The organism is Stutzerimonas chloritidismutans (genome assembly GCF_051486945.1).
GTDB lineage: Bacteria > Pseudomonadota > Gammaproteobacteria > Pseudomonadales > Pseudomonadaceae > Stutzerimonas > Stutzerimonas chloritidismutans_B.
In genome coordinates, this window is the sequence record NZ_JAHVDX010000005.1 from 57,672 (window position 1) to 171,438 (window position 113,767).

Consider the following 113,767-nt stretch of genomic DNA (forward strand, 5'->3'; position numbering starts at 1 on the left):
CGCAGAAAACGTCAAAGAGATCGACTACAAGGATCTCAACACCCTGAAGGCCTACATTTCCGAAACCGGCAAGATCGTTCCCAGCCGTATCACCGGAACCAAGGCACGTTATCAGCGCCAGCTGGCCACCGCTATCAAGCGCGCCCGTTTCCTGGCCCTGCTGCCCTACACCGACAGCCACGGTCGTTGATCGAGCTGTTCGACAGAAGTAAAGGATAGATCGCATGCGCGCCCTGGCTGATTTCATCATGCGCGGCCGTGTGCAAGCCATCGTGGTGGTGGCAGGCTCCGCGGCATTGCCGATGTTGTTCTGGCTATCTGCGGCTGCCGGAAGCCTGGTGTTGTTGCGTCGTGGGTTTCGGGATGCGTTGGGCGTGTTGGTCTGGGCCATAGTGCCCGCCTGTGCCTGGTGGTTCTTCGGTGATCCACGCACGTTGCTGGTCTTGCTGGGTTCGTTCGGTCTTGCGTGGTTGTTGCGCGACCAGGCGTCCTGGTCCCGCGTGATGCTGTGTAGCGTAGGGCTTGGGCTGTTGTACGCCTGGGCGCTCGGAGTGGTTTTCGGTGAGCCGATTGCGGCACTCGCCACAGAGTTGCAAAAAGTGCTGCCCGAGATGTTGTCGGACGCCTACCAGCAACTCTCGGCAGATGAGCAGGCGCGATTGGGTTCGCTGCTGACACCGGTTCTGACCGGTCTGTTGGCGGCCTTGCTGCAAATTGCCACGCTACTCAGCCTGATGCTGGGGCGTTACTGGCAAGCATCGCTCTACAACCCAGGTGGGTTCGGTCTGGAGTTCAGGGCACTGCGGTTCACCCCGCTGCCGGCGATGTTGCTGTTGATGGGCATCCTGCTAGGGCCGAGCCTAGGCGTACAGATGGCGATGATGGCGCCGTTGTGCAGTGTTCCGCTGGTTTTTGCTGGCATCGCATTGCTCCACGGGCTGGTCAGGCAAGGGCGTATGGCCCGGTTCTGGCTGGTTGGGCTTTATGTCACGCTGGTGTTGTTCATGCAGTTGATTTATCCGTTACTGGCCGTTTTGGCCGTTGTCGACAGTTTGTTTGATTTTCGCGGGCGCGCATCTCGTGATGACGATGTGGGACCTGCGGACGGTGAAGGTTAAAAGTTAAGAGGTAAGGCTCAAATGGAAGTCATCCTGCTGGAAAAAGTCGCAAACCTGGGCAACCTGGGCGACAAGGTAAACGTCAAGGCCGGCTACGGCCGTAACTACCTGCTGCCACAGCGCAAGGCCACTGCTGCGACCCCGGCGAACATCGCCGAGTTCGAAGCACGCCGTGCCGAGCTGGAAAAGGCCGCTGCCGAGCGCAAGGCGTCCGCCGAAGCGCGTGCTGCGCAATTGGCTGAGCTGGAAGTCACCATCACCGCGACCGCGGGCGATGAGGGCAAGCTGTTCGGTTCCATCGGTACCCACGACATCGCCGATGCGCTGACCGCCTCCGGCGTCGAAGTGGCCAAGAGCGAAATCCGTCTGCCTAACGGTACTATCCGTCAGGTCGGCGAATACGACGTCGCGGTGCACCTGCACACTGACGTCGAAGCGACCGTCAAGCTGATCGTGGTCGCTGGCTGAAGCCAGTCGTTGTCTGGCACCACCGGTGCCTGACGCGTAACATCGGGCACGTTTCCACCCAGGTGGAACGTGCCCTTTGTCTTTCTGAACCCATTGATTCACGAGTGCCATGAACGACATCAGCATCCCACAGCAATACGATCTGGAAACCGCCGCGCTCAAGGTGCCGCCGCATTCGATCGAGGCCGAACAAGCCGTGCTGGGTGGCCTGATGCTCGACAACAATTCCTGGGAGCGCGTGCTCGATCAGGTGTCCGATGGCGATTTCTATCGCCATGACCACCGGCTGATCTTCCGCGCGATCTTCGCCCTCGCCGAACGCAACTCGCCGTTCGATGTGGTGACGCTTTCCGAGCAACTGGACAAGGAAGGCCATCTGGCTCAAGTCGGCGGGTTGGCCTATCTCGGTGAGCTGGCGAAAAACACACCCTCGGTCGCGAACATCAAGGCCTATGCGCAGATCATTCGCGAGCGCGCTACGCTGCGGCAGTTGATCGGCATCAGCAACGAGATCGCCGACAGCGCCTACGCACCGCAAGGCCGCACCGGCGAGGAAATTCTCGACGAGGCAGAGCGGCTAATCTTCCAGATTGCCGAAGCGCGGCCAAAGACCGGCGGCCCAATCGGCATCAACGACATCCTGGTCAAGGCGATCGATCGAATCGATACGCTGTTCAATGCAGGCGAAGCGATCACGGGCCTGTCCACTGGTTTTACCGATCTCGACGAAGCGACCAGCGGCCTGCAGCCAGCGGATCTCATCATCGTGGCGGGCCGCCCCTCCATGGGTAAGACCACCTTCGCCATGAACCTGGTCGAAAACGCCGTGCTTCGCTCCGACAAGGCGATCTTGGTCTACTCGCTGGAAATGCCTGCCGACTCCATCGTGATCCGTATGCTGGCCTCGCTCGGTCGCATCGACCAAACCAAGGTGCGTACCGGCAAGCTCAGCGATGACGATTGGCCGCGACTCACCTCGGCCGTCAATCTGCTCAACGACCGCAAGCTGTTCATCGACGATACCGCGGGTATCAGCCCGTCGGAAATGCGCGCGCGCACCCGGCGTTTGGCGCGCGAGCACGGCGAGATCGGCATGATCATGGTCGACTACTTGCAGCTGATGCAGATTCCCGGCTCCAGCGGCGACAACCGGACCAACGAAATTTCCGAAATCTCCCGGTCCCTCAAAGGCCTGGCGAAGGAGTTCAATTGCCCGGTGATCGCCTTGTCGCAGCTCAACCGCTCCCTGGAGCAACGCCCCAACAAGCGCCCGGTGAACTCCGACTTGCGCGAATCGGGGGCGATCGAGCAGGACGCTGACATCATCATGTTCGTCTACCGGGACGAGGTCTATCACCCGGAGACCGAGTACAAGGGCGTCGCCGAAATCATCATCGGGAAACAACGGAACGGCCCGATTGGCACGACCCGCCTGGCCTTTCTTGGCAAGTATTCACGGTTCGAGAACCTGGCGCCGGGTAGCTATCAGTTCGACGACGAGTAGCCGCTGTCGGCATGTTCCGTACTTCGGTGCGAGCCGTGCCTTTGCATAGCGGGTCGGCCTGCACGACCGAGTGTGCGCAGAGTAAGATTCCCGCCTCGCCCGCCGCTGTACAGGAATCACACCCATGCGCCCGTTGGTCGCCACGGTCGATCTGACCGCGATACGCCACAACTACCAGCTCGCCAAGCAATGCGCGCCCCAGCGCAAGGCGTTCGCCGTCGTCAAGGCCAACGCCTACGGCCACGGCGCGCCTGAAATCGTGGCGGCGTTGCACGATCTTGCCGATGGCTTCGCTGTAGCCTGCCTCGAAGAAGCCGAAACGATTCGTGCTGAGGCCCCCGAGACGCGAATCCTGCTGCTCGAAGGTTGCTTCGAACCCGCGGAATATCTGCGCGCTGCCGAGCTGGGGCTGGACGTCGCAATTCAGGACCGGCGCCAGGCTGAATGGCTGTTGCGCGCTGAGTTGGCGCGGCCGCTGAACGTGTGGCTTAAACTGGACTCGGGTATGCACCGGCTGGGCTTCAGCCTGGCTGAGCTGAGGGAATGCCATGCGCTGCTGACGGGAGCGGCTCAGGTCAGCGAACTGAACCTGATCAGCCATTTTGCCTGCGCCGACGAGCGCGGCCATCCGCTGAACGAACTGCAGCTTGAACGCTATGCGGAGCTGCTGCCGTTGGCGTTCGATCAGTGCTCGCTAGCTAATTCCGCTGCGGTGCTGACCTTGCCACAGGCACATATGGCCTGGATCCGGCCCGGCATCATGCTCTACGGCGCCACGCCATTCGCCGAACTGAGCGCCAGGGAGCTGGGGCTCAAGCCGGCAATGACGCTGACCGGGGCGCTGATCGCGGTGCGTGAGGTGCCGGCCGGTGACAGCGTCGGCTACGGTGCCAGCTGGGTGGCGCAGCGACCCTCGCGAATCGGAACGGTGAGCTGCGGTTATGCCGATGGTTATCCGCGCAGCGCGCCGGCCGGCACGTCAGTGGTCATCCACGGGCAGCGTGTGCCCTTGGCTGGTCGGGTATCGATGGACATGCTTGCGGTGGACCTTACCGACTTGCCGCAGGCTCATCCTGGTGATGCGGTAGAGCTGTGGGGCGCGCAGATGCCGATCGACGAGCTGGCCCAGGCATGCGGCACCATTGGCTATGAATTGCTGACCAAAGTGACCGGCCGGGTGCCGCGTCGTTATATCGGCTGATCGGCCGCGGCCTGTCCGTCCTGTTGCACCCAGTTCGCCCGGCCCCGCTGCTTGGCTTGATAGAGCGCTTCGTCCGCCGCTTTGTGGAGCTGTGAGAACTCACCGGCATGACGGGGAAAGAATGCCGCGCCGACGCTGACAGTCACGGCCAGCCCAACACCTCGATAAGGCACCGGCCGCGACAGTTCATCAAGCAGGCGTTCGGCAATCGGCGCGGCGTCCTGCTCAGCATCCGGCCCGGTCAGCAGTACCGCGAATTCGTCGCCGCCCAGCCGGGCAGCCATGTCGCTGCTGCGCACCAGGCTGCGCAAACGCTGGCCAAGGGTGCGCAACAGTAGGTCGCCAGCATCGTGGCCGTACCCGTCATTGATCGGCTTGAAGTGATCCAGATCGATCAACAGCAGCGCAACGGACTCGCCCCGCTGGCGAGCCTCGCCCATGGCCTGCTCGATGCGCTCGATTAGGAAGCGGCGGTTCGGCAGCTCGGTCAGCGGGTCGTGGAAGGCTGCCTGCTTGAGCTCGACTTCCTGGGCGCTGAGGTGCCGGTTGGCTTCGGCGAGTTCCGCGGTGCGTGCCTCAACGGCAAGGCTGAGCTGTTCGGCGCTGGCTTGAATGTGTCGCAGCCGCTCGCTCTTTTCGCGGTCGGCATGCTCCAGCGCCGCGGCGCGCTCCTGTTTGAGAATCTGGATGCGGTAGGCCAGGGCAAAGGAGAACAGGATGGATTCGGCAGCAACGGCCAGCGGAAAGGCGAATGCATTCCAGGCGGCGGGCTGGACGACGCCGGTCGCACGCAAGAGCAGCAGGTTGACGCTGCCGAGAATCACGCCGAAACCGAGCAGGTAGAGCACCGCTGGAAAGTAGCCTTGGCGCCAGCGGCCAAACGAGGCCCAGAGCGAGGCCGGTATCGCAGTGAACGCCAACGCCACGAAGACCCAGGCGCCGAATGCGCGCCAGCCGAAGGCATTGAGCAGCACAGCGAGCCCGTAGAGCACGCAGGCGAAGGTCAGCAGCCGATGCGCCCAGGGTACGAAGCGGCGCGTTTGCAACAAGGTTTGTGTGAAGCGACAGGCGCTGAAGCCCCACAGTGCCGGGATGCTGATGCGATCCAGCCAGAACGGGACCGGCCCGCCAGGCCAGAGGTACTGGAAACCGTGGCCGGTCATCGCCAGGATCATCAGCAGGGCGCCGCTGGTGGTCATGACGTACCAGAAATAGGCGGTGTCGTGCAGGCTGAGAAAAATGAACAGGTTGTAGAGCAGCATCGCCAGGATCACGCCGTAGACGAGGCCGAGAAACAGGTTCTCGCCAACGGCCTGCTCCTGCAGCGCGTCGAGTTGCCAAACCTTGAGCGGAAAGGAATTGCCGGCCGGGTCATAGCTGCGCAGGTAAACAGTCGCCGCCTGTTGGTCGTCCAGCGGCGGCAGCCGGAACAGCATGCGTCGATAGGGGTAGTCGCGCCCTTCGTTGAAGCCGACCCGCTCTCCGGATTGCCGCTCTTGCCAGCCCCCATTGCCGTCCGGCAGGTAGAGGCGCAGATCCTTCAGCGTGACCGAGCCGACTTCCAGCCACCAGGACGCCGGCGCGTCGTGGGTGCGCTGGAGTTTGACCCGGATCCACCAGGGGTTCGGGCTCTGCCCTACGCTGGCCTTGCCGTGGGCGGGCTGGAAGCGGGCCTGTATCTCGGGGGCTTGAAGCTGTTGGATGTCCAGCTGCGTCCCGGCCTTCCAGCAGGTCGACCTGGGTGTTGAGCCCGCGGCCACTGTCGGTCGGGTCGAGAACGAGGGTGTCGGCCCGAGCGATGCCCAGGCTTGAGAGGGTCATGAGCAACGCGATGAGAAGGGTGCGCACCGGGATATCCGGAACTCGAAGCAGGGGCTGGGTCGCGCGAGTATAACGGCGCGCAGGGGCGGCGGGTGCGCCTGTCGCCCCGCGTGAGAAAGACCCTGCGCAATGGTCGGGCTTGATCATTTTTTGTGCTATATTCCGCGCCCGTTTTCGTTGCCCCGGTGCTCCGCCATGCACGCAGCCAAGCCATTGTTCGACTATCCCAAGTACTGGGCCGAGTGTTTCGGTCCAGCGCCTTTCCTGCCGATGAGCAGAGAGGAGATGGATCAGCTCGGCTGGGATTCGTGCGACGTGATCATCGTCACCGGGGACGCCTACGTCGACCATCCGTCGTTCGGCATGGCGATCATTGGCCGCCTGCTCGAAGCGCAGGGCTTTCGCGTTGGCATCATCAGCCAGCCCAACTGGCAGAGCAAAGACGATTTCATGAAGCTCGGCCAGCCGAATCTGTTCTTCGGCATCGCGGCGGGCAACATGGATTCGATGATCAACCGCTACACCGCCGACCGGAAGGTGCGCTCGGATGACGCCTATACCGCTGGCGGGCAGGCCGGCAAGCGCCCGGATCGCGCCAGCCTGGTCTACAGCCAGCGTTGCAAGGAGGCCTACAAGGACACGCCAGTGATCCTTGGTGGCATCGAGGCATCGCTACGCCGCATCGCCCACTACGATTACTGGCAGGACAAGGTCCGCCGCTCGATCCTGATGGACGCCACGGCCGACATCCTGCTGTACGGCAACGCTGAGCGCGCTGTGGTCGAGGTGGCGCAGCGCCTGGCTCGTGGTGAACGGGTCGAAGAGATCACCGACGTACGCGGCACCGCCTTCCTGCGCAAGGATTCGCCTCAGGGCTGGTTCGAGATCGACTCCACCCGGATCGACCGTCCGGGCAAGGTCGACAAGATCATCAATCCTTACGTCAGTACCCAAGACCTGCAGTCGTGCGCCATCGAGCAGGAAAAAGGCGGGAGTGGCCTGGCGGATGACCCGAACGAGGCGAAGGTCGTCCAGTTGCTGCCGAACCCGAAGATCGAGCGCGACAGGACCGTCATCCGGTTGCCGTCTTTCGAGAAAGTGCGCAACGACCCTGCGCTTTACGCCCATGCCAACCGCGTCCTGCATCTGGAGACCAATCCGGGCAATGCGCGTGCGCTGGTGCAACGGCACGGCGACCATGACATTTGGCTGAACCCGCCGCCCATTCCGTTGAGCACCGAGGAGATGGACTATGTGTTCGCCTCGCCGTTCGCGCGGGTCCCGCATCCGGCGTATGGCGGCAGCAAGATTCCAGCCTACGAGATGATCCGCTTCTCGGTGAACATCATGCGCGGCTGCTTCGGCGGCTGCACCTTCTGTTCGATCACCGAGCATGAAGGCCGAATCATCCAGAACCGCTCGCACGAATCGATCCTGCATGAGATCGAGGAGATGAAGAAGCTGCCGGGGTTCACTGGCGTGGTGTCCGACCTCGGCGGGCCTACCGCCAACATGTATCGCATCGCCTGCAAGAGCACGGAGATCGAGAAGCACTGCCGCAAGCCGTCGTGCGTGTATCCCGGCATTTGTGAAAACCTGAACACCGACCATAGCTCGTTGATCGAGCTGTACCGCAAAGCGCGCGCGCTGCCAGGCGTGAAGAAGATCCTGATCGCCTCGGGGCTGCGTTATGACCTCGCCGTGGAATCGCCCGAATACGTCAAGGAACTGGTCACCCATCACGTCGGCGGCTATCTGAAAATCGCGCCCGAGCACACCGAGCGCGGGCCGTTGGACAAGATGATGAAACCTGGAATCGGCTCCTATGACCGGTTCAAGCGCATGTTCGACAAGTTTTCCAAGGAGGCGGGCAAGGAGCAGTACCTGATCCCGTACTTCATCGCGGCGCATCCCGGCACCACTGACGAGGACATGATGAATCTCGCGCTGTGGCTAAAGGCCAATGGCTTCCGCGCCGATCAGGTTCAGGCCTTCTACCCCTCGCCGATGGCCAGCGCCACGGCCATGTACCACAGCGGCAAGAACCCGCTGCGCAAGGTGACGTACAAAAGCGAAGAGGTCGCCATCGTCAAGAGCGAGGAGCAGCGCCGCCTGCACAAGGCTTTCCTGCGCTATCACGACCCCAAGGGCTGGCCGATGCTGCGCGAGGCGCTATTGCGCATGGGGCGCGGCGATCTGATCGGCAGCGGCAAGCACCAGCTCATCCCGGCGCATCAGCCGGCGACCGAGGGTTACCACAGCGCGCGTCGAAAGAACTCGACGCCGGCCGGCAGCAAGAAGGCGGGGCAGGGCGGACAGATCCTTACCCAGCACAATGGCTTGCCACCACGCAGCCATGACGGCAATGCCTGGGACAAGCGCGAGCAGGCCAAGGCTGCCGCCGAAGCACGCCGCAAGGCGGCGGCCGGCAACGGCAAACCGCCAAAGAGCCGCAAGCCGTCCCAGCGGCCGGCCGTACCGCGCTGATTGGCGCATCCGGGCGCTAGCGTTCCGCTTCGGTCAGCAGCGGAACGTCTGAGTCGCCCGGTTGAGGTCGCCCGCCAGGCGCAGCATCTGCTCGCTCTGCTCCCGACCTTGGCTGATGTGTTCCAGGTTAGTGTCGCCTAACTGATGGATGCGCTCGCTATGCCCGCGAATCTCGCTCACGGCGTCGCCCTGCTGGGCGGTGGCTTGCGCGATCTGCGCGGCCATGTGTTCGATGCTGCCGATGGTCTCGACGATTCGCAGCAAGGCCTGGTCGGCAGTCTCGGCGAGCTCGGCGGTGCCGCGTGCATGATCGACCTGGACGCGCATGGCTGCTAGCGACTGGTGGGCCGCCTTCTGCAACGTGCCAATCAGCTGTTGAATCTCTTCGGTCGCGCCGCTGGTGCGCTGTGCCAGTGTTCGCACCTCGTCCGCTACCACGGCAAATCCGCGGCCCTGTTCGCCGGCCCGGGCTGCCTCGATGGCCGCGTTTAACGCAAGCAGGTTCGTCTGCTCGGCAATGGCCCGGATAACGGTCAGCACGCTGCCGATCGAGCTGGTCTCGTTGGCCAGGCGTTCAATGGCGACGGCGTTGTCCTCTACCTCATCGACCAGCCCACGCAGGCCGGCCAGGCTCTGGCTGATCACCTGCTGTCCATGCGCGACGGCGCTGCTTGCCGCCTGCCCGGCTTCCGCGGTTTGTCCAGCGCCGTTGGCTACGTCCTGGATAGTCGCTTCGAGTTCGGCCAGTGAATCTCGAATCTGTGCCGTGTCTTCGGTCTGGCGACTCGCGCCCTGATGCAGGTTGCTGCTCATCAACGCCAGGTTGTGGCTGCTCTGGCTGACTTCTTCGGCGTGTTCGCGCAGCGTGCCGACCAGCCCCAGCAGGTAGCCGCGCAACTGGTTGAGCGAGGTCGCGATATCGATCAGTTCCGGTGTGTTCGAGCGAAGCGCGACGTGTTGACTGAAGTCGCCCTTTGCCCAGGATGAGAGCGCCGGGACCAATTGGCCGAGCGCCTGCGTGAGACGCCGCTGCAGTTGGTCGATGGCCAGGGCGATCAGCAGGATCAACGCGATGATGGTCCCCTGGATCAAACGCACCTCGAACTGGATCTGCCCATACTGGTCGCGGATTTCCGGCTCCAGCTTGCCCAGCGAATCCTGCAAACCGGCGATGCGCTCGGCACTGCTGGCTGCCAGTTCGCTGCGTTGGCGAATCAGGTCCCGGGTGCGCTGAAGCTCGGCGGGGTATCGCTTGAGCAAGCTCGACAGTTCCCGTTTGAAGGCGACCCCCTCGTCCTCGCTGCTGTCTGCCGCCTCGCTGTCCAAGTCGAGTATTGCGGCAAACGCGCTTGCACCGGAACGCTGTTCGGTGACCACGCCTAGCAGCGGCAGCGATCCAATTCGCTCCACTTCCTGGGTAAGCCCTGCCAGGGCTTGTTCGACTTCCGATGCCAATTCATCGCGGCCGCTGGATACCAGCTTGGCGCGGGCATGGCTTAGGCGTAGCAGGTGGCGGCTGGCTTCGAACAGCGGGAGTTGATAACTCGAAGCAGCCAGCGCTGAGCTTTTGCCGACATACCGTTGGAGCTGCTCGAGATTGCCTGCCAGCTCGCGCTCGGCCTGTAGTAGCAGGCCCTGAGGATCGCCTGCGAGCTTACCGGCGGCCAGCAGTTCGCCTGCGGTGAACTGGCGCAGCGCCTCGAGGCTTGGCCGCACTTGCTCGGCGAACGCGGGCGGTAGCCCTTCGATTTCGCTGGCCAGGGCGTCCAGTGATTGAACAGCCGCGTTATGACGCAGCGTATCGCCAGAGGCCAGGTAACCGCTGATGTTGCGCGCCACGTCGGTCTGAAATTGCTGCGACAGGTTGAGGTACTGCGCCATGAGCTGATAAGGACGGCTGAGCGCGCGTTCCGACCACCACAGGGTGAGGCCGAGCGCCAGGCAGATCGCCACGAGCAGCAGAGTATTGATGGTGGTGAGCGATTTAAGGCGCATTCCTGGCCTCCAGCTGGCGGGGAGGCTAGGACGGTATGGCTAAATGATGTCACTCATGTGACAGCGTCGAACCGTTCGACGCAATTTCGTCCACTCTTCTTGGCGCGGTACAGCGCTTCGTCCGCTTGCTGCGTCATGGCCTTGGTGTCTGCGCCGCTGCTCAGTTCGGTAATGCCGCAGCTGAATGTACACGTAAGGTCTGCCGGTTGGGCAGGGAAGCGTATCTCGGCAAAGCGCTGGCGAATGTCGTCGAGTACTTTCCAGGCGTCGCCGATCGCCGTGTCGGGCAGCACGACGGCGAACTCCTCACCACCGTAGCGACCGATGTGGTCGGTCTTGCGCAGGCGCTGCTTGAGGAACAAAGCCAGGCTCTTGATGACCCGGTCGCCCATCGGATGCCCGTAGGTGTCGTTGACCCGCTTGAAGTGATCGATGTCGATCATGGCAAAGCACAGCGATTGGCCGTCGCGCCGCGAGCGGGCACAAGCGTCCTCCAGCAGCTGCAGGCTGTGGGTGTGGTTGTAAAGACCGGTGAGGCTGTCGCGTACGATCCGGGCCTTGAGGTTGCGTGCCCGCTCGGCGCGGGTGCGTACCGTAGCGATCAAGTGGCTGGGCTTGATCGGCTTAGTAAGGAAGTCATCGCCGCCCTCGTTCATAGCGTCGAGCTGCTTGTCCAGGTCATCCTCGGCCGAGAGGTAGATGATCGGCACGCTGACATACCGCTCGTGCTGGCGGATCACCTTGGCTAGCTCGGTACCCATGCAGTCGGGCATGTACATGTCGAGAATGATCAGGTCCGGCTGGAACTCGGCGAGATGGTTGATCGCCTGGATGGGGTCATTGAGGGTTCGGGTAATGATGCCGGCGTTGTTCAGCACGCGCTCGGTGTGGGTGGCCTGGGCACGGGAGTCATCGATGATGAGGACGCGAAAGGGCTCGTAGTGCGCCGTGCGGGTGAAAATCTCGATCCGCTCGAGCAGGCTCGAGGCATCCAGGCTGCCGGTGAAGAAGTCCAGCCCGCCCGCGCGAACCGCGGCAAGGCGCATCGGTGTATCGGTGTCGCTGTGGCTGAAGAATAGGATCGGTAGCTTTTCCTCGAGGCCTTGCTGAATGCGCTCGACCATCTTCAACCCCTCACCCGTCCCGTTAAAGTCGACATCCATGACGATCGCGGCGGGGTGGCGCTCATGCATGGCGGCGAGGAACTGACGGTCGTCGACGAATGCCTGTGCCGTCATGCTGAAGAACTCCAGCTGACGAACCACATGCAGGGCGCGTTCATGGTTGTCCAACGCGATATAGACGGGCTTGCTCAGCGGCGGCACGTAGGCTGACTGCCCGCGCGGGTCGCCATGGCGCAGGCCGGTGCGGGCCAGGCGGTAGACCAATTGGCTGAGGGTCGAAATGGTGTCGCTCGACAGCCGGCCGCGGTTGTCGCGAATGTCGCCTAGGCACTCCTCGATGCTCAGGGCGAGCAGTCGATGTTCGTTCTGGTCGAAGCGTTCGGCGAAGCGTCGCAGCCGCTGATTGGCTTCGCTCAGGGCGCTGCGATAGGCCTCGTTCCATTCACCACGCTGCAGTTGTTGCCAGACTTCCAGCACTTCACGGGCTTGATGGATCACCCGTTGCGCGAAATGTTGCTTGAGATTTTCCTGGTCCGACATTCCCGGTTTTTCCTGGCCGATGCGACTGACCTGTCGAGGCGCGATGGTGGCTGCATGCTACCACCTCGTCCGCGTGACGATGATGCCGCTTTGGCGCGCTGGTTCTCATTGTGCGTTAGTGCCTGGCTCCCTGCGTTATAGTGGCTCGCCGATCGCAACGCTTCACGCAGACCGGCGGTCGAACCTCTGAAAACGAGAGAAGGACATTGCTCATGTTGGATTGGAAAAACCGTCTTGGCCGCTCCGGCTCGTCGGGAAACAGCGCGACGGCGGACAGGGCGGGGCGCAATTCGCTGTGGCTGGCCCTGGCCGCGGTGGTTGGTGTCTATCTGCTGGTTTCGCTGATTCTCGGTTGGTACTGGAGTCGCGAGCCGGATCGTTTCCCGGTTCAGCAGCACGTTCGACAGGCCGCGGACGCGGCACAGCGACAGATTGCCAATGGTTACACGACGGTCGAAACGCTCAAGCAGGTCGCCAGCACTTTGCTCGATAAACCGGGCGGCTACCTGACCAACGATATCGCCCCGCCCGGCCTCTGGCTGGACAACATGCCGGCCTGGGAATATGGCGTGCTGGTGCAGGTGCGCGATCTTAGCCGCGCGTTGCGCAAGGACTTTGCGCGCTCGCAGTCGCAGTCCACTGAGGACTCCGATCTGTCGAAGGCCGAGCCGCTGTTCAACTTCGATAACCGCAGTTGGGCGTTGCCGGCCAGCGAAGCTGAATACCGCAATGGCATCCGGTTTCTCGACCGCTATCTGGCGCGCCTCAGCGACCCAGCGCCGAAAGCCCAGTTCTATGCCCGCGCGGATAATTTGAACAATTGGCTGGGCGACGTGGGAACACGGCTGGGGTCGTTGTCGCAGCGGCTATCCGCCAGTGTTGGCCGGGTGCGCCTGGACGCGAAGCTGGCGCCCGAACTACAGGCACAAGGCGTAGCGCCGGAAGTAGAAGAGGAGCGCGTTGAAACGGCCTGGTTGCAGATCGACAACGTGTTCTACGAGGCTCGTGGCCAGGCGTGGGCGCTGTCGCATCTGCTGCGGGCGGTGGAGGTCGATTTCGCCGACGTGCTGGCGAAGAAGAATGCTACGGTCAGCGTCCGCCAAATCATTCGTGAGCTCGAAGCGGCGCAGGAGCCGCTGTGGAGTCCGATGGTCCTAAACGGCAGCGGTTACGGCGTGCTGGCGAATCATTCGTTGGTAATGGCCAACTACATTTCGCGGGCGAACGCGGCGATCATCGATCTGCGCAACCTGCTGTCCCAAGGGTAACGTTGCTGGTTGCGCAGCTGGAGGGGGCAGGGCGTCTCCGGGCGCTCAAGTCCGCCTCCAGTTTCCGTCAATCCAGCCCAAGCTTTTTCAAACGATAGCGCATCGAGCGGAACGACAGCCCGAGGCGCTGCGCTGCGGCCGTCCGGTTCCAGCGCGTCTCCTCGAGTGCTTGCATGATCAGCTTGCGCTCGACCTCTTCCAGGTGATCTTCGAGGTTATCGATCTGGGCAAGGCTCGCCTCACCACCGTCGCCCATCCCGGGCGCGTCGGCCAGGCGCAGGTCGGCGGCTTTGATCTGGTCGTCTTCGCACAGCGTATAGGCGCGTTCGAGCATGTTCTCCAGCTCGCGCACATTGCCGGGGAACCGGTAGCTCTGCAGTTTGGCCAGGGCGTCGGGATGCAGCCGCGCTGGCGTGTCGCCACATTCCTGCGCGAGCCGCTTCAGCATGGTATCGGCCAGCTGCGCAATGTCTTCGCGGCGTTCACGTAGCGGTGGCACGCGTAGTTCGATGACATTGAGGCGGTAATACAGATCCTGGCGAAAGCGGCCAGCGCTGACTTCAGCCGCCAGGTCTTTGTGAGTGGCGCACAGGATACGTACGTCCACCACCACTTCCTTTGCTCCCCCCACGGCGCGCACCGCTTTTTCCTGGATAGCGCGCAGCAGCTTGACCTGCATGGGGAGCGGCAGGTCCGCCACCTCGTCGAGAAACAGCGTGCCGCCATTGGCTGCCTGGAACAAGCCGAGCTTGTCCTCTATGGCGCCGGTGAAACTGCCTTTCTTGTGCCCGAAGAACTCGCTTTCCATGAGCTCAGATGGGATTGCGCCACAGTTGACCGGCACGAAGGGCTGCTCGTTGCGCGGGCCCTGTTCGTGGATCAGGCGTGCCACCAGCTCCTTGCCGCTGCCTGACTCGCCGCTGATGTAGACCGGCGCCTGGCTGCGTGCCAACTTGCCGATCTGCTTGCGCAGCTGGTTCATCGGCGGTGAGGAACCGAGTAAGCGGCTGTCGACGGTCAGGTCGTTGGGGTTGGGTGCGCGCAGGCGCAGGGCGGTGTTGACCAATTCGCGCAGCCGACCGAGGTCCACCGGCTTGGTGAGAAAGTCGAACGCGCCTGCCTTGAGCGCGCCTATGGCAGTGTCCAGGCTGCCATAGGCCGTGATCATGGCCACTGGTAACTGCGGGTATTTCTGCTGAATGTGTTGCACCAGCTCCAGGCCGCTGCCATCAGGCAGCCGCATGTCGGTCAGGCAGAGGTCATAGTGCTCGCGCGCCAGGCATTCGCGTGCTTCCTTGAGATTGCGTGCGCTGCGGGTATCGAGCTTCATGCGTCCGAGGGTGATTTCCAGCAGCTCCCGGATGTCTGGTTCGTCGTCGATGATCAGGGCTTTCTGCCGGGCGGTCATGGTCTCGTTCTTTCTTCTGCGACGGGTAGGGCGGCTTGCAATGGTAACGCCCTAGCTGGCGCTTTGTACCCCGCCCCTGATCGTTGTGTGACTTGCTGCCAGCTCCAGCTGGATCAGGCCAGCTTGCGCGGGTGCGCGAACACGATCCGGAAGCAGCTGCCGCCTTCCTCCCGTTCACGATAGTCCAGGCGCGCCTGATTGCTCTCGCACAGCTCCCGCGAAATGTAGAGGCCGAGACCGGTGCCCTTGCTTTCGGTGGTGAAGAAGGGTTCGAAAATGTTCTGGACCTGCTCGGCCGGGACGCCCGGGCCATCGTCGAGCACTTCCAGTACGGGCAGGTCGCTGGCCTCGTCACGGAACAGGCGCAGCCAGACCTGGGCCTCGTCGTGCCGCTGTGCGCTGTAGCGCAGGCCATTCTGGACCAGGTTAGTGAGCACCTGAACCAGCTGGTTGGGATCCATGCGGGTTTGCAGGGAGCTACCCTGGGTTTCCACATGGACGCTCTGGCGCGGTGGCAAGCTGGTGCGAAATTCGCTTGCGAACCGGTGCGTCCAGTATTTCAGATCGAGTAGTTGTGGTTCGGCCTGGCGTCGTCGCGACAGTTGCAAGACGTTTTCGATGACCAGGTTCATCCGCCTCGAGTGGTCCTGAATGATCTGGGCGAGACGCATGTCCGGCCCGTCCAGCGCATCGGATTCTTGCAGCAGCTGCGCCGCGTGGCTGATTGCGCCGAGTGGGTTGCGGATTTCGTGCGCGATGCTTGCCGTGAGCCGGCCCAACGAGGCGAGCTTGAGCTGCTGCGCCTTTTGCGCAATCTGGGAGATGTCTTCCAGGAAGACGAGGGTGTCTTGCGTGACGCCGTGTTGCAGGCTCGCGAAGCTGGGCTGCAGGGTCACGCCGTTGGGGGTGGCCTTGAAGTTACTCGGGCGCAGGGTTGGATTGTCACGCCAGCGCTGGAGTGCCTTGAGTAGTTCAGGGCAGCGCGGTGCCAGACGCTCGCCAGTCAGCTCGGTCTGGCCTAACAGCTCGAGCGCGCCCTGGTTGGCCAGCAGGACGCGGTCTTGTGGTCCCAGCACGATGATGCCGGTTCGCATGCGCTGCAGAATCTGGGCATTGAGTGCCTCGAGGTTGGCGACCTCCTCGGCGCGCTGGCGGGCCAGGCTTTCACTATCCTGCAGGCGCCGAGTCAGCCCTTGGACTAGCAGGGCGGCGGCAAAGCACAAGGTGCCAAGCGCGGCGGCCTGGACGTATTGGCTGCTGGCCTCGGGGTTGGCCAGGCTGAGATAGAACGTCAGGTAGATGAGTCCGGTCGCAGCCACTGCTGCAATGAGGAAACCTAGTCGCCCGCGCAGCAGGACGTTGGCAATCGCAACCGCCACGATCAATAGGTTGCCGATGCCGCTGGGTGTGCCGCCCGCGAAATAAAACAGGGCGGACAACAGGCTGACGTCCAGCACAGCCAGTGCCAGCACGGCCATTTCCCGCTTGGGGTTCTGTAGCAACACCGCAGCCAGGATATTCAGGATCAGGTAGATCCAGGCCCCCTGGGTAAAAGCCTGTGGATTGCTCATGCGCATCAGGTCGTTGTGCAGGTCGCTGCTGACGAGCAGAACCAGCACCAGCCCGATCGTGACGCGATAAAGATGGTAGAGACGCAGAATGCGGCGGCCTTGCGAGCTCAGGAACGTCAGGCGTTCAGTTCCCACCGGGCTTGCCGCTCTGTTGTAGGTGGGCCTGGCTGCAGAACCATTGGTCATTGTTCTGCAGGGCCTGATCCTGAGGCACGTGCACGCCACAGTTCGCGCAACGGACCATCAAACCGGCCTGCCTGGGCTGCTTGGCGGAACGCGTGCTGGCGCTTTTCTTCAGACGCCGCCATAGCCAGAACGCTGCGGCGATCAGGATGATCCAGAACAACAGGCGGAACAGACCCATATCGGTACTTCCTGGCTAGGCCGTGGGCAGGGCTGTCATCCGGACAGCCCGGGTAGCGGTTTCGGGCCGAAATTCAATCGAACAGGCCGAAGGTCAGGTAGCTCCACCAGGAGCGGCCGTCGTCGCGCTCCTCGCCGGCCTCGGCTTCCGCTTCGGCCTCGCGCAACACCGGCCGCAGTTCGTCCGGCAGATCCTTGGCGGCGGCTTCGTATTGGCGCACCACGTCGAGGTTCGACTGTGTGGTATCGGGCGAGGCATTCTCCGTCTCGATCAGGCCCAGGGTGGCACGTGACAGCCAGCTGCGGTTATCCGATTCTTGCTCGCGCGGCACGAACTGCCCCTCTTCCAGGCTGGGGTGGTCCGGGTAATTGAGCTTGAGCGTTTCGAGGCTGGTGTTGGCCAGCTCGTCGAGATCGAGATGCTGATAGGCCTCGGTCATGACAGCCAGGCCATCGCCGACGGCCGGTGTGCCCTGGAAGTTCTCCACCACGTACCGTCCGCGATTGGCGGCCGCGACGTATGCCTGGCGACGCAAGTAGTAATCGGCAACGTGTATTTCATTAGCGGCGAGCAGGTTGCGCAGGTAGACCATGCGTGCCTTGGCGTCGGGTGCGTAGCGGCTGTTCGGGTAGCGGCTGGTCAGCTGGGCGAATTCGTTGAAGGAATCGCGGGCGGCACCCGGGTCGCGCTTGGTCATGTCCAGCGGCAGGAAGCGCGCCAGCAGGCCGCGGTCCTGGTCGAACGAGGCGAGGCCCTTGAGGTAGTAGGCATAGTCGACATTGGGGTGTTGCGGATGCAGGCGGATGAAGCGTTCGGCCGATGATCGGGCCGCTTCCGGCTCGCTGTTGCGGTAGTAGGCGTAGATCAGTTCCAGCTGAGCCTGTTCGGCGAACCGGCCGAAGGGGTATCGGGATTCGAGCGCCTTCAGCTTGTTGATGGCACTGGTGAAACTGCGGTCGTCCAGGTCAGCCTGTGCCTGCTGGTACAGTTCCGCTTCGCCGAGGTTCTCGCTGATGGTTTCCTTGGAGGAGCAGGCAGCGGTAAGGGCAAATATGGCGATCAGCAGCAGGTGTTTCACTTGCATGGCGGCTTGCGTCCCTGTGACGGCTGGCTGTCTCGCGCGGAGCCGTCCTGTTATGATGGGCGCCCCGGCGGGCCAGGGCAAAGACGCCGTATTTAAACACAAGCGTGTTGCCGAAACCAAAGGCTCGCCCTCTGCCGCCTGAGGCGGATCCGAAAGCCGCCAACCTCGTTTGCCTAACCGCTGCCGCACCTTGCGAGTACCGTGTGCAGGCGATACGCGCGCCGTCCCGGCCGCTCAACTCTTCACGAAGCGCTCAAGTTATGTCGACGATTTCCAGCCAGGCCATCCATCTCCGTGCCGAAGTACCTTTCGAGCTGGGGGGGCAGCGTCTCGACCAAGTGGCTGCGCAACTCTTCTCCGAGCATTCGCGGTCAAGACTTGCAGCCTGGATCAAAGACGGGATGTTGACCGTCGACGGCGCCTCGCTGCGCCCGCGTGATCCGGTACATGCGGGTGCCGTACTCGAGCTTTCTGCCGAACAGCAGGCGCAGGGTGAATGGGTAGCGCAGGACATCCCCCTCGATATCGTCTTCGAAGACGAGCAAATCCTGGTGCTGAACAAGCCGGCAGGCCTTGTCGTTCATCCCGCTGCAGGGCATGCCGATGGCACGTTGCTCAATGCGCTGCTGCACCATGTCCCCGAATTGGTCAACGTACCGCGGGCCGGCATCGTACACCGGCTGGACAAGGACACCACCGGGCTGATGGTCGTGGCGAAGACGCTGCAAGCGCAGACTCGCCTGGTCGAGCAGTTGCAAGCGCGCAGTGTCAGCCGCATTTATGAGGCCATCGTGATCGGCGTGGTTATCAGTGGCGGCACCGTCGATGCGCCGATTGGTCGCCATGGGCAGCAGCGGCAGCGTATGGCCGTGACCGACAGCGGCAAGCCGGCGGTCAGCCATTACCGAGTCCTTGAACGCTTTCGTTCGCACACACATGTGCGCGTCAAGCTGGAAACCGGGCGGACTCACCAGATTCGCGTGCACATGTCCCACATCGGCTTTCCGCTCGTGGGCGATCCGCTCTACAGCGGGCGGTTCCGCATACCGCCGGCGGCCAACCCGACGATGGTGCAGACCCTGCGTGATTTTCCCCGGCAGGCGCTGCATGCGCGCTTCCTTGAGCTCGACCACCCTGTGACCGGGCAGCGCATGAAATGGGAGTCGCCGCTCTCCGATGATTTCGTCTGGCTGTTGAGCCTGTTGCAGCAGGACCGTGAGGCGTTCGTCGGATGACGCATTGGCCGCAAGAGTGGCTTGTCCCCAAGTGGCCTGCGCCTCGAAATGTTCGCGCCTGCGTGACCACTCGCCAGGGTGGGGTCAGTCTCGCGCCGTTCGATGCGTTCAATCTGGGCGATCACGTCGGGGATGATCCGCTGGCCGTTGCCGCCAACCGGCAGCGTCTGCATGTCACATTGGGCTGCCTGCCCGCTTGGCTCAAGCAGACCCATTCGACGATCGTGACGCTGGCGAGTGAGGCGGGTCGTCCGCAGGCTGACGCAAGCTGGACCGATGTCGCGGGGCTCGCCTGTGCAGTGCTCACTGCCGATTGCCTGCCGGTACTGTTCTGCGATCGCGATGGACATCGCGTGGCTGCGGCTCATGCTGGCTGGCGTGGGTTGGCGGGTGGCATCCTGGAACACACTGTGGCCGAGTTGGACGTCGCACCGGATCGCCTGATGGCCTGGCTCGGGCCTGCCATCGGGCCGGCTTCTTTCGAGGTGGGGGGCGAGGTGCGCGAGGCCTTCGTGACGAGCCATGCTGCAGCCTCGAAGGCTTTCGTGCCCAGCCGCAACCCTGGCCGCTACATGGCCGACCTCTATCATCTGGCACGCATCCGCCTGGCTGCCTGTGGCGTGACCGACGTCTATGGCGGCGGTTTCTGCACCTTTCAGGATCCGCGCTTCTACTCCTACCGCCGTGAATCGCATACCGGGCGCTTCGCCAGCTTGATCTGGCTCGACTGAATCGGCGGCGTCCTACGCTGCTTGCCGCAATGCTGTGCCGATGACGTGCGTCAATGCGGCGCGACTTGAATCTCCAACAATCAACCTCATCTAACTTCCCATCTCGCAGGCTTTCTTTCGAGGTGCGGTTCAGTGCGCCGGCCTGTTTTACTCGTAAAGGTGACCCCATGCGTATCGACCGTCTGACCAGCAAGTTGCAACTTGCGCTTTCCGACGCCCAGTCCATTGCCGTCGGCCTCGACCATGCCTCGATCGAGCCGCTTCATTTGATGCAGGCCCTGCTCGATCAGCAGGGTGGTTCGATCAAACCGCTGCTGATGCAAGTCGGCTTCGACATCAACGGCCTGCGCCAGGCGCTGACCAAGGAACTGGACCAGCTGCCGAAGCTGCAGAACCCCACCGGCGACATGAACATGTCCCAGGAGCTGGCGCGATTGCTCAATCAGGCTGATCGCCTTGCCCAGCAGAAGGGCGACCAGTACATCTCCAGCGAGCTCGTCCTGCTCGCTTCGCTTGACGGCAACACCCGTCTGGGCAAGCTCCTGCTCGCACAGGGCGTGAGCAAGAAGGCGCTGGAGAATGCCATCAACAACTTGCGCGGCGGGGCCGCCGTCAATGACCCCAACGCCGAAGAGTCGCGTCAGGCGCTGGATAAATACACCGTCGACATGACGCGTCGTGCCGAAGAGGGCAAGCTCGATCCGGTGATCGGGCGTGACGACGAGATTCGCCGGACTATCCAGGTCCTGCAGCGGCGGACCAAGAACAACCCCGTGCTGATCGGCGAGCCGGGCGTGGGCAAGACCGCCATCGTCGAAGGGCTGGCGCAGCGCATCGTTAATGGTGAAGTGCCAGACGGGCTCAAGGACAAGCGCTTACTGGCGCTGGACATGGGCGCGCTGATCGCCGGCGCCAAGTTCCGAGGCGAATTCGAAGAGCGACTCAAGGCCGTGCTCAACGAGCTGTCGAAGCAGGAGGGCCGTGTGATCCTGTTCATCGACGAGCTCCACACCATGGTCGGAGCCGGCAAGGCTGAGGGTGCCATGGACGCGGGCAATATGCTCAAGCCCGCGCTGGCTCGCGGCGAGCTGCACTGTGTTGGCGCCACCACGCTCGACGAGTACCGCCAGTACATCGAGAAGGACGCCGCCCTTGAGCGCCGCTTCCAGCGGGTGCAGGTCGACGAGCCCAGTGAAGAAGACACCATTGCCATCCTGCGGGGCTTGAAAGAGCGCTACGAAGTGCACCACGGAGTCAGCATCACCGACGGCGCGATCATTGCGGCCGCTAAGCTGTCGCACCGCTACATCACCGATCGCCAGCTCCCGGATAAGGCGATCGATCTGATTGATGAGGCCGCCAGCCGCATTCGTATGGAAATCGACTCCAAGCCCGAGGAGCTCGACCGCCTCGAGCGACGGCTGATCCAGCTGAAGATCGAGCGCGAGGCGCTAAAGAACGAAGATGACGAGGCGACCCGCAAGCGCTTGGCCAAGCTGGACGACGACATTGCCAAGCTCGAGCGTGACTACGCTGACCTGGAGGAAATCTGGAAGTCGGAAAAGGCCGAAGTACAGGGCTCAGCGCAGATGCAGCAGAAGATCGAGCAGGCCAAGGCCGATCTCGAGGCAGCGCGCCGCAAGGGCGACCTGGCGCGCATGGCCGAACTGCAGTACGGCATCATTCCCGACCTGGAGCGCAGCCTGCAAATGGTCGACCAGCACGGTAAGTCTGAGAATCAGCTGCTGCGCAACCGAGTGACGGATGAAGAAATCGCCGAGGTCGTCTCCAAGTGGACTGGCATCCCAGTCTCGAAAATGCTCGAAGGCGAGCGCGAGAAGTTGCTGAAAATGGAGGACCTGCTGCATCAGCGGGTGATCGGTCAGCACGAGGCGGTCGTGTCCGTCGCCAACGCGGTGCGCCGCTCTCGCGCAGGCCTGGCCGACCCGAACCGGCCAAGCGGCTCCTTCCTGTTCCTTGGCCCCACCGGCGTAGGCAAGACCGAGCTGTGCAAGGCCCTCGCCGAATTCCTCTTCGATACTGAGGAGGCGATGATTCGCATCGACATGTCCGAGTTCATGGAAAAGCATTCCGTGGCCCGCCTGATCGGTGCTCCGCCCGGCTACGTCGGTTTCGAGGAGGGTGGCTACCTGACCGAGGCCGTGCGTCGCAAGCCCTATTCAGTGGTGCTGCTCGACGAAGTGGAAAAAGCTCACCCGGACGTGTTCAACATACTGCTGCAAGTACTCGAGGACGGCCGCCTGACGGACAGCCACGGGCGCACCGTGGATTTCCGCAATACCGTCGTGGTGATGACCTCCAACCTCGGCTCCTCACAAATTCAGGAGCTGGTCGGCGACCCGGACGCCCAGCGCGCGGCTGTCATGGATGCGGTGAGTAGCCACTTCCGTCCCGAGTTCATCAACCGGATCGACGAGGTGGTGGTGTTCGATCCGCTCGCCCGCGATCAGATTGCCGGGATTGCAAAGATCCAGCTCGCCCGGTTGCGTCAGCGGCTGGCCGAGCGGGACCTAAGCTTGGAACTGTCGGATGAGGCCATGGACAAGCTGGTTGCCGTTGGCTACGACCCGGTGTACGGCGCGCGGCCGCTCAAGCGAGCTATCCAACGCTGGATTGAGAACCCATTGGCGCAACGGATCCTCTCGGGCGCCTTTGAGCCGGGTACGACAATCTCAGGCAGGGTCGAGGCGGGTGAACTGGTGTTTGGCTGAAGGCGACCGCATTCGATCTCCGATCAGCCAGTGTGCGCGGCGCTGGGCGTCTGCCCAGTGCCCAGGTCGCCGCAAGGCATTGTCACGAATCGCATTTTTTCTGTTGACAGGCGCTTCGATAACCGTAAAATGGCGCGCCTCTGAAGGGCGTTTGCAGTAGCTCGGCCCGGATGAGATGGAAGACTCAGTTCCGCGATAGCTCAGTCGGTAGAGCAAATGACTGTTAATCATTGGGTCCCTGGTTCGAGTCCAGGTCGCGGAGCCAACTTCCCTGTCGGGGTATAGCGCAGTCCGGTAGCGCGCCTGCTTTGGGAGCAGGATGTCGGGAGTTCGAATCCCCCTACCCCGACCATTTTTGGGTCGTTAGCTCAGTTGGTAGAGCAGTTGGCTTTTAACCAATTGGTCGTAGGTTCGAATCCTACACGACCCACCAAATTGCCTCAGAGAGGCTATGAAGCTGGAAGACCTATCGGTCTTCCAGCTTTTTTATTGCCCTGATTTTTGTTAAGGCCTCGTTGGTTGGCTGGCGCAGCCATCGCTTGGATGGTGCATCAGCCTCGCAACGAGTGCTCGCTAGTGAAGCTTCAGGCGTGGAACTGTGCTGGTGCTCAGCTTATCGCCGACCATCATCAGTGCCGTACGAGCCATGCCGTACAGGGCGATTTGGTGCATGCGGTACAGCGATATGTAGAACATTCGAGCCAGCCAGCCTTCCAGCATGACGTTGCCGGTAAGGTTGCCCATCAGGTTGCCCACCGCTGAGAAACTCGACAGCGAGATGAGCGAGCCGTAGTCCTTGTAGCGGTAACTAGGCAGGTTCTTGCCTTGCAGGCGTAGCGCGATGGATTTGGCCAGCAGCGATGCTTGCTGGTGCGCCGCTTGGGCCCGCGGGGGGACGTTGCGATCGCTGCCCGGCTGCGGGCAGGCCGCGCAGTCTCCAAAGGCGAAGATGTTTTCGTCGCGTGTCGTTTGCAGGGTGGGCTGCACCACCAGTTGATTTATACGGTTGGTTTCCAGTCCGTCGATGTCGCGAAGGAACGAGGGCGCGCGAATGCCGGCTGCCCACACCTTGAGGCTGGCGGGGACGAAGTTGCCGTCCTTGGTGTGGAGACCGTCGCCTGTCACTTCGCTGACGGCAGCATCGGTCAGTACAGTCACGCCCAGGTTGCGCAGCGTCTGGTGAACCGGCTGGCTGATGCGCTCCGGTAACGCCGGCAATACCCGTGGGCCCGCTTCGATCAGGGTGATGTGCACGTCTTCCGGTTTGATTCCATCCAGCCCGTACGCGGCCAGCTCGCGAGCCGCGTGATGGAGCTCTGCCGCCAGCTCCACCCCGGTCGCGCCAGCCCCGACGATCGCCATGTTGATCGTGCCGTTGCGCCCTTCGCTGGCGTGCGCGCGCATGTAGTGGCTCAGCAGGTTGCGGTGGAATCGCTCGGCCTGGTCCCGTGTGTCGAGAAAGATGCAATGCTCGGCGGCGCCTTGCGTGCCGAAGTCGTTAGTCGTACTGCCGACAGCGATCACCAGGGTGTCGTAATTCAGCGAGCGAGCCGGTACCAGCTCCACGCCATGGTCGTCATAGGAAGCTGCCAGGTGGACGCACCTCTCGGCGCGGTCCAGGCCGCACATCCGGCCCATCTGGAATTCGAAGTGATTCCACTTGGCCTGGGCGACATAATTGAGTTCGTCGGCGGACGAATTCAGGGAGCCGGCTGCGACTTCATGCAGCAGCGGTTTCCAGATATGGGTAAGGTTGGCGTCGATCAGCGTTACGCGGGCCTTGCCGCGCTTACCGAGCGTCTTGCCAAGGCGGGTGGCCAGTTCCAGGCCGCCGGCGCCGCCGCCAACGATAACGATGCGATGTGTCATGGGGTGAACTCATAAGGCTACGGAATCCGGGCGGGCGGGTGGGAGCGTAGATCGGCTCAGACCACCAGGCGGCTAAGGAGGCGGCTCAACAGGCCTAGGCCGATCACGACGAACAGGACCAGCAGAAGCAAAAGCCAAGGGCGAAATGGTTTTCGCTCGACCTGGTGTTGCGGGGCGCTGAGATAATGTTCAACGCGCTTCTGGTCTTCTGGTGACAGGCGGCTGGGCATGGGCACCTCGAAAGGAGATGCAGGCATTCTAGCGGTGCTTCGGCAAAAGCCAAGGGCCGCGATAGGTTGGAACATCTACGGTGTTGCCGGAGCGCTCGCTCCGGTAGGCTCAGCGGTTGCTGTTTTTAAGGCTGCGCAGATTGCCGATCACCGATTCGAGCGCACGATCAAAAAGGAGTGCGTCGTTGAGGAGGCGGATGGCGCCCCGGCGAAACTCGATAGCCAGGCCCATGCGTGTCTTCTCCAGCACCTTCATGCCGGTGCGGTTGACGAAGATGTATTTGCCGGTGGGCTTGATGATCGCGGCCAGCTTGCAGCGCAGCTTGTGCTCCTCATCTTCCTGGAACTCGACCCAGCTACCGACGCGCAGGTTGTCGACCTGACTCAGTGCGTCGTCATTGGCCTCCAGGTTGACCTCAGGCTCTTCCTCACGGCTCTCGCCCGGTGCCAGCAGGACAATTTCGTCAACGACCTCGACCATGGCTGGCGTGGGATCGTTAGTGGGCTCGACGAACTGCTCGTTCTTGGCGGGCTCGCTTTGCTCCGGTGCCAGGGCCTCGACGGGCTTTGGTGCAAACTGCTGGAGCGTCTGTACGTGTAGGGCTTCGAGTTGGGTAAAGAAGTCGCTTGTTGAAAAGGGGTCAAAAGCAGCGCTGACCAGGCCTTCGCGAAGGTTCTTCAGCAGGCTGGGTACAACCTCCAGCAGTCGAGCCCGGGAGGCGGGATCGTCATGCGGGGTCACGCTCCAAATCAAGTCATCCATCGTCGCCAAGGCGTCCTGCCACTGCTGCGACCCGGTCCCGTACTTCAGGCAGGTCAATAGCAGGACTTTGCTCCAGGCTTCCTGCAGCAGCCGGACAACCACTTCCGGTAGGGTCTTGCCGAGCAAGCGCTGGTTTAGGGCGTGCTCGACTTCCTGGCGAGCCATCTCGGCCTTGGCGCGGCCTTCTTCGGCATCGCGGGTGCGTTGCTCGAGCAATTCGCTGCGGCGGCGTTCATCGCCGGTAAAGGCGAGGAAGTCGGCGAGCAGCTCGGAAAAAATCGAAGGGTCATCGACGAAGTCATTGAGCAGGCGCGAGACCACCTGTTCGATCTTCTGGTAAAGGCTGTCGCGCTGGGCTTCGTCCTGATCACCCCAACCCATCGAGGCCGACGCGATTTCGTTGAGCAGGCGTCTGGCTGGGTGGCTGCCGCGGCTGAAAAACGTCTTGTCCAGCACCGCAACTTTCAGCACGGGAATCTGCAGGCGCCCAATGAGTGCCTTCAGCGAGTCAGGTAGGGTCCGATCATCAAGGATGAATTCGAACAGCATCGACACGAGGTTGATGACATCCTCGTCGACTTCTCCAACCACGCGCGACTTGCCACTCTTGGCGCTGACGCGATGGAGCAGTTGTTCGAGCTGAGCCTGCAGGTCGAAATCGTCGATCTGCTGAGGTGCGCGGGCCTGCATATGCGACAGCAGCCGCATCAGGTCATTGCTGGAAATCGGAATCGCATCGCTTGGTACGTTGCGCGCGGGTAGGGCGCTGCCGCGAAGTTCGGAGAGCAGCGCGTGTAACGTGCTGAAGGCTTCCTGGTAGCCTTCGTCGGCATGGCCTGTCGCGGTACCCGCCTGCGGTGCAGGGGCAGCGGAGCTTGCCGGGGCATGGCCGGTGCGCGTCTGAGTACGACGGGGCTGTGCCGATTGCAGTTCGGGAAGTACGCCGGCTGCGACCAGCGTCTGGTTGGACTCGGCGTATAGCTGGTCGAGGTCGGTGAGCACGTAACGCTCGAACAGCTTGAGGATGATCAGCTTGACCTTGATGTCGACGCTCAGGCAGCGGCACGCCTCGAGAAAGAACTCGCAGAGCTGTTGTGGCCCGAGCGGGTTGCTCTTGTCGTCGAGCTTGCGACTGACCAGTGCATTCATGCGCGTAGTCAGGTGGCTCAGTGGTTGCGTCGCACGATTCATCACCTTGGTGACCATGGTGTCGACGGCGACCGACTCTTCCAGTTCGTCGTTTTGCACCAGAGCCAGGCTTTCAAACGAAGCCTCCGGTTCAGTGGGCTTGCCGATTTCGTACTGGTTGAGCTTGGAAAAGGACTCGAAGATCTGCTGGAGAAAGCCGCGCTCGATACTGCGGCGCTTCATGCGCAACTCGCGCATGGCCTCGAAGAAAGCGTTCTGCTCCGCGTTGCTGGTGGCGCGGTCGGCTATTTCGAAGAGTGAATCGTCAGCGTTGTCGAACAGGGTTTGCAGCGCCAGGCGTAGCTGCTGGGCAGCCTTGTCGCGCACACTGATGAGTGCGACAGGTAATCGACCTGCCGGTGAGGTCGGCTTTTGCTCAGGGGCAGCCTTCAGGTGCACCACTTTCGCATCGGTTCGCATCGAAACTCTCCGGTCGCCTGCTGGGGCGCTTCCATCGCGTAGCATGCCGTTGATATGAAGGTAGGGCAACGGCTGCGAGCGTCTGGCGTTAATCGCCATTTTCGTGGCGTCAATTTATGACGGCATTATATGCATCCTGTTCGGTAGCCTAGCCCGGATTTCTCTTGGACATGACCCAGCTCACAGATACTCCCGGCTTTTCCTACGGGCGGTCGTCCCGCCGTTACCGAGCGGCTGCAGCACGTGCTCCGGTCTGCTTTATCGCCTGGCTACGCCGTATACTTTCGCCCAATTTGAAGGGAGCCTGTCGTGACCAATCTCACTCTTGCGGATCTCGGTGCCGAGGTCGAAAGCAATGTTCGTCGTGCCCTGGCCGAGGATGTTGGAACCGGTGATATCACTGCGCTATTGATACCGGCGGAGCGGCTTGCCCATGCTTCGGTCATTACGCGGGAAGCGGCTGTCATCAGCGGTACGGCGTGGGTCGACGCAGTCTTTCGCCAGCTCGACCCAAGAGTTGCGGTGCACTGGCAAGTCGCCGACGGGCAGCGGGTCGCCGCGAACAGCGTACTGTTCCACTTGGAGGGGCCGGCTCGCGCATTGCTGAGTGGCGAGCGTACAGCGCTGAACTTCCTGCAGACGCTATCCGGTGTGGCGACGCGCTGCCAGCATTACGCGGATTTGGTCGAGGGCACCGGCGTGCGCTTGCTCGATACCCGCAAGACCATCCCGGGGTTGCGTATGGCTTTGAAGTACGCCGTGACTTGTGGGGGCTGCCACAACCACAGAATCGGCCTATACGACGCCTTCCTGATCAAGGAGAACCACATCGCTGCCTGCGGTGGCATTGCCGCTGCGGTCGAGGCTGCGCGCCGGATCGCCCCAGGCAAGCCAGTCGAGGTGGAAGTAGAAAGCCTCGATGAGCTGGCGCAGGCGCTGCAAGCCGGCGCGGATATCGTCATGCTTGACGAGCTCAGCCTCGACGACATGCGCCGTGCCGTGCAGATGACCGGAGCACAGGCCAAGCTCGAAGCTTCGGGTGGGATCAGTGACGAGACCTTGCGAGCCGTGGCCGAAACGGGTGTCGATTACATTTCGATCGGGGCGCTGACCAAGCATGTGCAGGCCATCGACCTGTCCATGCGGTTGAAGCAGTAGACGCGTGCGGCACGCGGCGAGCGCGCGCCGGCGAGGTTTTCAGTGGCGGCTCTTGAGGCCAAAGTTCTCGTTGAGCATGCCCGGTGCGTCGGCGTCCTTCGGGGCGTAGTCCTTGGGCGGCTCGGTGAAGGCGGGTGAGTTCAGGCGCTCACGGTGCGTGTGGGTGTCTTGGCTGTGCAGGGCGGCAAGCAGGCGCTGGCGGGTCTGTTCGTCGAGCGCGAGCTTGTCAGCGCCTTCGGACAGATGGTCCTGCATATCTTGATAACTATTGGTGAGTTTTCGTAGCAGGCTGGCCGTCGTATTGAAATGGCTCACCACTTCGCTCTGGTAGGTGTCCAGCCGTTCCTGCAGTTCATCCACCTGACGCTGCGTGCTGTTCGGCGCACTGTTACGGGCTATCAGGTAACCGATAGCGATGCCGGCAATCACGCCGACGATGGGGAGCAACCAGGTCGCGAGGGTCTGTTCCACGAGTCCTTCCTCTATATAAACGGCTGTGCTGATCAGGCCATGGAAAGCGCAAACGCTGTCAGGCGAACAAGGCGACCGGCGCTGTAGAGCGCCTGGGCCCGCTGTGCCATCGTCTTTGCGGTGGTCTTTCCACGGCTTGATACGTTAACGTCTCGTACCTGCCCTGTATACCGTGACGCGTGTTTTGCGGTCCCAGGCAGCCCTAGCGAGACGAGCCTATCCCTCCCAAGGTCACGGAGCCATTCCTGTTGAAACGCGAAAACCCCATCACCCTCGAGGGCCCGGCCGGGGCGCTGGAAGCTCTTCATTTCGAGCAGCCTCAAGCACGAGGCCTTGCGCTGATTTGCCATCCCAATCCGGTCAAGGGTGGCACCATGCTCAACAAGGTCGTTAGCACGTTGCAGCGCACGGCACGCGATGCTGGCTATGACACGCTGCGCTTCAATTTCCGCGGCGTTGGTGCCAGCGCCGGCAGCCACGACATGCAGATGGGCGAGGTCGAAGATGCCGAAGCAGCGCTGGCGTGGCTTCGGGCACAGCAGCCAGGCTTGCCGGTGACTCTGCTCGGCTTTTCCTTCGGCGGATTCGTTGCCGCAGCGTTGGCGGGGCGGATGGAAGCACGGGGGGAATCGTTGGACCGGTTGTTCATGGTCGCGCCGGCCGTGTCGCGTCTCGACGGGCTGCCGCTGGCCGAGCGCTGCGCGCTGACCATCATTCAGCCGGATGACGACGAGGTCGTCGATCCGGCCTCGGTGCATGCATTTTCTGCAGCGATCGCGCGCCCCCACGAGTTGCTGAAGGTGGCAGAATGCGGCCACTTTTTTCACGGCAAGCTGGTGGACCTCAAGGAGTTGGTTGCGCCGCGCCTGGATTGATCCGGCTGGCCACCCAAGACACGAGACTTTGATATGAAAACCCGAATTCTGACCGGTATCACCACCACCGGCACCCCGCACCTGGGCAACTACGCAGGAGCTATCCGCCCGGCGATCGTCGCCAGTCGCGATGCCAATGCCGATTCGTTCTATTTCCTTGCCGATTACCATGCGCTGATCAAGTGCGACGATCCTCGGCGTATCCAGCAGTCACGGCTCGAGATTGCAGCGACCTGGCTGGCCAGTGGCCTCGATGCCGAGCGCGTGACCTTCTATCGGCAGTCCGACATCCCCGAGATTCCAGAGTTGACCTGGCTGCTGACCTGCGTCGCGGCCAAGGGGCTGCTGAACCGCGCTCACGCCTACAAGGCGTCCGTCGATCGTAACCTCGAGCTTGGCGAAGACCCCGATGCCGGCGTCACCATGGGGCTGTTCAGCTATCCGGTGCTGATGGCTGCGGACATCCTCATGTTCAACGCGCACAAGGTGCCGGTCGGACGCGACCAGATCCAGCACGTCGAGATGGCCCGGGACATCGGCCAGCGTTTCAACCACTTGTTCGGTAATGGCAAGGAGTTGTTCGCCGCGCCCGAGGCGTTGATCGAGGAAAGCGTGGCGACGCTTCCGGGGCTCGACGGACGCAAGATGTCCAAGAGCTACGACAACACCATCCCGCTGTTCGCCAGTGCCAAAGAGCTGAAGAGTACGATTGCGCGCATCGTTACCGACTCGCGGCTGCCCGGCGAGCCGAAAGACCCGGACGACGCCCACCTGTTCACCCTCTACCAGGCGTTCGCTACACCAACGCAGCTGGCCGAGTTCCGTGCCGATCTGCTGGGCGGGCTCGCCTGGGGCGAGGCCAAGCAACGCTTGTTCGAGCTGCTCGATGCCGAGTTGAGCGCGCCACGTGAGCGTTATCACGCGCTGATGAGCAGGCCGGGTGACCTGGAGGATATTCTTCAGGCCGGTGCCGCCAAGGCGCGCAAGGTGGCGACACCTTTCCTGGCTGAGCTGCGCGAGGCGGTGGGGCTGCGTAACTTCCGCAGCGCAGTACAGAGCGCCGCGCCCATCAAGAAGAAAGCCGGCAAGACTGCCCGTTTTGCCAGCTTCCGCGACGACGACGGCCGCTTCCGCTTCCGCTTCTTCGCGGCCGATGGCGAGCAGCTGCTGCTGTCACGCCCGTTCGATGACCCCAAGGCTATCGGCCAGGTCACCCAGACGCTGGTAGCGCAACGTGTCGATGCGTTGGAACTCCGTGCTGACGAAAACGATCAATTCACGTTGTGGCTCGACGGCACCTGCATCGCCGACAGCCCGGCCTACCGCGATGAAGTGGCGCTTGAGGCAGCCATGTTGCGCTTGCGCCAGGCTTTGGCGACGCTGGCCGAGTGATACCCGGAGCGCGGTCCACCCAGTCCAGCGGTGGATCGCGTGCATCGAAGGACTACCGAGGCGCTGTGATTGAACGATCTGCGTAAATTGCCAACGACCGAGGGCGCGGCTACAGTGTCGGCCCCGTTTCACTACCCAGACCCCGCCATGACCCCTCTCGAGCGCTATCAGGCTGACCTGAAACGTCCTGATTTCTTCCATGATGCTGCGCAGGAAAATGCCGTCCGCCACTTACAGCGTCTCTACGACGACTTGGTCGCCGATGAGCGCGGTAAATCAGGCCTGCTCGGCAAGCTGTTCGGCAAGAAACAGGAGCCGATCAAGGGTTTGTATTTCTGGGGTGGCGTCGGGCGCGGCAAGACCTACCTGGTCGATACCTTCTTCGATGCGTTGCCTTTCGAGCAGAAGACTCGAACGCACTTCCACCGCTTCATGAAGCGCGTCCACGAAGAAATGAAGACGCTTAAAGGCGAAAAGAACCCGCTGACCATCATTGGCAAACGGTTCGCCGACGAGTCGAGGGTGATCTGCTTCGATGAGTTCTTCGTCTCCGATATCACCGACGCGATGATCCTCGCGACGTTGCTCGAGGAGCTGTTCAAAAACGGCGTGAGCCTTGTGGCGACGTCCAACATCGTGCCGGACGGCCTGTACAAGGATGGCCTTCAGCGGGCGCGCTTCCTGCCAGCAATCGAGTTGCTGAAGAAGCACACCGAAATCGTCAACGTCGACAGCGGCATCGACTACCGCCTGCGCGCGTTGGAGCAGGCCGAGCTCTATCACTTCCCGCTCGACGCCGAGGCCGAGCAGAGCCTGGAAAAGAGCTTCCGCAGCCTGTTGCCGGAGAAGTGCAAGATTCAGGAAAACGAAGCACTGATGATCGAGAACCGCGAGATCATGGCGCGCAAGGTCGCCTGCGGCGTGGCGTGGTTCGAGTTCCGTGCCCTGTGCGACGGCCCGCGCAGCCAGAACGATTACATCGAACTGGGCAAGATCTTCGATGCCGTGCTGGTTTCGAATATCGAACAGATGAACGTGGCCAAGGACGACATGGCGCGTCGCTTCATCAACATGGTCGACGAGTTCTACGACCGTAACGTCAAGCTGATTCTCTCGGCTGAAGTAGAGCTGAAAGACCTCTATGCCGGCGGGCGGCTGGAATTCGAATTCCAACGCACGTTGAGCCGCCTTTTGGAAATGCAGTCGCACGAGTACTTGTCGCGGCCACACAAGCCCTGACTGGTGCTGGGGCTTGAGGGCCGGACGCCGCGAGTCGCACCTTCTTCAGGCCCTCCAGTCCTCACGGCTAAATGCGATGGGCAAAGGCTGGACAGCGCTCGTCCAGCCTCGATGCCTCAGCCATTCTTCAACCGGTACTGCTGCCGATATTGGTTCGGCGACAGCTCGGTGTGCTGGCGGAACAGGCGAGCGAAGAAGCTCGCATCGTCGTAGCCAACTTCATAACTGACGGTCTTGATGCTCTTGCGCGTGGTGGAGAGCAGGCTCTTCGCCGTCTCGATCCTCAGCCGTTGCAGATAATGCAGCGGCTTGTCGCCTGTCGCGCTCTGAAAGCGCCGCATGAAGTTGCGGATGCTCATGCCGTGCTCTCTCGCAACGTCCTCGAAGCGGAATTTCTCCGCGAAATGTTCCTCTAGCCATTCCTGGATCTGCAGCACGCGTGTATCCAGGTGCAGTTTCTGCCCGCCGAAGCCGATGCGGCCGGGGCTATAGCTGCGCTGCACTTCGAACAGGATGTCGCGCGCCATCCCTTGGGCAATGCTGGCCCCGCAGTAGCGCTCCACCAGATGCATGTAAAGGTCGCAGGCCGACGTCGTGCCGCCGGCCGTGTAGAGATTGTCGCTGTCGGTCAGGTGACGCTCTGGCGTGAACTGAACCTGCGGGAAGCGCGCAGTGAATTCGTTGGCGAAGCGCCAGTGCGTCGTTGCCTCGCGATCATCGAGCAGCCCGGCATGAGCCATCCAGAACACCCCGGTGGCCTCGCCGCAAATGGCACTGCCAGCCTGGTGGCGGGATTTCAGCCAGGGCGTGACCTCGGGATAGCGCTGGCTCAACGCATCGAAATCGCCCCAGAACGCCGGCAGGATGACCGCGTCGGTCGCTTCCAGCGCGCCGTCCACTTCGATCCGGGTGCCGCTGAAGGTTGCGACTGGCTGTCCGTCCGGACTGACCAATCGCGTCTCGAAGGCCGGCGCAAGGCCGAGCCCGCGTTGTTTGCCGGAGCGTAGGGCGGCCATGTGAAAGAAATCCTTCGCCTGCATGAGCGTCGAGGCGAAGACACCCTCGGTGGCTAGGATGCTGACGCGCTTCAAAGGTTGTGCGATAGGCATGGCTGAAGATCTGGCTGTTCTGTTTATTGTTATGAAGCGAAGCAGGGTGAATCTGCCGCGAACCGGCGGGAGCGTCTTATTTTTTTGCGCGGCTGTCCAGTCGCCTAAGGTCGTTAGCACGTTGAACCGCGCGCGCAGTCCCGCTTTCGAACGTAAACACTTTTCGGAGAATTGCCACGATGCCAGCCACACGCCGCTTCGTACGGCCCACCTTTGCCGACTGGGATGGCGATACTGCCGCCGCGCGACAAACACAGGTCCGGCTGGCGGCGCAGGTGACCCTTGAAGACGACTTCGAACCGCTGCGCTTGGTTGCCGGTGTCGATGTCGGCTTCGAGGAGGGAGGGCGTATCACGCGCGCCGCGGCCGTGTTGCTGGATGCCGAAACGCTGGAGGTACAGGCCCAGGCGCTGGCGCGTATTCCCACCCGCATGCCCTACATTCCCGGGTTGCTGTCGTTTCGTGAGTTGCCAGCCGTGCTGCAGGCACTAGAAGGGCTGGGCGACATTCCCGATCTGGTGTTCTCGGATGGACACGGCATCGCCCACCCGCGCGGCCTCGGGATCGCGGCGCACCTGGGCGTGATCACCGGCCTGCCCACCATCGGCGTGGCGAAAAAGATCCTCACCGGCGTGCATGATGATCTGGGTGAAACGCGAGGCGAGCGGACCGACCTGCGCGACAAGCAGGGCCGGGTGATCGGCACGGTGCTGCGCAGCAAGGACCGGGTACGCCCGCTGATCGTATCGCCGGGCCATCGCGTCAGCCTGAATACCGCGCCGGCGCTGGTGATGCGCTACGTGACCCGTTATCGCCTGCCGGAACCGACGCGTTTGGCCGACCGCCTGGCATCGCGGCGTGACGAAAAGCGCGGGGCAGCACCCGCCGGCTAGGCCCCGCGGTGCTTGCTCGCCAAGCCCGGCGGCGCTAGCCTGCTACGCCGCCCAATCGCAGGATCGCCGTCATGCAGCTGGACCAGGCCACAGGCTGGTGCCGAGGTGTACGTCATTGCCCATCGCCCAACTTCAATGGGCGGCCTGACGGTGAGATTTCCCTGCTCGTTATCCACAACATCAGCCTGCCGCCCGGCTGCTTCGGTACGGGCAAGGTGCAGGAGTTCTTTCAGAACCGGCTGCCGGTGGAAGAGCATCCGTTTTTTCAGGAAATCGCGAGCCTTCAGGTATCAGCGCATTTCCTCATCGAGCGTGATGGCGCTGTCACCCAGTTCGTGTCCTGCCTGGACCGCGCCTGGCACGCCGGCGTGTCGAACTTCTGCACGCGCGAAGGTTGTAATGACTTCTCCATTGGCATTGAGCTCGAAGGCACCGACGAAACGCCGTTCAGCGATGCGCAGTACGACTGCTTGATCAGCCTGTGTCGTCTGCTGCAGCAAGCCTATCCGGCGATCACCCCGGAGCGGGTCTGCGGGCACAGCGACATTGCCCCTGGCCGCAAGACCGACCCCGGCCCCGCATTCGACTGGCAGCGCCTGCGGGACGCGTCGATTGTCGCCTGACCGACACAAGGACACGAAAGATGGTTTTTCTAGTGGTATTGCTGGTTCTGGTCATCGAAAAGCTCACCGACTGGCGCCGTGAGGTGCAGCAGGACGGCCCCTGGCTGCGTCTGCGCGAGCGCGTCGAAGCCCGCCGGGGGCTGAACGCTCGGCCCTGGGTCGGGCTGCTGGTGTTAATCCTCGGGCCCGTGCTGCTGCTTGGCGTCCTGCTGGCCATGCTGCAGCCCCTGGCCTATGGTTGGCTCGCATTGCCGCTGCATCTGCTGGTCATGCTGTACAGCCTCGGCCGCGGCGACTTCAAACGCGAGCTCGGGCCGTTTCGTGATGCTTGGCATCGTGGCGACGAAGAGGCGGCCGCGCTGGTGGCTGAGCGTGACCTTGGTCTCGTCACCGACGATGCCCCCAGCCTGCTGCGCAAAGTCGAGGCGCAGCTGCTCTGGCGTAGCCACCAGGGGTTCTTCGCGGTGATCTTCTGGTACCTGCTCCTGGGGCCTATGGCTGCGCTGGCCTATCGCTTGCTCGTGCTCAGTGTTGAGCATGTTCGCAACGAGGCCATGCGCGAGCGAGCCGGGCAGTTGCTGCATGCCTTCGACTGGCTGCCGGTGCGCGTGTTGCTGGCGAGCTTCGGTTTGGTAGGCAACTTCGTCGCCATGCACCGGGCGTTGCTCAGCGACCTGTTGCACTGGGATATCCCCGCCCGGCAGCTGCTTGCCGAAGCCGGGCCGGCGGCCGCGGATCTAGAATCGGCAGCCACCGGCGAAGCCGGTCTGGCGCGCCTCGATAGTCTGGCGGCCATGCTGGTGCGCACGCGTATGCTCTGGTACGCCGTTATCGCCGGCTGGACGCTGCTGGCCTGATCTGCCCTATAAATCCCCACTTCCGACCGTCCGATAAGCACGCTGGATAGGCCGGAATCGACGCGCCTTCTGCCAGTTGTGGCGCCATCATGGTGCCACTACCTTAAGTTGCGGTATCCAGGACCGATAGCCCTCGGGTCACCAAGGGCTCCCCTCGAGCCCGACCGCAGCCCGAGCGGCGCGCCAGAACAAGAACATGGGGAGAGCGTCCTTGAATATCCTGTTGCATCCCGCCATCGCTTTCATGAACCGGCTCAGCTTCGGCATGAAGTTCAGCCTGATCAGCGTGCTGTTCTTCGTGCCCATGCTGCTGACCAACTTTTATTTGGTGCGTGATTCATACCGCCAGTTCGTCGGCACTCGCACCGAGCTGCAGAGCCTGTCGCTGCTCGGTACGGCCATGCAGCTTCGCCGCGCCGCGCAGGACTGGAAAGACCTGGTCGAGATTGAAGCCATCATTGGCCAGACAGGCGAGGACCAGGCGCTGAAGGCGCGGCTGGACAAGGTTCAAGCCGAGCTGAGGGGGCAGGTCGAGGCGCTCGAGCCGGTCAGCGAGCACCCGGAGCAGGTAGCCGAGTTCATTGCCCGGCGTGACGAGCTTGCCACGGCGCTGGACGCGGCTAGCAGCCAGCAATCGCTGCAGGCCAAGGCCGCCATGGCACGGGCGCTACTTGGCAAGACACAGGTCATGATCAAGCTGATCGCCAGCCAGGCCGGCTTGAGCCAGGATGCTCACCGGGACGTGCGCTTGCTGACGGAGCTGATCAGCTCCGTCACGCCCGGGATCACTGCGATGCTCGGCGAGGGGCGTGCGGTGGGTGCCTACACGTTTGGGCAGGGCTATCTGAATTCGGACGCCAGCAACAAGCTCGACGACCTGTTGCTCGAGCTGGAAAAGCAGGACGTGCAATACGGCGCGCAACTGCAGGATGTACTCGGCAGCAGCGGTGCCGCCGCGCAGCGGCTCGACGGGTTGGCGCGTGCCAGCCGTGAGTCGCTGCAGTTGAGCAACGAGCTGTTCCAGGATCAGGTGATCATGGCCGAATCGCTCGACGGCCCGTGGGAAGCCTTTTTCGAGCAGGTCAGCGTGGAAATGGCCAAGACCCACGCGCTCAACGATGCCGTTCTGGCGTTGCTCGATGATGAGCTGACGCTGCGACTGGACGAGAAACAGCTGACCATGACCCTTTTGCTGGTCGCGTTGGCCCTGGTGTTCCTCCTCGTCGTGTACCTCTACAGCGCCTTCTACATGTCTACCCGCGCGTCGCTGCGCAGCCTCGGCGCGACGATGGAGCGTGTCGCTGCCGGTGACATGACGGCCCGCTTCGAGGTGCAGAGCCGCGACGAACTGGGCGAGTTGGGCCAGGTGTTCAACCAGACCGTGCAGCGGATACGCGAGCTGATCGAGCGGGTCGGCCAGACCGTAGGCGACGTCGAGCGCCAAGCCGCCAGCGTCGAGCGCATTTCGGCGCAGAGCAACCAAACCGTGTCCGAGCAGCGTGCGCAGATCGAGCAGGTCGCGACCGCCATGAACCAGATGTCAGCGACGGCGCAGGGCGTGGCCAGCAGCGCCGAGGCCGCTGTAGGCAGCGCGCAGGGCGTTGATCAGGAGACGGCCACCGGCCGCGGGCTGGTCGAGGCACAAGTCGGCGGCATCGAACGTCTGGCCGCCGAGATTGAACGCTCGGTCGGCGTGATCAACCAGCTGGCCGACGACAGCGCGGCGATCAGCCAGGTACTGGACGTCATCAAGGGCGTAGCCGAGCAGACCAACCTGCTGGCGCTCAATGCTGCGATCGAAGCAGCACGTGCGGGCGAGCAGGGCCGTGGGTTCGCCGTGGTCGCGGACGAAGTGCGCAACCTGGCCCGGCGCACCCGGCAATCCACTGAGGAAATCGAGCAGATGATTGCGCGCCTGCAAGGCGGCGTGGGCGCGGCTGTCAAGACGATGCATGCCAGCCACGCGTTGGCCGACCAGACGGTGGGCCAGTCCGGGCAGGTGCGTCAGGCGCTGGAGAACATCCTCGAGGCCGTCGGCACCATCGTCGACCAGAACCAGCAGATCGCAGCTGCCGCGGAGGAGCAGACCGCCGTGGCCCACGACATCGATCAAAACATCGTGGCGATCAACGAGGCGGGTCAGCTCACTGCGCAGGGTGCCAGTCATACCGAGCAGGCGAGCCGCGAACTCAGCGCGCTGGTTGGGCACCTGCAACAGCTGATCGGTGCGTTCCGCGTCTGACGCTGCGTCGGCCATTCATCAGGCGCCTGGAACGGCGCCGCACGCCTCCGGGTCTGCCGAACAGGCAGCAACCCGGGAGCCGTTCATGGCCAGTACCGCGAAAAAGACCGACCCTGCCCTGTGGGACGAGGTCAAGCAATCCGTCACCGCTGGCGACAAGGGCGGCAAGGCCGGCCAGTGGTCGGCGCGCAAGGCGCAGTACGCCGTGCAGGAGTACAAGAAGCGCGGCGGTGGTTACGAAGGCCGCAAGACCCCGGACAACCATCTGCGCGAGTGGACGCGGGAGGACTGGGGCACTGCGTCGGGCAAGCCCTCCGGCGAGACGGGCGAGCGCTACCTGCCCAAGCATGCGCGTGAGTCGTTGAGCGATAAGGAGTACGCCCGCACCACGCGCAAGAAACGCGCGGACTCACGACGTGGTCACCAACATTCGCCTCAGCCTGAGGACGTCGCCCGCAAGGCCGGCCGCGAGCGCGAACCGGCGCTCAGCGGGCTGAACAAGACCGAGCTGATGCGCCGCGCCGCCCAGCATGACATTCGCGGCCGCTCGACGATGAAGAAGGATGAACTGGTCGCGGCCCTGCAACGCGAGGGGGAACGATGAGCGCATCGAACGAGCAGGCCCACCGCGAAACCCGTGAGGAATTCCAGCGGGTCGTGAACATGACGCCCTCGGCGTTGCGCCGCTGGCTCGACAGTGACCAGAGCCGCAGCGTCGGCATGACAGCCGAGGGTGAGAAAGTCTCCTCGCCCTCCGATGGCGAGGCCGTGGGGCACCACATGGGCGAGCGCATCCTTGAGCTCAAGGGCATCCGCCAGGCTGATCTGTCCGAGGATGACTACCAGGCGATGCGCAAGGTCATCGGCTATGTGCATCGGCACCTGGCGCAGCGGCCCAGGGGTGAGGTGCGCGATAGCCGCTGGCGCCAATCCCTGATGAACTGGGGCCACGACCCGCTCGAAGACTGAGCCGCCTCTACGCCCAGCCGAACAACTCGCAACTGTTGCGATAGCTCGCTTCGGCCAGCTCTTCGGGGCTGATGCCGCGCAGTTCGGCCAGCTCGCGGCAGATGTCAGGCAGAAATTCCGGGCTATTGCGCTCGCCAGCGTGGCTGTGCGGCGTAATGTCCGGGGCGTCGGTTTCCAGCACGATGCTGTCGAGCGGCAGTTGTTTCAGGACGCGGTGCATGCGGTGCGCCTGCGGCCAGGTGCCGGCGCCGCCGAGGCCGAGCTTGTAGCCCAGCCGGATGTATTCCCGCGCTTCCTCCCAGCTGCCGCTAAAGGCGTGCGCGATGCCGGTGCGCTTGAGCTTGTGCCGCTTGAGCGTGGCGATCATCGCCGCATGGGCGCGACGCACATGGAGCAGCACCGGCAGTTCGAACGCGTCGGCCAGTTCGAGTTGCGCCTCGAGTAGCGCCTGCTGACGTTCCTTGGCCGGGTCTTCGATGTAGTAGTCCAACCCGATTTCGCCGATGGCGCAGAGCTTGTCGGTGCCGCGCAGGCGTTGCAGCCAGTCACGCAATTCGTCGATGTGCTCTGGCCGGTGGTCGTGCAGAAACACCGGATGCAGGCCGAGCGCGGCGTAGACGGCGGGCTCGTTGCACGCCATCTGCCAGACACGCTCCCAATTGGCCTGATGCACACCTAGCACCAGGATGCGCTCGACGCCGACCGCCTGGCAGCGCGCGATGACGGCCTGCCGGTCATGGTCGAACGGGTCGAAATCGAGGTGTGTGTGGGTGTCGATCAGGGGCACTGCAGGGTCTCCGGAGGTTCAAGGGCCTGAGCTCAAGGGGTCTGGTCTTCCTCGATCTGAATGTCGCTCACACCCAGTTCGGCCATGCGGCTGTGCTCGCTTTCTCGCTCTGGGATTTCCCAGGGTGCGTCGACAGCAGCGCGCGGTTCGGGCACATGATGCAGCAGGATTTCCAGCTCGGCCTGCTCCATGTTGGGTGCTTCGAACGAGCTGAGCGTCAGCGAGGTCGGGTTGCCGTTGATCAGGTAATGAATGCGGTAGCGTTTGAGTTCGGTCATGTCGGCTCTCGGATCGTCGGGCTGTGTAGCATCCGACCGCCAATTCCTGCTCAGGCTCCCGGTTTGTCTTGCTCCGAATCGAGCAAGGCGGCCTTGCGTGCGACGCCCCATCGGTAACCGGTTAGCGCCTGGTTCGCGCCCACCACCCGATGGCAGGGAACGAGCAGGCCGATCGGATTGCTGGCGCAGGCGCGGGCGACTGCGCGGGGATGGGTGCCGAGGCGCTCGGCCAGCTCACCGTAGCGCCGGGTTTCGCCCGGCGGAATGTCGCGCAGCGCCTGCCAGACACGCTGCTGAAAGGCACTGCCGCGAAGGTCGAGCGGCAGCCTGGCGGCGCGTTCGGGTTCTTCGAGCTGGGCGATTACCGCCTCAAGCCAGGCACCCAGGCCCTGATCGTCGCGGACCAGTTCGGCTGCCGCGAAGCGGGACCGCAGTTCTGCGAGCAATTCGCTGTCGTGATCACCAAACAGCAATGCGCAGATGCCGCGGGTACTCGCGGCGATCGCCAGCAACCCCAATGGACATGTGCCGATGGCGTAGCGCAGCACCTCGCCCGAGGCCATCCGCCGGCGTTGCGCCGGGCTCAGCGCGGCGCTGTGCTGATAGGCGCCGCGGGTGCTGCCGAAGCCGGCCTCTAGCGCGGCGTCGAGTACCGAGTCGGCGCCGGCCAAGCCGGCCTCCAGCCGTGCCTGCCGGCGGGCCGCTGACCACGCACGCGGCGTCATCCCGGTGCGCGCCTTGAAGGCCCGGGCCAGATGGGAAGGGGATAGGCCGATGCGCGCGGCCAGTTGCGCGAGCGGCAAGGCTCCGTCCTGTTCATCGAGCAGCCGGCAGGCCGCGACGACCAGCTCGTCCATTTGCTCGGCCGGGCTCTGCCCGTGCGGCGAACAACGTTTGCAGGGCCGGTAGCCAGCGGCTTCTGCCTCACGGGTGCCGGTAAAAAAGCTCACCCCGTCGCGGCGCGGTCGGCGCGCCGGGCAACTGGGGCGGCAGTAGATACGGGTCGAATGCACGGCAAAGACGAACTGCCCGTCGAACGTTTCGTCTCGGTCGCACAAGGCTTGCCAGCAGCGGTCCGGGTCGAACATGACGATGCTCCTGTGGTGGCTGAGCGGATTGTCCGCCCTGCGTGCGCTCACGCCAATCCGAAGCGCGCTTTCAAACTGCATGGGTGGCATGGTAGCCCGCCGACGATTGCCGTAACCTGCAGGCCTGCACAGGCAACGAAGGGTCCGTGAGCCGCTGATGAAAACGCCAAAACGACTCGAGCCGTTGGTCGAGGATGGGCTGATTGACGAAGTGCTTCGCCCGCTGATGAGCGGAAAGGAAGCGGCAGTCTATGTGGTGCGGTGCGGCGATGAGCTGCGATGCGCCAAGGTCTACAAGGAAGCCAACAACCGCAGCTTCCGCCAGGCCGTCAAATACCAGGAAGGCCGCAAAGTGCGCAGCAGCCGCGACGCGCGCGCCATGGCCAAAGGCACCAAGCACGGGCGCAAGGAGCGAGAAGAGCATTGGCAGAACGCTGAAGTCGCGGCCCTTTATCGCTTGGCTCAAGCTGGCGTGCGCGTGCCCAAGCCGTACGATTTCCTCGACGGTGTGCTTCTGATGGAAATGGTCAACGACGGGCACGGCGATGCTGCGCCGCGTCTCAACGACGTCGACCTGCACCCAGACGACGCACGCGAGTTCCACGCCTTCATGATCGGTGAGGTCGTGAAGATGCTCTGCGCGGGATTGGTGCATGGCGACCTGTCCGAATTCAACGTACTGCTCGACGAGCAAGGCCCGGTGATCATCGACCTGCCTCAGGCGGTGGATGCGGCCGGCAACAACCATGCGTTCGAGATGCTCGAGCGCGACGTCGGCAACATGGCTGCCTACTTCGGCCGCTTCGCGCCGGAGCTGCGGTACACGCGCTACGCCAAGGAAATGTGGGCGCTGTATGAAGAGGGCAAATTGACCCCCGAAACAGTGCTGACCGGCGAATTCGCCGAACCGGAGGACGTAGCCGATCTGGACGCCGTGATGCGCGAGATCAAGGCCGCCCTGGCTGAACAGGCGCGCAAGGAGGCGGCTCGGGATGCGGTCGATCAACCGGGGGACGAAGCGCCTGAGCCGCCGTGGATGAAGGGCTGAGCGGGGCCGATTCGCGGCGATTAGACCAGGGCGCTGCGGCGGTCCTGCGGCTTCGGCAAGGTCTTCGCCTGGCGCAGCGGCGTTCACCAGCAAGACAGTGACGCGCGAGGCGCGGCGTAACCTGTCGGTTCGGCTGACGAAGCGCCGCGCCTGCTCCACGGGTTTGGCGTTCAGCTAGCCGTGCAGGTTGTCTGGCAGGGCGGCGCCAATAGTCATCCCGTTGGCTTTGGCGCCAGGCGCGATTCGGACGGGCAGGCCGCTACTCCGGCGCGCCGGAAGCCGCCCTCTTGACCGGTCCATCCCCCTCGACTTGCCACCCGCCGCCCAGCGCCACGAACAACGCGACCTGTGCAGTCGCCAACGCAGTGCGGCCCTGCAAGGTCTGTTGCCGGGCCTGTAGCGAGCCACGCTGAGCGTCCAGCACCTCGTTGAGGTTGGCTTCGCCCAGCCGGTAGCTCTTCTGCGCCAGTGTGTAGGCCGCTTCGCGGTGTCGCAGCGTCGTGCGCAGCGCGTCCAGCCGGCGCTGTTGCCCGTCGATACGAACCAGCGAACGCTCGACCTCCTCCAGCGCCTCGGCCAGGGCCTGCTGAAAGTTGAGGTAAGCGCCTTCGCCCTCGACATCCGCGAGATCGATGGCTGCGCCGCGCCGACGGTAGTCAAGAAACGGCAGGCCGAAGGTCGCGCCGAGGCGGGCAAAATTCGATGCGCTGGAGATGGCGTCACCCAGCGCCAGGCCCGAGCGCCCCACTGCGGCCTGCACGGCGAGGGTGGGGAACAGATCTCGGCGCGCGGCGAGCGATTGCAATTGAGCGGCCTCAAGCTGCGCGGCTTCGGCGATCAGATCCGGCCGCCGTCGGAGCAGGTCCAGCGGCTGGCCCGACGGGATGGGACGCTCGGCCAGCGGGACCTGTGCTGTCGTGGCGAGCCCGCGCGCGGTGCTGCCGGGCGGTTCGGCCAGCAGGGTGTCCAATGCCAGGCGCGCCTCGGCGAGATTGATGTCCAGATCCTGGAGGTCGGCTTGCAACGACGCCCGTTCGGCGGCGCTGGCTTCCACGTCCAGACGGGTGACCTCACCGGCGTCGAACAGCCGGCTGGCGATACGCTCAAGCTCCTGGGCGAGTTCGATGCCTTCGACCAGCAAGGCACGCTGACCCTCCAGAGCGCGCAACTGGACGTAGCCCTGCGCGGCATTGGACGCGACCGCCAGCCGTGCGGCTATCGCCTGGGCTTGTGCGGACCTGATCTGCTGACGCGCACTGTCCGTTCGTGCCCGGGTGGCGCCAAAAATGTCCAGCTCCCAACTGGCCTGCAGCGCCAACTCCCAGTTGTCGAAGGTGATCCAGTCATCCTCCGGGATGAATTGCCCGATCGGGCTGTTCGGGTCCGGCTCGTTGTCGTTCTCGATCCACTGGCGGCTGGCCGATCCCGGCAGGTCGAGGGTCGGAAACAGGCCGGCGCGTGCCTGGCGAAGCTGTGCGCGTGCGCTGTCGACGCGCAACATGGCCTGGCGGATGTCACGGTTCTGCTCGAGTGCTTGGCGTACCACGCGCGTCAGGGCCGGATCCTCGAACTGCCGCCACCAGCTGGCAAGCGCTTCGGTATCGGCCGGTTGTTCGCGCACCGCATGAAACCAGGCATCAGGCACTTCGGGATCAGGGCGGTCGGGCACGCTGGAGCAAGCTGCCAGCATCAGCGCGAACACCCCGGCGAGCGGCTTGAGAGGCAGTCGGCCCGTCATCGGGTTTCCTCCGGTTTGACGCGCATGAACAGCAGGTACAGGCACGGCACCGCCAGTAGGGTGAGCAGGGTGGCGAAGCCCAGCCCGCCCATGATGGTCACGGCCATGTTGGCGAAAAAAGGATCGAACAGCAGCGGGACCATGCCCAGCACCGTGGTGCCGGCCGCCATCATCACCGGCCGCAGGCGCGAGGCCGAGGCTTCGATGATGGCGGTCAGGCGTGGCACTTCGTCGGCGATCTGCCGATCGATTTCATCCACCAGCACCACGGCATTCTTGATCAGCATGCCGGTCAGGCTGAGCAGACCGAGCAGGGCCATGAAGCCGAACGGCTGGCCCGTGACCAACAGCCCCACGGTAACGCCGCACAGCGCCATGGGGACGACCAGCCAAATCATTAGCGGTTGCCGCACCTTCGCAAACAGCAGCACGGTGACCAGGACCATCGCGAGGTAGGGCACGGCGAGGGTTGCGGCCAGCGCCGCCTGCGCATCGGAAGACTGCTCATGGTCGCCACCCCATTCCAGCGAGTAGCCCGGAGGCAGTTCGATGCCCTCGATCAATGGGCGAATCCGCTGAAAGGCTTCGTTGGTATTTTCGCCATCACGTGGCTCGGCGCGGATGGCGATGGTGCGCTCACGGCCGTGGCGGCGGATCACCGCATCCTCGGTGGTCACCTCGACGCCGTCGGCGACCTGCGCTAGCGGCACGTAGCGATTCGTGGCCGGGCTCCAGATCCGGCGCTGCATCAGGTCGCCAGGCTCGGCGCGATCCTCCTCACTGGCGCGCAGCAGGATCGGAATCAGCTCATCGCGCTCGCGATACACGCTGACACGCTGCCCCTCGCTGGCCACTGCCAGGGCGCGCGCGACCGCCTGGCGTGTCAGTCCGGCATCGGCCAGGCGATCCAGGTCCAGCTTGGGCCGCAGCACCGGCACGGGTGCTCGCCAATCGTCACGGATGTTGAAGACGTGGCCCTGTTCGTGAAGCAGGCGTTGCCCTTCGGCCGAGAGGGCGCGCAGCTGATTGAGGTCTGGCCCGCTGATTCGCGCTTCCAGCTTGGCTTCGGCGTTGGGGCCGAACATGAATTGCGCAGCGCTGACGTCTGCCGAGGGATAGCGGGTCGGCAGCGTCTGGTTGACCTCCCGCACCAGGTCCGCGATCACGCCCGGTTCTTTGGTGCGCACCAGGAAATGCATCAGCGACGGGTTCGGCTGCTCTGGCGCGTAGGTGAGCATGAAGCGAGAGGCACCGGCACCCACGAATGTCGACACGTCCGTCACGCCTTCGAGGCCGTGCAGGTAGCTCTCGACGTCTTCGGCCGTGCGGCTGGTGTCGCGGATATGGGTGCCCTGCGGAAGGAACAGGTTGACGTAGAAGATCGGCGTGCTGGACGGTGGGAAGAAGCTCTGCGGCACCCGGCCGAAGCCCAGCACACTGAGCACCGTGAAGATCACCAGCACCGCGACGGTCAGCCAGGGGCGCGCCAGCACCCGGCCGGCGATGCGCCGGTAATGGTCATAGATCGGACCGCTGTAGGCGTCGTCGGCGCTGTCCTCTTCGCGCTGCCCGTCGTCCTTGCGTTCAAGCAGATAATGGCCGAACAGCGGCACGACCAGCAGCGCCAGCAACCAGCTCAGCAGCAGCGAGGTGGCAATGACGAAGAACAGCGAAAACAGGAATTCGCCAGTGGTGTCCTGTGACAGCCCGATACCGGCGAAGGCGAGTATGCCGATGATGGTGGCGCCCAGCAGCGACCACTGCGTCTGCTGCAGCGTCTTGCGCGAGGCGTCGAGAATGCTGCGGCCGCGCTGTTTCTCGATCAGCATGCCGTCGCAGACCACTACCGCGTTGTCCACCAGCATGCCCATGGCGATGATCAGCGCACCGAGCGAAATGCGTTCGAGCTCGATACCGGCGAGCCACATGATCAGCAAGGTGCCGAGCACTGTGAGAAAAAGCACCGCGCCAATGATGATCCCGGCGCGCAGGCCCATCGCCACGCACAGCACGCCTACCACGATGGCGACCGAGAGAAAGACGTTCAGTGCAAAGCTGTTGACCGACTCGTCGACGATGCTGTGCTGCTGGTACAGCGGGTGCAGTTCCGCCCCGAGCGGCATGCGCGGCTGCATCGAAGCCAGCTGTGCCTCGACGCTCTTGCCGACTTCGACGATGTTGCTGCCCGACACGCCGCTGATACCCAGCGTCAGCGCTGGCGCGCCATTGTGCCGGATGAGCTGGCGCGGCCGCTCGGCGTAATCCCGGCGAATGTCTGCGATAGAGCCGAGGTCGACGCTCGACTGCCCTTGGCCCACGGGCAGAGCGCGCAATGCATCGAGCGAATCGAATGCGCCGGTCGGGCGGATGGTCACGAAATATTCGCCGGCACGCACGCCGCCAGCATCGACGGCCGCGTCGGCATCGCCCAACGCCGCGATGAACTCCTCGGGTGAGAGCCGCAAGGCTGCAAGCCTAGCCTGGTCAACCTCCACCAGAATGCGTTCCTCGCGCACACCGGCGATTTCCACCTGGCCAACACCATTGGCGGTGATCAGGCCTCGACGCAAGTCCTTCGCAACGTCGTGCAGCTCCTGCATCGTCAGGCCGTCGCCGGTCAGCGCAAAGAAGATGCCGTAAACATCACCGAAGTCGTCATTGACCAGCGGAGGGTCGATACCTGGCGGCAGCTCTTGTTGAGCGTCGCTGACCTTGTTGCGCAACTTGTCCCAGATCTGGTCCAGCTCGTCGCCGGCATAACTATCCTGAATCTCGACGCGGATCTCGGCCTGGCCGATCATCGAGCGCGAGCGGATTTCCTTGACCTCGGCCAGCTCCTGGATTGCCGTTTCCAGTGGCTCGGTCACCTCCTGCTCAACCTCAAGTGCGGTCGCGCCGGGATACTGAACCGTGACGATGGCTTCCTTGATGGTGAACTCTGGATCTTCGAGCCGCCCCATTTCGAAGTAGGCGAGCACGCCTCCTACCAGGCAGATGAGCACCAGCAGCCAGATATTGACCGGTTTGCAAATAGCGTAGCGAGCTAGATCCATCGGTTCAGTTCCGCCGCTCGGCCTTGACGGGCTGATCCTCGGACAGCTTGCTGCCGCCGGCGACGATTACCTCGAGGTCATGTTCCAGCTCGCCGCTGATGATCGCCTGGTCGCTCTCGATGCGCTCAAGCCGGACGTCGCGCCGGTGCGCATGGCCATCCTTTGCTACCCAGATGAAATGGCGATCGTTAGGCGCCGTTTGCACGGCCGTGAGTGGCACATGGAAACGCGGCGGCCCGTCAGGTTCGGGCGCAACAGGGCGTTGCAGCCTGACGCGCATCGCCATACCGGGCAGCAGGTTGTAGTCGGCTGGCGGCTGGCCGCGCAGGACGAGCCGATAGGTCCGCGAGCCCTCACGGGGCTGGGTGCTGTGTTCCTTGTAGCGCAGCGGCAGTGTCACGTCGGCGATCACCAGTTCGCCTTCGGCTTCCAGCGCCTCGTTCAGTGGAATGCTCAGCGCCGCAGTTTCCGGAAGGTCGACACCTACCTCGATGTGCTGATTGTTCTGCAGTTCGATGATCGGCGTGCCGGTGCTGACCACCATGTCAGGCTCGGCCAGGCGCCGCGCGACGACGCCGTCGAAGGGGGCGGTCAGCGTCGTATGGCCGACGTCGCGCTGGGCACTGTCGCGGGCCACGCGCGCTGCCACTACGTTGGCCTGCAACGGTTCGATTGCAGCGGGTGCAAGAATGCCTTCGGCCAGCAGGGCGCGCTTGCGGGTCAGGTCCGCTTCGAGCTGGCGCAGCCGTGCAGTGGCTTCGCGCAGTTGCAGTTCGTAGTCGGTGCGATCGAGCTGTGCCAACGGCTGGCCGGCCTCGACCCGCGTGCCCTCGTCCACGAGGATGCGTTCGATACGCCCGGCAACCTGGAACGCCAGTTGCGTGGTGGTCACGCTTTCCACCACGCCGGGGAAGCGCAACGCCTCAGGTGCAGGGTCTACGGGTTTTAGCGGCTCGACGATAGCGATGCGCGGCGGAACTTCGGCAGGCTCTTCGTCTTCCGAACAGCCACTGAGCACCAAGGGCGCACAGGCCAGCGCAAGCCAGCACAGGGGATGTAGAAGGCTTCTGGGCTGTAGCGATGGCATCCGGACTCCTGCGCTGACTGAGCGGGCTCGATACCGGGCCGAGCCGGTACGACAGACTTAGTAGAGCGCCGGTCTAGCCCGGGAGTTCGCGGCGAATACGCATGACCGGCTGGTCAGTGCTGCCTGCGGCAAATCGACGGCACTTGGCGGTGGGTGGTTTGGGCGTATCATGGCCCGGCGTAACCCAGTCAGTGCCGGAGAGAGTCGCTATGCAAGGTCAGCCACAAGTCATCGAATATTTGAAAGAACTGCTGCGCGGGGAGTTGGCTGCTCGAGACCAATATTTCCTGCACTCACGCATGTACGCTGACTGGGGATTCACCAAGCTGTACGAGCGGATCAACCACGAGATGGAAGAGGAAACCGAGCACGCCGACGCCCTGCTCAAGCGCATCCTGTTCCTTGAAGGCACCCCGGACATGACGCCCGAACCGATGCATCCAGGCCATACGGTGCCCGATATGCTGCGCAGCGACCTGGCATTGGAATACAAGGTGCGCGAAGCCCTGGCCAAGGGCATCACCCTGGCGGAGCAGCACGGCGACTACCAGACGCGTGAAATTCTGGAACTTCAATTGCTGGATACCGAAGAAGACCACGCTTATTGGCTGGAACAGCAACTGGCGATGATCGACCGCATCGGCCTGCAGAATTACCTGCAATCCCAGGCAAGCTAACCAGATACAAAAAGGCCAGGCGCGATGCCTGGCCTTCATGGTTTCGGCGACAGCAATCAGATCCGGAAACGGCTCACCATTGCCTGCAGCTGAGTACCCAGGCGTGCAAGCTCAACGCTTGATGCAGCGGTTTCCTCGCTGGCTGCCGCGGCCTGCTCAGACAGATCCCGCACATTCACCACGCTTCGGCTGATTTCTTCGGCAACTGCGCTCTGCTCTTCAGCAGCCGTGGCGATCTGCTGATTCATAGCCTGGATGTTCGATACCGTGCTGGTGATGCGCGCCAACGATGTGCCGGCGCGGCGAGTCAATTCGACACTGCTTTCTGTGAGGTTGCGGCTGTTCCGCATGATTGCCGAGACCTGCTGAGTCCCGCCCTGCAAGGCACTGATCAGCCCTTCGATCTCCTCGGTGGATTTCTGCGTGCGCTGAGCCAGCCCGCGGACTTCGTCTGCGACCACGGCAAATCCGCGACCAGCTTCGCCAGCACGGGCTGCCTCGATGGCGGCGTTGAGCGCCAGCAGATTGGTCTGTTCAGCCACTGCCCGGATCACATTCATCACGCTGCCAATCTTGTCGCTGTCGCTTTGCAGAACTGTCATCGCGTCGGAAGAACGGACCACTTCGCCCGCCATGCGCTCGATCTGCGCGACCACTTCAGCGACGACGCGATCACCTTCGCGTGCTTCCTCATCTGCTTCAGTCGCGGCTTGCGCGGCCTGCTCGGCGTTGCGCGCCACTTCTTGAACAGTAGCCGACATCTCGTGCATCGCGGTGGCGACCTGGTCGGTTTCTTCTTTCTGGCTATTCACACCCGCGCTGGTCTGCGTGGTGACCGCCGAAAGCTCCTCGGCTGCACTGCTGATCTGGCTGACGCCGTCCCGGATGCCGCCAATCAATTCGCGCAGCGTAGTGCCCATCTGCTGGATGCCTTGCTGCAGAACGCCCAACTCGTCGCGTCGAGTGATCTTGGCTGCTGCGGTCAGGTCGCCGGAGGCGATGCGATCCACATCGGCCATGGTGGTGCGCAGCGGAAGTATGATCTGACGGGTGATCAGCCAGGCCGCAAGGATGCCAAGCAGCAACGCCAGGGCGGTGCTGATGACCAGACGATTGCGCGCTTCGCCACTTTCGATCTCCATGCGATCCAGCTGGAACTGGTATAGCTCGTCGCTGATACGCACGATTTCCTTTTGCTGGTCGGTCATCTCCTGGCGCGTCCTGGCAATCGCCTGGGTGGCGGTGACCAGCGCTTCGATAGCCGTGCGGTATTGACCCAGCTCCGTGCGGATCTGGTTGACGGTATCGCGGTTGCCTGCATCGAGCAGGTTGCCGTATTGGCCGAGCGTCGCCACGGCAGCATCGAGCTGGCTGTAGACGGCTTTTATGTTTTCCGGGCTGGCGGAGGCCAGGTAGATGCGCAGCAAGTACTGGGCCTGCTTTATCTCTTCACGGATACGTGTGATGGCCTGGAACTGCTCAAAGCGGCTCTCGTCGTATTCGGACAGCTGCAAGACGCGGCCATTGATAGCGCTCGTCAGCTCGCTCAGCTTTAACACGGCGGCGTCGATGGTCTGCTGCGCGTTGTTGGCGACGCCATAGGCCGCCCGCATGCCGCCAAGCGAGTGCTGATATTGCTTGTTGTAATCGGCCTGCTCCTTGAGCATGGCGACGTTGATAGGGTTCTTGAAGGTGCCGAGCAGCTTGGTCTGCTGGTCCAGATAGATGCCCAAATTCTTCTCTAGGCGCTCGGTCGACTCGGTATCGCCGTTGGCGAGCATGAACTGCAGGCGCGCAATGCGCAGCCCTGTCAGCGTGTTGTTCAGATGAGATATCTCGGTCATCCAGCCGCTGCGCTGGATAACGCTGCCAAGGCTGCCCCAGCCGTTCCAGGCGAGGATCAGGGTCAGTACCAGAACAGCGCCAAAGCCCAAGGACAGCTTGCGGCTGACGCCAATGTTGCCAAACCAGTTGTTCATTCAGATACCACTTGAAAAGGACGATCGTGAGGGCTGAGACGGTCCGTCGTCAGCTAGAAGCGCCGAGCTATCGGCGGCGACATCATCGTTTTTAATGCGCTAATAATATGGCGCCATAAACACGACGGATGATTGAAGGCTTTACGACGCGGGGCCCGAGGTTTCGAGTCACAGAAAAACCCGCCGAAACGGGTTTTTCAGACAATGGGTAGCTGAATACCTGTCAGTTGCTGATCGGAGCTAGCTGAAGTCGTTCGCTGGTTATGGCTCGAACCTGCGCGGTCAATGCCGCATCGTCATTCAGCGATTGATCGTAGGCCGGGAAAATATTCATCAGCTTCGTCTGCCATTGCGGTGACGAAACCTGTTCTTTGAAGTTGGCTTTCAGCAGCTTCAGCATGATCGGGGCGGCAGTGGACGCACCTGGTGAGGCGCCCAGCAGCGCGGCGATGGAACCGTCCGCCGAACTAACGATTTCAGTGCCGAACTGCAGCACGCCGCCTTTCTCCGGGTCGTTCTTGATGATCTGGACGCGCTGCCCCGCAGTGATCAGCTCCCAATCCGTGGCATCGGCCTCGGGAAAGTATTCCTTCAGTTCTGCGATGCGGTCTTCCTGGCTCAGCATCAACTGGCCGATCAGATACTGGCTCAGATCGAGATTATCCAGGCCGGCCTGCACCATCGGCAGCGCGTTATCGGTGCTCATGGAGCCGGGTAGATCCATCAATGAGCCGTTCTTCAGGAACTTACTCGAGAAAGTGGCGAAGGGTCCGAACAGCAACACTTTTTCACCGTCGATGACGCGGGTGTCCAGATGCGGAACCGACATCGGCGGCGAGCCGACCGAGGCCAGGCCGTACACCTTGGCCTGATGCTGCGCGACGACGTCCTGGTTGCGGGTCATCAGAAACTGACCGCCCACCGGGAAGCCGGCGTAGCCCTTCGCTTCAGGAATGTCGGCCATCTGCAGCAATTTGAGAGCGCCGCCGCCTGCACCGATAAAGACGAAACGCGCCTTGACGCTGGTCGTCGCTTCGCCGTCAGCAAGATTGGTCGAGACCACTGTCCAGGTTCCGTCCTCGTTGCGCGTGATGTCACGCACTTCATGCTCCAGCTGCAGCTTGACCTGCTTGCTCTCGCCTAGCGCTGCGAACAACTGACGGGTGATCTCACCAAAGTTGACGTCGGTCCCGATGGGCATACGGGTCGCCGCTACAGCCTGGCTCTCGCTGCGGCCGTTCATGATCAGCGGCGCCCATTCGCCGATCTGCTGGGGTTGTTCGGAATATTCCATGCCCTGGAACAGGGGGCTTTGTTGCAGCGCGGCGTGGCGCTTGCGCAGGAACTCAATGTTGTCATCGCCCCAGACGAAGCTCATGTGCGGGACTGCGTTAATGAACCGACGCGGCTCCTGGAGCACGCCGCGCTCGACTTGGTGCGCCCAGAACTGCTTGGAGATTTCGAAAGACTCGGCAATGGCCACCGCCTTGCTGATGTCGATGCTGCCGTCGGCTTTCTCTGGTGTGTAGTTCAGCTCGCAAAAGGCCGAGTGGCCGGTACCTGCGTTGTTCCAGGCATTGGAGCTTTCGTCAGCAACGTTGGGCAGGCGCTCATGGACTTCGATGGTCCAGTTCGGCTCCAGCTCGTGCAAGTAGGCCGCAAGGGTTGCGCTCATGATGCCGCCGCCGATCATCAGGACGTCGACGGTTTTTTCTGGTTCGTTTGGCTTGGAGCAGGCCATCAGTGCGAAGCACATGAAAGCCAGGGTCAGTTTTTTCATCGGTGGTTCTGTTTGCCTGGTAAGGGTTTTTACGGATACGCGTCAGTCGCCCGATGAGCCGCGTGACCACGGCAAGCGGGAGCATCGATTCATACGAGCAAAATGTGCGTAGGGGAGGCCTGAGGCCAGAGTGCAAGGCGGCTGAGCCGTTACCGAACTTAAGCGCGGCGTAAGGTCAGAGGCACAAGCGTTGCCACCGCCATTGCGAGGGGCGCGGAGTTTATTAGGGAGCTAAGCATAGGGCAATGGCAATCGCTCAGCTTCATTGATGGCAGCCGGTCTCAAAGCTGCAAGTGATCGCTATTTCGGGCCGGAGCGCAAACAGCAGCCGGATTCCAGATCCTTGAGAATCGGGCAGTCCGGGCGGTCGTCGCCGTGGCAGCTGTCGACCAGCTCCTGCAGGGTGTCGCGCAAACCGATCAACTCGGTGATTTTGCGGTTCAATTCCTCGATGTGCGTGCCGGCCAGCGCCTTTACATCGGCGCTTGCGCGGTGACGGTCCTGCCAGAGGGTGAGCAGCCTGCTGACCTCGTCCAACGAGAAGCCCATGTCGCGTGAGCGCTTGATGAAGGCGAGCCGGTGCAGGTCTTCTTCGCCGTAGTGGCGGTAGCCGTTGGCGCTGCGCCCGGCGGGTGAGATGAGGTCGATCGATTCGTAGTAGCGAATCATCTTCGCGGACAGCCCGCTTTTTTTTGCGGCTTGGCCAATGTTCATGCCGGCTCCCATCTAGCTGTTGCCTGTTTGCACGTCAGCGGCTTGCCTTGGTTTTTCCGGTTCGTCTTGTGGTTTCCAGCGCTTGAGCAGCAGCGCGTTGCTGACCACGCTAACGCTCGACAGTGCCATGGCCGCCCCGGCCACTACGGGGCTCAGAAAACCGAGGGCCGCAAGCGGAATGCCCACCAGATTGTAGATAAAAGCCCAGAACAGGTTCTGCTGGATCTTGCGATAGGTGCGGCGGCTGATTTCCAGCGCCGCCGGCACCAGGCGTGGATCGCCACGCATCAGGGTAATGCCCGCTGCATGCATCGCCACGTCGGTGCCGCCGCCCATGGCAATACCGACGTCCGCCGCAGCCAATGCGGGCGCATCATTGATACCGTCGCCGACCATGGCGACCACCGCGCCGCCTTTCTTCAGGTCGGCAACCGTGGCGGCCTTGTCTGCGGGCAGCACCTCGGCGTGCACGCTGTCGATGTGCAGCGCTTCGGCGACAACCCGCGCGCTGCCGCGGTTGTCGCCGGTGATCAGGTGGCTGCGGATCTGGCGCGCATTCAGGCGAGCCACGGCATCCGACGCGCCCTCTTTGAGCGTATCCCCGAAGGCGATCAGCCCGAGCACGCGCGGTTGCGGCGCCGTTTCGATCAGCCATGACAGGGTGCGGCCTTCAGCCTCCCATTCACGTGCGCGGTCCGCCACGTCGCCCGGCTCTAGCCCGTTGTCTTCGAGCAGGCGGCGATTACCCAGCGCTAGCGCGTGTCCATCGACCTCGCCGGCAATGCCGCGACCGGTCAACGACTGACTGCGCGTCACCTCCGGTGGCATCAGGCCATGCTCGTCGCAGCGCGCCAGCACCGCGCGGGCCAAAGGATGTTCGCTGCCGCGTTGCAACGCGCCGGCCTGTCGCAGCAGCGTTGATTCGTCGCCATCGATTGCGTGCAGGTGGACGATACGTGGCGTGCCCGAGGTGAGGGTGCCCGTCTTGTCGAAAGCTACAGCCGTGACAGCGTGAGCAACTTCCAGAGCCTCGGCGTCCTTGATCAGGATGCCGTACCGCGCCGCGACGCCGGTGCCGGCCATGATCGCCGCGGGTGTCGCCAAGCCCAGCGCGCAGGGGCAAGCGATGACCAGCACCGCGACCGCGTTGATCAGCGCGACGTCTACCGCTGCCCCGGCCAGCAGCCAGCCGATCAACGTCAGCACGGCGATGACGAGCACCGCCGGGACGAAGACCTGGCTGACCTTGTCCACCAGCTTTTGGATCGGCGCCTTGGCCGCCTGCGCGTCCTCGACCAGGCGGATGATGCGCGCCAGTACCGTCTCACCGCCGAGCGCCGTGGTGCGCACCAGCATGCGTCCCTCGCCGTTGATCGCACCGCCGGTGACCGGGTCGCCGGGCGCCTTGGGGACCGGCAGGCTTTCACCACTGATCAGCGCTTCGTCGGCCTGGCTTTCGCCTTCGACCACCTCGCCATCGACCGGAATTCGCTCGCCCGGCTTGACCAGCACCAGGTCGCCCAGGCGCAGCGAGGAGAGGGCGACCGTTTCTTCGCGGCCTTCGATCACGCGCACGGCGCGGTCCGGGCGGAGCGCCTCGAGCGCGCGGATGGCGGCGCTGGTCTGGCGCTTGGCGCGGCTCTCCAGGTACTTGCCGAGCAGGACCAGCGCGATGACCACGGCCGAGGCTTCGAAATACAGGTGCGGCATCTGCCCGGCCGGCGCCGCCCACCATTGGTAGAGGCTCAGGCCGTAGCCGGCACTGGTGCCAATCGCCACCAGCAGATCCATGTTCCCGGCGCCGGCCCGTACCGCCTTCCAGCCAGCCACGTAGAAGCGTGCGCCCAGAATGAATTGCACAGGCGTGGCGAGCAGGAACTGCACCCAGGGCGGCAGCATCCAGTGCAGGCCCAGCAAGTCGCCAAACATCGGTACGACCAGCGGTGCCGCCAGGAGCAGCGCAGCGATCACCGCCAACCGCTCGCGTCGCATGCGCTGCTCGTTGTCCGGCACCGCCGTCGGCTGCGCGTCGTCCAGTGCGTGCGCTTTGTAGCCAGCCGCTTCGACGGCCTGGAGCAGCACCGCCGGTTCCACGGTGCTCAATACCTCGACCCGGGCTCGCTCACTGGCGAGGTTCACCGCTGCGCTCCGCACGCCGGGCACCTTGAGCAGGGCGCGCTCGGCTCGGCCGACGCAGCTGGCGCAGGTCATCCCCTCGATGGCCAGTTCCAAGCTCTGCACCGGCACGCCGTAGCCGGCCTTTTCCACAGCTTGGATGAGGCTGGCCAGGTCGGCTTCGTGCGATTCGACCCTCACCTGTTCGGCGGCGAGGTTGACCACTGCGCCACCGACGCCGGGCATCTTGAGCAGCGCCCGTTCCACACGGCCGGCGCAGCTGGCGCAGGTCATGCCGGTAATGGGCAAGGTATAGGAGGTGCCGGACATGAAGGGATCTCCGAATGGCCTGTCGTCGGTGATGATCAACCTTTACCTCGTGGCAAGGTCAAGTCCAGCAGCGGATTGCCGCAGGGCGAGGGTTGACCTTGCTGCTGTGGCAAGCTTCAGCCTGTAGCGAATCATCGAGACGGAGGCTTCACCATGCGGACATTCCAAGTAACCGGTATGACTTGTGCTCATTGCGAGCGTGCCGTGACCCAGGCGATCCAGGCGCGGGAGCCTGGTGCGGTGGTACGCGTGGATCTTGAGCGAGGCCAAGTCGAGGTGCAGGGCGAGTTGAGCGATCAGGCCATTCGTGAAGCCATCGAGGCGGAGGGGTATCAGCTCGGTTGACCAGCGGCGGCCGTTGCGGCCGCCGTTGGCATCGACGTGATCAGGCCGGGGCGGGAGCGGTCTCCAGATCGTCCCAGTCCCGTACGAGACCGCGGAATACCGGGTCGACGAGGGCAGCGGCATCGGTCTGCGGATCGAACAGGGTTTGGTCGCGGGTCCAGTCGCTGAACAGGCCGACGATCAGCGCATGGATGGTTCGCGCGGCCAGGCGCGGCGTTACACCGGGGCGCAAGGTGCTGCCGGCGCATTCCAGAAGCTTTTCGCACAGTTCGATGAACTGGTTGATGAACGCGTGATGGCGCTCTTCGGCCTCGCGCAGCTCTTCGGTGAATTCGCATCGGTGCAGCAGAATGGTCATCACGCGGCGTTTTTGTTCGTCGCGGCCCAGGGAGCCGATGCCTTCAAGGCACAAGTCGCGCAGCGCCTTGAGCGGCTGCTGCTGGGTGCAACTGCAGAGGCGCTCGGCCATCTGCTCTGGCGGCAGGCGGACCTGGTTGAGCATTTCGTGAAACAGATGGGCCTTGTTCTGGAAATGCCAGTACACGGCGCCACGCGTGACACCGGCGTCACGCGCAATCTGATCGAGGCTGGTGTGCGCCACTCCCTTGTCGAGGAACAGCCGCTCGGCTGATTCGAGCAGCGCTACACGGGTTTTTTCGGCGTCTTCTTTGGTTCTTCGCATGTCTGGATATGGCAGCTCGAAGCTGAGTCAAAAGGCCCTGACGGGCGGGCAGCGCGGAGTTCATCCCTCAACTTCTGCAACTTTGCTTGTTTACAATCGTCTTTGTATGTAACAGCATCCGGGCTTTCCTGTAAACGTTCGATCCGTCGCCGCGACGCCCACTCGCCGCGGAATCGGTCCTTTTTTCGCTTCGCGAGTCGTTCCCCAATGCCCCTTCCGATCCTTTTGATGCTGGGCGCGCTCAGCGCCTTCGGCCCGTTGGCCATCGATTTCTACCTGCCGGCCTTTCCGGCGATGGCGCGCGCTTTTGCCACGGATGTGGAGCACGTGCAACTGTCGCTCGCGGCGTACTTCGTCGGGCTTGCGCTCGGCCAGCTGGTCTATGGGCCATTGGCCGATCGATACGGCCGGCGCTGGCCCTTGTTGGTCGGGGTCTCGCTGTTCACGCTGGCCTCGCTCGCCTGTGCGTTCGCGCCTTCGCTGGACTGGTTGATCGGCGCGCGTTTCGTCCAGGCGCTGGGCGGTTGCGCGGGTATCGTGGTGACGCGCGCCGTGGTGCGGGACAGTTGCGATCCGGTGCAAGGGGCGAAGGTCTTTTCGCAGTTGATGCTGGTGATGGGCCTGGCACCGATCCTCGCGCCCCTGGCTGGCGGCGTATTGATGAATGCCTTTGGCTGGCAGGCGATCTTCGTCTCGCTGACGATCTTCAGCGCGCTATGCGGCATTGCGGTCGCGCTGCGCTTGCCGGAAACGCTGCCGGCCGATGCGCCCAAGCTGCCGCTCGGCGGTACGCTCGGGCGTTATCTCGCCCTGTTCCGTGACCGTGAGTTCATCGCCTATGCACTGGCTGGCGGCGTGGCGATGGCTGGAATGTTTGGCTATATCGCCGGCTCGCCGTTCGTCTTCATCGAACTCTATGGAGTGCCCGCTGAACATTACGGTTGGCTGTTCGGCAGTAATGCGGCGGGGTTCATCGTTGTTTCGCAGATCAATGCGCGCTTGTTGCGCCTGCGCGGGCCAGGCTTCTGGCTGCGCCGCTTCGTCTGGTTCTATTTCGCGTGCGGCGCGATTCTGCTGGCTATCGCGCTGAGCCGGCCAGATGCGCTCTGGCCGCTGTTGATTCCCCTGTTCGCCGGCTTGGCGAGCCTTGGCAGCATTCTGCCCAACGCAACGGCATGCGCCATGGCGAGGCAGGGTCGCCAAGCCGGGTTGGCGTCGGCCCTGATGGGCAGTTTGCAGTTCTGCGTGGCGTCGCTGGCATCGGCATCGGTGGGCTGGCTGCACGACGGTAGCGCGGTGCCGATGGCGCTGGTGATCACCGTTTGCTCGCTGTTGGCGGCCTGTCTGGCCTGGTACTCAGGCCAGCACAGTTTCGCCCGGGAAGATGCCGAGGCTGCCCCTCGCTAGGGATCAGAAGCCTTCGAGCACGATCTTGCCCTTGGCCTTGCCGCTTTCGATAAAGGCATGGGCGCGGCGCAGATTGTGCGCGTTGATGGTGCCGTAGTGTTCGCCCAGGGTGGTCTTGAGCACGCCACGGTCGATCAACTCGGCTACCCGATTGAGCAGCCGGTGCTGTTCGATCATGTCCGCCGTCTGGAACATCGAGCGGGTGTACATGAACTCCCAGTGCAGCGACAAACTCTTGCGCTTGAGCAGGCTGATGTCGAGGCTCGCCGGGTCGTCGATCAGCGCCAGGCGACCTTGCGGGCGTAGCGCCTCGACGATCTGCGGCAGATGCACGTCGGTGTGCGTCAGGCTGGCGACATGGCTGACCTCGTCGATGCCGACGCGCTTGAGTTCAGCCGCCAGCGGTTCGCTGTGGTCGATCACCTCGTGAGCGCCCAGGTCGCGCACCCAGTCCCGGGTTTCGCTGCGCGAAGCCGTTCCGATCACCTGCAGCCCGGTCAACTGCCGCGCCAGCTGCGTCAGAATCGAGCCTACGCCGCCTGCCGCGCCGACGATCAGCAGGCTCTCGCTGCGTTCACTGCCTTCGGCGATTTGTAGCCGCTCGAAAAGCAATTCCCAGGCGGTGATCGAGGTCAGCGGCAACGCTGCCGCCGCGGCGAAATCCAGGCTGGCCGGCTTGCGCCCGACGATGCGCTCGTCGACCCGGTGCAGCTCGCTGTTGGCGCCGGGGCGATCCAGAGCGCCCGCATAGAACACTTCGTCGCCGGGCTTGAACAGGCTCACGTCGCTTCCCACCGCGCGCACCACACCGGCGACATCCCAGCCGAGCACCTGATGCTGGCCGGCTTCCGGCTGTACACGCATGCGGATCTTGGTGTCGACGGGGTTCACCGAAATCGCTCGGACTTCGACCAGCAGATCGCGCGGGCCGAGTACGGGCTCAGGCAGCTCGATGTCGAGCAAGGCGCGGGGATCGTCGATAGGCAAGGACTGGGTATAACCGATGGCTTTCATGGCGCTTCCTCTGGGAGTGGCGGGATGCGCCATGTTCGGCTTTCTCGTTTCGTAGAAAAACCGCATATTCAGCAGAGGCTCTTTCAACAGATTTTTGAAAATGCTACGGACCGACGACCTTCAGGTATTCGTGATGACCGCCGAGCTGGGCAGCTTGTCCGCTGCCGCTCGGCGCCTTGAGCTGTCGCCGGCGGTCGCCAGCGCTGCGCTGAAGCGGTTGGAAACAGGGCTCGGCTGCCGGCTGCTGGTGCGCTCGACGCGCAGCTTGCGCTTGACGGGCGAGGGCGAGCAGTACCTGCCGCATGCTCGGGCTGCCCTGCAAAGCCTGCGCGACGGCCAGCAATTGCTGGCGGGCGGCAAGGCCACTATCAGCGGGCTGCTGCAACTGTCGGCCCCATCGGATTTCGGGCGCAACGTATTGCTGCCTTGGCTGGACGAGTTTCAGCTGCAGCATCCCCAGCTGAGCCTGCGCGTGCTGCTTGCCGATCGTAACGCCGACCTGTTCCGGCAGCCGGTGGATATCGCGCTGCGCTACGGGCAGCCGGAGGATTCGAGCCTCGTCGCGCTGCCGGTCGCGCCTGCCAATCGCCGCGTGCTCTGTGCATCGCCTGCCTATCTGGCCGAGCGGGGCACACCGCGCGCGCTCGCCGACCTGGCCGGGCACAACTGCCTGCGCTACATGCTGGCCGGGCGGATGCACGAGCGCTGGTGTTTTCGCGATGGCCCACGCGAGCTGGTGCAGCCGGTCACGGGGGATCGCATCAGCGACGACGCGGATGTGGTGCGCCGCTGGGCGCTGGCGGGGCGGGGCGTGGTGTACAAGTCCTGGCTGGATATCGCGCAGGATGTACAGGCGGGGCGTTTGGTCGTCCTGCTACCGCAGCTGCTCGGCGAGCCGACGCCGCTGAATCTGATTTGCGCTCATCGCGCGCACCTGGGCGAAACCCTGCGGCTGCTGCGCGAGCACCTGGTCGAGCGATGCAGTGTGCTGCTCGACCAGGCGCCGTTCGCCATTTGAGCGGTCAGTTGGCCAGGCGCGCGTCCAGGCTGTTCTGCGCCAGCCGGCGCGCCTGGTCCTCGGTCATGCCGAGGCTGTCGTGCAGCGCCATGAAGTTCTCTGTCACGTAGCCGCCAAAGTAGGCCGGATCGTCAGAGTTCACCGTGACTTTCACGCCTTGCTCCAACATCTGCAGGATGTTGTGCTGGCTCATGTCATCGAACACGCAAAGCTTGGTGTTAGACAGCGGGCACACGGTGAGCGGAATCTGCTCGTCGATCAGCCGCTCGATCAGCCTGGGATCTTCAGCAGAGCGAACGCCGTGGTCGATACGGCTCACCTTGAGCAGATCCAGCGCCTGCCAGATGTATTCAGGCGGGCCTTCTTCACCGGCATGCGCAACCGCGAGGAAGCCTTCAGCACGAGCCTTGGCGAACACACGCTCGAACTTGCTCGGCGGATGACCCACTTCGGAACTGTCCAGACCAACCGCAAAGAACGCGTCGCGGAACGGCATCGCCTGGGCGAGCGTGTCGAATGCCGCTTCTTCCGGCAGGTGGCGCAGGAAGCTCAGGATCAGTCCGCTGCTGATGCCCAGCAGTTCGCGGCCGTCCGCCAGGGCTTCGCTGATGCCGCGCATCGCCACTTCGAAGGGAACGCCGCGGTCGGTGTGGGTTTGTGGATCGAAGAACGGCTCGGTGTGAACCACGTTTTGCGCTTCGCATTTCTGCAGGTAGGCCCACGTCAGGTCGTAGAAGTCCTGCTCGGTGCGCAGCACGTTGGCGCCGGCGTAATACAGGTCGAGAAATTCCTGCAGATTGCCGAAGTTATACGCGCTGCGGAGGGCGTCCACGTCATTCCACGGCAGGGCGATCTTGTTGCGCTCGGCGAGGGTGAACAGCAGTTCAGGTTCGAGGGAGCCCTCAAGATGCAAGTGGAGCTCGGCTTTTGGCAACGCATTGAGCCAGTCGTACATGGGAACCCCCGTTTGAAAAGGCGCATTTAAGCATGCGTCCGGAGCTGACCCCAAGGTCAGCCTCCGGCGGTGCCGACCTGTGTGGTCGCACCAGGCACCACTGTGCAAAAAACGAGCAAAGACGCGTAAGCGAGAACGGGCGCGGCCAAGCGGCGGAAGCCCAACGGTTATCCACACGGTTGTCCACGTAACCTGCGCATAACCGTTGTGCACCATGATGGCTATTTGAGATCGAGCCCGGAACTGCCGCTTCCTTGAAAAAATATTTGAAAAACAAAGGGTTTTGGTTGGTGAGCAGCGATATGTGACGTTTCGGTTAAAAAATGAGCAATGCTGGCGAGGCGGCGAGGTTGCTGGCTCCGGCGCAACGTTCCCAACGTTATCCACAAACTCATGCACACCAACGGTGGAAAACCCTGCGGCAATAAAAAGCCGCATCAGGCTAGCCCGATGCGGCGAATAGGAGAGGCGCACCGAAGCGGCGCGCTCCCGTCAGTTCTGCTGGGTTGGCGGCGGAGTCTGCGGCACGTTCGGCTCGACGGGTTCGCCGACGTCCGGTTCGTCATCGTCGGGCATGTCGACATCAACGTCGGGCACGGTAACGGTTTTCTCCTTGGTGCCAACGTCGACATCTGGCGTGTCTACGTCGTACTCAGGCATTTTTCCGCCCTCGACGTTGACCTCAGGCATCTCGCCTTCCTCGGTTTTTTCAACATCGCAACCGGCCATACCCAGCGTGGTGAGCAGCACGGCGCCAGGGATCAGCCACTTGTATCGACTTTTCATTTGTCTAACTCCTGTTTCGCGGGAAAACGTGTCGCTTCCAGCCATCGTCGGCGCTTCGTCGCGCGTTTCGACGGCAGTATCGCTCTTACAGGTGACTAGATCGGGCCGGCTCAGTTCCGCTACCGGCGCTTCAGCGTTCCAGCGGTTGCAGGATTGAGCGGCCGCGGCTGACATCGGCGAAGAGGTCGCGCAAGGCTTCGAATTGCGCGTGGGGCAGGGCGATGATGAGGTCGGCACCCTCAGCATCGAAGGTTTCGGATTCAATCAGCGCCTCATGGTCAGGCAGGCGCGCCTTGATTAGCGCCAGCTCGGCGAACCGGCAATGGCAGCGGCAGCGGATGCGCTCGACGAGTTCGAGCTGTTCGCCTGCCTGCAGGCATTTCGCTGTAGTACCGCCATAGGCGCGCGCCAGCCCACCGGTGCCGAGTTGAATACCGCCATACCAGCGCGTCACGACGACCACCACCTGATCGCAGGCTTGTCCCTCGATGGCAGTGAGCATGGGTCGTCCGGCAGTGCCGCCGGGCTCGCCGTCATCGCTGAATCGATAGTGATTGCCGATCTTCCAAGCCCAGCAATTGTGCGTCGCGCTCAAATCGCTTACCGCCTCAATGAACGCCTGTGCATCGTCTGGCGTAGCGATGGGGGCGGCCTGGGCCAGGAATCGGCTCTTGCGGATTACTTCCTGAAAGTCGCAGGCGCTCGTGAGTGTGAAGGGCATCGGACAGCTTCGAGTAAACAGGTGCGGACCGGCATTTTAGCGGGCCGAGCGCTGTGCGCGTCGACGCCGCTCAGCCATTTTCCTGAACTTACCTGGACGAGATTGAACACAAAAAGGGTGGGCCCATGGTTCGTTCATCTGAAGGGCCATCTGGGCGTGCTTCAAACCATCTCTTCCAGGAGGTCACAATGCTCAACTCCAAGTACCAATCCTGTATCGAGGCTTGTTCCAACTGCGCCATCGTCTGCGAGACCTGCGCCGCATCGTGCCTGCGTGAGGACGACGTAAAGATGATGGCGCGCTGCATCGAGCTCGACCGTGACTGCGCCGACCTCTGCGCGCTATCCGCCGTGCTGATGACCCGCGACAGCAAGCTCGCCAAGGAGATGTGCCGTATCTGTGCACAGATTTGCCGCGAGTGCGCAGAGGAGTGCGGGCAGCACCAGATGGACCACTGCCAAGCCTGCGCGAACGCCTGCCGCCGGTGCGCCGAAGAGTGCGAGAAGATGGCGGCCTAAAGCCGTTGCGCCGAAGCGGTGTGCAACGCGCGCACCCTTCGGCTACGCCAACCAATCCAGTGTCAGGATCAGCCGGCGACTTTCAGCGGCTACGTCCGGGGACCGGTGAATGATGCCGGCGCCTTCGTTTCCTGCCCATTTCTCGCCTTTGAAAAGCGCAACCTCACCTGCCAGCAGTTGTTCGATGTTCCGCCTGTCTTGCGGCTCGGCGGTGGGGTCACCGAGGCGATGGCGGGGCATGGCGCGTTCAGGCAGCCATTCGCTTCCGGCGCCGGCATAAGTCGTGATCAGGCGCAACGGGACGTGGTCAACGTGGAAACGCGGGCACATGGCCTTGTCCAGCGCACGCAGACGTATGCCGATACGGCGTGCGTCTAGCAGGCAGGCGAAGGCCGTCGCGAGCCATTCGATGTCTGCGACGAAACCATCGTGGCCGGCCAGGTCGCGGTACGCGTCAGCAAGCGTTGGCAGTCGCACCTCGCCTGTTTGAATCTCCAGCGTGATCGACTCGGCTAGCGGCTCGCCTAACCTCAGCAGTGTCTGCGCGAAGTGCGCGACATGCAGAGGGAGCTTCCGCTGCCACACCGTGAGATTGACACCGTCCATCAGCGCATCGCCCAACACGTCGGGCGTATCACTGAACAGTTGCTCCGGGGCCGAACGAACGGCTTGGCTCGCCAGCATCACGCCACCTCCCGATGCCAGGGCGTAAACGGGTCGGGCAAGCGCAGCCAGTGTTCCGGGCCGAGGCTCCATTCGTAGTCGTTGAGCAGGCAGGCGTCGAGCTCGCCGCGTAGGCGGCTGAAGTCGATGTGTTGGCCGATGAAGACCAGCTCCTGCCGACAGTCACCTGATTCGCCGTGCCATTTCTGGTGGATCGATTCTCTTGATTCCTCATCCGCCGGCCATTGCGCCTCCGGTACGAAACGCCACCAGCGGCCGGCATATTCGTAGCGCATCAACCCGCCCGCCTGGGACCAGCTGCCGGCCTCCTGCGGGCGGCTGGCGAGCCAGAAATAACCCTTCGAGCGCAGCAGGCGGCCGTTGGTCCATTCGCGGTTGAGAAATGCGTGGAAGCGTTGAGGGTGAAAGGGGCGTCGCGCCTGGTAAACCGTCGAGGCGATGCCGTACTCCTCGGTTTCAGGAACGTGTTCACCGCGAAGTTCCTGCAACCAACCAGGCGCCTGCGCAGCGCGCTCGAAGTCGAACCGGTTGGTGTCGAGAATGCGTGCGAGGGGTACCTGGCCCATGCTCATCGGCAGGATGTCAGCATGCGCATTCAGGCGGCCGAGGATGGCGGTCAGCTCCTCGCGCTCAGCGCTGGAGATCAGGTCGATCTTGCTGATCAAGATGACGTCAGCGAACTCGACCTGCTCGATCAGCAGGTCTGTGATCGAGCGCTCGTCCTCCTCGCCCAGGGTTTCGCCGCGGCTGGCGAGGCTTTCCGCTTCCTGAAAGTCGCGCAGGAAATTTACGCCGTCAACGACAGTGATCATGGTGTCCAGCCGCGCCAGGTCCGCAAGGCTCTGGCCCTGATCGTCGCGAAAGGTGAAGGTCTCGGCCACGGGTAGCGGCTCGGAGATGCCGGTCGACTCGATCAGCAGATAGTCGAAGCGGCCTTCACGAGCAAGCTGGCCGACCTCGTCGAGCAGATCTTCGCGCAGCGTGCAACAGATGCAGCCATTACTCATCTCGACGAGTTTTTCCTGCGCACGGTTGAGGCTGACGTCGCGCTGCACCTCGCCGCCATCAATATTGATTTCACTCATGTCGTTGACGATCACCGCGACGCGACGACCTTCACGGTTCTTGAGAATGTGGTTGAGCAGCGTGCTTTTGCCGGCGCCGAGGAAGCCGGACAGCACGGTAACAGGGAGGCGTTTCATGGTGGTCTCTCAGGCGGTTCTCTTGTGTTTTTCGAGCGCTTCCTGGCGCTCCTTGGCTTCGATGCACAAGGTCGTGGTCGGACGCAGCAACAAGCGCCGCAGGCCAATCCGCTCGCCTGTTTCAGCGCACCAGCCGTACTCGCCGCGGGCAAGGCTGTCGAGCGAATCGTCAATCTTGTCGAGCAGCTTTTTTTCTCGCTCCAGTAGCCGCAATTGCCACTGGTGGTGCTCCTCGGCTGTGCCGACGTCCGAGGGATCGCTACTTGGTTCCTGATCGCGCAGCGTCTGGAATTCTTCCGCTATACGCGCCTGCAACTCGGTACGTTGCCGTATCAGCAGGTCGCGAAAGAACGCCTGCTGGGCAGCGTTCATGTAGTCGTCGAGTGGCTGGGCGAGGAGTTCGGCTTCGGTCATGTCGAATGGGCGCGTTTGAGATGTTTAATAGTTATAACATAACAATTTTATTGTTGGCGCAACTTGGTTTTACAACGGTGTCTGCGGGCGCAGACGCTGGCCAAGAAGGATCGAAAGGCGCTTGTGAGGCGCACATGAGCGGATGGCTGCGCTTTAGCAGAACGCGTTGCGTTCAAGATGTGTAGAGGCAAACCTGTATCGACCGGCCGTTGGCTAACGGAGGGTCCTGAGCCCGTGGTGAGCGGGGCCTTGCATCGCAAACCACGCGCACGTTACCCAAGCGACTGCCTAGGCATTACGTGGCGGGCGAGCGGCTAATGCGGGCTGCGTGATCGCCAGCAAGCTGGCTCCTACACTGGCATTACTGCATGCGCGGGTAAGGCCTGAACGTAGACGGCTTGAACCACGCAATAGGTCAAGCGCCTTCGCATCGGTAGGAGCCAGCTTGCTGGCGATCAAACGAGAGACTCTGACCGACGTAGTCCTTTTGTTCGCGCTAAGACAGTCCGGCAAGCGCTGCTCTTCTAGCTTCACGCCACCTGCCTTCTCCGATACCCCTGCGCGACTTGCACCAGCACCACCAGTGTCACGATCGGCAGCAGGCCGATGTTCACCGCCGCCCAGCCGGCCTGGGCGATCAGGGCTCCGGAGGCGAAGGACATCACCGCTGCGACGCTACCGTTGCTCAATTCCATCAGGCCTTGTGCGCTGGCACGTTCGGTGGCGCTGTGGCCTTGGCCGAGCTGGGTGGTGCCGGCGACGAGCATCAAGTTCCAGCCGATGCCGAGCAGGCAGCTACTGAACAGGAAATGAAGATGGCTGATGCCGAGCAGCGCGACCAGCGCACTGGCAATCAGCAGCCCGCCGCCGACGCAGGCGACCATTCGGCTGCCCAACCGATCGACAAGCGGGCCGGCTATGAACGCCGGCAGGAACATGCCGAGCATGTGCCATTGGATGACTTGCCCGCTGGTCTGCAGATCCAGCCCGTGGCCGTGCATCGCCAGGGGCGTGGCGTTCATCACCAGGATCATCAGGCCGTGGCCGGCAGCGGTGGTCAGCACGGCGGCACGGACGGTGGGCCGCGCAAGCAGCTCACGCCACGGCACTGCGGAAGGTGCTGTCTGGGTGGCAGCGGCCATGGCAGGAGTCCGCAGCCCCATGAGCACCCCCAGCCCCAAGGCTGCGAGCACCGCGATCAGCAGATAGGCGCCGACGAAGGGAACGCTGAGCAGGTCGCGTGTCGCATTGCCCAGCGACGGAGCCACAAGCGCCGCGACCACACCGCCACCGATCACGCAGGCGGTGGCCCGGCCTTTATACGCATCGCTGACTGACTCGAGCGCGGCGAAGCGGTAATACATCGCCGAGGCTTGGTAGGCCCCGATGGGCAGCGCGCCGAGGCAGAGCAGGGTGAAGCTACCCGACCAGACGGCCCCTGCGCTGATCAACCCGCCCAGTACGCCCGCCAGCGCACCGATGACGAAACCGGCCCGGCGGCCGCGCCGCTGCATGAACCCTGCGACAGGCTGCAGTGCAATCAGGCCACCAAGCATCAGCACGGCGAGGGGCAGGGTGGCCAGGCCGGGCGATGGAGCCAGGCGCAGGCCGACGATGGAGGTGAGGATGATGCCGGTCATCGAACATGACCAGAACAACGCCTGCGCGATGAATAAGCGCAATACTTGGGGGTTGCGAAGCAGTAGCGGCATGGCGAGATCTCCTGAATGACGGGCACAGCGATGCCTGGCTCAGTGCCAAGTTGAATCGATTGCTGGGGCTGGTTGCCGCTTAGCCGAAGCGTTGGTAGAAGTCTCGCGGGCTGACCGAGAGGTGCTTCTGGAAGCTGCGCCTGAGGTTTTCCGGATGGCCAAAACCGGTCAATCGCGCCACTGTCGCGATGGAGGCCTGGGCGTCGAGCAACAGGCTGCGAGCCGCTTCGAGGCGCACCCGCTCGATGTATTGCCCCGGCGCCATACCGGTCTCCTGACTGAACAGGCGGCACAGGGTGCGGGGCGTCATGTGCGCTTGCGCGGCCAGCGCTTCGATGGACAGGTCATCGCCTAGGTGTCCTGGAATCCATTCGAGAAGCGCGGCAAGCCGCGCCACGGTTCCAGTCGGCGCAGCCAGCATCGGGCTGAATTGCGTTTGCCCGCCTGGCCGGCGCAGAAACATCACCAACCGCTGTGCCACAGCCAGGGCAATCGGACGCCCGAGATCGGCCTCCACCAACGCGAGCGCCAGATCGATGCCGGCAGTGACGCCCGCCGAGCTGAACAGGTGCGCCGCCTGGGGATCGTTCGGGTCATAGGTGTGCAGGCGGTCCCCCTGAACGTCGACAGCAGCGTACTCGCCAAGCGCGTGCAGGTCCGCCCAGTGGGTGGTCGCCTTGCGACCGTCGAACAGCCCGGCTTCGGCCAGGATCAGCGCACCCGAACACACCGAGCCTAGGCGCCGCACTTGCGGTTCGGCGCGACGCAGCCAGTCGAGCAGCGCCTGCTTGCCCTGTTGCTCCGAAACGCCTGCACCGCCCGGCACCAGCAGCGTATCGAGTGCTGCCGGGTTGATGTCAGCCCATGCCGCGTCAGCCACCAGCCTCAAACCGGCGGACGTCGCTACCGGCCCGCAGGCATCAGCAATCAGCCGTAGCGAGTAACTGGCCGGCAAGCCCTGGCGCTGGCGCTCGACATTGGCCGAGGCGAAGACCTGCATCGGGCCGGTCACGTCCAGGCTCATGACATCTGGGTAGATCAGGCAGGCAATGGTGCGGATGACGTCCATGCTGCACCTCGATCGATAGAGAGGCCTGCAGTCTGCGACGCTGCACGGCCTGTCGCAATGACAAGGTTCCCACGGATCTTGCCAGATACGCTCAGACGTCCGCGCGCCTGGCCCGTTGGCGGTACTGGCCAGGCGTCATGCCGACCACGGCGCGAAAGTCGTGGATGAAATGCGCTTGGTCGCTGTAGCCGCAGGCCAGGGCGATATCGAGCAGCGGATCGCCGGCGCGAAGCTCCCGGCGGACCAGGGCCACGCGTTGGATGCGGCTGAATTGCTTGGGCGTCAGGCCGACCTGCTGGCGGAACAAACGCTCCAGTTGTCGCTGGCCAAGCGGCACGCTCGTGAGCAAATCGGCCAGTCGCGCTCGGCCGGCGCTGGCGGCGATCTGCTGGAGCAGCTGTTGTACCGGGGCGCGACCTGCCTGATGTTCGCTCAACTGACGCAGCAGATAGCCTTCGACCAGCGCCTGTTGCGCGGGCCGGCTCAATTCGGCCAGCCGATCAACCAGCCCGGCCAGGGTTGGCCGCGGCCCATCGGCGCCATGAAAGCCGGCCAGTTCGTCCAGCCCGACGCCCAGAAACGGCGCCCCCATGCCTGGTCGAAAGCGTACGCCCATAAGGTTCACCCGCCCGCTCAGTTGTAGCCGAGCACTGGTCAAGTGCGGGCCGGCGACCAGCGTACGGGGCCGATACAGGCTGCCGTCGAAGGCCATGGGGTCGGCGAAATTGAAAATCACGCCACTGGCCCCGTCGGGGTGCAACATCTGCTCGTCCCGCATCGCTGCGGCGTCGCCTTCCAACCACCAGAATCGTTGCACATGGGCCGCGAGCGCCGGCGGCGGGTGGCGCGTCATGAAGCCTTCGAGGCGGGGCAGACGTTCGTGCAAGCTGGGCATGAGGGCGGTTTCGCAGGATGTCGAAAATCTACAATAGCGCAGCACGGCGGCTGCGTAGCCTTGGCCTCACATCGAACCGAGGAGTGACCACCATGCGTATGAACTACCACGCCGCTGCCCCCGAAGCCGTCAAGGCCATGAGGAGCTTAGAAAGTTACCTGGCGCGCCAAAGCCATAGCGAGGATGGCATCGACAAGCCGCTGATGGAGCTGGTGAAGATTCGCGTGTCACAGCTCAATGGCTGTGCGTTCTGCATCGACATGCATACCCAGGATGCGCGCGCTCTGGGCGAAACCGAACGACGGATCTACGCTCTCAGCGCCTGGCACGAGACGCCCTTCTTCAGCGAGCGCGAACGTGCCGCGCTGGCCTGGGCGGAAGCCAACACGCTGCTACCGCAAGGCGTGTCACAGGCGCTGTTCGACGAGGTGCGCACGCAGTTCACCGAAGCCCAGCTCACCAACCTGACGCTGGTCATCGCCACGATCAACGCCTGGAATCGCTTCGGGGTGTCCTTTGCACCGGTGCCGGGCAGCTATCAGCCTGCCTGACTGCCCGTCGCCGCCGCTCGGCCTCGAAGGCTGGGCGGCTGGTTACATTCAGCGCTTGAGCTTTTGGTTGCCTACGGCACAGAAGCTCTGCGCCTGTCGCGCTTCGGGCAGCGAACGCAGCTCGGCCATGCATTCGGCCTGGCTGGCCATACGTGCAACGCTGAGCTGGGCATCGTCATCGACGCCGATCAGGTAGGGCTTGTTGTAGCGGGGGCCGTCATGCCAACCGGAGAAGCGTTGCTCGCTGTAGGCGCAGCGGTAGCGACGGTGGCCAGAAAAGCCCTTGAAGCGGTCGCTGCGAAAGATGTGGTGATAGCGCAGCCAGTCACGCTTGCTCTGGCCATCGCGTACAGCGTCGAGGCAGCCCTGCAAATCAGTGATATCCGGCTCGTGAAGAAAGATGCTATGCGCCAGGCTGGAACCGTCCAGCTGAACGGTCGCGACGAGATAGACCTGGCGTTCGGCCGCTTGCGCCGAGACAGCCATCAAAGTGCCCAGTATCCACATCCCTGTTCTGATCACGGCAATGCTCCTTGGCGCATTTGGGTCGGGAGCGCACCCTAGCCGAGGCGGCATGTCGAAACAAGCGGTGACCGGCAAGCCGCCTTCACAGGCAGGCGAGCACGCGCGCAACGCGGAAACGAAATGTTGCATGCCCGTCGGCGGGTCATTACGTGGCACCACGGCATTCCTTGTACAGTGGCCGTCCCTTTGGCCACGCGTTTTACACATGACCCTCCTGATAGCGTTCGCTGTCTTGTCCATCCTCGTTTCGTTCATCTGTTCGATTCTTGAAGCTGCCCTGCTATCGCTGACACCCAGCTTCGTCGCACACCTGAAAGCCTCCAAGCCGAAGCTCTACGAGCGCCTGAAAAAGCTAAAGGACAACGTCGACCAGCCGCTTGCGGCGATCCTGACGCTGAACACCGTTGCCCATACCGTTGGCGCGACCGGTGTGGGTGCGCAGGTAACGGTCGTCTTCGGTAATGGCTACGTTGGTGTTGCCTCGGCGGTGATGACAGTGCTGATCCTGGTGCTGTCCGAGATCTTGCCCAAGACCATCGGTGCGCGTTATTGGCGCACGCTGGCGCCGTACCTGCCGCCGCTGCTCAACGGCATGATCCTGCTGCTCAAGCCGTTCATCTACCTGTCCGACTTGATCATGCGTGCGGTCGGCGGCAAGGAGCCGGAGCATGACATCCGCCAGGAGATCAAGGCGCTGACGGTGCTAGGCCGCGAGAACAAGAGCCTCGACGAGGACGAGTTGCGCGTCATCAGCAATATTCTCGACCTGCACGAAGTGCGTGTGCGCGATGTGATGACGCCTCGGACCGTCTGCGACTACACCTCGCCCGACATGCCCATTGGCGCGTTCAAGGCAAAGGTCGCTGACAGCCAATTCTCTCGTTACCCGGTCATTGGCGACGATGAAAGCCCGCTGGGTGTGGTGTTCCGCTACGACGCGCTCGCCGCGACCGATGATGACGCGCCGGTGTCGAGCCTGATGAAACCGGTGAAAGTGACGCCGGAACTGACCAGCGTCGAGCAACTGATGACCCAGTTGCTGCACGAACGCCAGCACATGAGCCTGGTCTACGATGAGTTCGGCAGCTGGCGCGGCCTGGTGACGCTGGAAGATGTGATGGAAACCATCATCGGCCAGCCGATCATGGACGAGACCGATGACATCCCGAACATGCGTCGTTTTGCCAAGCGCCGTTGGGATCACCGTATCAAGCGCGCCCGCGAGATGTAGGAGCGAATTCATTCGCCCGGGGTGGAGGGGGTGGGCGAATGAAATTCGCCCCTACAGGGCCGTTGCCGGCCCGCCCGGTGGGTTGTGCACCCCGACCACACCAACCGCCAAGCCGACCCGTTTCCCATGTAGGGACGAATTAATTCGCCCGGGGTGGCGGGGGGGTGGGCGAATAAAATTCGCCCCTACAGGGCCGTTGCCGGCCCGCCCGGTGGGTTGTGCACCCCGACCACACCAACCGCCAAGCCGACCCGCTGCCCATGTAGGGGCGAATTCATTCGCCCGGGGAGGCCGGGGGTGGGCGAATGAAATTCGCCCCTACAGGGCCGTTGCCGGCCCGCCCGGTGGGTTGTGCACCCCGACCACACCAACCGCCAAGCCGACCCGCTGCCCACGTAGGGGCAAATTCATTCGCCCGGTGAGGCGAGTTGGGCGAATGAGTTCGCCCCTACGAGTGCATTCGCCCTGGTCGCCGCGCCGAGCGGCTCTTGCTTAGCGCTTCACCATGCCCAACCGCATGAAGCGCGTCTCACCGCTGGCGTCTTCCACACCGTCATTGTCGGTGACGACGAACAGGCGGCCTTGCGCATCCACCGCAGCGCCTTCGACCTTGTCCAGCACCCAGCCGTTCGTGGCTTTCAAGTCGGGCAGCAGGTCGCGCTCCAGCGTCTTGGCCAGCAACGGAAAGGATTGGCCTTCGTTGGCGGGCTGCGCATTGCCGAGGTCGATCCGGTACAGGCGCTTGACCTCCGCGGCAGTGCCCTGCTGGTTGTCCCGCTCGATCACCAGAAACTGGCCATTGCCCAGGGAGGTGAGTTCGGAGAGGCCGACCCACGCGCCGTCGGGCGCGGCGTCGAGCGGGTAGTGGTAGAAGCCCCACTCGCCGCTGCCCGGGTTGAACACACCGATGCGCACCCGGCCGGCCGGGTCGTTCTTCCACTCACGCTGGAAAGCCACATAGACACGAGTGCTCGCACCTTCACCCGCTACCGCCACGCCTTCGAAACCATTGCTGGTTTGCTGCGCCGCCACGCTGGCTGGCAGGGCAAATTCTTCGAGCACTTCGCCCCGGGCATTGGCGCGAATCAGCAGGTTCGGTTTGGCTTTGCCGTTGCCCTCCGAGGCAAGCCAAAAGTCGCCATTCGCGGCCTGGGCGATCCCTTCCAGGTCGTAATCGACCGTCTTGCTTGCTTTATGCAATTCGATCTGTTTGTCGATGACGGCGGGTGTCTTGCTGGAGTCGATGCCGAAAATGCGTGACGCCTTGTAGTAGCTGTCCGGCACCGCGAACAGGCGATTGGCCTGCGTGCGGTCAGCGGCCAGACCGCTGAGCGCGCCCCAGGGAATCAGGTCGCCATCGGCCGAACGGATCTCGGGATAGGCCGCGCGCTTGGCGCCGAATTGGTAGATCGAAATCGTCGAGCGGTAGCCGTCCTCGGCCGAATCTTCTTCGCTGCTCACTACCAGCAGGTTGCGCGACGGAATCGGCAGGATGCCTTCGGGGCCCATGCCGGCCGGCAACAGCTGGCGTAGGGCCGGGGCCCAGGGGCGTGCGACGTCATAGACGGCCACCGCATTGCCGCGCTCGCTGCCGACGAACAACAAGTCCTGCTTGCGGAAGCTGGCCGCGGCGATGCCTTCGGGCTCGATCCCTTTGTTCTCCGAGCGATTGTCCGGGTAGTGCCCGGCGCGGATGAAGGCATGTTCCAGCGAGGCGCCGGCGTCATGCCAGACGCGGCCGTTGTAGTCGAAGAGGGTGAAGCTGCGGCTGCCGCCTTCTTCACCGTCAGCGTCTTCGTAATCACCTTCGTTGGCGGTCGCCAGCAGGGGGCCGACCCAGGCGATGGCGTCGGGCTCGCGGCGCTTGCCCTTGAGCACACCGACCGGCTCGATGCGGTCGTTCTCTTCGACGTCTACGCCTTCGAGATCGACCTGGCCGGCGCTGAAATGACGCATCACCCGGCCGCGACGCAGGTCGACGAGGACGATGTGATTGTTTTCCTGCAGGGTGACGGCAGCGATGTCCTGGTCGTTGATGCTGACGTACTCAGGCTCGGGATCGCCCGGGGCCGTGTCGGCGAGGCCGGTCAGGTCGACGTCGCGAGTACTCCAGCGCGACGGCTGGCCCTTGAGGTCGACGATGCGCAGAAAGCCGGCTGGCAATTGGGGAATGAGGCCGTCGTTAAGGTCCTCGTCGCGCTCGTTTTCAATCGCGACAGCGGCGTAGCGCCCCTTTGGGCTGATCGCAATGGAATCCGGCTGGCCGCCCATGGGCAGGGTCGCGACGCGTTTGGGTTGTGCCGGGTTGCGAATATCGAACACCGCGAGCACGCCGTCCGGCTGGGCGTAGCTCAGCGAGGTATTCACCGCGACCAGCGCGTAATGATGGTGCACCGCCACGGACGTCGGCTCGCCTTCCAGCTGGACGAAGCCGGCCGGCTTGGGCGACTTCGGATCGCGTATGTCCACCAGACCGATGCGCTCGCCGGGGCTGTCGGTGTAGATCAGGGTGCGACCGTCACGGCTGACCGTAGTGATCTCAGCGACGGTCTGCTTGGCCTGATCTTCATCGGCGCCGAGGTTGCGATACACCGGGAAGGTCGCGATCCGCTCGAAGTATTCCGCTGCGTGCGACGAGGCGGCCTGCGAGGCCACGGGGAGAAGGGCGAGCGTCAACGCGGCGGAGAGCGCAGTGCGGGTCAGGCGGGTCGGTCTGGTCATGCGGGCCTCGGCATCCATGAGTGGGTTAGCCAAAACACGCTATGGCGGCTGTGTTACGAGGGTGTGACGCGGGGTAGGTTTGTTGTCGGGTCGCAGGCCGTACCGATGAGGGCGGCGACCTGCGGACCCTAAGGCGTTGCTTACTTGGGCTGCAGCTCCAGCAAGCGACCACCGTCACCGTCTTCGAGCAGCCAGAGGCTGCCGTCCGGCCCCTGCTCGACTTCGCGAATACGTTCGCCCATGTCGTAACGCGCGGCTTCGCTGGCGTTCTCGCCATCCAAGGTGACGCGCACCAGGCCGCGCGCCGACAGGCCACCAATGAGCGCGTTGCCCTTCCAATCGGCGAATCGGTCGCCGTTGTAGATGATCATCCCTGCCGGGGAAATGACCGGCGTCCAGCTGATTTTCGGCGCGATGAATTCAGGCCGCGTGTCGTGATCCGGGATCGGCTTGCCGCTGTAATGGTCGCCGTTCGAGACCTCGGGGTAGCCATAATTGCCACCTTTCTGAATCAGGTTGAACTCGTCACCGCCCTGCGGGCCCATCTCGTGCTCCCACAGTCGGCCTTCGGCATCGAAGGCGATGCCCAACGGGTTGCGCTGGCCCAACGACCAGATCTGCGCCGTTACACCACCCCGGTCGGCGAAGGGATTGTCCGACGGTACGCTGCCGTCGTCGTTGAGCCGGAGGATCTTGCCAAGGTTGGCTTCCATGTCCTGTGCGGGGGTGAATTTCTGCCGCTCGCCGGATGAGATCCACAGTTTCCCGTCCGGGCCGAATGCCAAGCGGTGCCCGTAGTGCCCCCCACCGGACACCTTGGGCGACTGCCGCCAGATCACCTGCACGTCCGTCAGCGCGTGGCTGTCGATATCTAGCGTGGCCCGCGCTACCGCCGCCCCCCGGTCGCCGCCGTCGCCTTTTTCGGCATAGCTGAGGTAGATACGGTGATTGCTGGCGAAATCTGGATGAAGGATGACGTCGCCGAGCCCGCCCTGGCCGCCATAGGCCACCTCGGGTACTCCGCTGACTGACTGCGCTTTGCCCGTCTTCACGTCGACATGCTTGAGCGCGCCGCGCTTCTCGGTGACGAGGGCCGAGCCATCCGGCAGGAAGGTCATCGCCCACGGCTCGAACAGGGTCGCGCGTGGCGTCGCGGTAAAAGGCCAATCGTCTTTACCGATCGCCTCCGTCGCGGCATGAGCCGTCAGTGAGGCGACCCCCAGGGCTAGGGTGCTGGCAAGGGCAAGCTGCTTCATAACCGTCCTCCTCGAAAGTGGGCTTCAACGTTACTGCGGCGGGCCGAGGTTTCGGGCTGTGGATTTGTTACCTGAGACGTCAAGCCGGAGCCGCTTCGTAGAGCTCCAGCGGCAGCCCGTCCGGATCGGCAAGAAAGGTGAAGCGCCTGCCGGTGTACTCGTCCACGCGGATCGGTTCGACGTCCACGCCTTGCGCCTCGAGCGCCGCCTTGCTCGCAGCGACGTCATCGACCAGGAACGCCAGGTGCCGGAGCCCCTGCGCTTCAGGGCGGGATGGGCGCGGCGGTGCGTCGGGAAAGGAGAACAGCTCTAGCTGACCGCCTTCCGGCAGCGCGAGGTCCAGCTTGTAGGAGCGCCGCGCCTCCCGGTAATGCTCGGCAATCACGGTCAGGCCCAGCACCTCGGTGTAGAAGCGTTTCGAGATCGCGTAGTTGGAACAGATGATCGCGACGTGATGGATCGATCGCAGCATGCGGCTTGCCCCGTTAAAACTTCATAGAAGACCGGCTGGCGCCTGGCACGTTCCTACCTGATCTTTTGGATGCTCGGCATCGATCACTTCAAGCGCATCAACGACCGCTACGGCCACGGCTGCGGCGACGAGTGCCTGGCCCTCATCGGCCAGACCCTGAGCAATTTCAGTCGTCGGGACAACGAATTTGCCGCGCGACTGGGCGGCGAGGAGTTCGCCGCGGTCTTCTATGGCATGCCGCCAGCCAAGGCTGCGGCCATCGCCGAGCAGGTCCGCGAGTCCGTAGCGAAACTGGAGTTACAGGTCCCCGACGCCACGATCCGCTTCACCATCAGCATAGGTGTCGCCGCGTGGATACCGGCAGCCGAAGACACGAAACTGACCTTTGCCAAGGCAGCCGACGAGGCGCTGTACCAGGCAAAGGCCATGGGGCGTGACCATGTTTGCCTGGCAGAGCGGGCTGGGCACGCCAACGACGTGCTATCGGACGATACGGTGCAGGGGGCTCGTTAGACGCCAGACGAGCGAAACGCTTCGAAACGGGGCGCTATCTCGCCTCAGTTGGGAGCGTCTTGTCCGCGTGTCGACAGCCATGCATGGATCAACCCCGCCTGGAAGAATGGCGTGGGGTGCTCGAATCCACCCGCCTCGATAAGTGCCGCGACACGGCCCGGCGGTAGGATGGCGACATCCTGTGCGTATGCCTTGCGCATCCTCTCCAATGCTTCCTCCGAAAGATCCGCCGCGGACATCATGCTCATCCAGCCGCGCAGCAGCACCTCATACTCCGGCGAGGCAACATCCGAAGCCAGATCCGAGCTCGCCAATAGGCCACTCGGCTTGAGGCGCTGCGCAATTTCCCGGAAGAAGCCCGACCGTTCGCCTTCATCCAACATGAACTGAGAAACCAGAAAACAGGTCGCTGCATCGTACCCGTCACCTGCTGGAAGCGAGCTGAGATAGCCTTCGTGAAACTGGCAGCGATCGCTCACGCCTTCGTCAGCTGCCCTGCGTCGACAGACCTCGAGCATCGCCCCTGACGGCTCCACCGCGGTAAACCGCCAGCCCGGGCGCAGCGCTGCCAGATAGAACAGCTCATCCCCCGTCCCTACACCCACACACAGAACCCGCGCATCACTCGGTAAACCGGCAAACTGAGAGCCAAGCAGCAAGTGCAAGCAATGCCTAATCGGCGCCGTCTTCGCCCACTGCGTGTCATAGGTCGCCGCTTGTTGATCGAACAGCGCTTTGAGTTCGTCTTGTTTCATGATGGGCTCCGGCGTGTGGGGGGGTAGCGTTGATTGCTTGGCGAGTTCGGGATTGTCTATATAGACTCGATAACGATGCCAAGTTTTTACTGACAGATGTAATCTGCCCATTTTTATAATTGTCAGGCGTCAATCCTGAGGGAGTAATTGCGGGTTCCATACAACCTCCCATAAATGTCTATCGGGATCCTGGAAATAGCCCGCGTAGCCACCCCAGAAAGTATCATGTGCTGGCTTGACGATAACAGCACCTGCCGTTCTCGCTTGTGCCATTACTTCATCAACCTCGGGTTTTTAGAAAGTGTTATGCACGAGACTTAATTCCGTAGCGCATGAGTTGCCTAGCGGGACGCCAGCATCATGCGCAAGACTTTTTCGCGGCCAAAGTGCAAGTTTTAAACCTGACTACAGATCAAAGAAGGCAACGGCGCCATGTTCAAACTCTTTTCCGATAATACCTTCGCTTTTGAAGCCTAGGCCGTCACGGTAGAAGCGAACAGCCTTCTCCAAATTATCGACGCCAAGGGTTATTACAGTGATGCTTGATTTCATCGATGTGTCCGCCTTGAGTCATTACTATTCAAATTAAATACCGTTCACGTGCTTTTCTGCGAGAGTGTGCCTGTGCGGCTGGTATCCCCAAATCTCACGCTTAACACTTTGCGCCGAAGAACTGAAACAGACAGATAAGTAGTCGCCTTGCACGTCATCAAAGATGAGTGTGTTGCCAGACTCTGTAGAGTGAATAGCGAACATCTCTTTCCTCTGTAGGCTAACGATAAGCTAAGGGGCGGGCTTTAGCCCGTCCCAGCGAACGAAGCGAGCGATTTGAGCGACTTGTTATACGATGCTCATAATTTAGCTTCCAGTTTTTGACGCTTTTCCGCAAGTTTCTCTTTGGCCAGTTTTACATTATTCAACCGTGCTAGAGATTTAAAGTATGAGAGGCAGCCAGCGGCGGCGGCAGCCCAAGCACCAACTGCAAATAAATAAATGGTTCTCTCTAACGGCTCAGGATATGGGAATAGATTTGTTGAGATAACCATAGCGCCTGACAACAGGACGATGAAAAGAGTGAGCGATAGAACCCGAAAGCCAGAGCGTATTAGCTCGACATTGCCCTTGCTGATTTTCTCAATGAATTGTTCTTCATATTCTAACTCTGCGATCGCGGATTTTATCCGTCTGTCCCTGCCGCGCAGATACCAAAAAAATGCAAGACTGCCTAAGAAGGATGTAACTACGGAAAATATAAGAACGCTTAAAGAGAACTGTTGATCCATGAATATCCCTTTTTCGTATAACGTTTGGTTAAGGGGCGGGCTTTGCCCGTCCCAGTGAGCGAAGCGAACGGTTTGAACCATTGGTTAGGTTTTTCTCTGTGCGAACCGCAACAGCCAAAGATAAAAAAAGAAAAGATAAGGCCCATAGAGCCAATGGATAAAATACGTCAGGGTTATTTAAAATACCCATGACGCCCCATATCAAGCTCACAATCGTGCATGCATAAAGAAAAACCCGGAAAAATGAAAATCGGAATTTGCCGTTATCCCAGAACCTAGTAAGAGCAATTATGAATAGAAAATTATAGAAAGGCATTAGTAAAACGAATAATCCTAAGATATGTTTTGGATCGCTCAATATGTCTAGGTTTCCATTGAGTATTATGGAAGTCGAGGCGAATGACGAAAAGATAAACATGATCATGCCTGCGAAAAATTGACCATTTGCTGGCAAAATTAGCGAGGCAATGAACAAGCCCACCGCCAACCGAAAGAACATTCGATCATCCAGATTCATGGTTTAACCTAACGCTTGGTTAAGGGGCCGGCTTTAGCCGGTCCCGAGTGAGCGAAGCGAACGACTTGAACCACTAATTAGATCGGCCACGTGGTTATCAATTGGTGATTGCATAACCACACGCTTTGAGCTCTTTAGATACTTCAATTTTCCAGCCGCCAGCGTCATCTAAGCCAACATAGACCACCCCGCTGATGTCATTCGGAGTTTCTATTTCTCCCTTGACCAAAGCGCAAACGTTCTCCCTGCCTAGCTTTGCCATCAGATACCCATGTTCGAAAACAACGTTTTGTCGAGCTCTGTTTTTGGGAGGAAGTTTTGACTCATGTACGCCCCGGCCGTGATCGCAGGGCGTGTATAAGACTAGAGCAAAGTCAGCGTCGTTTGAATAATGCTCAATTTTCTCAATGATGGTCATGCCTGAACTGGCTTGCTCATGAAGTATGATTGCTTTAAGGCCTAAACTTTCTATGAAGCGACTAACCTCATATTTAGCCTGGTTATCTCTGCCATGAACAATAAAGACATTTCTTTTGTTTCTAGCTACAGGCTTATTTGCCGCGCCTGACACCGTGCTTTGAGTTTTTACCGGTGCTGCTGTTCCGAACTCCAGTGAGTCTAGTAGCGGCGTGAATTGCTCGGAAAGGTACGTTCTTCGCTCAGCATATGTAGAAAACTTTGGCTGTATGAACCCCCAGAAAGAGTCAAGGTTCCTATGCAGCTTTAGCCATGCTGGTAATTGATTGGAAATTTGGTGATTGCTAAGTAATTCGTGGCGAAGTGTTTCGTACTCGCTAGAGTCTGCGGTTTTGCCAGTGGCGTGAGCGATCAATAAATTTAACAGGTAACTTACTTTTTCAAAGTCGCTTTCTAGAAAATTTATGCTCATTCACGGAGTACCGGTTTAGTTTGTTTTAGGTCTAACGCCGCATTCAACGGATTGTCCGCTGCAATGCTTTGTTAGCCTGGTCTATTTGCATTACCAAGGCTCATCAACTTTTCAACAAAATTATGAAATTCGGCATTTGTGCTTATTGCCATATTAAATGAGAATTTATGGACTAGAAGGTTCCTGATATGGTTTATCGAAGAGCGTCCAATCCTTTTATTGAAGATATGCTTATCAACCTGACCGCTGTATTCATTATAAACTTCTTGGTTCAAGCCGGCTGCAATCCATGCTTCTATGGAAGGATTAGCGAAGAACCCGGAAATATTCTCACACTGACTAGATTCAATTATACGGTTAAGCTGCAAAACATTTTGGTGGTACTCATCTTCGGTATGAGCGTCACTATCTAAAAGAACTATTACATGTTCGAATATCTTTGAGTACGGAGCCACAACCTCGCTGAAGGTATTGAGAACTTGATATTTCCCATATGTAGGAATTATTACGAAATGCTGAGCCAAATTAAGATGCTGGACTATATGTGAGACAACAAGCCTATCAACTTCACCCTCGACTACAATACAGATACGTGTTCTGCCCCTAGTATCAGTATCATCTTCATTTGAAATACTAGCTGGTTTAGGAATTGATTTATTAAGCTCATTCATCCAAGTAATTAGCTTCTTCTCGAAGTCAACTATTGATATAAATGGAGCAATCCAGTTATTTGTCTTTCTTTGCGTAATCCAATCTAGAAAATCGAATATTTCATTTCTTTCTGAATATGCGGGAGAAAATGTAGTTAAATATTGATTTCTTCTCCTCGTTTCTTTCTCATCTAAAGTCCGTTGCCTTGCGAAAGTTACGACCGGTATTCCTTCATTGTGTGCGACAAGCACCTCACACCATGTTATGGATAATTTGTTAAGTTCGTATACTAGGTCGAACCGCTTTTTTTTGCCTGATTTTTGTGCTCCAAGAACACTGAATTTCAGTGGCGAAAAGGGTTCCAATGTTGCCCCAACATATTTACCACCATATCTTCTGTCTACCAGACATATTGTTAAATCAGACTCTTTGATAGCCTCTAAGCATTGGTCGTGAGAATGAAGACCAATCCTAGCTGGGAACGTAGGGCTTTCGTGAAATAAAACCTCATGACCATCTGCCTCAAGACGATCAACTACCAACGCCCTGAAGTCCGAAAGATCATATGCAGTGGAGCTAAGAAATATCTTCATTTGCACTTAATACTTCTATATCTGGCTAACGTTTGGTTAAGGGGTCGGCTTTAGCCGGTCCCGAGTGAGCGAAGCGAACGACAACTCCGTCATCTAGCCTTAATGATGACTCTAGAATTTCTTCTAACTCTGGTGTAAGTTTCTTTAAGCGGGATATTTCATTTGACCAATTAGCGCCAGGTGGGTACTCCCATTCTCCCTGCACGTCGTTCTGGATCAAAATTTGACGCAGCTCTAAGGTCATGGTTTTGCTCTAACGTTTGGTTAAGGGGCGGGCTTTAGCCCGTCCCGAGTGAGCGCAGCGAACGACTTGAACGTCTAGTTAGAACTCTTCGATGTTCGGAAACCACAACGCCAAAAGATGCGGCCAAGGTGAAAAGGAAAATTAATTCCACAATCCGAGCTATATAGAACGAGAGGGCGGCATAAACAAATTCAAGCTCATGGAGCTGTTTGCCTTGAATGGACATGCCAATCAGGAAAAACAAAACCCCGGCTATAAGACCGACCATCGCAGCAGACTTAATAGATCGGGCTGTGAAACCAATGAAGAATCCAGGTATGAACCAATATATGCTGTTGATTGAATTCTTCAGCAACCCACCCAAGGGAGCAAGAAACTCAGTTCCGTCATGAAAGAGAGTCAGAGTCGCGTAGCTGTACAGCTCCGATGCCCTAATTGAAACAGCATACGAGACTGCTGCAATGATTATACCTGTCATGATGACCCGGCTTTCCATGCGGACCTCTAACGTTTGGTTAAGGGGCGGGCTTTAGCCCGTCCCAGTGAGCGAAGCGAACGGTTTGAACCATTTGTTAGCTGCAACAACTGGATAGACACTATTAAGGCATTACACCTGGCGGTTGCAAGAGATCAGAGAGAAGTGCGTTGTCACTGGGTAGTTCTCTGCGTTTAAGAATAGCCTTGCCAGCTTCGACAAGAAGAATCCAGCCTTCCTCCCATTCTTCATGAGTCATATCGTTGCGAGAGCCGTGTGCGACTTTGCTTCTTATGTCATACGATTTTTTGAAGCGGGAATGGTAGCTGCGCCTATCTTCGGCGGCACCTACAAGCTGAGCAAGATAAATAGATAACCGGAACGAAAGTTCACTCCCGACCTTTGGAAATAGCGCTTCTAGGCCACACCAAATGTGTAGATATGATTGGGGCGATGACATCAGCATAGGCGCAGATTCCGCTGCCTCACGAAATGCTACAAGTTCTTTTTGCCTGCCCTCCATGACTTTCCAGAATGTGGCGCTTTCGGCTGCCTGTTGAAATGCTGACTCAGAGATTTGCGCCTTTTCCTCAAGATAGATGAATGAAAGTGAAAGCTCGTGCGGCCACATCTCAACCTGAATGTCTTCTGACTTAGGGCCAGACTGAAGCTCTGCCGGCAGCCTTGCGGCTAGCTCGGGACGGGAGCGAGAGCTTATACCCGCGTATTCGTCTGACGAGTGAGTGGCGGCAAAAGGAATACTAAATGGGGATGCACCATTCAGATAAAGGCACATTCGAAGCTGGCTGACATGCAGTTTCGCAACATCTAACGAAGGCGCATCTACACAAAGCTCTAAGCGACATTCAGACAGAAGGGCATCAGCAAACTGAAATGGAAAGTGCAGTTTGTGTTGCGCACCCAAAGTAGATAGATCAGGGAGATTGGCCTTCCGTAGGCGACGGGATAGCGTGAACGGAGCGCTTACTACGCGCTCGCTAGTGAATGAAGGAGTGAGGCCTAGTAACGGGAAGTAGAAGTTCATGTGGTCACGTTTGGGATGCCAGCTAACGTTTGGTTAAGGGGCTGGCTTTAGCCAGTCCCAGCGAGTGTAGCGAGCGATTTGAACCAGTTGTTAGCTGTCACTTACCACCGGTTCAATTTCATCGGCTTCAAACTCAGAGACGGATTTTGTCTCAACCCCAAATCTATATATTGGGCGACCCTTAAATAAAAACACCTGATTTGGGTCTCGGTTGTATCTGATGGTGTCAAAGTCTGCTTGTTTGAGAAATATGCTAACGGTTGCTCTGCCTGCTCTGCGAATTGCAACGATCTTGCTGGCTGGATAAAGCTTGTATACCTTCCCTTGTATTTCTTGATAGGTGCCAAGGTAAGTCTCGTCCTTGAGGGATGCAAGATAGTCTTTAGTTTGGCCAGAAAAGACAGCAACTGTTTCTCTGTCTAGTGCAGGTGAACCTAGAGAAATTGACTCAACGCCACCAACGGTATCGACGCGGTTAACAATATTTGCAACTTCAGTATATATTGAGCCAATGAATATTTTCTTATTTTGGTCTACCTCTTTTTCTACGCGCTTGAGGACATCGCCAACGTAATATCCTATGACTCCTGAAATGACATAATCCATGAGTTTCTTCATGGATTCTTGCACTAATGGGTCTGCTAGTATCGGAAGAAGAGCAAATGCATCGGACTTTCTTTTTCTCTCGCCTAGTTGGAGGGCAAGAGCTTCTCGCTCTTCCTTGTTCGGGTACGCACCTTTAATTAGCTTCCCGTTTTGAGCTAGGTAAGCTTTGTGAATTATCCTTTGTATCGCGAGCAGAGACTCGCTTAGGTCGTAAATACTTACGCCGCTATCTTCGAGCCTCTTTCCGATGAAGCGGACTGACAATATTCCGTTTTCATATTTCTCGCGGTCTAGCATGAAATTTCCTTTGACTGCTAACTATAATTAGACACCAGTTGGTGCATAAGACGCCGGACGGGCGTGGTGTATAACATTCCTTGCCACTGAGGTGCTCCTTGTCTAGATTGGGCGCTTCCAAACGAGCGTGACCGTATAAGGGAGTTATACACCATGGAAGGGAAACCGCGATTGCTTGATCAAGTGCGCGAGCAGATTAGGCTCAAACACTACTCGATCAGAACGGAGCGCGTCTATTGCGAGTGGGTCAAGCGATATATCCGTTTTCACGCGTATCGTCACCCCGTCGATATGGGGGCGCCTGAGGTTGAAGCGTTCCTTTCGGACTTGGCCGTTCGCCGTGACGTGTCGGCTTCTACACAAAATCAGGCGTTGGCGGCTCTGTTGTTTCTTTACCGGCAGGTGCTAAAGCAGGACCTGCCTTGGTTGAGCGAGATCGTCCGTGCCAAGAAGCCGGCCCGGTTACCGGTCGTGTTGTCTCAGCAGGAGGTTCAGCACGTCCTCGATCGCCTTGAAGGCGATGTCGGGCTGGTCGCGGGTCTGCTCTATGGCGCCGGGATGCGTTTGATGGAAGGTGTTCGGCTGAGGGTAAAAGACATTGATTTCTCCAGGCGCGAAATCATCATCCGGGACGGAAAAGGCCAGAAGGATCGTGTCACCGTTCTGCCTGGCTCGCTGGTGGAGCCGTTAAAAAAACATCTGGGACTGATGCGGGCGATTCACCAGCATGAACTGGGCGCGGGAAGAGGGGACGTCTATCTGCCTGAGGCGTTGGCGCGTAAGTACCGAATGGCACAGCGGGAGTGGGGTTGGCAGTACGTGTTCCCAGCCTCCGGGCTATCCACCGATCCCCGTAGCGGGGCGGTGCGCAGGCATCATCTTGACGAAAAGAGGATACAGCGGGCCTTCAAGCGTGCCGTACAGGCTGCTGGCCTAATCAAGCCCGCCACACCTCATACGCTGCGGCACAGTTTCGCGACCCATCTACTTGAAAGTGGGCAGGACATTCGCACCGTTCAAGAGTTGCTAGGCCATGCTGATGTCAAAACCACGATGATTTACACCCATGTATTGAATCGGGGTGGCCTGGCTGTACTCAGTCCGCTTGATCGGTTCTAACGCGTGGGCGCCATCGTTTTCCGCCTTTAATGACAACCAGCGGCCAGGAAGCCGCTGGTTGCTTCGTTGCGGATCAGCCTCTGTATCTACTGGCTCCGCGTCACTCGCCACACCACGTTCGCAAGGTCATCCGCGACGATAACGGCGCCGCTCGGGTCGACGGTTACGCCGACGGGGCGGCCGCGGGTTTTGCCGTCCTTGCGGAAGTCGGTCATGAAATCGACCGGGTCGCCGGCAGGGCGTCCGTCGCGGAAGGGTACGAACACAACCCGGTAGCCGACCGGCTCCTCGCGGTTCCAGCTGCCATGTTCCCCAACGAAGGCACCATTGGCGAACTCACCGGCGATGGCACCATCGGAGAAGTCCACACCCAAGGCCGCGACGTGGGCGCCTAGGGCGTAATCCGGTGCGATGGCGGCGGCGACCTTGTCTGGGTCTTGGGGCCGTACTCGGTCATCGACGTTCTGGCCCCAGTAACTGTAGGGCCAGCCATAGAAGCCGCCTTCCTGGACGGACGTCAGGTAGTCGGGCACCAGATTCGGGCCGAGTTCATCACGCTCGTTTACCACTGACCAGAGCTGATTCGTGCCGGGCTGAATCGTCAGCGCCGTGGGGTTGCGCAAACCGGTCGCATACGGTTTGTGGGCGCCGGTTTCGGCGTCGATTTGCCAGATCATCGCGCGATCGACCTCGGCTTCCATACCGCGCTCGGTGATGTTGCTGTTGGAGCCGATGCCAACGTAGAGGAAGCGGCCATCGGGGCTGATGGTCATGGCTTTGGTCCAGTGATGATTGATCTCCGATGGCAGGTCGGTGACCTTCGTCGGCGGGCCGCTGGCTTTGGTCTGGCCGTCCTGGTAGTCGAAGCGAACCAGCGCATCCTGATTGGCAACGTAGAGGTTGCCGTCATGGAAGGCCAGCCCGTAGGGGGCGTTCAAGTCCTCGGCAAAGACCGTTTGCAGCTCATAGGTGCCGTCGCGGTCAGCGTCGCGCAGCAAGGTCAAACGGTTGCCGCTTTTGACCGACGTGACGCCCTTGGCCTTGATGTAGCCGGCAATCACGTCCTTGGGCTTGAGTTTGGGCGCGTTACCGCCTTTGCCCTCGGCCACGATGATGTCGCAGTTGGGCAGGATCAGCGTCTGCCGTGGAATCTTCAGGTCTTTGGCGATGGCGGTAATAGTGAAGCCTTGAGGCACGGTGGGCTTCTGATCGCCCCAGGTCGACGGATCGGCAATCGTCATGCTCGGCAACAGGCCGCGTTCGGGTTCTGGCAGCTTGGGCTGGGCGCCATACTGCTGGGCGTTGTCTTCACTGCCGCAGGCGGCGAGCAGCACGGAGACGGTCAGGACGGTCAGGGCGTTGCGCTGTTTCATGCTTCACCTCCTGCACGCAGGTTGCTAAGGCCGACCCAGGTTGCCGCGACAGCCAGTACCGTAACGATCACCGACAGAATCAGGCCGAGTGGCATGGTCGCCCAGGCGTCCTTGGCGTGCTCCAGTGCGTTGATGAAGCCCAATACCCAGGCGGCAACCAGCAGCACGAGATAGACCAGCGGTCGCCCTTTCTTCAGCCGTGCACGGCCCAGGTTGACCAGCGCGAAAAGGATTGCGATGCCGCAGAAGACCAGCCCGCCGGCGATCAGCCAGGAGGCGAAATTGCTCCACTGGATCTGGTAGCTGCGGAAATAGGCGATATCGCTCAGCAGGGCGCCGAGAAACAGCGGCACGGTGCCGGCCAGGAAGATGCCATGCAGCGGGTTCGGTACATGGCGGGAGACGCTATGCGTGGTCTCGGTGGTGCGGTGGGTGATAACGGACACGGGAGACTCCTCATCGCTTGTGGCCGGGCCTGGCAGCGCGGGATGCGTTGGCGGCGCGGTTCGCACTGACGGTGCTTAAGAGGGGATCGTGTCGTTGCGGTGTTAGTTCACTGGTGGGGCCGTCGGGCGACCGAGCGGGAGTGTTCAGGGCTCGCTGCAGCAGAGCGCGACATTATCTCTGCCGTCGCGTTTGACGCCATACATGGCCTGGTCCGCTGCGTTGAGCAGCGCATCGAAGCGGGTGCCTTGGTGCGGGCATAGCGCCACGCCGATGCTGCAGGCCACGCGTTGCTCGCCCGCGTCGGTGGCGGTCGGTGTGTTGACTGCCTGCAAAATCTTGCGTGCAGCGGTTTCGGCGTCGGCCGGGCTGGCGACGTCGCGCACCAGGACGACGAACTCGTCGCCGCCATAGCGTGCAGCCGTGTCATAGGCCCGCACCGCGCCGCGTAGGTGTGCGGCCACGGCGCGCAGCACCTGGTCGCCGACTTCGTGACCGTGGCGATCATTGATGTCCTTGAAGCGGTCGAGGTCGACGAGCATGAGCGCAAAGGGCGTGCCGTGGCGCTGCCAGTAGGCCTGGGCTTCGTCGAAACGGTCGGCCAGAAGCTGGCGGTTCGGCAGGCCGGTCAGGGTGTCGTGCGTGGCGAGGTAGGTCGATCGCGCGTGGTCGCGCTCGACGGCGGCGATGCTACGGAAGTGGCGCATCAGCACAACCGGAAGCAGGACCAGTGCCGCCATGATGATCAGCAGGATGGCCAGGGTATCGAAGGTCAGCACGTCGCCCAGGCGCAGCTGGCGCTCGAACAGCAGCGTGGTCGGTTGCGAGGCGCTGTCGATTTCGATGCGCTTGCGCAGGCCTGGCAGCAGGAGGTGGTCCAGCGCACTGGCAGCTTGTGGCTTATGAGCGAGCAACCGGCTTGGGCTGCCAACGGCGGAATCGAGCAATACCTCGATGCCCAGCAGCGGGTCGAGGTTCATTTCCTGCAGGCCAAGGTGGAGCGTATCGGTCTTGAGCAATATCAGCGCGACCATGGTGCTGCCGAAGAAATTCGGTGCGGCGCTCAGGTTCGGCGAGCCAGGACGGTTGACCGGCTGCAGCAGGATGTAGGCCCGACCGCCTTCATACAACGAGAACACCGGCGAGGCCACGGGGCGGGTGGTCTGTCGGCTCTGAGCCAGTGCTTGCGCGAGGTGCCCGACCGTTTCCAGGCGCACGCCGAGGATCGCGCTGGTCTGCGGGGGTTGCGGGTAGGTGAAGAGCACCGGCCAGGTTTCACTCAGCTGCTGCTGCGGCGCGGCCGTTGGCTGCTGGGTGAGGCTGGCGAAGTCCTTGAGCTTGAAGTCGGCCCGCCAGCTCAGGCGCAGCAGCTCCTCGAAGGCGTGCTGTTCGGCGCGGGGAATGCCGCGGGCCACTTCCATCATGTAGATCTGCGGATAGGCCGCCACGACCGCTGCGGCGTAGCGTGTCGCAGCGGCCTCGTCATCCTCGTTGACCGCCTGGAGAAAGGCTGCGAAACCGGCCAGCACCGCTTCGTTGGTGTCGAGATTCTTGCGCACGGCGCTGGCGACTATCTGCACCTGTTGTCCGAACCGGGCATCCCAGCGGCGGATTTCGGAGAGCAGGAGTAATAACGCGGAAAAGCCAACCAGTACGAAAGAAAGAAGGATAAAGCCCGCAAAGGAGCGCTGGCGTTTGGTCAGCATGGTGGAGCCCTCCCGACCACGTCGACAGCGTGGCTGGCGCTGGGTAGCGCTGGCCAGGCGTGTCCTGACGGCCGGAATGTGCAGATCGGTGCGAGCGGCAGGAGCCGGTCGTGACGCAGTTCACGCTAGCAAAATGCCATTCTTCGGTCTAGCGCCTTGCACCGGTCTATGGGAGCCGTGGCGGGGGAGCGTTTTCGCGGGCTGATGACTCCAGCCCGGCTGCGCTTTAACGGTCCCGGCTTTCGCCTTCACGCGAGCGGGTCGAGTCGGCCGGGACGCTGGTGCCGGTCATTGTCGAGGACTCGGTGTGGGGTTGCGTGTCTTGGCTGGCCTCGGCGCCCGGCTCGCTCGAGGGTACGGCAGTTGGCGTGCCGACACTGTCGGCGGCGTTGCGGCAGGTCAGTTCGGCAAAGGGTTCGTCTGGCGAGTAGTCGCCCGGTACACGCTCGACTCGCTGGCTGTTCGGGCTGACGGTAAATACCGGCGGTGCGGAGGTGTCAGCCCGCGCATCGTCGGGTACGTGAAATTCACAGGTCACGGTGTCGCCCGTTTTGTTGGCAACCCGTACCGCCCGAATACCCACAAGCTCGACACCGGCATCGGTGGCCGAGGTGGGGACGCCCATCGCGCTGACCTCGACATCCAGACCGTTGAGGTGAGTGACGACCTCTGGCTTCGGCGTCTGGGCGAACAGCGTCGGGGCGAAGAGGGCGAAACCGAGAGCGGGAAGCAGCGGCTTGGTCATGTAAACCTCCTGGAGTCGATGTCTGCTTAGAAGGGTTCAAGGGATGTGGGTTCGGCTCCGTTTATGTCCGATGGTTGCAAAGCAACTGTCGATCGTTGAGGCGCGGCGGGTGTCGGCCTGCTCGGTTCATCCCGGAGCCTGCCGGGCTGGCTTGGCTATTTGGAAGCCTTCACGTTGCGAACGTACACGGCCTTGCCGCCCGTCTGGGTGGTGCCGCGCGCTTCGAGCTCGAAGCGTTTCTGCGATTTGATCAGGTCGCTCAGCTTCTTGAAGCCATACAGGCGCGGATCGAAGGCGGGGCGCAGCTTGCTGATGTTCGAGCCGAGTTCACCGAGCTGGACCCAGTCGTCCTCCTCGTCGGCGATATCGCTGAGCACCTTGGCGATGAAGTCCGCCGGCACGCGCGCGGGTTTCTCGGGCTGGGGCTTGTCGCTGGCTCGGGTGTCGTCCTGCGGCTTCTCGTTTGGCGCGGGCGCTGGGTGCCGGTCGCCATTGACCGGTGGTTCCGGCGAAGTCTTCGGCGCGTCGGCGCGCAAGATTTCCGTGTAGATGAACTTGTCGCACGCCGAGACGAAGGGAGACGGTGTCTTTTGCTCGCCAAAGCCGTACACGGTCAGGCCTTCCTCACGTAAGCGCGCGGCCAGGCGGGTGAAGTCGCTGTCGCTCGACACCAGGCAGAAACCATCGAAGCGGCGTGTGTAGAGCAAATCCATGGCGTCGATGATCAGCGAGCTGTCGGTCGCGTTTTTGCCGGCGGTGTAGGCGAACTGCTGGATGGGCTGGATGGAATAGTCGAGCAGCACCTTCTTCCAGCTACCCAGGTTGGGTTTGGTCCAGTCGCCATAGATGCGCTTGACGCTGGCGACACCGTACTTGGCGATCTCCTCGAACAAGCCTTCGACGATGGCGGCGGGTGCGTTGTCCGCGTCGATAAGCACGGCGAGATGAGTGTGCTGGCGGGTGTTGCTGGGCTTGGCGGCCATGGTTCGTCCCGGAGGTTGAAATGACCCGAACATAACGCCTGTACCCGGCGCCGGCCAATAGCCAAGGCAGACGATGGCATTTTGATTGAACCCTCGCGGCCGTTGCGGTTCGGACCATGGGTTCCGGGTTTACTCCGCGCGCTGGCTGGTGAAGTGCGGTGCAGCGACTAGCGTTAACCCAAGTCCAATGGTTTTTTACGAGACGAGGCCTGCATGACCGCGATCATCGATTTCCTCAACAACATCTTTTGGGGCTACGTGCTTATCTACGGCCTGCTGGCCGTCGGGGTGTTCTTCACCGTGCGGCTGGGCTTCCTGCAGTTTCTGCATTTCGGCGAGATGGTGCGCGCTATCCGCGGTGCACGGCAGAGCGATTCATCCGGTATCTCGCCTTTCCAGGCGTTGTGCACCAGCCTGGCGTCGCGGGTCGGCACAGGCAATCTGGCAGGTGTTGCGGTGGCGCTTTACCTCGGAGGTGCCGGGGCGATTTTCTGGATGTGGCTGGTGGCGCTCGTGGGTATGGCGACGGCTTATGCCGAGAGTTCGCTGGCGCAGCTATATAAGGTGCGCGACGGCGAAGGGCAGTATCGCGGTGGGCCGGCCTTCTATATATCCAAGGGCCTCAAGGCACCATGGGCCGGCGGCGTGTTTTCGGTGGCACTGATCATCTCGTTCGGGCTTGTGTTCAATGCCGTGCAGGCCAATTCGATCGCCGATGCGATGCAGGGTGCGTTCGGCTTTTCCAAGCTTTGGGTGGGCGTTGCCATCGCCGTGTTGGCGGGGCTCGTGATCTTCGGCGGCTTGCGCTCGATCGCCCGTTTCGCCGAGCTGGTGGTACCGCTGATGGCTGGCCTTTACATCCTCATGGCGCTCTTCGTGGTGGTGATCAACATCACCGAGGTGCCGGGTGTGCTGATGACCATCGTGCGCAGCGCCTTTGGGCTCGAGGAAGCGGCCGGTGGCGTCGCAGGCTCGGTGACGGCTGCCATGCTCAACGGCATCAAGCGTGGCCTGTTCTCCAATGAAGCGGGCATGGGCTCGGCGCCGAACGTGGCGGCAACCGCAACACCCGCACCGCATCACCCTTCGTCACAGGGGCTGGTTCAGGCCATGGGCGTATTTATCGATACGCTCGTCGTCTGCACCGCGACAGCGATCATGATCCTGCTCTCGGGCGTGCTTGAGCCGGGCTCCGGTGTGACAGGTACTCAGCTCACGCAGCAGGCGATGGAGACCCACATCGGGTCGGCAGGCACTTATTTCATCGCGATCGCCATCTTGTTCTTCGCGTTTACGTCGATCGTCGCCAACTACTCCTACGCCGAGAATGCGCTGATCTTCCTGGGCGCCGGCAACAAGCTCGGCCTCACGCTGCTGCGAGTCGCCGCGCTGGGGATGGTGGTTTGGGGCGCGTACGAGGCGGTGACGACGGTGTTCAATGCGGCCGATGCTTCGATGGGCCTGATGGCGACCATCAACCTGATTGCGATCGTGCTGTTGTCCGGCACGGTGGTGAAGCTCACCAAGGACTACATGGCGCAGATCAAGCAGGGCGTTGTGCCGACGTTCAAGGCGGCCGACTACCCCGAGCTCAAGGCGAAGATCAACAACAACATCTGGCGTTGAATCCGTGGCGCCCCGACGCGTGCCGGGGCGCTTACGCGTTGGCGTAGGTCAGCTCGGTAGCCGATCCAGCGTGTTCGGCTCGTGCATCGGGCATCCGTTGTGGCGCGCGCGGAACGCCGACGACATCTCATAAGCCGGCTTGCGCGAGCGCATGATGCCGCCGAGCGGGCGGTGCGCGGCGAGGCCATGCCAGGGGCTGAAGGCCATCTGATCATCCACCACCACCGCGCGGGCTTCGTTCCAGGCTGACTGCGGCTGTACCGTTATCCGCGCAACGGTGACGTAAGGGCTGGCGTCTTCCGGCCATACCACGCTGGCGTCCTCGATGGGCATTTGCTCGATATCGGTGGCCAGTTGAACACGCAGCTCCCAGGTGCCGCCGTGGTGCGCGAAGTGCTCCTTGATCGCTTCGCGCAGGCCGTTCGGCTTGCCGTCCAGGTCGACGCCCTTGTCGGTCAGCGCCTTCAGTTCCGGCGAAACGGGCGCCAGCGATAGCTTGGCGAAGTACCGGCCGTAGAGCAGCGGAACGACACTGTAATACGTTTCCCCGAGCAGGTTCGTGGTGGGGTGACCGCCCATGCCTTTGAGCGTCGTGCTCTCCCCACCGAGTTTTTCCACCAGGCTCTCGGCCCCGCGCAAGGCCGCGGACAATGCTTGCTTGGCCCGTGGCGCCCGGTCGGTGGTCTTGGCGATCAACTTCACCGACTTGAGAAAATCCTTCGGCGTTGGCGCCAGGAAGGCCGGCGAATTGACCATCACGAAATCCTGTGTGACCTGGCCATCGCTGTTCGGCAGGCGGTCGCCTTCCACGCCGATCAACTTGATCGCCAGCCCACGCGGGGTCGACACCTTGTCATCGAGGATGTCGCCGGGGTTGGTCGAATAGCGCATCACCACCGGCATCTTCCCTGGCTTGGAAAAAGCCCCCTGTGCCAACGCCTCGGGCAGGCCCGGCAGGATTTCGATCTCGCCCTGCAGCAACCCGTGGCTTTTGGCATGCACGCTGCGGATGGCGTGGCCGCCATCGGCATAGGTGGTCTCGGCGATGTCGCGCATTGCCTGGATGAGGCCGGTGATGGTCTCCGCTTCGTCATCGGGCACCTGCTCGTAGGCAGGGTCGAACGGCAGCGGTGTGATCTTCAGTTCAGGCGTCATGGTTGGGCTCCGGTCGTTGGAACGGTGGCATAGGGGCTTGCCATTCCCTGTTGCGACTTTTGTTGCCAGGGATCGTTTCGCCGGGCTACCGGCAAATGATGGCCGGGCACCTGCCTCGGTAGGTTTGATAGGTATGACGTCCTAGATGTGTTGTCATTCTACTTATTCGAATATATCGCTAAAAATAAAATTTTGTCCTAGGAATGAATTCCTAAAAAATGTAGTTAAATCAGAAAATTACGTTATCTCCAGACTCACCTTTCTAGTTGCGGGTCGTCATACCTCATGTTGACATGTCCTCTTTTACGTAAAATACTCGTCTGTAGTACGACGACATGCAGGGCTAGATTGCCCTGACGACAACAAGCTGCAGGACAGTCTCGCTACCATGAAAATCACTCGCGTCAGCGTCGAAGTCTTTTCCTATCCCACCCGCCGCGCCGTCGACAGCGCCGGCCACTCTCATCCCGGTGCCGAAACCCAGGCGAATACGGCGATGCTGCGGATCGCCACCGAGGATGGCAGCGAGGGCTATGCCTTCGGTGCACCAGAATTGCTCCGAGCCCATCTGATTCATAACTTCGTGCGTAAGGTGCTGGTCGGGCAGAGCGCGCTCGACCGTGAGCGGATCTGGCAGGACCTTGCCCATTGGCAGCGCGGCAGTGCCGGGCAGTTGACCGACCGCACCCTCGCGTTGGTTGAGCAGGCACTATGGGACTGGGCCGGGCGCCGCTTCGAGGTGCCGGTCTATAAATTGCTGGGCGGTTACCGCGACAAGGTGCTGGCCTACGGTTCGACCATGTGTGGCGACGACATGCCAGGCGGTCTGTCCACGCCGGACGAATATGGGCAGTTCGCCGAAACGCTCGTGCGCCGCGGCTACAAGGGCATCAAGTTGCACACCTGGATGCCGCCCATCTCATTCGCGCCAGACCCGAAGATGGATGTGCGCGCCTGCGCCGCGGTGCGCGAGGCGGTCGGGCCGGATATCGCGCTGATGCTCGATGGCTTTCACTGGTACAACCGCACCGATGCGCTCTACATCGGCCGTGAAATCGAGAAGCTCGGCTTCGCCTGGTTCGAGGAGCCCATGATCGAGGAGTCCGCCGAGTCGTATGCCTGGCTCGCCGCGAATCTAAGTATTCCGGTACTCGGCCCGGAAAGCCTCGGCGGTAAATTCCACAGCCGCGCCGGTTGGGTCAGTGGGAAATCCTGCGACATCCTTCGTGCGGGAGTCGCGGGCGTGGGCGGTATTGGGCCCGTGATGAAAGTGGCGCACCTGGCCGAGTCCTTCGGCATGGACTGCGAGATCCACGGCAATGGCGCGCCCAATCTGGCAGTGGTAGGGGCCATCAAGAATTGCAGCTGGTACGAGCGGGGTCTGTTGCACCCGTTCCTCGACTATGACGACGTGCCCGCGTATCTGAACAGCATTGTCGACCCGATGGACACCGACGGTTATGTGCATTTGCCACAGCGTCCAGGGCTCGGTGAAGACATCAATTTCGCCTACATCGAAGCCAATACCCTGAGCCGGCACTGACGCTTCGCCTTGAAACGACACGTATCACGTCTTGAACAACTACAAGAAAGGACTGATCGATGAAGCCCACCGCCCATCCAGCACCACGCCCGGCCTGTTGGCGGCCGGTCGCGCACCCCAGCACCCCGTGCGGCCGCTCACCCCCCGGCCCTGATCACGAGTGCCTCGCTCGATAACGCATCACTGCTTTACCTGGTTATTCACGCGCCGCTTCATTTTGCGAGGGCCACCGGCTTGTTCATAAGACAAGCAGGCTGGTTTTGCTCGTGCCGAACATTGCACAGAAGTGTTCCTGAAGGGCCGAGTAGTTATCCGGGTGATTGTTCGCTGTGCCTATAAAACTTTCAGCCAATAAGAATAAAACCATGAAAAAGACAATCATCACCCTCGTCGCTGCAACTCCTCTGGCGCTTATCGCGCTTGCCGAAACTGCATATGCCAGTGACGGTTACGTCAATTACCGCCACCAATACCTGGACGATGCCAAGCTGCACTCCGATCGGTTCCTTATCGGCACTCGGCTGGATAACGGCTTGGGTTTTCACGGCGAACTCAAATACAAAACGGCGGGCGACCGCGAAGGTGTGGCCTTCGACAATACCGTTGGCAGTGGCCACGAGCTGGTAGTCGATTATCGCCGCCCGCTGGATGCGCAATGGGCGCTGACGCCCTTCATCCGGCTGGACAGCGTGGAGGAAGCCATCACCTACAGTGGCGGCTTGCGCGTGGACTATCGCCTGAACGAGCACTTCAACCTCGCCGGTCGCTATCGCTACGAGGCGCGCAAGCTGGATCGCGACAAGGTGGATGAAACCATTCCCGAGCGGGCTCGCCAGGACCAGCACATCAATCGCGTCGATGCCTGGCTGACATACATGCCTGGCGGCAATTGGACGTATGAATACAACTTCGTCTACCTGAAAACCGATTACATTCGGTTCGATAACAAAAAGTACGACTACGAGAACAATTTTGCCTTCAAGTACAAGTGGGACAAGAACTGGCATCCGTTCTTCGAGATCGGTGACGTCAAGGTCAGTGCTCGTGACGATGACAGGCAACTGCGCCTGCGCGTGGGTGTGCATTACAAGTTCGACTAGCCAACAACAGGCGTGCACGGCGAGTAGTTGCCGGGCCGTCCAGCCTGTGGCTGTGGCCCGGTATGACCTGAATGCCCACTCATCGAGAGAGCGCAATGAACATAGATATTCTGGTAGTCGCCGGCTACTTCGTGCTGATGGTGTTCATCAGTACCGCGTTCCGCAAGGTCGCCAGCCAGTCGGCCAGTGACTATTTCCGTGGCAATGGGCGGATGCTGTGGTGGATGGTCGGCGCCACCGCCTTCATGACCCAGTTCAGTGCCTGGACCTTTACCGGCGCAGCAGGCAAAGCCTTTACCGACGGGTTCGCGGTGACCTTCGTTTTTCTCGGCAACATCTTTGCCTACCTGTTTTCGTATTGGTGGTTCAGCCACCGCTTTCGGCAGATGCGTGTCGATACGCCGACTGAGGGTATCCGCCGTCGCTTCGGGCCGGGTAACGAGCAGTTCTTCACCTGGGCGATCATCCCGCTGAGCGTGCTCAATGGCGGCGTGTGGCTCAACGGATTGGCAATTTTCGTCGGCGCCGTGTTCGGCTACGACATGACTACCACGATCTGGATCACGGGCATTTCCGTGCTGCTGGTGTCGCTGCTCAGCGGCGCTTGGGGTGTCGTGGCCAGTGATTTCGTCCAGACGCTGGTAGTCGCGGTGATCTCGGTGGCGTGTGCCATCGTCGCGCTGGTCGCCGTGGGCGGGCCGGGCGAGATCGTCACGCGCTTTCCGTCGGATTTCTTCATGGGGCCGGACATGAACTACGGGCTGCTGCTGGTGGGCTCGTTCATCTTCTTTCTGGTTAAACAGCTGCAGAGCATCAACAACATGCAGGACTCCTATCGCTTTCTCAACGCGAAGGATTCTGCCAACGCCCGCAAGGCCGCCTTGTTAGCGCTGGCGCTGATGGTCTGCGGCACGCTGATCTGGTTCATCCCGCCCTGGGTAACCGCCGTGCTCTACCCCGACGCGCTCAGCGCTCATGCCGAGTTGGGCAACAAGGCCAGTGATGCGGTGTATCTGGTTTTCGCCGAACGGCTGATGCCCGTCGGGACCATCGGACTGCTGGTGGCGGGGTTGTTCGCGGCGACCATGTCCTCGATGGACTCGGCCCTGTGCCGCAACGCCGGCATCTTCGTGCGCAGCTTCTGGGCGCCGGTCGTAGCACGCAACAAGCCGCTCACCGAGCGCCGGCTGCTGCGCGTGAGCCAGGCGGCGACGGTAGTCAATGGGCTGCTGGTGATCGTGATTGCGCAGCTGTTTGCTCAGCTCAAAGGCTTGAGCTTGTTCGAATTGATGATGCGCGTCGCGACCCTGTTGCAGTCGCCGATCCTGGTGCCCTTGTTCTTTGGCATGTTCATCCGGCGCACGCCCCAATGGGCGGCGTGGGCCACCGTCTGCTTTGGCATGTTGGTGTCCTGGCTGGTGATGACGGTCTTTACCGCACAATGGTTTGCCGGCTTGGTGGGTATCAGCCTGACCGGTCGCGAACTGTCGGAGCTGACCACGACCATCACGGTTGCGGCACATCTGGTGTTCACGGGTGGCTTTTTCTGTGCGACCAGCCTGTTCTGGAAGCCGGAGACCGCAGCCAGTGCCGAGCGCGAACGTACTGCTGAGTTCTTCCGTGATGTGGAGACGCCGGTGATCGCGGAATACGACCAGGACATTTACGACCGTCTTCAGCGCAGCAAGCTCGGGCAGATCAGCCTGATGATGGGCGCGGGGCTGATGCTGATGGTGCTGTTGCCCAACCCACCGTGGGGGCGGCTGATGTTTGCCGGCTGTGCGTTGTCCATTCTGTTGGTGGGTTACCTACTCAGGCGCAGCGCCAATGTCGAGACGCTAGCCGCCGCCGTACCGCCGCTGGCCGAGCGACCTTCCTGACCTTTTGCGTTGGCCAGCATCGGCCCCGTTTGCCGATGCTGGTTTTTTTTTTCGAGCGGTGGCGTATCGGCGATGCAGGCACTGGATTTGGCGGTACTGGCGGGATACGTGCTGTTCATCATCGGCGCGGCCTGGTGTTTTCGCCGGATGGCCAGCGACAGCAGCCAGTACATCAATGGCGGCGGGTCCATGCAGTGGTGGATGGCCGGCGCGACCGCCTTCATGACGCAATTCAGCGCATGGACGTTTACGGGCGCCGCCGGCAAGGCCTACACCGACGGGTTCGCGGTACTGATGTTGTTCTGGGGCAACGCCCTGGGTTTCTTCGTCGCGAGCCGCTTCTTCGCAGCGCGTTACCGCAAGCTGCGCGTCGAGACGTCCATGCAAGTCATCGCGCTGCGTTTCGGGCGGCCTACCGAGCGCCTGTTCACCTGGCTTCAGCTGCCGTTGTCGACCCTCAGCGCGGCCGTGTGGCTGAACGGCCTGGCGTACATCATCTCGGCCATGACGGGGCTGGGCATGGTGCCGGTGCTGCTCGCCACCGGGCTGATCATCACTTTCATCGCCAGCAGCGGCGGCGCCTGGACGGTGAGCGCGACCAACGTCATTCAGCTGGTACTGATTCTGGCGATCACGCTGGTGACCGGTGCCTACGCGCTCTATGTCAGCGGTGGGCCTGTGCAGCTTGTGACGGATTTTCCAGGCGACTTCTGGATGGGCCGTGAGATGACGATGCCCGGCATCCTGGTGCTCTGGGTGGCTGTGATCCTGATGCAACAGACGGTTTCGACCAATAACGCCATCACCTGCTACCGCTTTCTGGTCACTCGCAACGAGCACGAAGCGCAGCGCGCCGCATTGCTGGCCGGCGTGCTGTTCGTCATCGGGCCGGTGATGTGGTTCATCCCGCCCTGGGCTGCGGCTACTGGCGAGGTGAGCCTGGCGGCGCACTACCCGCAGCTGGGGGGGCAGGCGACGAACGCGGCCTATCTGTTCTTCGTCGAGCAGGCGATGCCGGTAGGCACCCTAGGGCTGACGATGGCAGCGATGCTGGCGGCAACAATCGCGCCAATGAGCGCGGCGCTGAATCGCAACGCGGGTATCTTTATCCGCAATGTCTATCAGCGTCGCCAGCACAGCGAGCCGCGGCTGGTGCGGGTTGGCCGCTTGTTCACCCTCGGCAATGGCTTGCTGGCCACGCTGGTTGCCTGGTGGATGTCCCAGCAGACCGATGTGAATTTCTTCGACTTGGTATTGATGATCAGCTCGATGCTGCTGTTGCCGATGTCGATCCCCGCAATGCTTGCCGTGTTGGTTCGGCGCACCCCGGACTGGGCGGGTTGGAGCACCGTGGCGGTTGGCGGGCTGGTGTCGGCCGGTATGTACTTCGGCTTCGGGCCCTCTGTGCTTCCGGCCTGGCTCGGTGGCGAACGCCTCAGTGCCCGCGAGGCTGGCGACCTGCGATTTGCAGCGACCGTGGTGGCACATCTGCTCTTGACGGGCGGCTACTTCTTCGCGACCAGCCTGCTCTATCGCGCTCGGGTCGATCGCGGCCGCCGTCAGCAACTGCGGCGAATGTTCGCCGACATGTACCGAGGTTTGCAGCCGGCCGAGATGGCGCGGGTCGACCCGACCCAGGCGCGTCTGCTCGGTGGCTTGCTGATGGGTTTGTGCGTGCTGCTCTTGGCGCTGCCCTGGCTCGCCGAGGATGCGCGCGGCCTTTGGTTGCATGCGGCTATCGCGCTGACGGTCGGAACGGTTGGGGTGGCCCTGCGCCGGTTGGCGCGCAGCGGATGACCGTCCGCGCTGCGCGGGGCTAGTGCGCCTGCATGTCGCTAGGCAGGTGGCTGCCCGGTAGCGCCTTGCCTCGGGTGCGGCGCAGGCGCTCCCGGCTGTTGTTCAAGTGCAGATACATGGCTGCGCGCGCCGAGTCGGGGCTCTGCATGGCGATAGCAGCGTAGATGCTGTCGTGCTCGTGATGAACCCGCTCGAGGTAAGCGAGCCGTTCCTCATTGGAGGCATAGGCGGAGTTCATCTGGGTGCGTGGAATCATCTTGGTGCCCAGGTGCTTCATGATGTCGAACATGTAGCCATTGCCGGACGCCCGGGCGATGCGAAGGTGAAACTGGAAGTCGTCGTGAATGGCGATACCGGGCTTTTTCGAGTCAGGGTGCTGCATCGCCAGTAATGCCTGATGAATGTCTTCCAGCTGGACGGCGCTGCGATTGCGCGCGGCCATCGCGGCGGCCTCGACTTCCAGGCTGATGCGCAGTTCCAGCAGATAGAGCACGTCTTCAAGGGTGGTAATGCTTTCCGGCCCGAGGCGCAGCTCCTGGGGCGGGGGCATGTCGATAACGAAGGTGCCGACGCTGCGCCGCGTCTCGACCAGGCCAGCGGCCTGCAGCCGCATGATCGCTTCGCGCACCACGCTGCGGCTGAAGCCTTCGCTGGCGGCAATCTCCACTTCCCGCGGCAGCTTTTCCCCGGGCTTGAACATGCCTTCACGAATGTATTGGGACAGCCGCTCGACCAGCACTTCGGCGCGGCGCTTGGGAGGTTGAGGGTGCCCTTGGATCATGTCCTGCTCGTCGATTCAGTCGTTCGGTCAGCAGCATACACAGTTCGCCCGGGCGGTCGCTGCTGGTTTGGCCGCGCGTGGCATGCTAAAGCGGGATCACCCCATAGCCGCGGGCCATCAGTGTGGCCAGCAGCGGCAGTACCAGGAGCGCCGCCAACTCCAGACGGATGATCAGCTTCACCCCGCGCGCGGTGCCGGGCGTGATGCTGGGCACTGTGCCGGCTTTAAGCGCTGGCCGCCAACGCAGGAACGTCACGGTCGGGTAGATCGACAGCAGCGCCACGATTACGAAGAGGCCGACCTTGGCGTGAAACAAGCTGTTGTTCAGGTAATAGTCGGCGCCCTTGCCGTAGCGCATTGCCCGGGCAACGCCCGTGATCAGCACCAGGCCAGCGGCAATGCCGAAGGCGAGATCCACGCGAAACAGGCTGCGCGCGCGCTTGAAGTTCAGCGGCAGGCGAAACAGCTGATGCTCGAGGACCAGCAGCGCAAAGAGCAGGAAGATCGCCACGAAGTGCAGGTAGGCGGCGACGGCGTAGACCATTTCAGGTTCCCTTGTTGGCGAGGGTGGTTTCATCGGACTGCGGGTGGGCCGGATCGAACCAGCGGCCGTCACGCTCCAGACGTCGTGCGATCCAGCCGAGGCAAATGCCGCGCAGGAGCATGAAAGCGAGGAAGGCCAGCCACAAGCCATGGTTGCCAAGCCCCCGCATCAGCAGGGCCAATGGTAGCGAAATCGCGACGGCGAGCAGCATGGCGTTTCGCATTTCTCGCGCACGGGTCGCGCCGATGAACAGGCCGTCGAGCAGGTAACTCCAGACCGCCACCAACGGCAGCGCGGCGAGATAGGGCAGGTAGGTGAGGGCGGTTTCGCGTACTGCCGGGATGTCCGTTTGCAGCCCGATGAACAGGTCGCCGCCGAGCAGGAAGAACAGGCCGAAGGCCAGGCTCGCCAGCAGCGACCAACCGCCGGCTACCGTCAGCACGCGGCGCAATTCGGTTCGGTTGCGCGCGCCGATGGCGTGGCCGCTCAACGCCTCGACCGCATGAGCCAGACCGTCGAGGGCATGCGCGGTCAACATCAGGCCATTGAGCAGCAGCGCATTGGCCGCGACGGTGGCGTCGCCCAGGCGCGTGCCTTGCACCGTGATGAGGAAGAACACCAGCTGCAATGCCAGCGAACGCAGGAAAATGTCGCGGTTGACGCCGAGCAGCGGGCGCCAGTTATGCCAGCGGGCCAGTGCTGGGCGATCCAGCGTTCCCGGGTAGCGCCGCAGCGCACCGCGTGTCAGTGCCAGGCCGACCAGCACGCCGCTCCATTCGGCGATCACCGAGGCACGCGCGGCGCCGGCGACGCCCCACTCCAGGCCGATCACGAAGTACAGGTCCAGTGCGACGTTGGTCAGGTTGGTGGTCAGCAGGATCGCCAGCGGCGCGCGGGCATCCTGGGTGCCAAGGAACCAGCCGATCAGCGCCATGCTGGCAAGTGCTGCGGGCAGGCCGAACAGGCGAGTCTGGAAGTAATGCTGGGTCAGGTCATCGAGTTCGGCTGAGGGTTGCATCAGTTGCAACGCCACGCCCTTGAGCGGCAGCGCGATCATGCTCAGCAGCAAGGCGAACCCCACCGCCAGCAGCAGGCCCTGCAGCAGGATACGGCGCAGCGCACCGCCATCGTCACGTCCGGCGGCCTGGGCGGCAAACCCGGTGGTGCCCATCCGCAGGAAGCCCATGACCCAGACCAGCAACGTGTAGAGGCTGCCTCCCACTGCGACCGAGGCCAGTTGGTGCGCATGCGGCAGATGGCCGATCACGGCGCTGTCGACCAGCGCTACCAGCGGAACGGAGAGGTTGGAGAGGATCATCGGCGCAGCGAGCGCCCAGACGCGCTGATGCGTCGGGGCGTGCTGCCAGGCAGTCATCAACCGTGACATGAAGGGCTCCAGAGGGGCCCGGCATGATACAGCAGGGCTCAGGCTTCGGGCCGCCTGCGACGGGCTAGGCTCGCGCCGTCAGTGGATCAGCCAGCTCAGTAGCCATAGCCCGAGAAACAGGTAGATCACGCCGGCGATGAACGAGCGCCGGAAGAACGCACGAAACGCCCCGACCAACAGCATCAGCCCGATTGCCAATGCAATCAGGCTGACCAGCGAGCGGTCCATGCCCAGGGTGCGGGATAGCCCTTCGAGAAAATTGGCTCCCGCCGAGGCGAAGAGGGCGAAGAAGCCGCTGAGGGCGTCGACGATGTAGCGAATCACCGTGCCGAGCGCCTGGCCCAACCATTCGAAAAAGCCTTCCACCCGCATGTTGTTCTCCTGTTCCGTTTTTAAGGCGCTGCCCGGCCCCGTAGAACGGTTGCACATGCTCATGCCGCGCTGAAACCAGGCGAGGTGCTCGTACCGGCACGTTTCGCCTGGGCTTTTTGCTTTGGCTGAGCGTCGTTGGGAACCGTTCCACCGCGCCTGTCGCGCAGCGCTTTCCTGGCGCATTGGGCTGCCAAACGGCACGGCAGTTCCCAAACGGGTTGAACCTGGCGGCTCCGGCTCGGTCTGCTTGGGGTCGTGGTTGACGCCTTGGGCGTCATCCAACTGCAATCCGCGTCGGGCAGTCTGTCTCGCCAGCGCCTTGAACAGAGAAGTAGTGGACGATGACGACTGTGACCCGTGCCCGGCCCTGGTGGCTACCCGAGGTTAGCCCGCGCCTGTGGGCGCTGGGGGCGCTCGGCTGTGCGCTGCTCTATGCCACCACGGCTTTCCACCTGGAGGAACGGCTCTTTTATTCGCTGCAGTCGGCGTGGAAAGAGGAGGCCCACCAGGCGCGCAGCCTTTGGTTGCCGGAGTACCGGGTGCGGGTCGAGGCCAAACCGGTGACCTCGGTCGCCAACAACCTGTCGGGCCTGACCTTCGACGAGCATCGCAACCATCTCTGGGCGGTGGTGAACAACCCCGAGGAGCTGGTTGCGCTGGACGCCGACGGGCGTTTCATTGCCCGCTATCCGTTGCGTGGTTTCACTGACGTCGAGGCGGTGACCTACCTGGGTGACGACCTGCTCGCCGTTGCCGAGGAGCGCAGCCAGAGCCTGGTCATCGTGCCTGTGCCGGATCATCCGGGTGCCTTGCAGCGTGAAGACTTCGCCTCGTTCTCGCTGGCGCTGGGCGAAGAAGGCAACGCTGGATTCGAGGGCCTCGGCTACGACCGGGCGGGCGACCGGCTGTTCGTGGTCAAGGAGCATTCGCCCCGCAAACTCTACGAAATCCAGGGGCTCAAGCAGAGCCTGGGCGGCCGCCTGAATCTCAAGGTCATCGACCTCGAAAGCTGGATCGCCGACAAGGACATGGCCAGCGACCTGGCGTCGGTGCACTTCGACGAACGCACCGGCCACCTGGTGCTGCTCAGCGACGAGGCGAAGATGATGCTGGAACTCGATGAGCACGGTGAACTGCTGAGTTTCCGCTCGCTATGGAGCGGCTTCGCCGGCTTGAGTGCCAGCGTGCCGCAGGCCGAAGGCATGACCTTCGATGCGGCAGGCAATCTCTATCTGGTCAGTGAACCCAACCTGTTCTACGCATTCGAGCGCCGCTGACGCCCGGGCCAGTTACCCGCGACGGATCATCCACACGCCACCGAAGATCAGTACAAGCCCGGCGATCTTGCCCAGGCTGATGGACGACTGGCGAAAGCCAGCCCAGCCGAAGTGATCGAGCACCAGCGCCATGCCCAGCTGCCCCGCGAGCACCAGCGCCATGAACAGCAGGGCGCCAATCCGTGGCCCGGCAAAGGCGGCCGTCGCAATGAAGCACATCCCCAGCAAACCCGCGCACCAGTGATACCAACTCAGGCCGCGTAGCGCCTGCAGCCCAGGCAGCTCGCGCTGAAACACGACGATGCAGAGCAGCGCCACCGTGCCCACCGCAAACGACAGCATCGCCGCGCTCATCACGCTGCCGAAATGCTTGGCGACCTGTCCGTTGATGCCTGCCTGGAGCGGCAGGAATGCTCCAGCGATGAGCGGAAGGACAAGAAGCCACCAGGCAACGACAGGCATATGGATACTCCGGTTGGTTGGGAAGAGATCGGGCGGCGGAGTTTAAAGGCTTCGCCCTGAGGTCGGGGCTCCTACGGCTTGCGGAGGCTGGTGCGGCTCGCAGTAATCCGGTCGTGCAATCCGCTGCCCTCTCTTACCGTGGTAGCCGCGCCCCGCGGCGAATGAGGGTTGCACTTTGCTCGGCCTGTCGTCCGGAGATCGGTGCTCCTACGGGCCTGCCATCACTGCGGCGGATACTGCGAAAGCACCTTGGATACGGTTTCGCGAAACATATTGGCGCGCTCGCTCGGGCTACCCGGATCGTCTCGCAGGATCTGCTCGGCACTGCCGCGCCAGACCAGCTTGCCGTCGTCGGCGTCGTAGAAATCCACCTGCAGCGTACCGACCTGGTAGTGGATGGTGCGGGTGTCGGTGTACATCGGCCCGCCCCAGAAGCCATGCCACGGGCTGCCCCAGGCGCCCATAGAGGAAGTGGTGTACTGCTGGGTGCGGTCGTCGACGATGAACCAGGCCTGCACCATGACATCCGGTGCGTTGCCGGCCGTCACCGGGCGCAAGCCGCGCTGGTCGAGCTGCTCGCTGACGGCGTTGCGAATGCGTTGCTCGGTCAGGTCGCTCTTGATGCGGGGGTCGTCGGGGCGGTACTGCAGCGCGGGCTCTTTCCACGCCCAGCTGCGATAAGCCGAAAAGTTGCGCTGCGGGTCGAAGTCACGTTGCACCTGTGTGCTCTGGCAGGCTGCCAGCAGCAATACCAGGGGAAGCATCATCAACTGCCGGAACATGTCGGTTCTCCTGAGGGTTCAGATCAACGGGGCGGGTAATCGGCGAGGGCCTGGTTCACGGCGTCGCGCATGGCATCCTTGCGTTCTCCCTGATCGCCCCCGGTTCGGGCCTCGGCGCGGTTGCTCCAGACGGCCTGCCCGGATGCGCTGTCGACCATCTCGATACGCACCGTGACAACCTGCTGTTCATAGTTGCGTACAACCGGCGCGCTGGCGCCAATACCGATACCTGATCCGTAACCCGGGCCGTAGCCACCGTATCGGCCGGCACCGACGCGTGTGCCGTAGTCATCGTAGACCTGCCGGACGCGGGTTTCGAGCTGCGCCTGAGCGCTAATCTGGACGTCGCCTTTCGCGCCGACACGCGCAGGGCGCAGCCCTCGTTGATCGAGAGCGCCTGCCACCATTTCCTGAAGTTCTTCGCTGGAAATTGAGGCGGTAGCGGCCGGTGGGGTGCGCCAGCTCCAACTCTGGTAGCTAGAAAAGTCCCGCGGCGCGGCCGGGTAGGTGGGCGACTGGATCTGCTCGATCGGCGGCGCGGGCGGAATGGGCGCGGAATCGGCCGTGTAGGGGTTGTTGCTCTGGCAGGCAGCCACGCTCAGGCAGAGCAGTGGCAGGCAGAGCGGGTACGAGAGGGCGCGGGTCGACATCGGAACCTCCGGGCCGACCCTCAACGGGGCCGACACAACCAGTGCAGGTAGCGTCCGAGGCCGGCGAAGCTGGGATGGCGGCGGTAGGCCAGTTCCATCTCGATGAGGTCGGCAGGCTCGGTACGGGCCTGGAAATCGGCGGGCATGTAGTCATGGAATACGCGCACGCCACTGGTTGATTCGACCTGCCAGTGCGGCGCGAGTTGCGCAGCCAGCTCGCGCGGGTCGAGCGGCTGCTGCGGGGTCAGGCTCTGGCGTTCACCGGCGTAGGTCTGGGTGCGCAGCTTCTTGAAATGGCCTTTGAGCAGGTTGCGGTAGATCAGCGCATCGCGGTTGTAGAAGGCCAGCGACAGCCAGCCGTCCTCTGCAACCAGGCGATGCAGCACCGGCAGGATCGCTTGCGGTTCGGCCAGCCACTCCAGCACCGCATGGCAGATGACCAGATCGAAACGGCCTTCAACATGGTCTTCAACCTCCTGCCACGGCGCCTGGATGAACGTCGCCTGCTGGCCGGCTTCGGCGAACTGCTTGCGCGCGCCTTCGAGCATGGGTTCGGCAGGTTCGGCCAGCGTCACCTGATGGCCCTGTTGTGCCAGCCACAGGCTCATGTGGCCAAGGCCTGCGCCGACGTCCAGGACGCGGAGCGGGCGCCCTGGCAGAATCTCGGTGAGATCCGCCTGCAGCACGGCGAGGCGGATCGCGCCCTTGGCGCCGCCGTAGATCTTCTCGGCGAAGCGCGTCGCCAGCTCGTCGAAATGGCGATCGCTCATCGCGCGAACCGCCGCTCGTTGTCGGCCAGCTTGGCTAGCAGCGCTTGCTCCATGTCGATGCCCAGCTCGCTGCACATCAGCAGCAGGTACATGAGGATGTCGCCGACTTCCTGACCGGCGTGGTCGAGTTGGTCGGGCGATAGTTGGCGCGATTCGTCCTCGGTCTGCCACTGGAAGATCTCCACCAGTTCGGCCATTTCAACACTGGCGGCCATGGCAAGGTTCTTCGGGCTGTGAAAGCGCCGCCAGTCGTTGCGGTCACGGATCGCGTGCAGGCGTTGGGTGATCTGTTCGATGTTCATAAGGGCGGGTTCGTTGGTAGAGCGGCTGGGCTGCCAGGCGACGGGGTTGTGTGTGCCTATAGTGGCAGAACCTGTAGGAGCGAGCTTGCTCGCGAATCATCCAAGCCTACCGCCTTGCCTGCTAAGTACGTAGAAGCTCGGTGCCGATTCGGGGCATCGACGCAATCCGAACAAAGCTTCGCCAGCAAGCTGGCTCCTACGACTGGTGAAACGCTTCAGAGCCGGCGCGCTTTTAGCTCACGTTCGATCGCAATCACGCCGGGGCGATAGTCGCCGTGCTCGATGGCGCGGATTGCCTGCTCCAGGGTTCGCTCGGCGATCTGCTCGTGCTGTTGGGAAATCGCGTTGACCCGAATGGGCAGGAAGTCCAGCAGCTGCGCATCGCCAAAGGTGGCCAGCCGAAGGCGCTCCGGCCAGAGCAGGTCGCGCTCGCGCAGCGCATCGAAGACGCCTTCGAGCAAGACGTAGGCGGTGCTGATCAGCGCCTCGGGCAGCGGACCTTGATCGAGCAGATCGAGCATCTGCTCGCGTCCGCAGGCACGGCTGAACTGTTCGGCACGCAGGATGCTGACTTTCCCCCTGTGCTGCGAAAGTGCCTGGCGAAAACCTTCCTCGCGCTGCTGGCTAATGGGTAATGCCGGGCATGCGCTGATCAAGGCGATATGCGCATTGGCCGGAACGGCCAGCGAGTGGGTGAGCAGGGCGGCTGCCTCGCAATCGTCGCTGACCACCGAGCAGAAGTGCTCGGCATCCAGCGCACGGTCGAGGGCGATCACCGGCGTGCCAGCCGCCTGCACCTTGCGATAGCTCGGGTCGTCGTCTGGTAGGCAGCTGGCGACGATCAGCGCATCGCAGCGGCGCGAGCGCAGCAGCTGGACGACCTGACGCTCGGTGTCCGGCTCATCGTCGGTGCCGGCAATCAGCAGCTGGTAGCCGCGCTGCCGCGCGCGCTGCTCAAGCAATTTGGCCAGACGTGCGTAGCTGGGGTTTTCCAGATCCGGAACGATGAAGCCGAGGGTGCGCGACTGCCCGCGGCGCAGCCCGGCGGCTTGCTGGTCAAGCTGGAAACCTTGCTGATCGGCCACCGCCAGCACCCGCTCCACGGTCGCCTGGCTGATGCGCCGCTGCGCCGCTTTGCCATTGAGCACATAGCTGGCGGTGGTCACCGAGACGTTGGCGAGGCGGGCGATGTCGGTCAGTTTCAACGGATGGTCCTGAGACGGGTGGTGTGAACTCGGGCTTCTAGAATTACCCAATGTTGAGTAATGTGCCAGCCTTTGGTGAAACGTTTCAGCAAGCGCCCGGTCATAAGCGCCGGCCCAGGGTAAGGGCCCTACCGGCGTAGCGCCCACGACAATGACAAACGCGAGCCCGCAAGGAGTTCTCCATGCTTGAGTTGAATGCACAGCACATCCACATGCACCAGATCGCGGCGGACAAAACCGCGGCGCTGGCCTTGCTGGGCGAGGTGCTGGTCGCCGACGGGCTGGTGGCGCCCGGTTACCTCGACGGGTTGCGCGCGCGGGAAGCGCAGGGCTCGACATTTTTAGGGCAGGGCATCGCCATCCCGCATGGCACGCCGGAGACGCGCGATCAGGTATTCACCACCGGTGTGCGGCTGATGCATTTTCCCGCCGGTGTGGACTGGGGCAACGGCCAGCAGGTGTACCTCGCCATCGGCATCGCCGCGCGCTCGGACGAGCACTTGCGGCTGTTGCAGCTGTTGACCCGAGCGTTGGGCGAGGGTGATCTGAGCGAGGCGCTGCAGAAGGCCGAGAGCCCCGAGGCGATCATCGACCTGCTGCAGGGCGCACCGCAGGCGCTGGCACTGGATGGCGAACTGGTCGGGCTGGGCGTTGCCGCTGACGACTTCGATGAGCTGGCATGGCAGGGCGTCAAGCTGCTCAAGCGTGCGCAGTGCGTGGAGCCTGGTTTCAATGCCAGCCTGCCGCTGAACCAGGCGCTGCCGCTGGGCGACGGCTTGTGGTGGCTGAGCAGCGAGCAGTCGGTGCAGCGCCCCGGGCTGGCCTTCGTCACGCCGGCGTCCGACCTCCACCATCATGATCAACCGCTCAAAGGCCTGTTCGTCCTGGCCAGCCTCGGCGAAGCGCACCGGGCCATGCTCGAACGGCTGTGCAACCTGCTTATCGAAGGGCGCGGGCAGGAACTGAGCGAGGCGACATCCAGCCGCACCGTACTCGAGGCTCTCGGCGGTGAGGTGCCCGCCGACTGGCCGAGCGCCCAGGTGCCGCTGGCCAACGCCCATGGCTTGCACGCGCGCCCGGCGAAAACCCTGACCGAAACTGCCCAGGCCTTCGAGGGTGAGATCCGCGTGCGCCTGGCCGGCAGCGAGAGCGCCGGTGTGTCGGCCAAGAGCCTGAGCAAGCTGCTGGCACTGGGCGCGCAGCGCGGTCAAATTCTGGAATTCATGGCCGAGCCCGCCATTGCCGGCGATGCACTGCCGGCCTTGGTGCGAGCGGTCGAAGACGGCTTGGGCGAGGAGGTTGAGCCATTGCCGGCACCTGGCGAGGCGAGCGAGCCGCCTGTCATGGCGCAGGGGCCGGCTGAGTCGGTCATCGAGCGGGCCGCGTTGCGCGCCGGTGAGCAGGTGAACGGCATCGCCGCGTCGCCCGGCATCGCCATCGGCCCGGTGCTGGTGCGCAAACCCCAGGTGATCGATTACCCCCAGCGCGGCGAGTCTCCAGCGGTCGAACTGCAGCGGCTGGATGCGGCGCTGGAGAAGGTTCACGGCGAGATCGGCGTGCTGATCCAGGAAAGCCAGGTCGCCAGCATCCGCGACATCTTCACTACCCACCAGGCGATGCTCAAGGACCCGGCGCTGCGCGAGGAAGTCCAGGTACGCTTGCAGAAAGGCCTGAGCGCCGAAGCGGCCTGGATGGAGGAAATCGAAAGCGCGGCGCAGCAACAGGAGGCGCTGCACGACAAGCTGCTGGCCGAGCGCGCAGCTGATCTGCGTGATGTGGGCCGCCGCGTGCTGGCCTGTCTGACCGGCGTCGAGGCCGAGCAGGCGCCGGATGAACCCTACATTCTGGTGATGGATGAAGTGGCGCCGTCGGACGTCGCCACGCTCAATGCCCAACGGGTCGCCGGCATCCTCACCGCGGGCGGCGGTGCGACCTCGCACAGCGCGATCATCGCGCGGGCGCTGGGTATTCCAGCCATCGTCGGCGCCGGGCCGGGCGTGCTCGGGCTGGCACCCAATACCCTGTTGTTGCTCGACGGCGAACGCGGCGAGCTGCTGATTTCGCCGACCGACGCGCAGCTCGATCAGGCCCGAAGCGAACGCGCCACCCGCGAGGAGCGCAAGCGTCTGGCGAATGAGCGACGGCTGGAGCCGGCGGTTACCCGCGACGGCCATGCGGTGGAGATCGCCGCCAACATCGGTGCTGCCGGCGAAACGCCAGACGCCGTGGCGATGGGCGCCGAAGGCATCGGCCTGCTGCGCACCGAGCTGGTGTTCATGGACCATGCCCAGGCGCCGGATCAGGCGACCCAGGAAGCCGAATACCGCCGCGTGCTGGACGCCCTCGACGGTCGGCCGCTGGTGGTGCGCACGCTGGACGTCGGCGGTGACAAGCCGCTGCCGTACTGGCCGATGCCGGCCGAGGAGAATCCCTTTCTCGGCGTGCGCGGCATCCGCCTGAGCCTGCAACGCCCGGAGATTCTGGAAACCCAGCTGCGCGCCTTGCTCGCCTCGGCCGATGGTCGTCCGCTGCGCATCATGTTTCCCATGGTCGGCAATATCGAGGAATGGCGCACCGCCAAGGCCATGGTCGATCGCCTGCGCATCGAACTGCCGGTGGCCGACCTGCAGGTCGGCATCATGATCGAGATCCCGTCTGCCGCGCTGATCGCGCCGGTGCTGGCCCGGGAAGTCGACTTCTTCAGTATCGGCACCAACGACCTGACGCAGTACACCCTGGCCATCGACCGCGGCCACCCGAGCCTGTCCGGCCAGGCCGATGGCCTTCACCCGGCGGTGCTGCGGTTGATCGGCATGACGGTCGAGGCGGCGCACGCCCATGGCAAGTGGGTCGGTGTCTGCGGCGAACTGGCGGCCGATGCGCTGGCCGTGCCAATGCTGGTGGGGCTGGGGGTCGACGAGTTGAGCGTCTCGGCGCGCAGCATCGCACTGGTCAAGGCGCGGGTGCGTGAGCTGGATTTCGCCGCCTGTCAGCAGTTGGCGCAACAGGCGCTGAGGCTGCCCGGTGCCCATGAGGTGCGCGCCTTTGTCGGGGAGCATTGCTGATGGCCCGCGTCCTGACCGTCACCCTCAACCCGGCCCTCGACCTGACCGTGCGGCTGCCGTCGCTGCGCCTGGGCGAGGTGAATCGCAGCGACAGCCTGCAGGTGCACGCCGCCGGTAAAGGCCTCAACGTCGCTCAGGTGTTGGCTGATCTCGGCCACCAACTGACCGTCACCGGCTTTCTCGGTGAGGGCAATCCGCAGGCGTTCGAGCAGCTGTTCGCCGCGCGAGGCTTTGCCGACGCGTTCGTCCGCGTGGCAGGCGATACCCGCAGCAACATCAAGTTGGCCGAAGCCGGCGGGCAGGTCACGGACATCAACGGCCCGGGGCTCGACGTCGCCGCCGCACAGCGCAGCGAATTGCTGGCGCGGCTCGAGCGGCTGGTGCCCGGCCATGACCTTGTCGTCGTCGCCGGCAGCCTGCCGCGCGGCATCGAGGTGCAGTGGTTCGTCGAGCTGTTGCAACGGCTCAAGGCGCTCGGCGCGCGCGTCGCGCTGGACACCAGCGGTGCGGCGCTGCGCGAAGGGTTGGCCGCTACGCCCTGGCTGATCAAGCCCAACGAAGAAGAGCTGGGCGAGGCGCGCGGGGTCGAGCTCGCGGGTTCAAACGCATTGGCCGTCGAGGCCGAGGCGTTGCGTCGCGAAGGCATCGAGCATGTGGTGATTTCCCAGGGCGCCGAGGGGGTCAACTGGTTCTCGCCGAGCGGGGCTTTGCACGCGCGTCCGCCGAAGGTCCAGGTGGTCAGCACCGTTGGTGCCGGCGACTCGTTGCTGGCCGGCATGCTCCACGGCTTGCTGGAAGGCTGGCCCGCCGAACGCACCCTCGCGCATGCCACCGCGATCGCCGCGCAGGCAGTCGGGCAGGTGGGCTTCGGGATTACCGACCGGGCGCAACTGGCCGACCTGGAAACTGCGGTTCAGTTCCAGCCGCTGGGCCAATAAATCGAACAAGAGGTGAAGGAATGAATCTGCTCATCGTCACGGCCTGCCCCAACGGAATGGTCACCAGCGTGCTGACGTCACGTCTGCTCGAAGCGGCCGCCCATCGTCTGGGCTGGTCGACTGCCGTGGAAGTCCACGATCCCAAGGCCATCGGCTCGCCGCTCACGCCGGCCCAGATCGCCAACGCCGACCTGGTCGTGGTGGTCAAGACCGGGCCGCTGTCGCTGCAACGTTTCGTTGGCAAGCGCGTAGTGCAGTCCACGCCTTCCGAAGCCTTGCTTGATCCAGAGGGCTTTCTGCGCAGCGCTGACGAGACGGCGACCGAACTGCAACAGGCTGATGAGGCAGACGCCTCGCCTGTCGGCGGCAAGCCCAAGGTCGTGGCGATCACCGCTTGCCCGACCGGTGTCGCGCACACCTTCATGGCAGCTGAAGCCCTTCAGCAGGCCGCGGTGCGCAAAGGCTATGACTTGCAGGTGGAAACCCGTGGCTCGGTGGGTGCGCGCAACGTGCTCGACCCCCAGGCTATCGAGGAGGCCGATGTGGTGCTGCTCGCCGCCGACATCGAGGTGGACGTGGCCCGCTTCGCCGGCAAGCGGGTGTTTCGTTGTGGCACCGGCGTGGCGTTGAAGCAGCCCGAGGCGACGTTGGATCGTGCACTGGCTGAAGGTGCGGTGCTCAGTGGCGGCGCGGCGGCCAGCGCTGGCGCCGCGGAGCAGAAGGGTGAGAAGACCGGCGTCTACAAGCACCTGCTGACCGGCGTGTCCTACATGTTGCCGATGGTCGTTGCCGGCGGCCTGATGATCGCGCTGTCGTTCGTCTTTGGTATCGAGGCGTTCAAGCAGGAAGGCACTCTGGCCGCCGCGCTGATGCAGATCGGCGGCGAGACGGCTTTCAAGCTGATGGTGCCGCTGTTGGCCGGCTACATCGCCTATTCCATTGCCGACCGGCCCGGCCTTGCGCCCGGCATGATCGGTGGTTTGCTGGCCGGCACCCTCGGCGCGGGGTTCATCGGCGGCATTATCGCAGGCTTCGTCGCGGGCTACGCGGCCAAGGCCGTGAGCCGCTGGATTCCCTTGCCGGCCAGTGTCGAATCGCTCAAGCCGATCCTGATCATCCCGCTGTTGGCCAGCCTGTTTACCGGGCTGGTGATGATCTACATCGTTGGCGCCCCGGTGGCGAAGATGCTGGCCGGACTCACCGAGTTCCTCGACACCATGGGCACGTCCAATGCCATTCTGCTCGGGCTGCTGCTCGGCACCATGATGTGCGTCGACCTGGGTGGGCCGGTCAACAAGGCGGCCTACGCGTTCTCGGTCGGGCTGCTCGCCTCGCAAAGCTACGCGCCGATGGCGGCCACCATGGCCGCCGGGATGGTGCCGCCGATCGGCATGGGCATCGCCACGCTGATCGCCCGTCGCAAGTTCACCCAGACCGAGCGCGAAGCCGGCAAGGCGGCGCTGGTGCTCGGTTGCTGCTTCATCTCCGAAGGCGCGATTCCCTTCGCCGCGAAGGACCCGCTGCGGGTCATCCCGGCCAGCATCGCCGGCGGTGCGCTGACCGGCGCGCTGTCCATGGCGGTCGGCGCGAAGCTGCTGGCGCCCCATGGCGGGCTGTTCGTGCTGCTGATCCCCAACGCGATCAACCATGCGCTGCTGTACCTGGCGGCCATCCTCGCCGGCAGCGTCGTAACGGGCGTCGTTTATGCGGTGATCAAGAAGCCGGAGGCTCAACCGCTCAGCATCGGCGCCGCCGCCTGACAGACGGGCTACAAAGGCTGAACTAAAGCGCTTCGCCGTGCATCCACAGAAGGCGGATCGGACCTGTGACAAAAGGTTTCGATCCGCTTTTTTGCGTTTGTCATGGCTGGAGAGCGTTACATGAGCATCGACTACGGGCCGCGGCCCTTGCGGATCACCCTTACGGCCATCGTTGTCCTGTTATTAGGCGCAGCGATGCTGATCGGTGGCGGCTACCTCGCCTCACTGGGTGGCTCCTGGTATTACCTGGTGGCCGGCATTGGCCTGCTGGTAGTTGGTGGGCTTCTGCTCGCGCGCAAGCGCGCCGCTATCTGGCTGTATGCGTTGCTGCT

General features: G+C 62.3%; 100 protein-coding genes, 3 tRNA genes and 2 pseudogenes (2 of these 105 only partly in view). 43 read left to right on the forward strand and 62 right to left on the reverse strand.

Going from position 1 to position 113,767, the window contains the following annotated elements; genetic code table 11:
• From rpsR to alr, 5 genes are all read left to right on the forward strand, one after another.
• A protein-coding gene (gene rpsR, locus KXR72_RS18505) for a 30S ribosomal protein S18 (RefSeq protein WP_019340128.1) crosses the window boundary here: on the forward strand, positions 1-190 show its 3' portion. It extends 41 nt beyond the left edge of the window; only the last 190 of its 231 coding nucleotides appear in the window; the start codon falls outside the window, past its left edge; it ends in the stop codon at positions 188-190.
• Positions 191-224: 34 nt separating this feature from the next.
• Positions 225-1,118, forward strand: a complete 894-nt coding sequence (locus KXR72_RS18510) for a hypothetical protein (RefSeq protein ID WP_437422567.1) — start codon at positions 225-227, stop codon at positions 1,116-1,118.
• A gap of 21 nt (positions 1,119-1,139) precedes the next feature.
• The gene (gene rplI / locus KXR72_RS18515; RefSeq protein WP_243607451.1) at positions 1,140-1,586 is read left to right on the forward strand and encodes a 50S ribosomal protein L9; all 447 of its coding nucleotides are present in this window, start codon (positions 1,140-1,142) and stop codon (positions 1,584-1,586) included.
• Positions 1,587-1,695: 109 nt separating this feature from the next.
• Positions 1,696-3,090 (forward strand): replicative DNA helicase, encoded by a 1,395-nt coding sequence (gene dnaB, locus KXR72_RS18520; protein WP_437422568.1) that lies wholly within the window; start codon positions 1,696-1,698, stop codon positions 3,088-3,090.
• Positions 3,091-3,214: 124 nt separating this feature from the next.
• Positions 3,215-4,291: an alanine racemase gene (gene alr, locus KXR72_RS18525; protein WP_437422569.1), complete on the forward strand. Its 1,077-nt coding sequence runs from the start codon at positions 3,215-3,217 to the stop codon at positions 4,289-4,291.
• Here the strand turns inward: alr and KXR72_RS18530 are convergent.
• Positions 4,279-6,112 (reverse strand): annotated as a pseudogene (locus tag KXR72_RS18530) (diguanylate cyclase domain-containing protein). The gene alr and the pseudogene KXR72_RS18530 overlap by 13 nt on opposite strands.
• A 195-nt stretch (positions 6,113-6,307) precedes the next feature.
• Between KXR72_RS18530 and KXR72_RS18535 the strand changes: the two are divergent.
• Positions 6,308-8,599, forward strand: a complete 2,292-nt coding sequence (locus KXR72_RS18535) for a YgiQ family radical SAM protein (protein ID WP_437422570.1) — start codon at positions 6,308-6,310, stop codon at positions 8,597-8,599.
• Between the two features lie 33 nt (positions 8,600-8,632).
• Here the strand turns inward: KXR72_RS18535 and KXR72_RS18540 are convergent, their stop codons facing one another.
• Together KXR72_RS18540 and KXR72_RS18545 are read right to left on the reverse strand one after the other, a co-directional pair.
• Positions 8,633-10,594 carry a methyl-accepting chemotaxis protein gene (locus KXR72_RS18540; RefSeq protein WP_437422571.1) on the reverse strand — a complete coding sequence of 654 codons (1,962 nt, stop codon included), beginning with the start codon at positions 10,592-10,594 and terminating at the stop codon, positions 8,633-8,635.
• A gap of 53 nt (positions 10,595-10,647) precedes the next feature.
• Positions 10,648-12,258, reverse strand: a complete 1,611-nt coding sequence (locus tag KXR72_RS18545) for a diguanylate cyclase (RefSeq protein ID WP_437422572.1) — start codon at positions 12,256-12,258, stop codon at positions 10,648-10,650.
• Between the two features lie 212 nt (positions 12,259-12,470).
• Between KXR72_RS18545 and KXR72_RS18550 the strand changes: the two genes are divergently transcribed.
• Positions 12,471-13,526: a DUF2333 family protein gene (locus tag KXR72_RS18550; RefSeq protein ID WP_437422573.1), complete on the forward strand. Its 1,056-nt coding sequence runs from the start codon at positions 12,471-12,473 to the stop codon at positions 13,524-13,526.
• Between the two features lie 67 nt (positions 13,527-13,593).
• Here the strand turns inward: KXR72_RS18550 and KXR72_RS18555 are convergent, their stop codons facing one another.
• The 4 genes from KXR72_RS18555 to KXR72_RS18570 all read right to left on the reverse strand — a co-directional run bounded on the left by KXR72_RS18555 (position 13,594) and on the right by KXR72_RS18570 (position 17,953).
• On the reverse strand, positions 13,594-14,934 hold the full coding sequence (locus tag KXR72_RS18555; protein WP_437422574.1) for a sigma-54-dependent transcriptional regulator: 1,341 nt from the start codon (positions 14,932-14,934) through the stop codon (positions 13,594-13,596).
• 113 nt (positions 14,935-15,047) lie between these two features.
• Positions 15,048-16,640, reverse strand: a complete 1,593-nt coding sequence (locus KXR72_RS18560) for a sensor histidine kinase (protein WP_437422575.1) — start codon at positions 16,638-16,640, stop codon at positions 15,048-15,050.
• A complete protein-coding gene (locus tag KXR72_RS18565) occupies positions 16,630-16,869 on the reverse strand; it encodes a PP0621 family protein (protein WP_437422576.1) in 240 nt (79 codons plus the stop codon). Before KXR72_RS18565 ends, KXR72_RS18560 begins: the two co-directional genes overlap by 11 nt.
• Before the next feature lie 73 nt (positions 16,870-16,942).
• Positions 16,943-17,953, reverse strand: a complete 1,011-nt coding sequence (locus KXR72_RS18570; protein ID WP_437422577.1) for an outer membrane protein assembly factor BamD — start codon at positions 17,951-17,953, stop codon at positions 16,943-16,945.
• 260 nt (positions 17,954-18,213) lie between these two features.
• Here KXR72_RS18570 and rluD point away from each other — a divergent pair, with 260 nt between their 5' ends.
• From rluD to KXR72_RS18600, 6 genes are all read left to right on the forward strand, one after another.
• Complete coding sequence (gene rluD / locus KXR72_RS18575) at positions 18,214-19,188, forward strand: 23S rRNA pseudouridine(1911/1915/1917) synthase RluD (protein WP_437422578.1); 975 nt, start codon at positions 18,214-18,216, stop codon at positions 19,186-19,188.
• A complete protein-coding gene (pgeF, locus tag KXR72_RS18580; protein WP_437422579.1) occupies positions 19,185-19,919 on the forward strand; it encodes a peptidoglycan editing factor PgeF in 735 nt (244 codons plus the stop codon). Before rluD ends, pgeF begins: the two co-directional genes overlap by 4 nt.
• A gap of 167 nt (positions 19,920-20,086) precedes the next feature.
• A complete protein-coding gene (gene clpB, locus KXR72_RS18585) occupies positions 20,087-22,651 on the forward strand; it encodes an ATP-dependent chaperone ClpB (protein ID WP_437422580.1) in 2,565 nt (854 codons plus the stop codon).
• A gap of 189 nt (positions 22,652-22,840) precedes the next feature.
• Positions 22,841-22,916, forward strand: a tRNA-Asn gene (locus KXR72_RS18590).
• Between the two features lie 10 nt (positions 22,917-22,926).
• Positions 22,927-23,003: transfer RNA gene (locus KXR72_RS18595), tRNA-Pro, on the forward strand.
• Positions 23,004-23,008: 5 nt separating this feature from the next.
• Positions 23,009-23,084: transfer RNA gene (locus KXR72_RS18600), tRNA-Lys, on the forward strand.
• A 140-nt stretch (positions 23,085-23,224) separates the two neighbouring features.
• On the opposite strand, the gene KXR72_RS18605 is transcribed toward KXR72_RS18600, so the two are convergent.
• The 3 genes from KXR72_RS18605 to KXR72_RS18615 all read right to left on the reverse strand — a co-directional run bounded on the left by KXR72_RS18605 (position 23,225) and on the right by KXR72_RS18615 (position 27,121).
• Positions 23,225-24,520, reverse strand: a complete 1,296-nt coding sequence (locus tag KXR72_RS18605) for an NAD(P)/FAD-dependent oxidoreductase (RefSeq protein WP_437422581.1) — start codon at positions 24,518-24,520, stop codon at positions 23,225-23,227.
• A 56-nt stretch (positions 24,521-24,576) separates the two neighbouring features.
• On the reverse strand, positions 24,577-24,750 hold the full coding sequence (locus KXR72_RS18610; protein WP_437422582.1) for a DUF3094 family protein: 174 nt from the start codon (positions 24,748-24,750) through the stop codon (positions 24,577-24,579).
• A 109-nt stretch (positions 24,751-24,859) separates the two neighbouring features.
• Positions 24,860-27,121, reverse strand: a complete 2,262-nt coding sequence (locus KXR72_RS18615) for a DUF1631 domain-containing protein (RefSeq protein ID WP_437422583.1) — start codon at positions 27,119-27,121, stop codon at positions 24,860-24,862.
• A gap of 309 nt (positions 27,122-27,430) precedes the next feature.
• Between KXR72_RS18615 and nadC the strand changes: the two genes are divergently transcribed.
• Entirely contained in the window at positions 27,431-28,279 is an 849-nt protein-coding gene (gene nadC / locus KXR72_RS18620) for a carboxylating nicotinate-nucleotide diphosphorylase (RefSeq protein WP_437422584.1), read from the forward strand.
• 39 nt (positions 28,280-28,318) lie between these two features.
• Here the strand turns inward: nadC and KXR72_RS18625 are convergent, their stop codons facing one another.
• On the reverse strand, positions 28,319-28,750 hold the full coding sequence (locus tag KXR72_RS18625) for a YhcB family protein (RefSeq protein ID WP_437422585.1): 432 nt from the start codon (positions 28,748-28,750) through the stop codon (positions 28,319-28,321).
• Positions 28,751-28,995: 245 nt separating this feature from the next.
• On the opposite strand from KXR72_RS18625, the gene KXR72_RS18630 reads away from it, so the two are divergent.
• The 3 genes from KXR72_RS18630 to zapE all read left to right on the forward strand — a co-directional run bounded on the left by KXR72_RS18630 (position 28,996) and on the right by zapE (position 32,256).
• Positions 28,996-29,625 carry an alpha/beta hydrolase gene (locus tag KXR72_RS18630; protein WP_437422719.1) on the forward strand — a complete coding sequence of 210 codons (630 nt, stop codon included), beginning with the start codon at positions 28,996-28,998 and terminating at the stop codon, positions 29,623-29,625.
• A gap of 33 nt (positions 29,626-29,658) precedes the next feature.
• On the forward strand, positions 29,659-31,017 hold the full coding sequence (locus tag KXR72_RS18635; RefSeq protein WP_437422586.1) for a tryptophan--tRNA ligase: 1,359 nt from the start codon (positions 29,659-29,661) through the stop codon (positions 31,015-31,017).
• 147 nt (positions 31,018-31,164) lie between these two features.
• Positions 31,165-32,256 carry a cell division protein ZapE gene (gene zapE / locus KXR72_RS18640; protein WP_437422587.1) on the forward strand — a complete coding sequence of 364 codons (1,092 nt, stop codon included), beginning with the start codon at positions 31,165-31,167 and terminating at the stop codon, positions 32,254-32,256.
• Between the two features lie 116 nt (positions 32,257-32,372).
• On the opposite strand, the gene KXR72_RS18645 is transcribed toward zapE, so the two are convergent.
• Entirely contained in the window at positions 32,373-33,365 is a 993-nt protein-coding gene (locus KXR72_RS18645; RefSeq protein WP_437422588.1) for a GlxA family transcriptional regulator, read from the reverse strand.
• A gap of 179 nt (positions 33,366-33,544) precedes the next feature.
• On the opposite strand from KXR72_RS18645, the gene nfi reads away from it, so the two are divergent.
• The 6 genes from nfi to KXR72_RS18675 all read left to right on the forward strand — a co-directional run bounded on the left by nfi (position 33,545) and on the right by KXR72_RS18675 (position 38,949).
• Complete coding sequence (nfi, locus tag KXR72_RS18650) at positions 33,545-34,258, forward strand: deoxyribonuclease V (RefSeq protein WP_437422589.1); 714 nt, start codon at positions 33,545-33,547, stop codon at positions 34,256-34,258.
• 71 nt (positions 34,259-34,329) lie between these two features.
• Positions 34,330-34,881, forward strand: a complete 552-nt coding sequence (gene ampD / locus KXR72_RS18655) for a 1,6-anhydro-N-acetylmuramyl-L-alanine amidase AmpD (protein WP_437422590.1) — start codon at positions 34,330-34,332, stop codon at positions 34,879-34,881.
• A gap of 20 nt (positions 34,882-34,901) precedes the next feature.
• Positions 34,902-35,738, forward strand: a complete 837-nt coding sequence (gene ampE, locus KXR72_RS18660; protein WP_437422591.1) for a regulatory signaling modulator protein AmpE — start codon at positions 34,902-34,904, stop codon at positions 35,736-35,738.
• A 211-nt stretch (positions 35,739-35,949) separates the two neighbouring features.
• Positions 35,950-37,980, forward strand: coding sequence for a methyl-accepting chemotaxis protein (locus KXR72_RS18665; RefSeq protein ID WP_437422592.1), 2,031 nt, complete (start codon positions 35,950-35,952; stop codon positions 37,978-37,980).
• Positions 37,981-38,065: 85 nt separating this feature from the next.
• A complete protein-coding gene (locus tag KXR72_RS18670; protein ID WP_437422593.1) occupies positions 38,066-38,584 on the forward strand; it encodes a hypothetical protein in 519 nt (172 codons plus the stop codon).
• Positions 38,581-38,949 carry a DUF3140 domain-containing protein gene (locus tag KXR72_RS18675; protein ID WP_437422594.1) on the forward strand — a complete coding sequence of 123 codons (369 nt, stop codon included), beginning with the start codon at positions 38,581-38,583 and terminating at the stop codon, positions 38,947-38,949. The genes KXR72_RS18670 and KXR72_RS18675 overlap by 4 nt, the downstream gene beginning before the upstream one ends.
• Positions 38,950-38,956: 7 nt before the next feature.
• On the opposite strand, the gene KXR72_RS18680 is transcribed toward KXR72_RS18675, so the two are convergent.
• From KXR72_RS18680 to ada, 3 genes are read right to left on the reverse strand one after another with little or no spacing between them, the layout of a single operon-like run.
• Positions 38,957-39,736, reverse strand: a complete 780-nt coding sequence (locus tag KXR72_RS18680; protein ID WP_437422595.1) for a TatD family hydrolase — start codon at positions 39,734-39,736, stop codon at positions 38,957-38,959.
• 32 nt (positions 39,737-39,768) lie between these two features.
• Positions 39,769-40,014 carry a hypothetical protein gene (locus tag KXR72_RS18685; protein WP_437422596.1) on the reverse strand — a complete coding sequence of 82 codons (246 nt, stop codon included), beginning with the start codon at positions 40,012-40,014 and terminating at the stop codon, positions 39,769-39,771.
• Positions 40,015-40,064: 50 nt separating this feature from the next.
• Entirely contained in the window at positions 40,065-41,102 is a 1,038-nt protein-coding gene (gene ada, locus KXR72_RS18690) for a bifunctional DNA-binding transcriptional regulator/O6-methylguanine-DNA methyltransferase Ada (RefSeq protein ID WP_437422597.1), read from the reverse strand.
• A gap of 157 nt (positions 41,103-41,259) precedes the next feature.
• On the opposite strand from ada, the gene KXR72_RS18695 reads away from it, so the two are divergent.
• Positions 41,260-42,150 carry a PA4780 family RIO1-like protein kinase gene (locus tag KXR72_RS18695; RefSeq protein WP_437422598.1) on the forward strand — a complete coding sequence of 297 codons (891 nt, stop codon included), beginning with the start codon at positions 41,260-41,262 and terminating at the stop codon, positions 42,148-42,150.
• Positions 42,151-42,409: 259 nt separating this feature from the next.
• Here KXR72_RS18695 and KXR72_RS18700 read toward each other — a convergent pair whose 3' ends face one another.
• The 3 genes from KXR72_RS18700 to KXR72_RS18710 are packed head-to-tail and all read right to left on the reverse strand — an operon-like array spanning position 42,410 to position 48,028.
• On the reverse strand, positions 42,410-43,888 hold the full coding sequence (locus KXR72_RS18700; RefSeq protein ID WP_437422599.1) for an efflux transporter outer membrane subunit: 1,479 nt from the start codon (positions 43,886-43,888) through the stop codon (positions 42,410-42,412).
• On the reverse strand, positions 43,885-46,941 hold the full coding sequence (locus KXR72_RS18705; RefSeq protein WP_437422600.1) for an efflux RND transporter permease subunit: 3,057 nt from the start codon (positions 46,939-46,941) through the stop codon (positions 43,885-43,887). Before KXR72_RS18705 ends, KXR72_RS18700 begins: the two co-directional genes overlap by 4 nt.
• A 4-nt stretch (positions 46,942-46,945) precedes the next feature.
• Positions 46,946-48,028 carry an efflux RND transporter periplasmic adaptor subunit gene (locus tag KXR72_RS18710; protein WP_437422601.1) on the reverse strand — a complete coding sequence of 361 codons (1,083 nt, stop codon included), beginning with the start codon at positions 48,026-48,028 and terminating at the stop codon, positions 46,946-46,948.
• Between the two features lie 209 nt (positions 48,029-48,237).
• Here KXR72_RS18710 and bfr point away from each other — a divergent pair, with 209 nt between their 5' ends.
• Entirely contained in the window at positions 48,238-48,705 is a 468-nt protein-coding gene (bfr, locus tag KXR72_RS18715) for a bacterioferritin (protein ID WP_437422602.1), read from the forward strand.
• Positions 48,706-48,761: 56 nt separating this feature from the next.
• Here the strand turns inward: bfr and KXR72_RS18720 are convergent, their stop codons facing one another.
• The 4 genes from KXR72_RS18720 to KXR72_RS18735 all read right to left on the reverse strand — a co-directional run bounded on the left by KXR72_RS18720 (position 48,762) and on the right by KXR72_RS18735 (position 55,623).
• The gene (locus tag KXR72_RS18720) at positions 48,762-50,684 is read right to left on the reverse strand and encodes a methyl-accepting chemotaxis protein (RefSeq protein ID WP_437422603.1); all 1,923 of its coding nucleotides are present in this window, start codon (positions 50,682-50,684) and stop codon (positions 48,762-48,764) included.
• A 223-nt stretch (positions 50,685-50,907) separates the two neighbouring features.
• Positions 50,908-52,464 carry a malate dehydrogenase (quinone) gene (gene mqo, locus KXR72_RS18725; protein WP_437422604.1) on the reverse strand — a complete coding sequence of 519 codons (1,557 nt, stop codon included), beginning with the start codon at positions 52,462-52,464 and terminating at the stop codon, positions 50,908-50,910.
• A gap of 300 nt (positions 52,465-52,764) precedes the next feature.
• The gene (gene cueR, locus KXR72_RS18730; RefSeq protein WP_437422605.1) at positions 52,765-53,178 is read right to left on the reverse strand and encodes a Cu(I)-responsive transcriptional regulator; all 414 of its coding nucleotides are present in this window, start codon (positions 53,176-53,178) and stop codon (positions 52,765-52,767) included.
• A gap of 12 nt (positions 53,179-53,190) precedes the next feature.
• A complete protein-coding gene (locus KXR72_RS18735; protein ID WP_437422606.1) occupies positions 53,191-55,623 on the reverse strand; it encodes a heavy metal translocating P-type ATPase in 2,433 nt (810 codons plus the stop codon).
• Between the two features lie 153 nt (positions 55,624-55,776).
• On the opposite strand from KXR72_RS18735, the gene KXR72_RS18740 reads away from it, so the two are divergent.
• Positions 55,777-55,968, forward strand: a complete 192-nt coding sequence (locus KXR72_RS18740) for a heavy-metal-associated domain-containing protein (protein WP_437422607.1) — start codon at positions 55,777-55,779, stop codon at positions 55,966-55,968.
• Positions 55,969-56,008: 40 nt separating this feature from the next.
• Here the strand turns inward: KXR72_RS18740 and KXR72_RS18745 are convergent, their stop codons facing one another.
• The gene (locus tag KXR72_RS18745) at positions 56,009-56,650 is read right to left on the reverse strand and encodes a TetR family transcriptional regulator (protein ID WP_437422608.1); all 642 of its coding nucleotides are present in this window, start codon (positions 56,648-56,650) and stop codon (positions 56,009-56,011) included.
• Positions 56,651-56,857: 207 nt separating this feature from the next.
• Here KXR72_RS18745 and KXR72_RS18750 point away from each other — a divergent pair, with 207 nt between their 5' ends.
• On the forward strand, positions 56,858-58,057 hold the full coding sequence (locus KXR72_RS18750) for a multidrug effflux MFS transporter (protein ID WP_437422609.1): 1,200 nt from the start codon (positions 56,858-56,860) through the stop codon (positions 58,055-58,057).
• A 3-nt stretch (positions 58,058-58,060) separates the two neighbouring features.
• On the opposite strand, the gene KXR72_RS18755 is transcribed toward KXR72_RS18750, so the two are convergent.
• Positions 58,061-59,071, reverse strand: a complete 1,011-nt coding sequence (locus KXR72_RS18755) for a zinc-binding alcohol dehydrogenase family protein (protein ID WP_437422610.1) — start codon at positions 59,069-59,071, stop codon at positions 58,061-58,063.
• 100 nt (positions 59,072-59,171) lie between these two features.
• Here KXR72_RS18755 and KXR72_RS18760 point away from each other — a divergent pair, with 100 nt between their 5' ends.
• Positions 59,172-60,089 carry a LysR family transcriptional regulator gene (locus KXR72_RS18760; protein WP_437422611.1) on the forward strand — a complete coding sequence of 306 codons (918 nt, stop codon included), beginning with the start codon at positions 59,172-59,174 and terminating at the stop codon, positions 60,087-60,089.
• A gap of 4 nt (positions 60,090-60,093) precedes the next feature.
• Here the strand turns inward: KXR72_RS18760 and KXR72_RS18765 are convergent, their stop codons facing one another.
• The 3 genes from KXR72_RS18765 to KXR72_RS18775 all read right to left on the reverse strand — a co-directional run bounded on the left by KXR72_RS18765 (position 60,094) and on the right by KXR72_RS18775 (position 62,551).
• Entirely contained in the window at positions 60,094-61,044 is a 951-nt protein-coding gene (locus KXR72_RS18765; protein ID WP_437422612.1) for an adenosine deaminase, read from the reverse strand.
• Positions 61,045-61,536: 492 nt separating this feature from the next.
• A complete protein-coding gene (locus tag KXR72_RS18770) occupies positions 61,537-61,830 on the reverse strand; it encodes a hypothetical protein (protein ID WP_437422613.1) in 294 nt (97 codons plus the stop codon).
• A 130-nt stretch (positions 61,831-61,960) separates the two neighbouring features.
• Positions 61,961-62,551 (reverse strand): IMPACT family protein, encoded by a 591-nt coding sequence (locus KXR72_RS18775; RefSeq protein ID WP_437422614.1) that lies wholly within the window; start codon positions 62,549-62,551, stop codon positions 61,961-61,963.
• A gap of 188 nt (positions 62,552-62,739) precedes the next feature.
• Here KXR72_RS18775 and KXR72_RS18780 point away from each other — a divergent pair, with 188 nt between their 5' ends.
• Positions 62,740-63,069 (forward strand): four-helix bundle copper-binding protein, encoded by a 330-nt coding sequence (locus KXR72_RS18780; RefSeq protein WP_437422615.1) that lies wholly within the window; start codon positions 62,740-62,742, stop codon positions 63,067-63,069.
• A 42-nt stretch (positions 63,070-63,111) separates the two neighbouring features.
• Here the strand turns inward: KXR72_RS18780 and KXR72_RS18785 are convergent, their stop codons facing one another.
• The 6 genes from KXR72_RS18785 to KXR72_RS18810 all read right to left on the reverse strand — a co-directional run bounded on the left by KXR72_RS18785 (position 63,112) and on the right by KXR72_RS18810 (position 69,045).
• Positions 63,112-63,753 carry a DUF1826 domain-containing protein gene (locus KXR72_RS18785; protein ID WP_437422616.1) on the reverse strand — a complete coding sequence of 214 codons (642 nt, stop codon included), beginning with the start codon at positions 63,751-63,753 and terminating at the stop codon, positions 63,112-63,114.
• Complete coding sequence (gene zigA / locus KXR72_RS18790; protein WP_437422617.1) at positions 63,753-64,955, reverse strand: zinc metallochaperone GTPase ZigA; 1,203 nt, start codon at positions 64,953-64,955, stop codon at positions 63,753-63,755. The genes KXR72_RS18785 and zigA overlap by 1 nt, the downstream gene beginning before the upstream one ends.
• Before the next feature lie 9 nt (positions 64,956-64,964).
• Positions 64,965-65,369 (reverse strand): RNA polymerase-binding protein DksA, encoded by a 405-nt coding sequence (gene dksA, locus KXR72_RS18795; RefSeq protein WP_437422618.1) that lies wholly within the window; start codon positions 65,367-65,369, stop codon positions 64,965-64,967.
• 530 nt (positions 65,370-65,899) lie between these two features.
• Positions 65,900-67,081 (reverse strand): MFS transporter, encoded by a 1,182-nt coding sequence (locus tag KXR72_RS18800; protein ID WP_437422619.1) that lies wholly within the window; start codon positions 67,079-67,081, stop codon positions 65,900-65,902.
• 79 nt (positions 67,082-67,160) lie between these two features.
• Positions 67,161-68,150: a GlxA family transcriptional regulator gene (locus KXR72_RS18805; RefSeq protein WP_437422620.1), complete on the reverse strand. Its 990-nt coding sequence runs from the start codon at positions 68,148-68,150 to the stop codon at positions 67,161-67,163.
• 91 nt (positions 68,151-68,241) lie between these two features.
• Positions 68,242-69,045, reverse strand: a complete 804-nt coding sequence (locus KXR72_RS18810; RefSeq protein WP_437422621.1) for a helix-turn-helix domain-containing protein — start codon at positions 69,043-69,045, stop codon at positions 68,242-68,244.
• Between the two features lie 92 nt (positions 69,046-69,137).
• Between KXR72_RS18810 and KXR72_RS18815 the strand changes: the two genes are divergently transcribed.
• Positions 69,138-69,596, forward strand: coding sequence for a carboxymuconolactone decarboxylase family protein (locus KXR72_RS18815; protein ID WP_437422622.1), 459 nt, complete (start codon positions 69,138-69,140; stop codon positions 69,594-69,596).
• A gap of 48 nt (positions 69,597-69,644) precedes the next feature.
• On the opposite strand, the gene KXR72_RS18820 is transcribed toward KXR72_RS18815, so the two are convergent.
• Entirely contained in the window at positions 69,645-70,103 is a 459-nt protein-coding gene (locus KXR72_RS18820; RefSeq protein ID WP_437422720.1) for a hypothetical protein, read from the reverse strand.
• 223 nt (positions 70,104-70,326) lie between these two features.
• Here KXR72_RS18820 and KXR72_RS18825 point away from each other — a divergent pair, with 223 nt between their 5' ends.
• Positions 70,327-71,352, forward strand: a complete 1,026-nt coding sequence (locus KXR72_RS18825) for a CNNM domain-containing protein (protein ID WP_437422623.1) — start codon at positions 70,327-70,329, stop codon at positions 71,350-71,352.
• A gap of 492 nt (positions 71,353-71,844) precedes the next feature.
• On the opposite strand, the gene KXR72_RS18830 is transcribed toward KXR72_RS18825, so the two are convergent.
• From KXR72_RS18830 to gloA2, 3 genes are all read right to left on the reverse strand, one after another.
• Positions 71,845-74,073 (reverse strand): esterase-like activity of phytase family protein, encoded by a 2,229-nt coding sequence (locus tag KXR72_RS18830; RefSeq protein WP_437422624.1) that lies wholly within the window; start codon positions 74,071-74,073, stop codon positions 71,845-71,847.
• 140 nt (positions 74,074-74,213) lie between these two features.
• On the reverse strand, positions 74,214-75,329 hold the full coding sequence (locus tag KXR72_RS18835; RefSeq protein WP_437422625.1) for a PQQ-dependent sugar dehydrogenase: 1,116 nt from the start codon (positions 75,327-75,329) through the stop codon (positions 74,214-74,216).
• A gap of 79 nt (positions 75,330-75,408) precedes the next feature.
• Positions 75,409-75,801, reverse strand: coding sequence for an SMU1112c/YaeR family gloxylase I-like metalloprotein (gene gloA2, locus KXR72_RS18840; RefSeq protein ID WP_437422626.1), 393 nt, complete (start codon positions 75,799-75,801; stop codon positions 75,409-75,411).
• Positions 75,802-75,861: 60 nt separating this feature from the next.
• Between gloA2 and KXR72_RS18845 the strand changes: the two genes are divergently transcribed.
• The gene (locus tag KXR72_RS18845; RefSeq protein WP_437422721.1) at positions 75,862-76,314 is read left to right on the forward strand and encodes a GGDEF domain-containing protein; all 453 of its coding nucleotides are present in this window, start codon (positions 75,862-75,864) and stop codon (positions 76,312-76,314) included.
• A 44-nt stretch (positions 76,315-76,358) separates the two neighbouring features.
• Here KXR72_RS18845 and KXR72_RS18850 read toward each other — a convergent pair whose 3' ends face one another.
• The 9 genes and pseudogenes from KXR72_RS18850 to KXR72_RS18890 form a co-directional block, all read right to left on the reverse strand.
• Positions 76,359-77,069 carry a class I SAM-dependent methyltransferase gene (locus KXR72_RS18850; protein WP_437422627.1) on the reverse strand — a complete coding sequence of 237 codons (711 nt, stop codon included), beginning with the start codon at positions 77,067-77,069 and terminating at the stop codon, positions 76,359-76,361.
• Positions 77,070-77,198: 129 nt separating this feature from the next.
• Positions 77,199-77,621: pseudogene (locus KXR72_RS18855) on the reverse strand (VOC family protein).
• A gap of 299 nt (positions 77,622-77,920) precedes the next feature.
• Entirely contained in the window at positions 77,921-78,352 is a 432-nt protein-coding gene (locus KXR72_RS18860; RefSeq protein WP_437422628.1) for a hypothetical protein, read from the reverse strand.
• 28 nt (positions 78,353-78,380) lie between these two features.
• The gene (locus tag KXR72_RS18865; protein WP_437422629.1) at positions 78,381-78,869 is read right to left on the reverse strand and encodes a hypothetical protein; all 489 of its coding nucleotides are present in this window, start codon (positions 78,867-78,869) and stop codon (positions 78,381-78,383) included.
• A gap of 97 nt (positions 78,870-78,966) precedes the next feature.
• A complete protein-coding gene (locus KXR72_RS18870) occupies positions 78,967-79,758 on the reverse strand; it encodes a TIR domain-containing protein (RefSeq protein WP_437422630.1) in 792 nt (263 codons plus the stop codon).
• A 71-nt stretch (positions 79,759-79,829) separates the two neighbouring features.
• Positions 79,830-81,002, reverse strand: coding sequence for a DUF4062 domain-containing protein (locus tag KXR72_RS18875; RefSeq protein ID WP_437422631.1), 1,173 nt, complete (start codon positions 81,000-81,002; stop codon positions 79,830-79,832).
• A gap of 278 nt (positions 81,003-81,280) precedes the next feature.
• Entirely contained in the window at positions 81,281-81,742 is a 462-nt protein-coding gene (locus tag KXR72_RS18880) for a hypothetical protein (protein ID WP_437422632.1), read from the reverse strand.
• 103 nt (positions 81,743-81,845) lie between these two features.
• Complete coding sequence (locus tag KXR72_RS18885; protein ID WP_437422633.1) at positions 81,846-82,766, reverse strand: hypothetical protein; 921 nt, start codon at positions 82,764-82,766, stop codon at positions 81,846-81,848.
• A gap of 90 nt (positions 82,767-82,856) precedes the next feature.
• Positions 82,857-83,669: a hypothetical protein gene (locus tag KXR72_RS18890; RefSeq protein WP_437422634.1), complete on the reverse strand. Its 813-nt coding sequence runs from the start codon at positions 83,667-83,669 to the stop codon at positions 82,857-82,859.
• A gap of 153 nt (positions 83,670-83,822) precedes the next feature.
• On the opposite strand from KXR72_RS18890, the gene KXR72_RS18895 reads away from it, so the two are divergent.
• Entirely contained in the window at positions 83,823-84,788 is a 966-nt protein-coding gene (locus KXR72_RS18895; RefSeq protein ID WP_437422635.1) for an integron integrase, read from the forward strand.
• Positions 84,789-84,874: 86 nt separating this feature from the next.
• Here KXR72_RS18895 and KXR72_RS18900 read toward each other — a convergent pair whose 3' ends face one another.
• The 5 genes from KXR72_RS18900 to KXR72_RS18920 all read right to left on the reverse strand — a co-directional run bounded on the left by KXR72_RS18900 (position 84,875) and on the right by KXR72_RS18920 (position 90,039).
• Entirely contained in the window at positions 84,875-86,161 is a 1,287-nt protein-coding gene (locus tag KXR72_RS18900; protein WP_437422636.1) for a PQQ-dependent sugar dehydrogenase, read from the reverse strand.
• Complete coding sequence (locus KXR72_RS18905) at positions 86,158-86,607, reverse strand: DUF2231 domain-containing protein (protein WP_437422637.1); 450 nt, start codon at positions 86,605-86,607, stop codon at positions 86,158-86,160. Before KXR72_RS18905 ends, KXR72_RS18900 begins: the two co-directional genes overlap by 4 nt.
• A 144-nt stretch (positions 86,608-86,751) precedes the next feature.
• Entirely contained in the window at positions 86,752-88,311 is a 1,560-nt protein-coding gene (locus KXR72_RS18910) for a diguanylate cyclase domain-containing protein (protein WP_437422638.1), read from the reverse strand.
• Positions 88,312-88,537: 226 nt separating this feature from the next.
• A complete protein-coding gene (locus KXR72_RS18915) occupies positions 88,538-89,056 on the reverse strand; it encodes a hypothetical protein (protein ID WP_437422639.1) in 519 nt (172 codons plus the stop codon).
• Between the two features lie 155 nt (positions 89,057-89,211).
• On the reverse strand, positions 89,212-90,039 hold the full coding sequence (locus KXR72_RS18920) for an NYN domain-containing protein (protein WP_437422640.1): 828 nt from the start codon (positions 90,037-90,039) through the stop codon (positions 89,212-89,214).
• A 213-nt stretch (positions 90,040-90,252) separates the two neighbouring features.
• Here KXR72_RS18920 and KXR72_RS18925 point away from each other — a divergent pair, with 213 nt between their 5' ends.
• Positions 90,253-91,665 (forward strand): alanine/glycine:cation symporter family protein, encoded by a 1,413-nt coding sequence (locus KXR72_RS18925; RefSeq protein ID WP_437422641.1) that lies wholly within the window; start codon positions 90,253-90,255, stop codon positions 91,663-91,665.
• Positions 91,666-91,713: 48 nt separating this feature from the next.
• Here the strand turns inward: KXR72_RS18925 and KXR72_RS18930 are convergent, their stop codons facing one another.
• Positions 91,714-92,820: a catalase family protein gene (locus KXR72_RS18930; protein WP_437422642.1), complete on the reverse strand. Its 1,107-nt coding sequence runs from the start codon at positions 92,818-92,820 to the stop codon at positions 91,714-91,716.
• A 388-nt stretch (positions 92,821-93,208) separates the two neighbouring features.
• On the opposite strand from KXR72_RS18930, the gene KXR72_RS18935 reads away from it, so the two are divergent.
• From KXR72_RS18935 to KXR72_RS18950, 4 genes are all read left to right on the forward strand, one after another.
• Complete coding sequence (locus tag KXR72_RS18935; RefSeq protein WP_437422643.1) at positions 93,209-94,363, forward strand: mandelate racemase family protein; 1,155 nt, start codon at positions 93,209-93,211, stop codon at positions 94,361-94,363.
• A 365-nt stretch (positions 94,364-94,728) separates the two neighbouring features.
• On the forward strand, positions 94,729-95,463 hold the full coding sequence (locus tag KXR72_RS18940) for an oligogalacturonate-specific porin KdgM family protein (protein ID WP_437422644.1): 735 nt from the start codon (positions 94,729-94,731) through the stop codon (positions 95,461-95,463).
• A gap of 95 nt (positions 95,464-95,558) precedes the next feature.
• Positions 95,559-97,343 (forward strand): sodium:solute symporter family transporter, encoded by a 1,785-nt coding sequence (locus KXR72_RS18945; RefSeq protein WP_437422645.1) that lies wholly within the window; start codon positions 95,559-95,561, stop codon positions 97,341-97,343.
• A 72-nt stretch (positions 97,344-97,415) separates the two neighbouring features.
• Positions 97,416-99,140 carry a sodium:solute symporter family transporter gene (locus tag KXR72_RS18950; RefSeq protein WP_437422646.1) on the forward strand — a complete coding sequence of 575 codons (1,725 nt, stop codon included), beginning with the start codon at positions 97,416-97,418 and terminating at the stop codon, positions 99,138-99,140.
• Positions 99,141-99,159: 19 nt separating this feature from the next.
• Here the strand turns inward: KXR72_RS18950 and KXR72_RS18955 are convergent, their stop codons facing one another.
• The 4 genes from KXR72_RS18955 to KXR72_RS18970 form a co-directional block, all read right to left on the reverse strand.
• The gene (locus tag KXR72_RS18955; RefSeq protein WP_437422647.1) at positions 99,160-99,921 is read right to left on the reverse strand and encodes a FadR/GntR family transcriptional regulator; all 762 of its coding nucleotides are present in this window, start codon (positions 99,919-99,921) and stop codon (positions 99,160-99,162) included.
• Between the two features lie 85 nt (positions 99,922-100,006).
• The gene (locus KXR72_RS18960; RefSeq protein WP_437422648.1) at positions 100,007-100,465 is read right to left on the reverse strand and encodes a DUF2214 family protein; all 459 of its coding nucleotides are present in this window, start codon (positions 100,463-100,465) and stop codon (positions 100,007-100,009) included.
• 1 nt (position 100,466) lies between these two features.
• Positions 100,467-101,852 (reverse strand): MATE family efflux transporter, encoded by a 1,386-nt coding sequence (locus tag KXR72_RS18965; protein WP_437422649.1) that lies wholly within the window; start codon positions 101,850-101,852, stop codon positions 100,467-100,469.
• A gap of 78 nt (positions 101,853-101,930) precedes the next feature.
• Positions 101,931-102,224 (reverse strand): hypothetical protein, encoded by a 294-nt coding sequence (locus tag KXR72_RS18970; protein WP_437422650.1) that lies wholly within the window; start codon positions 102,222-102,224, stop codon positions 101,931-101,933.
• Positions 102,225-102,565: 341 nt separating this feature from the next.
• On the opposite strand from KXR72_RS18970, the gene KXR72_RS18975 reads away from it, so the two are divergent.
• Positions 102,566-103,501: an SdiA-regulated domain-containing protein gene (locus KXR72_RS18975; RefSeq protein ID WP_437422651.1), complete on the forward strand. Its 936-nt coding sequence runs from the start codon at positions 102,566-102,568 to the stop codon at positions 103,499-103,501.
• A 12-nt stretch (positions 103,502-103,513) separates the two neighbouring features.
• Here the strand turns inward: KXR72_RS18975 and KXR72_RS18980 are convergent, their stop codons facing one another.
• The 6 genes from KXR72_RS18980 to cra all read right to left on the reverse strand — a co-directional run bounded on the left by KXR72_RS18980 (position 103,514) and on the right by cra (position 107,672).
• Entirely contained in the window at positions 103,514-103,963 is a 450-nt protein-coding gene (locus KXR72_RS18980; protein ID WP_437422652.1) for a DMT family transporter, read from the reverse strand.
• A gap of 221 nt (positions 103,964-104,184) precedes the next feature.
• Complete coding sequence (locus tag KXR72_RS18985) at positions 104,185-104,745, reverse strand: DUF4136 domain-containing protein (protein WP_437422653.1); 561 nt, start codon at positions 104,743-104,745, stop codon at positions 104,185-104,187.
• 23 nt (positions 104,746-104,768) lie between these two features.
• Complete coding sequence (locus tag KXR72_RS18990) at positions 104,769-105,395, reverse strand: DUF4136 domain-containing protein (protein WP_437422654.1); 627 nt, start codon at positions 105,393-105,395, stop codon at positions 104,769-104,771.
• 20 nt (positions 105,396-105,415) lie between these two features.
• Positions 105,416-106,165, reverse strand: coding sequence for a methyltransferase domain-containing protein (locus KXR72_RS18995; RefSeq protein WP_437422655.1), 750 nt, complete (start codon positions 106,163-106,165; stop codon positions 105,416-105,418).
• A complete protein-coding gene (locus KXR72_RS19000; protein WP_437422656.1) occupies positions 106,162-106,467 on the reverse strand; it encodes a nucleotide pyrophosphohydrolase in 306 nt (101 codons plus the stop codon). Before KXR72_RS19000 ends, KXR72_RS18995 begins: the two co-directional genes overlap by 4 nt.
• 215 nt (positions 106,468-106,682) lie before the next feature.
• Complete coding sequence (gene cra / locus KXR72_RS19005) at positions 106,683-107,672, reverse strand: catabolite repressor/activator (RefSeq protein ID WP_437422657.1); 990 nt, start codon at positions 107,670-107,672, stop codon at positions 106,683-106,685.
• Between the two features lie 182 nt (positions 107,673-107,854).
• Between cra and ptsP the strand changes: the two genes are divergently transcribed.
• The 4 genes from ptsP to KXR72_RS19025 form a co-directional block, all read left to right on the forward strand.
• Positions 107,855-110,737, forward strand: a complete 2,883-nt coding sequence (gene ptsP / locus KXR72_RS19010; protein ID WP_437422658.1) for a phosphoenolpyruvate--protein phosphotransferase — start codon at positions 107,855-107,857, stop codon at positions 110,735-110,737.
• A complete protein-coding gene (gene pfkB, locus KXR72_RS19015) occupies positions 110,737-111,675 on the forward strand; it encodes a 1-phosphofructokinase (protein ID WP_437422659.1) in 939 nt (312 codons plus the stop codon). The genes ptsP and pfkB overlap by 1 nt, the downstream gene beginning before the upstream one ends.
• Positions 111,676-111,695: 20 nt before the next feature.
• Positions 111,696-113,435: a PTS fructose-like transporter subunit IIB gene (locus KXR72_RS19020; RefSeq protein WP_437422660.1), complete on the forward strand. Its 1,740-nt coding sequence runs from the start codon at positions 111,696-111,698 to the stop codon at positions 113,433-113,435.
• Positions 113,436-113,555: 120 nt separating this feature from the next.
• A protein-coding gene (locus KXR72_RS19025; protein ID WP_437422661.1) for a membrane-bound PQQ-dependent dehydrogenase, glucose/quinate/shikimate family crosses the window boundary here: on the forward strand, positions 113,556-113,767 show its beginning. It continues 2,182 nt past the right edge of the window; the window shows 212 of its 2,394 coding nt (coding positions 1-212); its start codon is at positions 113,556-113,558; its stop codon lies beyond the right edge, outside the window.

Coding starts and splice junctions, on each gene's coding strand:
- KXR72_RS18510 (WP_437422567.1), top strand. CDS start 225: ATGCGCGCCCTGGCTGATTTCATCATGCGCGGCCGTGTGCAAGCCATC.
- rplI (WP_243607451.1), top strand. CDS start 1,140: ATGGAAGTCATCCTGCTGGAAAAAGTCGCAAACCTGGGCAACCTGGGC.
- dnaB (WP_437422568.1), top strand. CDS start 1,696: ATGAACGACATCAGCATCCCACAGCAATACGATCTGGAAACCGCCGCG.
- alr (WP_437422569.1), top strand. CDS start 3,215: ATGCGCCCGTTGGTCGCCACGGTCGATCTGACCGCGATACGCCACAAC.
- KXR72_RS18535 (WP_437422570.1), top strand. CDS start 6,308: ATGCACGCAGCCAAGCCATTGTTCGACTATCCCAAGTACTGGGCCGAG.
- KXR72_RS18540 (WP_437422571.1), bottom strand. CDS start 10,594: ATGCGCCTTAAATCGCTCACCACCATCAATACTCTGCTGCTCGTGGCG.
- KXR72_RS18545 (WP_437422572.1), bottom strand. CDS start 12,258: ATGTCGGACCAGGAAAATCTCAAGCAACATTTCGCGCAACGGGTGATC.
- KXR72_RS18550 (WP_437422573.1), top strand. CDS start 12,471: ATGTTGGATTGGAAAAACCGTCTTGGCCGCTCCGGCTCGTCGGGAAAC.
- KXR72_RS18555 (WP_437422574.1), bottom strand. CDS start 14,934: ATGACCGCCCGGCAGAAAGCCCTGATCATCGACGACGAACCAGACATC.
- KXR72_RS18565 (WP_437422576.1), bottom strand. CDS start 16,869: ATGGGTCTGTTCCGCCTGTTGTTCTGGATCATCCTGATCGCCGCAGCG.
- KXR72_RS18570 (WP_437422577.1), bottom strand. CDS start 17,953: ATGCAAGTGAAACACCTGCTGCTGATCGCCATATTTGCCCTTACCGCT.
- rluD (WP_437422578.1), top strand. CDS start 18,214: ATGTCGACGATTTCCAGCCAGGCCATCCATCTCCGTGCCGAAGTACCT.
- pgeF (WP_437422579.1), top strand. CDS start 19,185: ATGACGCATTGGCCGCAAGAGTGGCTTGTCCCCAAGTGGCCTGCGCCT.
- clpB (WP_437422580.1), top strand. CDS start 20,087: ATGCGTATCGACCGTCTGACCAGCAAGTTGCAACTTGCGCTTTCCGAC.
- KXR72_RS18605 (WP_437422581.1), bottom strand. CDS start 24,520: ATGACACATCGCATCGTTATCGTTGGCGGCGGCGCCGGCGGCCTGGAA.
- KXR72_RS18610 (WP_437422582.1), bottom strand. CDS start 24,750: ATGCCCAGCCGCCTGTCACCAGAAGACCAGAAGCGCGTTGAACATTAT.
- KXR72_RS18615 (WP_437422583.1), bottom strand. CDS start 27,121: ATGCGAACCGATGCGAAAGTGGTGCACCTGAAGGCTGCCCCTGAGCAA.
- KXR72_RS18635 (WP_437422586.1), top strand. CDS start 29,659: ATGAAAACCCGAATTCTGACCGGTATCACCACCACCGGCACCCCGCAC.
- zapE (WP_437422587.1), top strand. CDS start 31,165: ATGACCCCTCTCGAGCGCTATCAGGCTGACCTGAAACGTCCTGATTTC.
- KXR72_RS18645 (WP_437422588.1), bottom strand. CDS start 33,365: ATGCCTATCGCACAACCTTTGAAGCGCGTCAGCATCCTAGCCACCGAG.
- nfi (WP_437422589.1), top strand. CDS start 33,545: ATGCCAGCCACACGCCGCTTCGTACGGCCCACCTTTGCCGACTGGGAT.
- ampD (WP_437422590.1), top strand. CDS start 34,330: ATGCAGCTGGACCAGGCCACAGGCTGGTGCCGAGGTGTACGTCATTGC.
- ampE (WP_437422591.1), top strand. CDS start 34,902: ATGGTTTTTCTAGTGGTATTGCTGGTTCTGGTCATCGAAAAGCTCACC.
- KXR72_RS18670 (WP_437422593.1), top strand. CDS start 38,066: ATGGCCAGTACCGCGAAAAAGACCGACCCTGCCCTGTGGGACGAGGTC.
- KXR72_RS18675 (WP_437422594.1), top strand. CDS start 38,581: ATGAGCGCATCGAACGAGCAGGCCCACCGCGAAACCCGTGAGGAATTC.
- KXR72_RS18685 (WP_437422596.1), bottom strand. CDS start 40,014: ATGACCGAACTCAAACGCTACCGCATTCATTACCTGATCAACGGCAAC.
- ada (WP_437422597.1), bottom strand. CDS start 41,102: ATGTTCGACCCGGACCGCTGCTGGCAAGCCTTGTGCGACCGAGACGAA.
- KXR72_RS18695 (WP_437422598.1), top strand. CDS start 41,260: ATGAAAACGCCAAAACGACTCGAGCCGTTGGTCGAGGATGGGCTGATT.
- KXR72_RS18700 (WP_437422599.1), bottom strand. CDS start 43,888: ATGACGGGCCGACTGCCTCTCAAGCCGCTCGCCGGGGTGTTCGCGCTG.
- KXR72_RS18705 (WP_437422600.1), bottom strand. CDS start 46,941: ATGGATCTAGCTCGCTACGCTATTTGCAAACCGGTCAATATCTGGCTG.
- KXR72_RS18710 (WP_437422601.1), bottom strand. CDS start 48,028: ATGCCATCGCTACAGCCCAGAAGCCTTCTACATCCCCTGTGCTGGCTT.
- bfr (WP_437422602.1), top strand. CDS start 48,238: ATGCAAGGTCAGCCACAAGTCATCGAATATTTGAAAGAACTGCTGCGC.
- KXR72_RS18720 (WP_437422603.1), bottom strand. CDS start 50,684: ATGAACAACTGGTTTGGCAACATTGGCGTCAGCCGCAAGCTGTCCTTG.
- mqo (WP_437422604.1), bottom strand. CDS start 52,464: ATGAAAAAACTGACCCTGGCTTTCATGTGCTTCGCACTGATGGCCTGC.
- cueR (WP_437422605.1), bottom strand. CDS start 53,178: ATGAACATTGGCCAAGCCGCAAAAAAAAGCGGGCTGTCCGCGAAGATG.
- KXR72_RS18735 (WP_437422606.1), bottom strand. CDS start 55,623: ATGTCCGGCACCTCCTATACCTTGCCCATTACCGGCATGACCTGCGCC.
- KXR72_RS18740 (WP_437422607.1), top strand. CDS start 55,777: ATGCGGACATTCCAAGTAACCGGTATGACTTGTGCTCATTGCGAGCGT.
- KXR72_RS18745 (WP_437422608.1), bottom strand. CDS start 56,650: ATGCGAAGAACCAAAGAAGACGCCGAAAAAACCCGTGTAGCGCTGCTC.
- KXR72_RS18750 (WP_437422609.1), top strand. CDS start 56,858: ATGCCCCTTCCGATCCTTTTGATGCTGGGCGCGCTCAGCGCCTTCGGC.
- KXR72_RS18755 (WP_437422610.1), bottom strand. CDS start 59,071: ATGAAAGCCATCGGTTATACCCAGTCCTTGCCTATCGACGATCCCCGC.
- KXR72_RS18760 (WP_437422611.1), top strand. CDS start 59,172: ATGCTACGGACCGACGACCTTCAGGTATTCGTGATGACCGCCGAGCTG.
- KXR72_RS18765 (WP_437422612.1), bottom strand. CDS start 61,044: ATGTACGACTGGCTCAATGCGTTGCCAAAAGCCGAGCTCCACTTGCAT.
- KXR72_RS18770 (WP_437422613.1), bottom strand. CDS start 61,830: ATGAAAAGTCGATACAAGTGGCTGATCCCTGGCGCCGTGCTGCTCACC.
- KXR72_RS18775 (WP_437422614.1), bottom strand. CDS start 62,551: ATGCCCTTCACACTCACGAGCGCCTGCGACTTTCAGGAAGTAATCCGC.
- KXR72_RS18780 (WP_437422615.1), top strand. CDS start 62,740: ATGCTCAACTCCAAGTACCAATCCTGTATCGAGGCTTGTTCCAACTGC.
- KXR72_RS18785 (WP_437422616.1), bottom strand. CDS start 63,753: ATGCTGGCGAGCCAAGCCGTTCGTTCGGCCCCGGAGCAACTGTTCAGT.
- zigA (WP_437422617.1), bottom strand. CDS start 64,955: ATGAAACGCCTCCCTGTTACCGTGCTGTCCGGCTTCCTCGGCGCCGGC.
- dksA (WP_437422618.1), bottom strand. CDS start 65,369: ATGACCGAAGCCGAACTCCTCGCCCAGCCACTCGACGACTACATGAAC.
- KXR72_RS18800 (WP_437422619.1), bottom strand. CDS start 67,081: ATGCCGCTACTGCTTCGCAACCCCCAAGTATTGCGCTTATTCATCGCG.
- KXR72_RS18805 (WP_437422620.1), bottom strand. CDS start 68,150: ATGGACGTCATCCGCACCATTGCCTGCCTGATCTACCCAGATGTCATG.
- KXR72_RS18810 (WP_437422621.1), bottom strand. CDS start 69,045: ATGCCCAGCTTGCACGAACGTCTGCCCCGCCTCGAAGGCTTCATGACG.
- KXR72_RS18815 (WP_437422622.1), top strand. CDS start 69,138: ATGCGTATGAACTACCACGCCGCTGCCCCCGAAGCCGTCAAGGCCATG.
- KXR72_RS18820 (WP_437422720.1), bottom strand. CDS start 70,103: ATGTGGATACTGGGCACTTTGATGGCTGTCTCGGCGCAAGCGGCCGAA.
- KXR72_RS18825 (WP_437422623.1), top strand. CDS start 70,327: ATGACCCTCCTGATAGCGTTCGCTGTCTTGTCCATCCTCGTTTCGTTC.
- KXR72_RS18830 (WP_437422624.1), bottom strand. CDS start 74,073: ATGACCAGACCGACCCGCCTGACCCGCACTGCGCTCTCCGCCGCGTTG.
- KXR72_RS18835 (WP_437422625.1), bottom strand. CDS start 75,329: ATGAAGCAGCTTGCCCTTGCCAGCACCCTAGCCCTGGGGGTCGCCTCA.
- gloA2 (WP_437422626.1), bottom strand. CDS start 75,801: ATGCTGCGATCGATCCATCACGTCGCGATCATCTGTTCCAACTACGCG.
- KXR72_RS18850 (WP_437422627.1), bottom strand. CDS start 77,069: ATGAAACAAGACGAACTCAAAGCGCTGTTCGATCAACAAGCGGCGACC.
- KXR72_RS18860 (WP_437422628.1), bottom strand. CDS start 78,352: ATGGATCAACAGTTCTCTTTAAGCGTTCTTATATTTTCCGTAGTTACA.
- KXR72_RS18865 (WP_437422629.1), bottom strand. CDS start 78,869: ATGAATCTGGATGATCGAATGTTCTTTCGGTTGGCGGTGGGCTTGTTC.
- KXR72_RS18870 (WP_437422630.1), bottom strand. CDS start 79,758: ATGAGCATAAATTTTCTAGAAAGCGACTTTGAAAAAGTAAGTTACCTG.
- KXR72_RS18875 (WP_437422631.1), bottom strand. CDS start 81,002: ATGAAGATATTTCTTAGCTCCACTGCATATGATCTTTCGGACTTCAGG.
- KXR72_RS18880 (WP_437422632.1), bottom strand. CDS start 81,742: ATGGAAAGCCGGGTCATCATGACAGGTATAATCATTGCAGCAGTCTCG.
- KXR72_RS18885 (WP_437422633.1), bottom strand. CDS start 82,766: ATGAACTTCTACTTCCCGTTACTAGGCCTCACTCCTTCATTCACTAGC.
- KXR72_RS18890 (WP_437422634.1), bottom strand. CDS start 83,669: ATGCTAGACCGCGAGAAATATGAAAACGGAATATTGTCAGTCCGCTTC.
- KXR72_RS18895 (WP_437422635.1), top strand. CDS start 83,823: ATGGAAGGGAAACCGCGATTGCTTGATCAAGTGCGCGAGCAGATTAGG.
- KXR72_RS18900 (WP_437422636.1), bottom strand. CDS start 86,161: ATGAAACAGCGCAACGCCCTGACCGTCCTGACCGTCTCCGTGCTGCTC.
- KXR72_RS18910 (WP_437422638.1), bottom strand. CDS start 88,311: ATGCTGACCAAACGCCAGCGCTCCTTTGCGGGCTTTATCCTTCTTTCT.
- KXR72_RS18915 (WP_437422639.1), bottom strand. CDS start 89,056: ATGACCAAGCCGCTGCTTCCCGCTCTCGGTTTCGCCCTCTTCGCCCCG.
- KXR72_RS18920 (WP_437422640.1), bottom strand. CDS start 90,039: ATGGCCGCCAAGCCCAGCAACACCCGCCAGCACACTCATCTCGCCGTG.
- KXR72_RS18925 (WP_437422641.1), top strand. CDS start 90,253: ATGACCGCGATCATCGATTTCCTCAACAACATCTTTTGGGGCTACGTG.
- KXR72_RS18930 (WP_437422642.1), bottom strand. CDS start 92,820: ATGACGCCTGAACTGAAGATCACACCGCTGCCGTTCGACCCTGCCTAC.
- KXR72_RS18935 (WP_437422643.1), top strand. CDS start 93,209: ATGAAAATCACTCGCGTCAGCGTCGAAGTCTTTTCCTATCCCACCCGC.
- KXR72_RS18940 (WP_437422644.1), top strand. CDS start 94,729: ATGAAAAAGACAATCATCACCCTCGTCGCTGCAACTCCTCTGGCGCTT.
- KXR72_RS18945 (WP_437422645.1), top strand. CDS start 95,559: ATGAACATAGATATTCTGGTAGTCGCCGGCTACTTCGTGCTGATGGTG.
- KXR72_RS18950 (WP_437422646.1), top strand. CDS start 97,416: ATGCAGGCACTGGATTTGGCGGTACTGGCGGGATACGTGCTGTTCATC.
- KXR72_RS18955 (WP_437422647.1), bottom strand. CDS start 99,921: ATGATCCAAGGGCACCCTCAACCTCCCAAGCGCCGCGCCGAAGTGCTG.
- KXR72_RS18960 (WP_437422648.1), bottom strand. CDS start 100,465: ATGGTCTACGCCGTCGCCGCCTACCTGCACTTCGTGGCGATCTTCCTG.
- KXR72_RS18965 (WP_437422649.1), bottom strand. CDS start 101,852: ATGTCACGGTTGATGACTGCCTGGCAGCACGCCCCGACGCATCAGCGC.
- KXR72_RS18970 (WP_437422650.1), bottom strand. CDS start 102,224: ATGCGGGTGGAAGGCTTTTTCGAATGGTTGGGCCAGGCGCTCGGCACG.
- KXR72_RS18975 (WP_437422651.1), top strand. CDS start 102,566: ATGACGACTGTGACCCGTGCCCGGCCCTGGTGGCTACCCGAGGTTAGC.
- KXR72_RS18980 (WP_437422652.1), bottom strand. CDS start 103,963: ATGCCTGTCGTTGCCTGGTGGCTTCTTGTCCTTCCGCTCATCGCTGGA.
- KXR72_RS18985 (WP_437422653.1), bottom strand. CDS start 104,745: ATGTTCCGGCAGTTGATGATGCTTCCCCTGGTATTGCTGCTGGCAGCC.
- KXR72_RS18990 (WP_437422654.1), bottom strand. CDS start 105,395: ATGTCGACCCGCGCCCTCTCGTACCCGCTCTGCCTGCCACTGCTCTGC.
- KXR72_RS18995 (WP_437422655.1), bottom strand. CDS start 106,165: ATGAGCGATCGCCATTTCGACGAGCTGGCGACGCGCTTCGCCGAGAAG.
- KXR72_RS19000 (WP_437422656.1), bottom strand. CDS start 106,467: ATGAACATCGAACAGATCACCCAACGCCTGCACGCGATCCGTGACCGC.
- ptsP (WP_437422658.1), top strand. CDS start 107,855: ATGCTTGAGTTGAATGCACAGCACATCCACATGCACCAGATCGCGGCG.
- pfkB (WP_437422659.1), top strand. CDS start 110,737: ATGGCCCGCGTCCTGACCGTCACCCTCAACCCGGCCCTCGACCTGACC.
- KXR72_RS19020 (WP_437422660.1), top strand. CDS start 111,696: ATGAATCTGCTCATCGTCACGGCCTGCCCCAACGGAATGGTCACCAGC.